At 46.6% G+C, this 96,805-nt stretch carries 71 protein-coding genes, 1 tRNA gene, 5 pseudogenes and 1 other annotated feature; of the genes and pseudogenes, 42 read left to right on the forward strand and 35 right to left on the reverse strand.

What is annotated here, in order from left to right; all coding sequences use genetic code 11:
• Positions 1 to 217: 217 nt before the first annotated feature.
• The 5 genes from COW15_RS19730 (at position 218) to COW15_RS19750 (ending at position 3,212) form a co-directional block, all read left to right on the forward strand.
• A tRNA-Met gene (locus tag COW15_RS19730) sits at positions 218 to 294 on the forward strand.
• A 417-nt stretch (positions 295 to 711) separates the two neighbouring features.
• Positions 712 to 996, forward strand: coding sequence for a J domain-containing protein (locus COW15_RS19735; RefSeq protein ID WP_293635301.1), 285 nt, complete (start codon positions 712 to 714; stop codon positions 994 to 996).
• Positions 997 to 1,021: 25 nt separating this feature from the next.
• A complete protein-coding gene (locus COW15_RS19740) occupies positions 1,022 to 1,546 on the forward strand; it encodes a hypothetical protein (protein WP_293635303.1) in 525 nt (174 codons plus the stop codon).
• On the forward strand, positions 1,546 to 2,304 hold the full coding sequence (locus tag COW15_RS19745; protein WP_198780310.1) for a hypothetical protein: 759 nt from the start codon (positions 1,546 to 1,548) through the stop codon (positions 2,302 to 2,304). The genes COW15_RS19740 and COW15_RS19745 overlap by 1 nt, the downstream gene beginning before the upstream one ends.
• Positions 2,305 to 2,315: 11 nt before the next feature.
• Positions 2,316 to 3,212 carry a hypothetical protein gene (locus COW15_RS19750; protein ID WP_293635306.1) on the forward strand — a complete coding sequence of 299 codons (897 nt, stop codon included), beginning with the start codon at positions 2,316 to 2,318 and terminating at the stop codon, positions 3,210 to 3,212.
• A gap of 154 nt (positions 3,213 to 3,366) precedes the next feature.
• On the opposite strand, the gene COW15_RS19755 is transcribed toward COW15_RS19750, so the two are convergent.
• From COW15_RS19755 to COW15_RS19805, 11 genes are all read right to left on the reverse strand, one after another.
• Complete coding sequence (locus COW15_RS19755; protein ID WP_293635308.1) at positions 3,367 to 4,053, reverse strand: exonuclease domain-containing protein; 687 nt, start codon at positions 4,051 to 4,053, stop codon at positions 3,367 to 3,369.
• Positions 4,054 to 5,901 (reverse strand): DUF294 nucleotidyltransferase-like domain-containing protein, encoded by a 1,848-nt coding sequence (locus COW15_RS19760; protein ID WP_293635310.1) that lies wholly within the window; start codon positions 5,899 to 5,901, stop codon positions 4,054 to 4,056. It lies immediately after the preceding gene.
• 142 nt (positions 5,902 to 6,043) lie between these two features.
• Entirely contained in the window at positions 6,044 to 7,780 is a 1,737-nt protein-coding gene (locus tag COW15_RS19765; RefSeq protein ID WP_293635312.1) for a sodium:solute symporter family protein, read from the reverse strand.
• Between the two features lie 11 nt (positions 7,781 to 7,791).
• The gene (locus COW15_RS19770) at positions 7,792 to 8,058 is read right to left on the reverse strand and encodes a DUF4212 domain-containing protein (RefSeq protein WP_293635314.1); all 267 of its coding nucleotides are present in this window, start codon (positions 8,056 to 8,058) and stop codon (positions 7,792 to 7,794) included.
• Positions 8,059 to 8,393: 335 nt separating this feature from the next.
• Positions 8,394 to 9,014: a thiol:disulfide interchange protein DsbA/DsbL gene (locus COW15_RS19775; RefSeq protein WP_293635432.1), complete on the reverse strand. Its 621-nt coding sequence runs from the start codon at positions 9,012 to 9,014 to the stop codon at positions 8,394 to 8,396.
• A gap of 104 nt (positions 9,015 to 9,118) precedes the next feature.
• Complete coding sequence (locus COW15_RS19780; RefSeq protein ID WP_293635316.1) at positions 9,119 to 9,985, reverse strand: SDR family NAD(P)-dependent oxidoreductase; 867 nt, start codon at positions 9,983 to 9,985, stop codon at positions 9,119 to 9,121.
• 57 nt (positions 9,986 to 10,042) lie between these two features.
• Positions 10,043 to 11,248: an HD-GYP domain-containing protein gene (locus COW15_RS19785; protein WP_293635318.1), complete on the reverse strand. Its 1,206-nt coding sequence runs from the start codon at positions 11,246 to 11,248 to the stop codon at positions 10,043 to 10,045.
• 236 nt (positions 11,249 to 11,484) lie between these two features.
• The gene (locus COW15_RS19790) at positions 11,485 to 11,964 is read right to left on the reverse strand and encodes a DUF2919 domain-containing protein (protein ID WP_293635320.1); all 480 of its coding nucleotides are present in this window, start codon (positions 11,962 to 11,964) and stop codon (positions 11,485 to 11,487) included.
• 182 nt (positions 11,965 to 12,146) lie between these two features.
• Complete coding sequence (gene ligA / locus COW15_RS19795; protein ID WP_293635322.1) at positions 12,147 to 14,204, reverse strand: NAD-dependent DNA ligase LigA; 2,058 nt, start codon at positions 14,202 to 14,204, stop codon at positions 12,147 to 12,149.
• A gap of 90 nt (positions 14,205 to 14,294) precedes the next feature.
• A complete protein-coding gene (gene zipA, locus COW15_RS19800) occupies positions 14,295 to 15,344 on the reverse strand; it encodes a cell division protein ZipA (RefSeq protein ID WP_293635324.1) in 1,050 nt (349 codons plus the stop codon).
• 23 nt (positions 15,345 to 15,367) lie between these two features.
• Complete coding sequence (locus COW15_RS19805) at positions 15,368 to 18,805, reverse strand: chromosome segregation protein SMC (protein WP_293635326.1); 3,438 nt, start codon at positions 18,803 to 18,805, stop codon at positions 15,368 to 15,370.
• Positions 18,806 to 19,026: 221 nt separating this feature from the next.
• On the opposite strand from COW15_RS19805, the gene cysZ reads away from it, so the two are divergent.
• Complete coding sequence (cysZ, locus tag COW15_RS19810; RefSeq protein WP_293635328.1) at positions 19,027 to 19,806, forward strand: sulfate transporter CysZ; 780 nt, start codon at positions 19,027 to 19,029, stop codon at positions 19,804 to 19,806.
• A gap of 124 nt (positions 19,807 to 19,930) precedes the next feature.
• Here cysZ and COW15_RS19815 read toward each other — a convergent pair whose 3' ends face one another.
• Positions 19,931 to 21,052 carry a beta-ketoacyl-ACP synthase III gene (locus COW15_RS19815; protein ID WP_293635330.1) on the reverse strand — a complete coding sequence of 374 codons (1,122 nt, stop codon included), beginning with the start codon at positions 21,050 to 21,052 and terminating at the stop codon, positions 19,931 to 19,933.
• A complete protein-coding gene (locus COW15_RS19820; RefSeq protein WP_293635332.1) occupies positions 21,049 to 22,260 on the reverse strand; it encodes an RDD family protein in 1,212 nt (403 codons plus the stop codon). The genes COW15_RS19815 and COW15_RS19820 overlap by 4 nt, the downstream gene beginning before the upstream one ends.
• Positions 22,261 to 22,511: 251 nt before the next feature.
• Here COW15_RS19820 and cysK point away from each other — a divergent pair, with 251 nt between their 5' ends.
• The 4 genes from cysK (at position 22,512) to COW15_RS19840 (ending at position 29,375) form a co-directional block, all read left to right on the forward strand.
• Entirely contained in the window at positions 22,512 to 23,480 is a 969-nt protein-coding gene (gene cysK, locus COW15_RS19825; RefSeq protein ID WP_253988229.1) for a cysteine synthase A, read from the forward strand.
• A gap of 249 nt (positions 23,481 to 23,729) precedes the next feature.
• Positions 23,730 to 24,806, forward strand: coding sequence for a methyltransferase (locus COW15_RS19830; RefSeq protein WP_293635334.1), 1,077 nt, complete (start codon positions 23,730 to 23,732; stop codon positions 24,804 to 24,806).
• A gap of 118 nt (positions 24,807 to 24,924) precedes the next feature.
• Complete coding sequence (locus tag COW15_RS19835; protein WP_293635336.1) at positions 24,925 to 25,923, forward strand: TDT family transporter; 999 nt, start codon at positions 24,925 to 24,927, stop codon at positions 25,921 to 25,923.
• Between the two features lie 674 nt (positions 25,924 to 26,597).
• Positions 26,598 to 29,375 carry a TonB-dependent receptor gene (locus COW15_RS19840; protein WP_293635338.1) on the forward strand — a complete coding sequence of 926 codons (2,778 nt, stop codon included), beginning with the start codon at positions 26,598 to 26,600 and terminating at the stop codon, positions 29,373 to 29,375.
• A gap of 65 nt (positions 29,376 to 29,440) precedes the next feature.
• Here COW15_RS19840 and yfcC read toward each other — a convergent pair.
• Positions 29,441 to 30,648, reverse strand: a pseudogene (gene yfcC / locus COW15_RS19845) (putative basic amino acid antiporter YfcC).
• A gap of 311 nt (positions 30,649 to 30,959) precedes the next feature.
• Here yfcC and COW15_RS19850 point away from each other — a divergent pair.
• Positions 30,960 to 31,871 carry a LysR substrate-binding domain-containing protein gene (locus COW15_RS19850; RefSeq protein WP_293635340.1) on the forward strand — a complete coding sequence of 304 codons (912 nt, stop codon included), beginning with the start codon at positions 30,960 to 30,962 and terminating at the stop codon, positions 31,869 to 31,871.
• A 214-nt stretch (positions 31,872 to 32,085) separates the two neighbouring features.
• Here the strand turns inward: COW15_RS19850 and focA are convergent, their stop codons facing one another.
• Positions 32,086 to 33,705 (reverse strand): formate transporter FocA, encoded by a 1,620-nt coding sequence (gene focA, locus COW15_RS19855; protein WP_293635342.1) that lies wholly within the window; start codon positions 33,703 to 33,705, stop codon positions 32,086 to 32,088.
• A 902-nt stretch (positions 33,706 to 34,607) separates the two neighbouring features.
• Between focA and COW15_RS19860 the strand changes: the two genes are divergently transcribed.
• From COW15_RS19860 to pflA, 3 genes are all read left to right on the forward strand, one after another.
• Positions 34,608 to 36,140, forward strand: coding sequence for a DUF3360 family protein (locus COW15_RS19860; protein ID WP_293635344.1), 1,533 nt, complete (start codon positions 34,608 to 34,610; stop codon positions 36,138 to 36,140).
• 476 nt (positions 36,141 to 36,616) lie between these two features.
• Entirely contained in the window at positions 36,617 to 38,899 is a 2,283-nt protein-coding gene (gene pflB, locus COW15_RS19865; RefSeq protein WP_293635346.1) for a formate C-acetyltransferase, read from the forward strand.
• Between the two features lie 63 nt (positions 38,900 to 38,962).
• Complete coding sequence (gene pflA / locus COW15_RS19870) at positions 38,963 to 39,703, forward strand: pyruvate formate lyase 1-activating protein (protein WP_293635348.1); 741 nt, start codon at positions 38,963 to 38,965, stop codon at positions 39,701 to 39,703.
• Positions 39,704 to 39,718: 15 nt separating this feature from the next.
• On the opposite strand, the gene yfbV is transcribed toward pflA, so the two are convergent.
• Positions 39,719 to 40,162, reverse strand: a complete 444-nt coding sequence (gene yfbV / locus COW15_RS19875; RefSeq protein WP_293635350.1) for a terminus macrodomain insulation protein YfbV — start codon at positions 40,160 to 40,162, stop codon at positions 39,719 to 39,721.
• A gap of 140 nt (positions 40,163 to 40,302) precedes the next feature.
• Here yfbV and ackA point away from each other — a divergent pair, with 140 nt between their 5' ends.
• From ackA to COW15_RS19895, 4 genes are all read left to right on the forward strand, one after another.
• Positions 40,303 to 41,502 (forward strand): acetate kinase, encoded by a 1,200-nt coding sequence (ackA, locus tag COW15_RS19880; protein ID WP_293635352.1) that lies wholly within the window; start codon positions 40,303 to 40,305, stop codon positions 41,500 to 41,502.
• Positions 41,503 to 41,624: 122 nt separating this feature from the next.
• On the forward strand, positions 41,625 to 43,778 hold the full coding sequence (gene pta / locus COW15_RS19885) for a phosphate acetyltransferase (protein WP_293635354.1): 2,154 nt from the start codon (positions 41,625 to 41,627) through the stop codon (positions 43,776 to 43,778).
• Positions 43,779 to 44,256: 478 nt separating this feature from the next.
• Positions 44,257 to 44,688 (forward strand): hypothetical protein, encoded by a 432-nt coding sequence (locus COW15_RS19890; RefSeq protein WP_293635356.1) that lies wholly within the window; start codon positions 44,257 to 44,259, stop codon positions 44,686 to 44,688.
• 601 nt (positions 44,689 to 45,289) lie between these two features.
• Positions 45,290 to 45,514: a hypothetical protein gene (locus COW15_RS19895; RefSeq protein ID WP_293635358.1), complete on the forward strand. Its 225-nt coding sequence runs from the start codon at positions 45,290 to 45,292 to the stop codon at positions 45,512 to 45,514.
• Between the two features lie 114 nt (positions 45,515 to 45,628).
• Here COW15_RS19895 and COW15_RS19900 read toward each other — a convergent pair whose 3' ends face one another.
• Together COW15_RS19900 and COW15_RS19905 are read right to left on the reverse strand one after the other, a co-directional pair.
• Positions 45,629 to 46,552 (reverse strand): class I SAM-dependent methyltransferase, encoded by a 924-nt coding sequence (locus tag COW15_RS19900; protein ID WP_293635360.1) that lies wholly within the window; start codon positions 46,550 to 46,552, stop codon positions 45,629 to 45,631.
• A 6-nt stretch (positions 46,553 to 46,558) separates the two neighbouring features.
• A complete protein-coding gene (locus COW15_RS19905) occupies positions 46,559 to 47,665 on the reverse strand; it encodes an AI-2E family transporter (RefSeq protein ID WP_293635362.1) in 1,107 nt (368 codons plus the stop codon).
• Positions 47,666 to 47,763: 98 nt separating this feature from the next.
• Here COW15_RS19905 and folX point away from each other — a divergent pair, with 98 nt between their 5' ends.
• Positions 47,764 to 48,126 carry a dihydroneopterin triphosphate 2'-epimerase gene (gene folX, locus COW15_RS19910; RefSeq protein ID WP_007649227.1) on the forward strand — a complete coding sequence of 121 codons (363 nt, stop codon included), beginning with the start codon at positions 47,764 to 47,766 and terminating at the stop codon, positions 48,124 to 48,126.
• 107 nt (positions 48,127 to 48,233) lie between these two features.
• Positions 48,234 to 49,127: a TIGR01777 family oxidoreductase gene (locus COW15_RS19915; protein WP_293635367.1), complete on the forward strand. Its 894-nt coding sequence runs from the start codon at positions 48,234 to 48,236 to the stop codon at positions 49,125 to 49,127.
• A 34-nt stretch (positions 49,128 to 49,161) separates the two neighbouring features.
• On the opposite strand, the gene lepB is transcribed toward COW15_RS19915, so the two are convergent.
• From lepB to COW15_RS19930, 3 genes are read right to left on the reverse strand one after another with little or no spacing between them, the layout of a single operon-like run.
• Positions 49,162 to 49,824: a signal peptidase I gene (gene lepB / locus COW15_RS19920; RefSeq protein WP_293635369.1), complete on the reverse strand. Its 663-nt coding sequence runs from the start codon at positions 49,822 to 49,824 to the stop codon at positions 49,162 to 49,164.
• Between the two features lie 57 nt (positions 49,825 to 49,881).
• Positions 49,882 to 52,410: an FtsX-like permease family protein gene (locus COW15_RS19925; protein WP_293635371.1), complete on the reverse strand. Its 2,529-nt coding sequence runs from the start codon at positions 52,408 to 52,410 to the stop codon at positions 49,882 to 49,884.
• Between the two features lie 2 nt (positions 52,411 to 52,412).
• The gene (locus COW15_RS19930; protein WP_293635373.1) at positions 52,413 to 53,153 is read right to left on the reverse strand and encodes an ABC transporter ATP-binding protein; all 741 of its coding nucleotides are present in this window, start codon (positions 53,151 to 53,153) and stop codon (positions 52,413 to 52,415) included.
• Between the two features lie 52 nt (positions 53,154 to 53,205).
• Here COW15_RS19930 and COW15_RS19935 point away from each other — a divergent pair, with 52 nt between their 5' ends.
• The 4 genes from COW15_RS19935 to COW15_RS19950 all read left to right on the forward strand — a co-directional run bounded on the left by COW15_RS19935 (position 53,206) and on the right by COW15_RS19950 (position 59,184).
• The gene (locus COW15_RS19935; RefSeq protein WP_293635375.1) at positions 53,206 to 53,805 is read left to right on the forward strand and encodes an arylesterase; all 600 of its coding nucleotides are present in this window, start codon (positions 53,206 to 53,208) and stop codon (positions 53,803 to 53,805) included.
• Positions 53,806 to 53,949: 144 nt separating this feature from the next.
• A complete protein-coding gene (locus tag COW15_RS19940; RefSeq protein ID WP_293635377.1) occupies positions 53,950 to 55,017 on the forward strand; it encodes a DUF3083 family protein in 1,068 nt (355 codons plus the stop codon).
• A gap of 174 nt (positions 55,018 to 55,191) precedes the next feature.
• On the forward strand, positions 55,192 to 57,921 hold the full coding sequence (locus tag COW15_RS19945) for an SO2930 family diheme c-type cytochrome (RefSeq protein WP_293635379.1): 2,730 nt from the start codon (positions 55,192 to 55,194) through the stop codon (positions 57,919 to 57,921).
• A gap of 90 nt (positions 57,922 to 58,011) precedes the next feature.
• Positions 58,012 to 59,184 (forward strand): SO2930 family diheme c-type cytochrome, encoded by a 1,173-nt coding sequence (locus tag COW15_RS19950; RefSeq protein WP_293635381.1) that lies wholly within the window; start codon positions 58,012 to 58,014, stop codon positions 59,182 to 59,184.
• Between the two features lie 35 nt (positions 59,185 to 59,219).
• Here the strand turns inward: COW15_RS19950 and COW15_RS19955 are convergent, their stop codons facing one another.
• The 3 genes from COW15_RS19955 to COW15_RS19965 form a co-directional block, all read right to left on the reverse strand.
• On the reverse strand, positions 59,220 to 60,251 hold the full coding sequence (locus tag COW15_RS19955) for an AraC family transcriptional regulator (protein ID WP_293635383.1): 1,032 nt from the start codon (positions 60,249 to 60,251) through the stop codon (positions 59,220 to 59,222).
• 193 nt (positions 60,252 to 60,444) lie between these two features.
• Complete coding sequence (sohB, locus tag COW15_RS19960; RefSeq protein ID WP_293635385.1) at positions 60,445 to 61,461, reverse strand: protease SohB; 1,017 nt, start codon at positions 61,459 to 61,461, stop codon at positions 60,445 to 60,447.
• Between the two features lie 123 nt (positions 61,462 to 61,584).
• Positions 61,585 to 64,068, reverse strand: coding sequence for a VolA/Pla-1 family phospholipase (locus tag COW15_RS19965; protein ID WP_293635387.1), 2,484 nt, complete (start codon positions 64,066 to 64,068; stop codon positions 61,585 to 61,587).
• Positions 64,069 to 64,328: 260 nt separating this feature from the next.
• Here COW15_RS19965 and COW15_RS19970 point away from each other — a divergent pair, with 260 nt between their 5' ends.
• Complete coding sequence (locus tag COW15_RS19970) at positions 64,329 to 65,066, forward strand: YciK family oxidoreductase (protein ID WP_293635434.1); 738 nt, start codon at positions 64,329 to 64,331, stop codon at positions 65,064 to 65,066.
• 48 nt (positions 65,067 to 65,114) lie between these two features.
• On the opposite strand, the gene COW15_RS19975 is transcribed toward COW15_RS19970, so the two are convergent.
• The 6 genes from COW15_RS19975 to COW15_RS20000 form a co-directional block, all read right to left on the reverse strand.
• Positions 65,115 to 66,089 (reverse strand): exo-alpha-sialidase, encoded by a 975-nt coding sequence (locus COW15_RS19975; protein ID WP_293635389.1) that lies wholly within the window; start codon positions 66,087 to 66,089, stop codon positions 65,115 to 65,117.
• Between the two features lie 104 nt (positions 66,090 to 66,193).
• The gene (gene rluB / locus COW15_RS19980) at positions 66,194 to 67,069 is read right to left on the reverse strand and encodes a 23S rRNA pseudouridine(2605) synthase RluB (protein WP_007649268.1); all 876 of its coding nucleotides are present in this window, start codon (positions 67,067 to 67,069) and stop codon (positions 66,194 to 66,196) included.
• Positions 67,062 to 67,658 (reverse strand): SMC-Scp complex subunit ScpB, encoded by a 597-nt coding sequence (gene scpB / locus COW15_RS19985; protein WP_293635391.1) that lies wholly within the window; start codon positions 67,656 to 67,658, stop codon positions 67,062 to 67,064. The genes rluB and scpB overlap by 8 nt, the downstream gene beginning before the upstream one ends.
• A gap of 3 nt (positions 67,659 to 67,661) precedes the next feature.
• Positions 67,662 to 68,450: a ScpA family protein gene (locus COW15_RS19990; RefSeq protein WP_293635436.1), complete on the reverse strand. Its 789-nt coding sequence runs from the start codon at positions 68,448 to 68,450 to the stop codon at positions 67,662 to 67,664.
• Positions 68,451 to 68,609: 159 nt separating this feature from the next.
• Positions 68,610 to 69,230, reverse strand: a complete 621-nt coding sequence (locus tag COW15_RS19995) for an L-threonylcarbamoyladenylate synthase (RefSeq protein WP_253990787.1) — start codon at positions 69,228 to 69,230, stop codon at positions 68,610 to 68,612.
• The gene (locus COW15_RS20000) at positions 69,227 to 70,087 is read right to left on the reverse strand and encodes a PHP domain-containing protein (protein WP_198780360.1); all 861 of its coding nucleotides are present in this window, start codon (positions 70,085 to 70,087) and stop codon (positions 69,227 to 69,229) included. Before COW15_RS20000 ends, COW15_RS19995 begins: the two co-directional genes overlap by 4 nt.
• 210 nt (positions 70,088 to 70,297) lie before the next feature.
• Positions 70,298 to 70,405, forward strand: a sequence feature (Trp leader region).
• 98 nt (positions 70,406 to 70,503) lie between these two features.
• Between COW15_RS20000 and COW15_RS20005 the strand changes: the two genes are divergently transcribed.
• The 16 genes and pseudogenes from COW15_RS20005 to COW15_RS20080 all read left to right on the forward strand — a co-directional run.
• Complete coding sequence (locus COW15_RS20005) at positions 70,504 to 72,132, forward strand: anthranilate synthase component 1 (protein ID WP_293635396.1); 1,629 nt, start codon at positions 70,504 to 70,506, stop codon at positions 72,130 to 72,132.
• A 13-nt stretch (positions 72,133 to 72,145) separates the two neighbouring features.
• Complete coding sequence (locus COW15_RS20010; RefSeq protein WP_293635398.1) at positions 72,146 to 72,748, forward strand: aminodeoxychorismate/anthranilate synthase component II; 603 nt, start codon at positions 72,146 to 72,148, stop codon at positions 72,746 to 72,748.
• Positions 72,745 to 73,797 (forward strand): anthranilate phosphoribosyltransferase, encoded by a 1,053-nt coding sequence (gene trpD / locus COW15_RS20015; RefSeq protein WP_293635400.1) that lies wholly within the window; start codon positions 72,745 to 72,747, stop codon positions 73,795 to 73,797. Before COW15_RS20010 ends, trpD begins: the two co-directional genes overlap by 4 nt.
• 6 nt (positions 73,798 to 73,803) lie before the next feature.
• The gene (trpCF, locus tag COW15_RS20020; RefSeq protein WP_293635402.1) at positions 73,804 to 75,267 is read left to right on the forward strand and encodes a bifunctional indole-3-glycerol-phosphate synthase TrpC/phosphoribosylanthranilate isomerase TrpF; all 1,464 of its coding nucleotides are present in this window, start codon (positions 73,804 to 73,806) and stop codon (positions 75,265 to 75,267) included.
• A gap of 72 nt (positions 75,268 to 75,339) precedes the next feature.
• Complete coding sequence (trpB, locus tag COW15_RS20025) at positions 75,340 to 76,530, forward strand: tryptophan synthase subunit beta (protein ID WP_293635404.1); 1,191 nt, start codon at positions 75,340 to 75,342, stop codon at positions 76,528 to 76,530.
• Positions 76,531 to 76,535: 5 nt separating this feature from the next.
• On the forward strand, positions 76,536 to 77,378 hold the full coding sequence (trpA, locus tag COW15_RS20030) for a tryptophan synthase subunit alpha (RefSeq protein WP_293635406.1): 843 nt from the start codon (positions 76,536 to 76,538) through the stop codon (positions 77,376 to 77,378).
• A gap of 70 nt (positions 77,379 to 77,448) precedes the next feature.
• Positions 77,449 to 77,616 (forward strand): annotated as a pseudogene (locus COW15_RS20035) (glycerate kinase); the annotation flags it as partial.
• A 669-nt stretch (positions 77,617 to 78,285) separates the two neighbouring features.
• Complete coding sequence (locus COW15_RS20040; protein ID WP_293635410.1) at positions 78,286 to 79,791, forward strand: SidA/IucD/PvdA family monooxygenase; 1,506 nt, start codon at positions 78,286 to 78,288, stop codon at positions 79,789 to 79,791.
• Positions 79,791 to 80,471 carry a GNAT family N-acetyltransferase gene (locus tag COW15_RS20045; RefSeq protein ID WP_293635412.1) on the forward strand — a complete coding sequence of 227 codons (681 nt, stop codon included), beginning with the start codon at positions 79,791 to 79,793 and terminating at the stop codon, positions 80,469 to 80,471. Before COW15_RS20040 ends, COW15_RS20045 begins: the two co-directional genes overlap by 1 nt.
• Before the next feature lie 9 nt (positions 80,472 to 80,480).
• Positions 80,481 to 82,409 (forward strand): IucA/IucC family siderophore biosynthesis protein, encoded by a 1,929-nt coding sequence (locus COW15_RS20050; protein ID WP_293635414.1) that lies wholly within the window; start codon positions 80,481 to 80,483, stop codon positions 82,407 to 82,409.
• Between the two features lie 93 nt (positions 82,410 to 82,502).
• On the forward strand, positions 82,503 to 84,728 hold the full coding sequence (locus COW15_RS20055; RefSeq protein ID WP_293635416.1) for a TonB-dependent siderophore receptor: 2,226 nt from the start codon (positions 82,503 to 82,505) through the stop codon (positions 84,726 to 84,728).
• A gap of 141 nt (positions 84,729 to 84,869) precedes the next feature.
• On the forward strand, positions 84,870 to 85,976 hold the full coding sequence (locus COW15_RS20060) for an IucA/IucC family C-terminal-domain containing protein (RefSeq protein ID WP_293635418.1): 1,107 nt from the start codon (positions 84,870 to 84,872) through the stop codon (positions 85,974 to 85,976).
• 133 nt (positions 85,977 to 86,109) lie between these two features.
• Positions 86,110 to 86,655 carry a septation protein A gene (locus COW15_RS20065; RefSeq protein ID WP_293635420.1) on the forward strand — a complete coding sequence of 182 codons (546 nt, stop codon included), beginning with the start codon at positions 86,110 to 86,112 and terminating at the stop codon, positions 86,653 to 86,655.
• Entirely contained in the window at positions 86,655 to 86,954 is a 300-nt protein-coding gene (locus COW15_RS20070) for a YciI family protein (RefSeq protein ID WP_007649321.1), read from the forward strand. The genes COW15_RS20065 and COW15_RS20070 overlap by 1 nt, the downstream gene beginning before the upstream one ends.
• Entirely contained in the window at positions 86,954 to 87,766 is an 813-nt protein-coding gene (gene xthA / locus COW15_RS20075; protein WP_293635422.1) for an exodeoxyribonuclease III, read from the forward strand. Before COW15_RS20070 ends, xthA begins: the two co-directional genes overlap by 1 nt.
• 474 nt (positions 87,767 to 88,240) lie before the next feature.
• Positions 88,241 to 89,138 (forward strand): annotated as a pseudogene (locus COW15_RS20080) (IS481 family transposase); the annotation flags it as partial.
• A gap of 77 nt (positions 89,139 to 89,215) precedes the next feature.
• Here COW15_RS20080 and COW15_RS20085 read toward each other — a convergent pair.
• The 4 genes and pseudogenes from COW15_RS20085 to COW15_RS20100 all read right to left on the reverse strand — a co-directional run.
• Complete coding sequence (locus COW15_RS20085) at positions 89,216 to 89,593, reverse strand: DUF4279 domain-containing protein (protein ID WP_293635424.1); 378 nt, start codon at positions 89,591 to 89,593, stop codon at positions 89,216 to 89,218.
• Positions 89,593 to 90,408, reverse strand: coding sequence for an RHS repeat-associated core domain-containing protein (locus tag COW15_RS20090; RefSeq protein ID WP_293635426.1), 816 nt, complete (start codon positions 90,406 to 90,408; stop codon positions 89,593 to 89,595). The genes COW15_RS20085 and COW15_RS20090 overlap by 1 nt, the downstream gene beginning before the upstream one ends.
• Before the next feature lie 21 nt (positions 90,409 to 90,429).
• Positions 90,430 to 94,725, reverse strand: coding sequence for an RHS repeat domain-containing protein (locus COW15_RS20095; protein WP_293635428.1), 4,296 nt, complete (start codon positions 94,723 to 94,725; stop codon positions 90,430 to 90,432).
• A 262-nt stretch (positions 94,726 to 94,987) separates the two neighbouring features.
• Positions 94,988 to 95,301: pseudogene (locus tag COW15_RS20100) on the reverse strand (hypothetical protein); the annotation flags it as partial.
• 101 nt (positions 95,302 to 95,402) lie between these two features.
• On the opposite strand from COW15_RS20100, the gene COW15_RS20105 reads away from it, so the two are divergent.
• Entirely contained in the window at positions 95,403 to 96,434 is a 1,032-nt protein-coding gene (locus COW15_RS20105; protein ID WP_293635430.1) for an IS630 family transposase, read from the forward strand.
• An 18-nt stretch (positions 96,435 to 96,452) separates the two neighbouring features.
• Here the strand turns inward: COW15_RS20105 and COW15_RS20110 are convergent.
• Positions 96,453 to 96,635, reverse strand: a pseudogene (locus COW15_RS20110) (IS5/IS1182 family transposase); the annotation flags it as partial.
• Positions 96,636 to 96,805: the final 170 nt, after the last annotated feature.

Raw genomic sequence — 96,805 nt, forward strand, 5'->3', positions numbered from 1 at the left:
CATGGTAGCTCGTCGGGCTCATAACCCGAAGGTCGTTGGTTCAAATCCAGCTCCCGCAACCAATCTAATATAGATTTATAAATAGAAACAGCTCATCGGGCTCAACTCCTTATAAACAACTGGCGAAGGTCGTTGCTGATTGAGTATAAGTAATCCAGCTCCCGCAACCAATTCTAAGATGACAGAATTAAAACAGTTATCAACAGTATTAATCGGACGCGGGATGGAGCAGCATGGTAGCTCGTCGGGCTCATAACCCGAAGGTCGTTGGTTCAAATCCAGCTCCCGCAACCAATCTAATGTAGGTTTATAAATAGAAACAGCTTGCCGGGCTCAACTCTTTATAAACTACGGGCGAAGGTCCTCTGCTCAAATCCAGCTCCCGCAACCAATCTCTTGATAAAGAGAACATAACCAGCATAGGCTGTTTTTTTGTAGCTAAAATTTACATTACTTCCGACAGTCCCCCTGACTAGATCAACATACTCGCTCGTCGGGCCCAACGCTTAATGGCTCCCATAAATCGCCTTATTTTAAAAGCACCACTAAGCCAGCTATTAGTCTACAAATAGCCACTCAGGTGTTTGCCGCCCCATAAGCATTTCTGCTATGATCCAGCGCTGACTAATCATAATTCCACAAAATTTAAGATAATCAGATTTAAACCCTTTTTATCTCGCGATATCAGATCCATCGCCTGCAGGTACAAGTATGATTAACCATTTTAGTGTGCTCGGCATCAAACCCAGTGCCAAAGAAGACGACATTAAAAAAGCCTATCGACGACTCTCAAATAAATACCATCCAGACAAGTTGTTAGGTGCCTCTGAAGAGGAAAAAGAACAAGCATCGCAGCAACTCGAACGCGTTAAAAAAGCCTATGAAGTGTTATCAGATCCCAAGCTTAGAAATGCGTTTATCAAAGATTTCAATAACGTGATTGTGACAGATCCCGCTAGTGCCATGCGCGAACTATGGGATCAATTTTACCCTTGAACGTTTCATTTTAGAGTATTGCCACATGGCCAAAAAACTGAATATCTCACGCATTAATGAGCTGAAAAATAATGCCTACGACAATATCGAGTCCTATGATGACCCAGATACTCCTAAGGCATTAGAACAATTTACGAGCCAAATCAAAAAGGTATTACAAGCCGATCCAAAAATGTTGGATTCAGTGCCTGAATATCTCCCCGTTGCGCTCTACGGTCGAGTGAAGTTTCCAGCCGATGCCAAGCTGAAATGGGCACACTGGATAAACACGGCCACCCAACCCGAATGGAATGAGTTTAAGGTCACCATTGGCTTTAATAATGCCGATCTGCCATTAGTTTTGGCCGTACGAGCCTACTCAGAAGATTTGCTTATTGAAAGCTGCGCTGTTTTGTATTTACTTGAAAACCAAGGTAAAGCAGCACCTGCACCTAAGCATAATGAAGACGATGAAGATGATGACAACGACTATGTCGGTCATTCCGATGACGACGATGAAGGTGAAGAGGAAGATGGCTACTACGATCACTATGATGATGAGGACCGCTAATGAATACTAGTCTCATTGAGATAACCGTTGCCGAAATAAAAGAACTGGCAGACGTAGAGCCAAAACAAGCGAGCAAACGTTTCGAACTCATCGCCACTACTATGAGTGATGAGCAATTGGTTGAAGTCATTGAACAGATGGATATAGTCACTCTGACTCAAATTAATAGTCACCATGATATCTCCTGCCCTTCAATCATGTCTGAACTGATGACCCCAGAGCAAATCCGCGACATAGTGTGTCAGCAACCTTTGTACTGGGAAGAAAAAATTAAAAACAACGCTGAAGAACTCATACAGCATACCTTTGATTTTTTAACCTATTTAATCCGCATTCAAGATAGCGAAGAAAAACAAACCGCCATTTTAGAATGCATTGCCGACGATCCTGCAGGCCTCTTCTACCTGTCTATCCCCTTTATCGAAATGATGTTGGGCGAACAACACCAAGACGATGATGGCTTTACCGATCTCTATGATGACGAAGAAGACACCGACACCGTCGGCTATGATAGCCGCTCTAAGAGTGAAGAAGCCCACAGTTTGAGCATAGATGATCCCCGCAGTCTGATGGCGCTTATCCATGAGCTGGCACCCGATGTCGAAAAAGCCATCAAAAACCTGCTGCGCAACGAAAGCTCAGGCTGGGAAATCATCATTAGCAAGTTCGTCAATGAACTCGTCATACAGGCCAAAGAGAAAAACCAAGTGGCGGATGAATACGCAGAAGTCGATGATATGTTTAGCTTTTTGGATTAAGGAATCTTTTGATGCAACTGGTACTGCGTGATGTAGATCAGGGACCATACCTCAGTAAGGTATTGATCCAAGGCCAAGCAGACGAATCGCTGAGCGGTGAACAGCTGTCACAAATCAAATCCAAAGCCATTTTGATGAGTCTCAAACTGGCCGACAAGTTCTATAACAAGTATAAAATGCACTTGCTAGAACAAGCGGCCCACGATGTGATTGGTGTTGTAAGTCTAGGTTTAATGGAACTTTCTCATCAAGATCAACAACAAGCTATACGTCTACTGACAACGGCCGACGGTGTTGTTAAATGCTTCCAAAAGGGCTGGAGTATGCTGAGCACTGTGAGCAAGCATAAACTCGCCAGCGGAAAATCGCTCTATGGTGATGTTGACAAGTTCCTCCTTGAACAAGTCTCTAGCCCTCCAGATGCCGAAGAGTGGCAGGGTTTTGCAGCCTACCAAGAAGCGCTAATCGAGTACCAACGCCAGCAGTCGATCGCCGCCTTAATGGCACAGTTTTATATGCAAACACAGTACGATCCCTTGGACTTTCTCAACCTTGAAAGCGTATTAGCCGAAGCAGTGTTATACAGAATGTTGTTTGATAATGCGAAAGTCAGGCAGGATTTGAAAAAGAGAATAGCCAAAGTAACACTGTTAGATGAATGGTTTAGCCTTGAGCACATCGAACTTCAAACCCAGAGGGCATTAGCTGAGCTACCCGCAGAATTAGCTGAAACCATCAGTAAAGATCTCGGTAAAAACTTTGCCCCCGCCCTACTTCGCACCCTAAACTTTGCGAAAAGCTACCGCGAGCTCTTACTCGATGGCGCTTCCCCCGAACGTCTAGAGCGATTCGAGCACAAGGAAGGTCTTATCGGCCTTCTCGGCTGGCCGCTGTATATCGTGTTTTAATCTTGGCGGTTTTTAACTTGGAGTACAGGGCTCGATAAACCCAGTACTCCTTTTATCGCCAATGCTTTATTTAAGCGTCACTTTTATTTTAAATAATTCAGCAGGTATTTAGAAAACCTGAAGGTACCTAGAAAAGCGAAAGGTACTTGAAATATCAGAAGGATTTTTCAAGTAGATCAACAACGTTAAGCTGCCTTGCGCCCCCCATTGCCGCGATTTGAGCCAATAGCAACTCGGCGCAGGCCAATGCATCCGTCAGCGCGCTGTGGGCAGAGTATACAGGTAAGCCATAGCGTTCACGGCAGGCCCCAAGGCGCAAGCTGCCTTCTTTGATGACAGAATGCTCCCGCAGCAAACGCAGCCTTTCAACCATAAGGGTATCAATCGTCGGCAACACCACAGGCTGATGATAAATAGCGAGCATGTCATGCTGTAAAAAACGGCAATCTAAAGGTGCATGGTGTGCAACGAGTATTCTGCCGCGGGTACGGCTAAGAAACCACGCCATGGCTTCTTCAATACTGACAGCTTGTACTAAATGATTATCGAGAATGCCATGAATAGTCGCACTCTGACCGACACTGCCACGAATTTGCACCAATTCCTGCTCCGCACCCGCCAATGGAATGGCCCCATGCTCGATAGGCACAAGACCAATACTCAAAATTTGATCGCGCACGGGATCGAGCCCCGTCATCTCTAAATCCATTGCCATCAGTGGCGCTTCGGATAAGGGCATATCCAATAAGGGCATTAAGGATTGGTAATAATCTTTAAATAGCCGATGCTGACTGCGTAGGATGCGCCATTTAAGCTTGGCTCTTACCCTCAAACTGCCCATTTAAAAGCTCCGCATAAACTTCATTTTCATCCCAGACTGAGCATCGTGCACCACCTTAAAGGCATCCCTTAATTGGTGCCGCACTAATGAGGACAAATGCGCGGGTAATAAATAATTGCTCAGAGGTTGCCCCTGAGTATGTTGGTAACCCTGATTAGCTAAACGCATATGGGCGATAAACTCATGGGCATCGGCCAAATTCAGTGCATCCTTGCGATTCAGAATATTCGCCTCCATTAAGGCGCGAATGCGTTTAGCCGTATTCACTTCTTTAATGCCTGCCGATAACGCATAGACACGGGCAATATCATTGATTAAAGCATTACCTTTATGTTTTAAATCAATACCTTTAACTTCGCTCCCATCACGCTCGAGCACAAACTTGCGAAAGAACCCTAGGGGCGGAGACTCAATCAGTGAGTTACCCGCCATCCCCGCCAGAAATATATCGTTATCGCGGGTTTGGGCTAACACTTTATCCTGCAGAGCATCGAACAGGGTTTGCGGACCGTACACTGAGCGCATATCGAAAAAGATACTGGCGTGCATCAGCGCCTTGGGTTCTGGTGTTATCACCCATTTTTCAAAGACCTGCTGCCATTGCAGCAGTGACATTCGCCACTGTGGATTCTGCGCCATAATATTGCCGGGACAGAAAATATAGCCACACTGGTCAAGCCCGGCACACACGGCATGGGTGAGTGCATCAAAATACCCCTTAGCGTAATCGTCCATTTCTTCAGCGACTAACAGGCCGTTATCTTGATCTGAACAGGCGGCTTGATCCTGTCTGCCCTGAGAGCCAAAGGCTAACCAACAAAATGCCATCGGGGGCTCACCCAGCAATTGCTGATTGAGTACAATTAAGCGCCGCGTCAGGGCATCGGTAACCGAAGTTAATACTCGACCAATTTCTTCGGCTCGTGCATCGGCGCTGATTAAATTTTGCAATAACAGGGGGATTTGCTTGCTCACATTAATTAAGCTCGCAAGATCCTGCTGACGTTCGATTTCACCAATCAACAGCAAAGGTTGTGAGCCCTGACCACGTAAAATATCTGTGCTCGTGACCATGCCAATCGCTTTACCCTCATCAATAATTGGCAAATGGTGAATATTGTGCTCACTCATTAGCAGCATTGCTTCAAAAATCAATGCATTAGATGAAATAGAAATGGGTGATACTGTCATCGCTTGATGGACGGCTAAATGGCCATCGAGTCCAGCGGCCAACACCCGATTACGCAAATCCTTATCGGTTAAAATGCCAACTAACCTGTGATTATCTATGACTAAAAGCGAGGATACGCGGGCATTACGCATCAGCAGGGCAGCTTGGGTCACACTGGCATGGGCGTCGATCATAATGGGATCGGCTGACATTAAGGTACTGATACGGCTTGTGGTCGTGAGATCTTTTGCCTTAAAACGCGCCTCGTGGCGCAACCGTTTTGCGAAGGCACGGGTAAAAAACTTATCAAAACTTCGGCTATCGCCCCTCAATTGATCAAACAAAATCTGGGGTAAATGGTAAACCAAACCATCCTCTAAAATAGCGACCTTATTGACGACTTTCTCACCCGATAATAGGGTTGAAAAACCAAAGAATTCGCCCTCACCGACCCTATCCACCAGCACACCTTCGGGATCGCGCACCTCAAAGGCGCCGCTGCGCACTATATACAATTTAGGTGCATTAGCATCAAAGGTGACATAACGAGAAGCTTTGCTGTAATACCCAATGGTGACCGCCTTAGCACAACGTAAAACAGTCTCATCGGCTAATGTATCAAAGGGAACAATGGATTTTAAAAATTGCACAACGGGCTGTAATTCACTGGCATTCATTGGCAACACCTTATTTTTAGGTGGGTTTATCTTCACTATAACCTGCAATAATCCTACACCATATTCGACGAAAGTCAGTGAACCAATAAAGACAAAAAGAGCGCCTAAGCGCTCTTTTCAACTCGATGATAATACAGACTAACTAGTGACCGCTTGCTTCGCCAGAACCTTTAGGGAAACGAATAGACTCAACCATTTCCTGTACATGTTGTGGTGTCGCTGTGGTCACTTTACTGACAAGCGCAGCAACCGCAAAGTTAACCACCATACCCACCATACCAATACCTTCGGGTGAAATGCCGAGGAACCAGTTTGCAGGCACGTTAGCCGTTGGGTCTACAAACTTGAAGTAGATGATATAACCCGCAGTGAACAGTAATCCCGTTAACATACCGGCAATTGCACCTTCTTTGTTCATGGTTTTAGAGAAGATACCCATGATGATGGCAGGGAACAGTGACGATGCCGCAAGGCCGAAGGCAAAGGCCACTACCGCAGCCACAAAGCCTGGAGGGTTCACCCCAAAGTAACCCGCAATCACAATACCGATACCCGCAGCAAGTCTTGCAAACATCAGTTCTTTCTTGTCAGAGATATTTGGCAGTAGGTTCTTCTTCAACAGATCGTGTGAAACCGAGGTTGAGATCACCAGCAATAAGCCCGCAGAAGTCGATAGGGCTGCGGCTAAACCACCCGCTGCCACCAAAGCAATGACCCAAGCTGGCAGGTTGGCAATTTCAGGTGTTGCGAGTACGATGATATCGTTGTCAATTTTCATTTCGTTAGGGCTAGCCGCATCTTCGATTTTGCCTTTGGCATAATAGATTTTGCCGTCACCGTTTTTGTCATCCCACTTGATCAGGCCGGTTTTTTCCCAGTTTTTGATCCAATCGGGTGCAGTCTCATAGGCGACGCCTTTTTGATCTGAACCATTAATGGTTTCGATCATGTTGACGCGAGAGAATGCCGCTAATGCAGGTACAGTGGTATACATAATCGCGATAAAGACCAGTGCCCAACCCGCAGAGATACGCGCATCTTTCACCTTAGGCACAGTGAAGAAACGCACGATAACATGGGGTAAACCCGCAGTACCCACCATTAAGGCGCCAGTAATACAGAACACATCGATCATGCTCTTAGAACCGTCGGTATAGGGCGCAAATCCCAGTTCAGTCGACAGATTGTTAAGTTTTTCTAACAGGTATACCCCTGTATTATTACCCGCAGCATCGATCAGCTCAGCACCGAAACCAATTTGCGGAATAATGTGACCCGTCATCATCACAGACAGGAAGATTGCAGGCACCATAAAGGCAAAAATCAACACGCAGTATTGGGCAACCTGAGTGTAGGTAATTCCTTTCATGCCGCCTAACACAGCGTAGAAGAACACCACGGCCATACCGATATACACACCGGTATCGACTTCGACCTCTAAGAAGCGCGAGAATACCACCCCCACACCCCGCATTTGCCCTGCGATGTAAGTAAAGCAAATGAAGATGGCACAAATCACCGCAACGGTTCGCGCCGCCTGTGAGTAATAGCGTTCACCCACGAAATCAGGCACAGTAAACTTACCAAACTTACGTAAATATGGCGCCATACACAGGGCTAACAAAACATAACCGCCAGTCCAGCCCATCAAGTACACACTACCGTCGTACCCAACGAAAGACACTATACCTGCCAGAGAAATAAATGACGCCGCCGACATCCAGTCCGCCGCCGTCGCCATGCCGTTAACCACAGGATGCACACCGCCACCAGCAACATAAAACTCTTTGGTAGAGCCTGCCCGTGACCAAATAGCAATCCCGATATAGAGCGCAAACGAGAGCCCTACGATAAGATAGGTTAATCCTTGAACACCCATTTCCGTTCTCCTTAGTCTTCTTGTACGTTATATTTTTTATCTAAGGTGTTGGCTTTTGCCGCGTAGACAAAAATAAGCGCAACGAATACATACATAGATCCCTGTTGTGCAAACCAGAAGCCTAATTTAAATCCCATGAAATGGATTTCATTGAGTACATCAACCAATAGAATGCCGCATCCAAATGACACTGCGGCCCAAATAGCTAATAAGCCTAGGACGAGACGTAAATTCTCGCGCCAATAGCCTTTTGCTTTATCGTTGTTTTCAAAACCCATAGCGACTCCCCTGTGCTGTTTTATTATTAAGTCTTGTTTAATCTAGCAACAGCTGGGGTGACCACAATCAAGACCTTAGTCTAATTTGTGAATAAGCTCACAATCGAATAATTTAAATAAACTTTAAAATCAGTTAGTTAACAAGGGCTTTACATTTTGATGGGGTTTTAATTTTTTTTGCAGGTTAGACCAATGTCGTACAGATAAGAGCCACGTTTATCAAGAGCAGCCTAATTAATGAACATAAAACAAAAAATAACCCAGCATCCGCTGGGTTATTCATCAAAAACAGGGGCAGAATGAGTTTATAAACAAAATCAATCTGGCGTTCAGGCTTATTTAGCAGCTAAAAACTTCACTAATTGTGCGAGTTCTTCTGGGCTATGGGCAGTAGAAGTTAACATATAACGTCCGTTTACGAGCAATGCTGGCACCCCTTTAAGGCCTGCCAATTCTGCTTGGGAGTCATAATTCATCACAGTAAACTTAGCGTCGACCGCATTCATTGCCGCATCCACATCATCGGCTTTGGCACCCTGTGACACGAAAAAGGCTTTAACCTGCTCTGGTCGAGTAAAGGGCTCTCCTTTCTCGTGGATTTGTTTAAAGATGGCTTCATGCACTTGCTGGGTCATTTTCAGCTTTTGCGCCACATAATAGGCAAGTTGGCTCAATTCCCAAGCGGGGCGACCCGCGCCAACCGGAGTGCGCTCAAAGGCTACCTCTTTATCGAGTAAGGCGATCGTCGATACCATTAGCGGTTCTTGTTTATAGCAATGTGGGCAGTTATAGGAGAAAAACTCCCGTAATACAGGTTGTTGCGCTTCGGTTATTCCCGCCACTGTGATGTAATCTTTGCCTTCTTCAAAGTTTGCCGCCTGTAGCGCAAAACTGGCACTCAACATTAACCCACACATCAATGCGGCCACAGGTCGAACAACATTAAATACACTCATCATACTGTCTCTTTTCGTTGGATTTGTTGTATATAGGGATTGCAACATGTCAAATAAGGCTCTTAAGATAACCTAAAAATTCAGTCTATATCTTTAACTTTTGTTCACTCACATGCCGCGAGCATAGCAAGTGGTGAAGCATATTGGTAACTGAAACCTAAATCGGCCACAATCGCTTCCCCGATAATCACCTTGCTGGGCATTGTCAGCTGATTAAACATCGGAGGCACTAGGCCTAAGGATTGGGCGGCAGCTTGATAAAATTCAGCCTTAGTGGAGTGTAAAGGTGCGCAAAGATTATAGATAGGAGCGATAGTTTTCCCCTGACAACTGGCCGCTAAAATGGTGCTCACGGCCCGTACACAATCGCTTAAATGGACTAAATTGACCGCCACATTAGCCCCTGGCACATCGGTTTTGCCCGCCAGAAAACGTCCAGGATGACGTTTAGGCCCCACCAATCCTGCAAAACGCAGGATACAGCTATTTTTTTGGGCACCAAACAAGGCTTCAGCATCTAACAAGGTTTGGCTATCTAAGGTTTCAGCGACTGCATCGACTTCTGTCATCAGCTTATCTTGGCTTGGGTACACGCCCGTAGTGCTGATAAACACTATACCTTGATATTGCCAGCCTTGAGTTAATGCGACAAGTTGCTGTAACTCTTGAAGATAAGCCCCGTTGCCACGCTTTAATCTGGGCGGAATATTCACCACGAGAAAATCGGTTTGCAATACCCCCTGTAATGCTTGCGCATCGGGTTTAACATCGGCATCTGCACCTAACTGCAATTGAAAGGCTTCAATGCCGGCATCTGTGAGCAAAGCAAGTTCATCGATACTACGCTTACAACCTGTCAGCCGATATCCTTCTTCAACCAATTGCTTTGCCAAGGCAAAACCAAACCAACCGCACCCAACAACGGCGACGCTTTTGGATTTTGCGTCCCGTTGTTGCTCCATATTTGCCATAGTCATTCCAAGGAAATCAAAATCAGCGGATAGAATACGGAACTTAACTCATAAGATTCAAGCTTGCAGCGAGCTAAAATAAAAACTAATGCCCTTATCCACCTGCAAAGTGCGGATCGCCCCCTCGGTCAACTCCTCCGCCTTAATAGCCTTTTGTACAGTGACGCCTTCATCACTTAAAAAACGCAGCGACGCTTCACTGCCATCCTCCTTACAGGCCCACACTTGGGGTTGACTCACATCCTTAGTGGTCATAATGACTTTCGCCACACTGTCGTCCGATAGTTTGACGATAGTCCCGGGGGGATAAATCCCTAGGATCTTGACCAATACGGCGATTAAAGATTCTGCATGCTTACTCGAGCGATTTTTAAATAAATACCCTAATGCGACTTGAGGAGATGAGGTTTGCTGGCCACTCAATTGCTGATCATAATCATTTGCTAAGCTCACTATTTGGGTAATGATGGGGATCTTATGACCCGTTAAACCATCGGGGAATCCAGAACCATCAATAAATTCATGGTGATGCAAAACGATATGCAACACTTCCTTGGGGAATAATCCGCTGCGGTTGAGCATGTCATAGCCAAAATTTGGGTGCATCTGCAGATAATTAGCTTCATGGGCAGTCAAAGCACCGCGCTTTCGGCGAATAATGTCGGGGACTTTAAGCTTACCAATGTCGTGAAATAAACTCCCAAGGGCAATATCCCGCAGTTCCCTAGGCGTAAGATCCAGTGCATGGCCTATCATCATCGCCAGCACAGCCACAGAAACCCCGTGCTGAGTCACACTGACATCCTTTTCATCCATGCCCACTAAGGTGAGAAAGGGTTTTTCCACTTCCTGCAGATGACCCAAGAGATCTTCGACAAGTGCGGCCGATAAACGATAAGCCCCCTCGGGATCGCTAACAATTTTACTAAACACATTACGGCACTGATTAACGTCTTCTAAAAAACGCTTCTGACTTAGGCGCATTGCCCTACGGGTATCGGCCTTAAGATCCCGCTCAGGAGGAGCCTTTGCAACTTCTTCAATATCTTCCTCTTCATCCAAGGTTTGAACATCCCCGAGATCCTCGGAAATAAGGAAAACATAGGGCACGCCTAAGCCACGGATCATTTCAATTTGAGCGGCACTGCTGATATCGACACGATTAAATAAAAAAGGGTGATTCGTCCATGACAAAGGCAACTTGACTCTCATGCCAAGTTGAAGTTCGGATAATAATAGTTTGCGTTGTTCTGCTTTTGCCACGCAGTATGACTCCTTTCAAATGCACAGAAGAAAAATGGACTATCTGTCCATTAATTCGAGGCACCTTTAAGCTAAGTACATATAACTATAGATGATTCCAAGAAATCAGTAAGCTATAAGTCAAAAAATGCTTATCAAACTGAGGGATTGCACACATAAATCTCACGGTTTCGAGCGGAAATCTGATAAATACCAAAAATAACAATAAGATAATTTACGTTCATTTGATTTTGAGCCTAGGCTTCCTTTGGCCAGTCGGCAAGATAATAGCCTAGCCGCTTCGATTTAAGCACATATAAACTGGACCAAAACAGCACTAAAGCATCGAGTGCTAGACTCCAGTGGAACAAGAATTGTCCATGGCTCAATCGCTGGCCTAATAGCAGGGCATCCACCAACAGGAGTAACCATAATCCCCATTTTAAGTGCACAAAAAGCAGTCTTGCCCATAATGGTGAACGTCGACGTTCGGCAATCACCACAAAATAGAGCAACACGGCGCCAAGACCCGCGGCGAGTGACAGTAAAAAATCGGATTTTTCAGGATAGAAAATGCGCACCAATTCAGCCCTATCATTTGCTTGAGTTAACGAGGCAATAAAAATACACCAGCCGCGGGCTAAAAATGCCAAAAGCGCGTACAAAAAAATAGGTGGCTTGATATGGCCTTTATCATCGAGCCAAGTGATGTGACTGAAATTCAAATAGGTTTCCATTAAGAAGAAGCTAAAGCAACATGTCTACTAAATGGTGCCTATTCAGTTAATTTCAATGGCGGCCTGCAATAAATGCCTTAGCTCCATAGAGGTATCTTCGTCAGATCGCTGCGGAATGTGCGATGGCACAAATATGCCTTATAGGACTTATTTGTGCTCAAATTTCATCACACTCAGAACACTTAACTCTTTGCAGCCAAAAGGGCTAGTAGTTCTGCCTCATCGACCACTTTCACACCGAGTTCCTGTGCCTTGGCCAATTTTGACCCCGCCGCCTCACCCGCCACTAAACAATCGGTATTTTTTGAGACACTGCCAGCGACTTTGGCCCCCAGCGCTTGTAGCTGCGCCTTGGCATCGTTGCGATTAAGCTGGTTTAGGGTACCCGTTAATACCCAAGTTTGGCCTTTTAGGGGTTGTGCATCCGCGCTTGGGGCTTCGATGGCAGGCCAATGGACTCCGGCTGCGACTAAGGCATCGATCACCTCAAGGTTATGGGGCTGGGCAAAAAAGTGCGCCACATGTTGGGCAACGACGACGCCAACGTCTTCCACTTCAGTTAACTGCTCCACAGTGGCGCAGCGCAGCGCATCTAAACTGGTGAAGTGGGCCGCAAGATTCGCCGCCGTCGCCTCACCGACTTCACGGATCCCCAATGCATATAAGAAACGCGCTAGGGTCGTGGTTTTAGCCGCTTCAATCGCTGCCGCTAAATTGGTTGCCGACTTCATACCCATACGGTCGAGCATAGTCATCATAGAAGCGGTGAGCTTAAACAGATCCGCAGGACTTTGAACTAACTCTTTATCAATCAATTGCTCGACGACTTTATCGCCCATGCCATCGATATCTAACGCCTTGCGAGAGGCAAAATGCTTAATCGCTTCCTTACGCTGCGCCTCACAGAACAAACCGCCGCTGCAGCGAGCAACGGCCTCACCTTCCAGACGTTCGACTAAACTGCCACACACGGGGCAATTGTGAGGAAATTCAATTTCTTTAGCATTTTCAGGGCGTCTTTCAGGGACTATGGCCACTATCTGGGGGATCACATCACCGGCGCGGCGGATAATCACAGTGTCACCGATTTTAATCCCGAGACGCTCGATTTCATCGGCATTATGCAGCGTGGCATTAGAGACGGTCACACCGCCCACAAACACCGGCTTTAAGCGTGCCACGGGCGTGACAGCCCCCGTGCGGCCCACTTGAAAATCAACCCCTTCGAGTAGGGTCATTTCTTCTTGTGCGGGGAATTTATAGGCAATCGCCCAGCGGGGGGATTTGGCCACAAAACCTAAACTTTGCTGCTGGGCAATGTCGTTAACCTTCATCACTACGCCATCGATTTCAAAGGCTAAATCGCCGCGACGAGTAAGAATGTCTTTATAGTGGTCATAGACTTGGCTTAATTCAGCGCAGACTTTGATTTCACTGCTGACGGGCAAGCCCCACGACTTAAGCTGCTGTAACTGCTCGAAATGAGTTTTAGCTAACGGGTGAGAATCCGGCTCAACGACGCCCAATGCATAGGCATAAAAGGCCAGTGAGCGAGAGGCGGTAATTTTACTGTCGAGTTGGCGTAGGCTGCCTGCTGCAGCGTTACGTGGATTGACAAACAGCTTTTCATCCTTTGCACGAGCGCGTTCGTTAAGCGCTTCAAAGGCCGCTTTAGGCATAAAGGCTTCACCACGCACTTCAACCAGTTCAGGGAAATCATGGCCACGCAATTTAAGTGGAATCGCTCTAATTGTCTTGACGTTTTCGGTGATATCTTCGCCCGTGGTGCCATCACCACGGGTCGCAGCACGTTCGAGCACCCCATGACGATATAAAATGCTCACCGCAAGACCATCGAGTTTAGGCTCACAGCAAAAACTCACCTCACCCACTTTATCGGTGACACGCCTATGGAAAGCACTAAAATCCGCTTCATCGAAGGCATTATCGAGACTCAGCATAGGTTTGAGGTGGGTGATTTGCTCAAATTTAGCCAGCGCCATTCCCCCGACACGCTGGGTCGGCGAATCGGCAGCAATATGCTCGGGAAACTGCGCCTCTAGCTTAAGCAAATGCTGCATCAACCTGTCGTACTCGGAATCCGTAATGCTCGGCGCATCATCCACATAGTAACGAATATTATGTTCGTTCAGCGATTGGCTGAGGGCCTGCATCACCTGCGGCGCATTTTCGAGTGATATATCGGCAGAAAGGAGTTTATCGAGTTGAATGTCTTGCATATTCATTATCCAGAATTCTTTAGATCACAAAAACTGAGGCCGCAATTAGCGGCCTCATCAATGTATACACCGCCAAGTTATGGCGTCGGCTTAAGCGTTAGCGCGAATACGGTGCAAATAGTCTTGTTTAGTAAACTCGCCCCAGGGTTGACGTTGACCATCGAGTACGACCGCATCAATATCATCCGCGAGCTGGCGCGCCGAGTTGAGCATGATGGAGAAATTCATTAAGGCATCGCCATAGCAAGGTAGTGTCATAAAAAACACCACGCCTTGGGTGCTAAATTGCTCCATATTATCGGGGTCGAACACCCCAGGCTTTAACATGTTTGCAATTGAAAACAACACCTTACCATTTCCAGCATTGTCCACATGGCGGTGAAAAATATTCATATCGCCATATTTAAAGTTTAAGGTTAAAAAGCAAGGCAGCAGTTCAGCGCCATTAAGTTGCTGCCCTTCTTTGGCAACCACGTGCAGAACCAACACATCACGGGGCTCACCTAAACCTTCTTCTACGGCTTCTTCGACATCTTCGTCTTGCATCTCTTCTTGATAGCCGTCTTCATCATCAAACAATGCGGTTTGAGTCGGCACTGTGGCATGGGCTCTTTGCGCTTCTTCTGCCGCTTTTTGGGCAACTATAGCGGCATGGGATTGCCCCATATGCGCAGAGTGCCCCGAGAGTATTGGCTCTTGACGCGAAGCCTTAGGGCCACGGTGCTGCTCTTTTGCTGTCGGCGACTGCAGACTAAAATCCGGTTGTTGCAGAGTAGGCTCTTGCTTAATGTCTGGCTTAATCTCTAACTTAACATCTGGATTCAGGTCTTGTTTAAACAGCGGCTTAGATTCTACTTTGACATCTTGTTTTAAATAGGGGTTAATCGCGGGCGTATCCTGGCTGGTTTCCCCCGCCTTACGCACACGTACGGCGCCAATCCCATCGGCATCAAAGCCATCGGCATCGACCCGCTTAGGCGCGCCCTCGCCTCTGTCAGCCTGTTTCTTATAAAAATTGCCCATTGGACTATCTTTTAATGACTTAGGTTGTTGTCTTCTGATAGACCAAAATCCATGCACCAGCACAGCAACTATGGCTATGGCGCCTAAAACAAACAGAACTAGTTGCAAATCTTCCATTGGTTACCCTGTCTTTCTTCTAGTTATCCAGCGTCAGCCATCGCCACCGCTTGCTCTAAATCTACCGCGACTATACGGGATACACCCGGCTCGTGCATAGTCACGCCTATAAGTTGATCAGCCATCTCCATGGTTATTTTGTTATGGCTAATATATATAAACTGTACGCTTTGCGACATTTCTTTAAGTAATCGACAGAAACGTTCCACGTTGGCATCATCTAACGGTGCATCCACTTCATCTAACATACAGAAGGGTGCGGGATTCAGCCTAAAAATAGCGAATACCAATGATAAAGCGGTTAAGGCTTTTTCACCACCCGAAAGAAGATGGATTGTGCTGTTCTTCTTACCCGGTGGCTGGGCCATAATAGTGACGCCCGTTTCCAGCAAATCATCCTCCGTCAGTGCTAAATAAGCCCGTCCGCCCCCAAATACCTTCGGAAATAAGCGCCCAAGATCTTCGTTCACCGTATCAAACGTAGTCTTAAAGCGTGTACGGGTTTCCTTATCTATCTTACGGATCGCCTCTTCTAAGGTGGCGAGCCCTTTATTTAAATCGTCATCTTGATGATCCAGATACGATTTTCGCTCACTTTGCTGTTCAAATTCTTCGATCGCGGCGAGGTTAATCGCTCCTAAGCGGATGATTTTTTGCCGTATTTGATCTAAATCACTCTGCCACTTATCGGGAGTGCCTGCTGCGGGCAAGGTATCGATAATCTGTGACAGGACAATTTTTTGTTCCTGCAGTGCCTCTAATTGACTTTCTGCTTGGCCTTTTAATCCTTCACGACGTAACTTTAACGTGCTCAGGCTTTGAGTCAAGCCCTCAAGCTTACCAAGCTCTTGTTTTTGCTTTAATCCTATACGGTTTAATGCCTCTGAAAGCGTACTTTGCTCCGTTCGTACAATTTTAAGGCCCTGTTGCTGCTGTTGTTGTTGATTAAGCAACTCGGCTAATTGCGCGCTCAATAACCCACTATTTTGCAACCCACTCTGTTCTAAAACGCTGGCAAGCTGGGCTGACAACATTTCTCGAGACTGGACTAGTTCACTGACACGGATTTGCTGTAGCTGAATTTGCTCGCTGCTGACGGCAATTCGCATCGTCACCGACTGCAAGCTAGCCCTAAGGGTCGATAACTGCCGTTCAACCTCAGTGATCCGAGCCTTTAATGCTTGATGGCGCACTAAATCCGCCTGGGCGTCCTGACTCAGTTGTTGCTGCTTTTCTAGGCTCGACTGCAGGCTCTCCTCAAGTTCGACCTCTTGCTCTTCAAGCAAGTTAAATTGCGCAGTTAAGGTGAACATCTCAGTCGCACTGAGTGACAAAGCTTGTTCAAGCTGAGTGCGTTTCGCGGCGGATAACTGCGCCTGCTCAGTTGCATTCGCCAATTGCACCTGTTGAGTTGTCTGCTCTAGCTGCAGTTGGTGTAACTTCTGCACCCCAGAGGTCAACTGTTGCCTCGCTTGATTTAAGTTAACTGTACATTCAGCTAACTGAGTTTGCAGCAGGGCAAGTTTGCTCTCCCACTCACGGATACCTTCGGCTAATTGCCCCTGCTCTTTACTGAGCTGTACTAGGGACTCGGCGTTATCTTGTTTAGCAATTAAAAAACCTTGGCCCAATAAATAGCCATCGGCGGTGACAATACGTTCATTGTCCTTAAGGTGAGGCAACATCAGTCTGGCGGATGGCAGATCCTGAGCCCATTTAAGCCCGGATAACCAAGGGGTAAGATTAACATTGGATTGAAATCTGGCCTGGTATTCGGCATTTAGCCCTATTGCTGCAGGCGGTATGGCAAAGGGCTGAAAACCAATTTCAGTCTCAAGTACCCCGACGGGTAAGTTCAAAAGGCCATTGAGGGCAAGTTCTGCGGCCGTTTCCCAGCCATTTTCAACGGTTAAACTTTGCCATAGCTGCGGTTTATCCGTGAGCTGTTCTTGTTTTGCCAGCCACTGCTCGACCAACTCAAAACGGGCTCGCATTGATGTAAGCGCTTGGGAAATTCGCTCAAAATCGATTCGAACTTGATCTAACTCTGCAGTCTTAATGCTGACTTGATGCTCAAGCTGATGATTGACTTCCACTTGCTCGGCGAGCGTGAGCGTGATTACCGCAACCGCTTGGCTAAGGGGTGTGAGTCTATCCTCCTGCTCAAGTTGAGTCAGTGTGATTAGCTCAGTCTGTTGCTCACGACTCTGTTGCTGCTTATGCTCCAACAATTGCTGCTGATGTGTAAGCTTGCTGCGACTCAGCTCAAGCTGTAATTGATGCTTTGCAACCAACGCCGTTTGCTGGCGTAAGCTTTCAGTCTGTTGTTCGTTACGCTCGACACTCATTGCCCACTGACATTGCAGCTCATCCAGCATTTCTTGCTGTTCTTCATGCTGGGGTGCCAGTTGGGATAACTCTAACTCCAATGCCCTGAGGTTGGTTTGATAGCCTTCGAGTTTATCCGTATGTTGCTGGATCTGATCCTTAACCTGGATTAACTGCGTCTCAAGCTGGGCATCGCGTTGTTTTTGGCTCTGTAATTGCTGCTCTAACTTGGCGATTTCGGTGCCCGTCAGATAATAGGCCTCGACCGCACGCTGCTCCTGTTCCGCCAACTGAGCGAGTTGTACTTGTAATTCAGTGGATTGTAACTCATCGGTTTGCGCAAGCGACTGCGCCGCGGCTTGTTGCACTTCGATGGCGCTGATTTGCTCAGACAGGTTTGCCATCTGGGCTTGCAACTCTTGATAACGCATCACAAGGAGTTCGGCGTGGGTCTTGCGCTCGGCCTGCTTTAACTCTCGGTATTGTTTGGCGGCCTTGGCTTGCTGGGCAAGCTTATCTAACTGTTTGCCTAACTCGCTACGAATATCCCCCAAACGTTCGAGGTTTTCACGGGTATGCCGAATGCGATTCTCGGTTTCACGGCGGCGCTCTTTATAGCGGGAGATCCCCGCGGCTTCCTCGATAAACGTGCGCAAATCTTGGGGTTTAGATTCGATTAAACGTGAAATCGTGCCCTGTTCGATAATGGCGTAACTGCGTGGCCCAAGGCCAGTGCCCATAAACAAATCGGTAATGTCTTTACGGCGACACTTTTGCCCATTAAGAAAATACCAAGACTCACCGTCACGGCTCACCTGACGTTTTACCGAAATTTCTTCGTAACTGGCGTATTGGCCGGCAAGACGACCTTGTTTATTTTCAAAGACCAGTTCGACCCCGGCCACCGAGACAGGTTTGCGCGCACTGGAGCCATTAAAAATCACGTCGCTCATAGAATCACCGCGCAGGTGTTTGGCCGAGCTTTCGCCTAACACCCAACGCACGGCATCGATCACATTCGACTTACCGCAGCCATTGGGGCCAATAATGGCGGTTAATGCCTGTAAAAAAGGAATTTTAGTGGGATCGACAAACGACTTAAAGCCGGCAAGTTTTATTTGTTTTAATCTCATAGTGCCAGTTAGCGCGTCTCTGAATTTTGGCCCTAAATTGGCCCAAGTAGTGCGAATATACCCTGCTGGCAACTTTAACAAAGCAAGCAGCATTTTGTAACGCTTTTTATTGAATTCATGCGGCTTTTAGCTTGTCATCTGCCCATGAGTTGCTCACAATCGCAGTTATCTTTATCTCAGGCTGTCTCTCAAGCTGTAACCCAACTTTTTGGAAAGACGATATGACACAGAAGAAAACCTTGCCCTTCCCCGCCAAAAGTGGCGTTAATTATTTTCTCGACGGTTTCGGTCTGATCCGACGCAAAGGGCTGCGTACCTTCGTATTTATTCCTTTAATGATTAACCTATTACTGTTTGCAGGCGTCATTTATGTGGCTATAGGCCAGTTAGATGCCATGTTCACTTGGATGAATGCCCAGTTACCCGAGTATTTAAGTTGGTTAAATTTTTTACTCTGGCCACTCGCCGTCACGACTATGTTAGTCATGCTCGCCTTTGTGTTTAGCTCGGTGATGAACTGGCTCGCCGCGCCTTTTAATGGCCTGTTGGCTGAAAAGGTTGAACAATTACTCACGGGCAAACCGCTGAACACAGGTTCTGGTATCGATTTAATCAAAGATTTACCCCGCATTTTGGGCCGAGAATGGATCAAACTGAAATACTATCTTCCCCGCGCACTGTTGTTTTTATTACTGTTTTTAGTGCCTATGGTAGGTCAAACGTTGGCGCCGATTTTGTGGTTCCTATTCAGTGCATGGATGATGGCAATTCAGTACTGCGATTATCCCTTCGACAATCATAAGGTCAGTTTTAAGGATATGCGCTTTGCCTTAAATCAAACCCGCGGTAGCAGTTTTAGCTTTGGCGCCACTGTAACGCTATTTTCGATGATCCCCATAGTCAACTTTATAGTAATGCCAGTGGCGATTTGTGGCGCAACGGCTATGTGGGTCGATAAATACCGCGAGGCCTACCGCAATCCTGCGATAGCACCAGAATAGTTTTGGGAACAAATCCTTACCTAAGTTAACGCTGGTGTGATGTCTATTTCTGCAAAATAACAACAGCCTCTATTGAGGCTGTTGTTATTGATATCGTGGTGAATAAACTTATTCCAAATTCAGCTTAGCACTTTTGTAGAATGATACTGCCGATGGAATATCCCGCGCCAAAGGAACTCAATAAACCTAAGTCGCCGGCCGTAAAGTCGCCGGAAAACTTATGAAACGCAATCACAGAGCCCGCAGATGCCGTATTAGCATATTCATCGAGCACCACAGGTGCCTGCTGTGGCGAAACCTCATCCCCAAGCAGTTTTTTCACCACAAACTGATTCATATTGATGTTCGCTTGGTGTAACCACAAACGTTTAAAGGACTGAGGAGTTAGATCCTGTTCGCCTAAGTGTTCATCCAAATGCTGGTAAATCATAGGCAACAGTTCTTTAAATACTTTACGCCCCTGTTGATGGAACAATTTATCGGGCTGATGTGCCGAGCTGGGATCGCAGCGATTTAAGAAACCAAAATTACTGCGGATATTGCTTGAATAATCAGTAAAACAACGGCTTGAAAGGATCTTAAATCCAGTCCCCGGCGCGACTAGGCTCTGCTCTTCGAGTACCAGTGCGGTAGCCACATCCCCGAAGATAAAATGACTATCACGGTCGCGGTAGTTCACCTGGGCCGAACAAATCTCTGGGTTGATGACGAGTACCCGAGAGGCTGAACCCGTGGTAATCGCATTGGCGGCGGCAACAATAGCGAAGGTCGCCGATGAGCAAGCGACCTGCATATCATAGCCATAACCTCGGGTGCCAAGCGCACGCTGGATTTCAATCGCCATTGCCGGATAGGCACGCTGGGTATAGGCGCAGGCAACAATCACCAGATCAATCTGCTCCGCCTTAAGATTGGCATGATTGAGCGCCATCAATGCGGCTTCAACCCCGATTTCGGCCTGCATAGAGAGATCTTCGCTGCTGCGCTCGGGGATCAGTGGCATCATCACCTCAGGATCGAGAATGCCTTCTTTAACCATCACATACCTGTGTTTAATACCCGAGGCTTTTTCGATAAATTCGCTCGATGAATAGGATAAGGCCGCGATATGACCCTGCTCAATCAACCCTGCATTTTCAAGGTTAAACATATCCACATAGGCATTGAAACTCTCGACTAGGGCTTCATTGGAAATACTGTGGGGCGGCGTAAATAAACCGCTTCCTGAAATAACAACCTGTTTCATAGGTGCTCCGAACGAGTGCTTGTTGTAAGGTGAGCAGACGTAGGATTTGCCATTGTCTGCACAGGGCTTAATCCATTTTCTACCTGTGCTTGTTGCTGCTCTAATTGCTGCTTTTTATGCATTTGTATTAAGTCTATCACGACTGTTGAGGATATTTTATCTTGGATCCCCTGCCGATTGGCATCCCAAAATATTTGCATAAAGCCTAAAAGGCCAGTGGTGAAGCCTGCAGCGTAACCACCGTAGCGTCCAAATGCGGCCCATAAACTGATGTTGACACCATCGAGTTTTATCACCCGAATGCCGAGCAGCTTTTTACCTAAGGTTTGGCCATCGAACCTTGCGGTAAAAACAGTGAAGTAAAATGCGGCCCAACCGAAGCTCAATCCCATGTCCCCCATAAAACCTTTGATCCAAGCGATAACACTATGGGTATCGGCCTCCTCTTCCCCATCGTTATTACCATCACCGTAAGTACTCTCGGGAGAATGTCCCCCTAACATGTCGACATTAATGCCATCGGTTTTTGCCGCAGGCACTTCGGCGTTTGGATTCAATGTTTTAGGCTTAAGTTTTTGATTTGTCTCCCGAACAGGCTCAGTTTGTGCTGAAATCGCAGGCCATAGAACGCCTGTCAATATTTCTGCCTGCAACTTTTGCTTGTCGATCGCCGATAACTGACTACTATTGAGGGTATTAAGCAGCATATCCCTGCGCTCCAACACCGACATAGCCGTCGTTTCACTCGTATCTTCAATGTGCCTTTGCAGTGATTGAATTTCCGTCTTACCACAGTCGTAATCTTCACAGAGGCTAAGGGATAGCAATGCTGGAAGGGACTGGACAACCTCTTTACCCACTAAGCTAGGCTCACTCGCGGTGCGGGTTGTTGCGTTAAAATTGAAGACATCGGCGGCCATACTCAGAAGCATAAAGGCCAGCATAAGTGCATAGAGCCCCCACTTAAGCATTCGCCCTATTTTGTGACTGCGTTTTTCTATCCAGATAATACCTACGACTAGCAAGACAAACATCCAATCCATTTGTTCTGCCAAAACAGTGATCACAATACCATCGATCAACATGGCTAAGGCACGCTTTAAAGGGGTTGCCAGCGGCGTATAAAGCACTGAGTCTGCAATGGCGAAGGCATAGGGGGTTACCATAGTTTTTGGGTCTTTGCCCAAGTCCGTTTGCTGTTGTTTCATGTTTGCATCTTGTCCGATACGAGTAGTAGGCTTGTTTTACGATTGAAACATCAAGAAGTTATCCTTGAGAATGCAACAATCTTTTTTATGTTAGCAAGAGGTTAACACAGTTAAACCGGCTGCCAATCTGGCTTTGCGAATAACAGCATACTCTTTAATAACTAAATCGAATAAAGAAGAACAAACAATCACTTCTAAAAGTGCCAGAGGCGATTATGATTCAATAGTGCAAACATAGGAGCAAGCAATCCATGAGCAAAATTTTCGAAGACAATTCATATACTATTGGTAATACACCGCTAGTACGTTTAAACCGTGTTAGCCAAGGTAAAGTGCTGGCAAAAGTCGAAGCACGCAATCCAAGTTTCAGTGTTAAATGCCGTATCGGTGCCAATATGATTTGGGATGCCGAGAAAAAAGGTTTGCTGACAAAAGATCATGAACTGATCGAGCCGACATCGGGTAACACGGGGATCGCACTCGCCTACGTCGCCGCGGCCCGGGGCTACAAGCTGACGCTCACTATGCCCAATACCATGAGCTTAGAGCGTCGCAAATTGCTCAAAGCCTTAGGGGCAAACCTAGTGCTGACCGAAGGCGCGAAAGGCATGAAAGGCGCGATTGATAAAGCGGAGGAAATCCGTCAATCCGCTCCTGAAAAATATGTTTTATTACAGCAGTTCAATAACCCTGCTAACCCAGAGATCCATGAAAAAACCACAGGTCCAGAAATCTGGAACGATACAGATGGTGAAGTAGATGTCTTTGTTGCGGGTGTAGGTACTGGCGGCACTATCACAGGTGTGAGCCGTTACTTGAAAAAAGTGGCTGGCAAAACCATTACCTCTGTCGCGGTTGAGCCAGTGGATTCGCCAGTCATCTCCCAGACATTAGCGGGTTTACCCGTTCAACCCGGTCCCCATAAGATCCAGGGTATTGGTGCGGGCTTTATCCCCGGAAACTTAGATTTAGAGTTGATTGACCGCGTTGAAACCGTCAGCAACGATGATGCTATCGATATGGCCCGTCGCTTAATGCAAGAAGAAGGCATTTTGGTCGGTATTTCATCGGGCGCCGCTGTCGTTGCCGCAAACCGCATCGCAGCATTACCGGAATTTGCCGATAAAACCATTGTTGTGGTATTACCCTCTGCGGCAGAACGCTATTTATCTTCGGTATTGTTCCAAGGCCAATTTGGCGACGAAGAAAACATCCAGTAATTTGTCAGCTTTCCATGTAAAAACCCGGTTTTGTCCGGGTTTTTTTATGGCTATTTTCCAAACTATTTACGGCTAATTATTCACAGCTCACTCGCCGCGCTAGCCCTTTAAGCTTCTGTTGCCTCAATTTCGGTGGCACTCGTTGGATCAATTAAGTTAAGACTCAGTTCATAGTTTTTCAACGCCGAACTGACTTTCGTGATCCAGTTCGCTATAACGTCATCACCTAAAGCCAACTAACTCGTTTCTATGCCTTTTTACTCTAATCCCCGCGATATCACCGCTTTTGATGCTAAATTTGAAGCTCAAAAAATTGCCTTCGGGCCCATCAGTTTCCAAGTGGCCCATTGCCTGATGAAGTTCAATATTCTAGCCACAATCGATAAAGCGGGTGGGAATGGCATCACCTTGGCCGAATTGAGCCAATCCACCCAAGTGAGTGAGTACGCCCTAGGGGTATTACTCGATATGGGACTTAGCATGGGTTTAGTCTGGCAAAAGGATGTAACTTATGTGCTAGATAAAACTGGATATTTTCTATTACATGACGATATGGCCGCCATCAACCTTAACTTTGTGCAGGATGTTTGCTACCAAGGTTTGTTCCAACTTGATAAGGCTCTCGCTGAAGGAACAGCGGCGGGATTAGCCGTATTTGGGGAATGGAGCACTATCTATCCTGCCTTAAAAGATCTGCCACCTAAGGCGAAGGAAAGCTGGTTTGCCTTCGATCATTACTATTCAGACCATGCGTTTCCCGCCATTATCCCATTCGTTTTTAAGCATAATCCTAGACACTTAGTCGATATCGGCGGCAATACAGGCAAGTGGGCATTCACGTGCTGCCAATACGATCCTGAGGTGGAAATCACTATTATGGATTTTCCTGGCCAACTCGCGATTGCGGCGCAGCAAGCGGCCAAGCAAGGATATTCATCACGGGTACATACCTTTGCGACGGATCTGCTAGATGAGTCCCTATCCTTTGTGGAAGGTGCCGATACTTATTGGATGAGCCAGTTCCTCGATTGTTTCTCTAAAGCGCAGATCCTGAGCATTCTTAAACGCACCGCTCAGGCGATGACACCAAACAGTCAGTTGTTCATTGTCGAAACCTTCTGGGACAGACAACCCTCTGCCGCTTCGGCTTACTGTGTTAATGCCACTAGCCTCTATTTTAGTGCTATGGCTAATGGCAATAGTCGCATGTATCACTCTAAGGACGTCTTGGCTTTACTACAGCAAGCGGGTTTATACGTCGATGAAGACACTGACAACCTCGGGCTTGGGCATACATTGCTGCGCTGTAAACTCAAACCCATATAGTAAATTTTAATTACTCAACAAATAAATTTAATCAATTTTATTTACCAAATTCTCAGACATACACTGACATTATCAAACAGGAACTATCGATTTATGTCAGTGTTGAGAGGTAAATAATATGACTTCAAAGCGTAAACATTGGACAGCACAGGCTGCTAAATTACCTAGCCCCATGGGCGGACTCGCACTCGCCATTGCAAGCTTAGGTTGGACTTGGGAAAGCGTGATGCCCTCACTCAATGGCTGGGGACAACTGATGGGGGCAGCCATAGCCTCAGTCTTCCTTATGCTGCTTGCTGCGAAATTTGTACTGCACCCCACAGTGCTAAAAAACGAACTCAGCCATCCGGTCATCGGGAGCGTGATCCCTACATTCGCCATGGCATTAATGGTAGTGTCAAACCTACTCGGCCATTATTTCCCCCATGCAGGCTTAACCCTTTGGTTAGCCGCCATTGTTATCCATGTCGTCTTTTTAGGCGCGTTTATTTACTACCGCGCTCTCGACTTTAAACTCGAACATATGGTGCCTAGCTGGTTTGTGCCACCGATTGGCATCATAGTGGCGGCAGTATCTTTCCCCGCCTCCGGTTATCAGTGGTTAGTGAATGCCATTTTAGGTTTCGGTATGCTGGCTTACCTCATCATGCTACCGCTGATGCTCTACCGCTTAATTTTCTGTAAAGCCGTACCCGACGCAGCAAAACCCACGATAGCAATCCTTGCTGCCCCCGCAAGCCTATCCCTTGCGGGCTACTTGACCGTCACAGAGCAGCCTTCTATCGCCCTCGTCGCGCTGTTAGTGAGTATTGCTATCCTGATGACGAGCATTATCTACTTAGCATTCTTTCACCTGCTTATACTCCCATTTAGCCCTGGATACGCCGCATTTACCTTTCCCATGGTCATTGGTGCCACCGCACTCTTTAAAACGTCGGCATGGCTTGGGCAATTTAACCAATTCCAACAATTAACTGTGTGGATAAAATACTTAGCAGACTTCGAGTTAATAATCGCAACCTTAGTTGTGGTCTATGTCTCGCTGCGTTATTTCTTACATTACTTCCCTATGCCATTAACCCCATTAGCACTAAGAAGAGTATTAGATGTCAATTAAACAGAATGGAAAGCGGAATAAATATATGCAGGATTTTATTTAAAACCGAAGTCAACAGTTAATAAAAAAGCTTAAATCGAATAAATAGGCGTGAATATAAATTCACTCCCATTTATTAATTAAACAACATTTAATACTGATAACGTCTATTCCAAAAATGATACCCACCCTCAGTTAAAAACAACCACAAAGTTTATTTAACGGCAAGACAAGTTAGTACGAAAAACAACCGCCAATTCAACATATACCGTATACAAGTCCTATTTAAAATAAAGCAAACAGTCTAAGATAAAATAAATAGAACGATTAACTATATCGTTCTATTTTTATTTTAAATAAAACACCTAAAAAACACTGAAACATATAACCGTATAAACGATATCAATTAGATAAACAATTATTAACACAATAAAAACAATAACCCCAATAACCAACAATAATTTCACAAAAATAGTCATAAAATGATTTTTTTAGGATCGAATATACCGTCAATCAAACCATAAAACACAAAACAAAACAGTATATTAACAACCATCTCCCAAGTAGCATTGTTGCACTTGTTATATTCTTGTGGTTATATCCTGGACTTAATTAAATGAGTGCTTATTTTTTACATAAGTAACCATCTAAGAAAAATAAAAATAAACATACAACATGTGTTAAGGGAGAATAAAATGCGCGCAAATTCTACATTAGCCAAAGCTATTCGCTTTGCGTTAATAGGCGGAGCTACTACAGCAGCTTTATCAACGTCAGCTGTATTTGCTGCTGAAGACGGTGCAAAAGTTGAACGTATTGCTGTAACAGGTTCTCGTATTCAAAGAACCAATTTAGAAACATCTACACCTATAACGATGTTTTCTGCAGCAGACATAGAAAAAACAGGTTTCTCTACCGTTTCTGAGTTTTTAAGAACAAATGCTGCCTCTGGTGGTTTTAATGAATCATCAACCTTAAGCCAAGCCGCAGGTGCTTCATCAATTGGTGTAAAAGGATTTGATTCCGACTATACACTTATTTTATTGAACGGCCGTCGCATCGCAAAAAATACTGCCGGGGGCATTTTTACAGATGTCAACCAAGTTCCAATGGCAGCTGTTGAGCGCATTGATATTTTAAATGATGGGGCCTCTGCAATTTACGGCTCCGATGCAGTTGCTGGTGTGATTAACATCATCACTAAAAAAGACTTTGATGGTGTCGCATTGAGTGCCAAGTATGGTGGTGCAACGGATAAGTGGGATGGTAATGAGTTATCAACATCTCTTGTAGCCGGAGCGAGTAATGATAAAACAAGTATCTTATTTTCAGCAGAACATTTCGCTCGAGATGTAATTAAAGCATCTGATCGTGAATTTGGCAGAACTGCATTTATTGATGGCCACGAAGGTGGTGAAGGAAGATCACCTTGGGGTATTCCTGGTTTCACAACAATTAACTCAGCTCTCGTTGACGGTAAGCGTTTAGATAATGCAGCTAAAGGTCAGGGAGAAGCCCCTTGGTCAAACTGTGCACCAGAAAATATATCTGGCACACGTTGCTTATATGACTTTGCATCCTTATATCAAATTCAGCCAGAGTCTGAGCGTCAATCAATCTTTACTAGCATTAATCATGAAATGAACGATGATCTGACTTTTAATGGCCAGTTCCGTTACACTCGGGCATACACTAAAACATCTAATGCGCCAGCTCCTGGACAAGTTGACGTATCCAATAGTCCATTTTTAGCCGATTTTCTTCGAAACGATCGCTACAAAGATGATCAAGAAAAAGCAGAAGAAATTATTCGTTTAGTTGAAGCCGGTGAAGCAACTGTTGCTGTTGGTCGTCGATATATTGATTTTCCTAACCGTGAAAAAGATAACACTAACGAGACGTTCGAAGCTGTTGGTGGTTTAAATTACAATATCGATGACAACTGGGGTCTCGACTTCGATATAGGTTTCTCACGCTTGACCAACCGCCAAATAGGCTCTGCGGGTCAATTGCTTGCTGCTGGTGTTTCTGAGGCATTTAATGATCCAAATTCTAAACTGAACCCATTCGTTGTTAATGATTGCAATTCAGCAGAACTCGCCTCTGTTTGTAAAGATCTGCAAGCTGCTATCCACCGCACAGGTGAATATACTGTGTCTTTCTCTTCCCTTGTTTTATCTGGTTTACTCCCAGGTATTGAATTACCTGGTGGTGAGATCGGCCTTGCAGCAGGCCTAGATATGCGTCAGGAAAAATACACCGACCGTTCAGACCCAGCATCAGTTAATGGTGAAGTCATCGGTGGTGCCGGTTCAAATGGTGGTGGTAAATTCGATAATTTTGCTGGTTTCGTAGAATTGTCATTACCAGTACTTGATAACCTAGAGGTGAGTCTTGCGGCTCGTCAAGACAAAGCTGACTGGGAATTAGCCGATGCGAGTGATACAACTTACTCAGCTAAAGCGTCTTATCGCCCAATTGATGACCTATTATTACGGGCATCCTACGGTACGGGTTTTAAAGCGCCAAACTTGAGTGATCTGTTCTTATCAACCTCATTTGGTGTGACTAAAGCCATTGATACAAAACTGTGTAATGCCGCAGGAAACGTTTCGAGCCATCCGGATTGTCAACGTATTGAGCTAAATTCAAAAAGTGGTGGTAACCCTGAGCTAACACCTGAAACATCAAAATCTTATAACTTTGGTGTTGTTTATCAATTCACCGATAGCCTATCACTTTCTGTTGATTTCTGGTCTCTGCAAATTGACGATGTAGTTGGCAGTTTAGCAATCCAAGAAATTCTGGATGAAGAAGCGAAAGGTAACTTAACAAACCTAGTTGTACGCAACTCTGAAGGCCGTCTAACTGACTCTAACAGAGACGGTTATGTTCAAACTAACAAACAAAACCTGACAGAGCAAAGTGCAACTGGCTTAAACTATGATCTTCAATATAGCAGCGAGTTCTCATTTGGTACTTTGAAGTCAAGCTTACAAGCAGAACAGTTCCTAAGCTATAAAACGCAATCTTCAGCAGTTCAACCTTTATGTGATGATATTGCTGATAATTCAATGCGTGACTATCGTATTAACGGCAGCATTTCATTAGAACAAAATGATTTTGTAACCTCACTTAATATGCGTTACCTCCCTGGTTACGAAATGTATGACAAACGGAACACGGGTAACAAATCTTGTCAGTTAGTCGGCTATTATGACGTCGGTGCAGAAGTTAATGCTGATGGTGATTTAGTTAACCCTGGTAGAAGCCAACATGTGGCAGCTTATGTTCAGTTTGACCTAACAACGGCTTACTATTTTGCTGACGACAATAAAGTTACATTAGGTATCCGTAACTTACTTGATAGACAGCCATCATTCAGCCAAGTTGATAAATGGCCATTCTATGATCAAAGCGTCTACGACAATATCGGCCGCTTCGTTTATCTACAATATGATGTGAAGTTCTAATCTCCCTTTAGGAAGATAAAAACGCTCAAGTAAAACGGCATCTTCGGATGCCGTTTTTTATCTAGTTAGCTAAATCCAAGATAGTGCGCGCCAATCACCAGCACGCTTGAGACTAACATCAGCAGCAACATAAAACGCCACACAAATTTCAACCAGTTGCCCCAGTCGACACGGCATACGCCAAGGGTGGCCATCAAAGACGCTGAGGTGGGCACTATGATATTGGTGAGACCATCACCCAATTGAAAGGCTAATACCGCCACTTGACGCGTCACGCCAACAATGTCAGAGAGTGGTGCCATCAGTGGCATAGTTAAGGCCGCCTGCCCTGACCCTGAGGTCACAAAAAAGTTGAATACGGATTGAAACAACAACATAAACCAGGCAGACAGTGCATCCGGCAGATGGCCAATCACTCCGCCAGCACTGTTGAGGATTGTATTGAGCACACTCGGCTCTGTGGGTGCCCCGCCGCCGAGCAGGAGTAAAATCCCTGAGGCACATCCCACTAAAAGTGCAGGTTCTAACATGGTTTTGGCGCCGTCTTTAAAACTCTGCGCCACCTTGTTAAGCGTCAAACCATTGAGTTTAAATACGCAACCAATTAAGCCAGCCACTATGCCCATAGTAAAAAACTGGCTGGCGATCTCAGGGATAAACCATGCCTTAGCGATCACGCCCCAAATCACCCACACCATAGTCATCACTAAGATAAGCAAGACTAAAAGGTCACCGAAGTTGAATCGGCTCTCAAGCGTTGCACTGGCATGATGTTCACGGAAATAAACATCGGACTGATAACTATGGGATAAACTCGGTTGCTGTTGAATTCGATGGGCATAACGCATAGTGAAAATAATGCCAAGCAAGGTGAAACCTAACCACATAGGCAAGCGAAACTCACTACCCGATAACACGGGAATACCTGCAATTCCCTGGGCAATTGCCACACTAAAGGGATTCATCCAAGAACTGGCAAAACCAATTTGGGTCGCCACATAGGTCACCATCACAGTGGTGATGCCGTCATAGCCCAAACGGATCATCAAAGGGGCTGTAACTCAGGCTCACCTGCCTTATCGAGCTGATAGGCAAAAGAATGGGGATCGACAACGGTTCTAGCTTTATCAACACCCTCGGCCAAATAGTGCACCTCTTGGGTTTGGAATGAACCTATGGGGATAAGATACGTCAGTAACCCTGCCATGAGTGCCACAAAAAAGATGATCACTAAGGTATCCGGCATCGGGAAGTTAACCGCTTGGGGGAGCATCGGGGATCCGCTGGCAGTCTTAGCTGCCCCTTTGGGCTGAGTTGTCATAAGTGCGCAATTTTTATCGTGAAATTGAAAGGCCGCACTATAAACTAAATTTCATAAAATCAACATCGACACCACTAACCAAGGACACAACAGGGGTTACAACACAATTAACAATAAAGAGTGAAGCAGCTCTAAAATCCGCATTCAAGATCATGCCTTTACTTGTAGGCACCTCGGCACAGTCTTAAAATCGTTGCCAACAAACCATCAATAAAATTGATGGTTTTCATTAGCGCATTTTTCAGTTAGGAGCCCATCACAACATGAAGTACTCACTCAAGCAAATTGCCGTTTTCGACGCTGTCGCCAGCCTTGAAAGTGTGAGTGCCGCCGCCAGAAAACTATCCATGACACAGTCCGCTGTCAGTATGTCCCTCGGCCAACTCGAAAGTCTGCTCGGTCGACCTCTCTTTATTCGTCAAGGAAATAGACTCACGCTAAGTCACTGGGGAAACTGGTTACGCCCTAAGGCAAGGCGATTATTGCAGGATGCCCAGCAGATCGAACTAGGTCTACATGAGCAGCATTTAATCAGTGGTAGATTTAAACTCTGTTCCAGCCAAACCGCAGCTGAGCATCTGCTCCCCGAGCTTATCAGCAAGATTGATACCGATTTCCCCGAATTACGCATCGAATTGATGGTAGAAAACAGTGATAGCGTTGTCGAAGGCTTACTGAACTACGAGTTCGATTTAGGGATCATCGAAGGTCGAAACGATGATAGTCGTCTCCATCAAGAACAATGGTTAGATGACCATTTAGTGGTCATCGCTTCACCCCATCATCCCTATGCCCGCTACGAAAGCACCAGCTTGTCGCAACTTGAACAGGCAAAATGGGTACTCAGGGAACAAGGTGCGGGGACGCGGCGCATTTTCGATGGTGCCATTCATGGGGTCATTGAAAAATTAAATGTCTGGAAAGAATACGAACATGTCCCACTACTCAAGGCCTTAGTTAAAAATGGTCCCTATTTAAGCAGCCTTCCCTTCTTAGATGTTGAAAAGGATGTGGCTAATGGTGAACTGGTTATTCTGTCAACGCCGCAACTGAATATGAAACGGCATTTAGCTTTTATATGGCGAACTGACGCGGGTGAGAACCCATTACGGGACTGCGTTATCACGGAAGCGAGACGTTTAATCCGGCACAGACAAACGCTGATTAAGCGTTAAACAGCAATATCCCGGCATTGCCATAACAATGTGGGGATTGGTACTACACACTAGTTTATTAGCAGTTTTAAATTGTAGCTCACTTTATAGGGCGAGCAGGGTATCGGTAAGCAGGCCCTCTGCGTCAGGGATGGCGCAGTGGAGCCCTCAGGGAAGAGTTAATGGCGTGCCTGCGTGCGATATCCTGCGATCTAGCATAATTAGGAACAGTTAGTTAGTCATAAAATGCCTCACACACTACTTTGGCGATTTGCTCTCGGTTTATCATGCCGCATAACTGACCCTGCGTTATCACAGGGTATGCACTAGGCCGATTAGAGGATGCATGGCGTAACCGCTCCTCGTAGCTTTGGTAGCTACTTGCGAGCATCAATCCCGTATCCGTCACAGGGAATAATGTCTGGCGATCGACAACCATCAATTCAATTAAGCCATCGAGGGGATCCTGAGGGGAGACAGTTAACACTTCGGTTTGCATTAAGTCCCCGACTTTATCGGGGACACCCCGGGTAAATTCCTGCGCCCAAAGGCTACGCAGTAAATCCTGTTGTGAAATAAATCCCACCAGAGCGTGTTTATTATCGATAACAGGTGCACAACGGACTTGGGCCTCACTCAACACCTTCAATCCGAAATACACAGACTGATCGGCATTCAGGGTGATAGGCGCAGGGTCCATCACATCACTCACGCGCATCTTAGGGATAGATTTTGAAGCCACTTTTGCATTTAACATAATAGGTTGTTCTCCAGTTGATACAGTTTGAATATAAGGCTCAAAGACATTGGCTGGCTGACACTGGGCCGACATAGCCGAACATGACACAGGGCAAGTCATCGCAGGTGGCGCCAGGGGATTAACAAGGGTTAACTTAGGCTGAGAATGGTCAATATTATGGGGGTGCGCTCCCTGCGCTCGTTCAATCCACCAGTAACCCAATCCCACAAAAATCCCACCCCCAACAATGTTGCCAAGGGTGACGGGTATAAGATTATTGAAAATAAAGTGACTGGCAGTTAATTCATTGAATTGAGAGGCTTCGACACCAATCGAAGTGAAAAATGTCGATTCGGCAAAGGTGTGAATAGCGATGCCTAAAGGCACCATAAACAAGTTAGCAATACTGTGTTCAAAGCCACTACTGACAAACATGGCCACGGGTAACATCAATAAAATCGCTTTCGTTAAAGCATCACGACTGGCAAAGGTCATCCATACCCCTAAGCACACCAGCATGTTACAGAGGATGCCTAAGCTAAATGCCTGCATCCAACTATGGTGTAATTTATGCTGGGCAATCGTTAAGGCATTAAGCCCCCATAATCCCCCATCGAGCCGATACATGCGGGCTGACATAATCAACAACAACATCACCATAGCACCGAGCAAATTACCTAAATACACCCGCCCCCAACACAGGGCCAACTGCTTACTAGTGACCCTCTTCTGCGCCCAAGCGACAGAACTCAGCACTGTGCTAGTAAATAGCTCTCCACCACAGATCACCACCAGCATTAACCCTAAGCTAAATGCCAGCCCTCCCGCTAAGCGTACTAACCCCCACGGACTTCCCGCAGCCCCAGTGGTTACCGTGATATAGAACACAAAGGCCAAAGCAATAAAGATACCGGCAAATGCGGCTTGACCTAAGGATTGCCACACCGATTTAACCACCTTACTCTGTCCATAATGTTCCGCTTGTTGATAGAGACTCGGCTTATCGGCATCACTCCTTCCACCTTGGCCCTGAGTCGATACTAATGCTGAGTTTAAGTCCTGTGAGCTTAAGTGCCGTGGTGCCCCCATACGAGCATCATATTGTGATGCTTTCATGCTATTGCGCCCCAACGTCGAATAATGTCCTAACAAATCCCGTACACAACATAAGTTTCTCCAGTAATTTCATTGCTCTGTGAATTGTTCACTCAAACAATACGCTGAAGAATCGCTCAATAAAATTGGATAATAATGATGGCACCCATCAGAAATACTGATAGATAGTCATATCATAAAAACACATGTTAATCATTAAACCAAAAACCAACATATGACTTATTCAATTGTTTTAAAAGGATTTAATTTTAAATTAAACAATAAGGACTACAGAGTCGTATCAAATAACACTCTGAGTAAAGGTGGGTGAATCTATTACCCCTTCATCTCGCGCAATGTCAAAGGAGGGGGAAGCTGTGAAAAACCCCCATTATCAGCCCAACTGATAGACCAAAGTCCTTACTCAATCGAGCTTACAACTTTAGTGATACCTCACACTTATCCCAGCAAACATAGCGATCTAACACACGTTAGCGCGTCACTTTTCAAAACAACTCCCGTTTTCGCATCGTTTCGTAGGGCGACAACACAAAATGGCTCATAAATGTGATCAATAGGTAACGCAATATGCGTGCCTAAGCGTCAACTTTTCTTATTCATCAACCTAAGTTGTTAAGTGCCTCCCAATTCACTCACACAGCTATTTCAGATTTATTGATACCTAGTGATGGGACTAGGCTCCTATGTTAATATTTATTGGGTAAATTGGTCTTACCAATTTTGACGATGTGAAATTCGATACTATGGGGACAGTGTTCAGCACTATTGGCCCACATCGACGATAAAAAAGTGGCGATTCCTCACTTGCAAGCATGCAGGAAAGGTCTTTGTCGACACCATGAAACACGCTCAGTTTTCATCAAATGATGAATCACAATGTTCTTTTCGGAGAATGAGAAACTATGTCTGAAACAGTCAATAAAACAGAAAGTGAAGCCCCAGAGCGCACCTACAGAGAGCTGCACCGCCCAGCGTCTCAGTTTGTCTCTCGAGAAGCCTATTTAGAGCATGAACTTAAAATCATGAAGCCCAGGCGCTGGGGATTAAATTTACCGGGTCGTGATTTTCGTTTTGAGTGGGAAGATCTCGTCCCAGCACTCGCGGGAACCATTGGGATCACTGTGATGTATTCAGCGGTGATGGCCGCATGGGCGGCGGGACTCACTGAGCGTTGGGAGCACATCAACTTAGGCGCAGAGTTTGCCATCCAAGTTGTGCGCGTCGAAATGCTTATCCCTGCTTTACTCTTTTGTATCATTAGCTCAGGTTTTATCAATCCTCGCGCCAACTTAGGTGGTAACCATGGCCCGATGATCCCCTTGATTGGTGCCATCGCTTTAGCGGGTGCGCATCCCCTTGCCCTCGCTATTCTGATTGGTATTTTCGGCCTAATTCTCAGTTACTTTAAGGGAGGATCACGGCTCGTTAACCTGACAAGTAGTGGGGTGGCGGGGGGATTATTAGTCTTCCTCGGTTTTATGGGGGCTAAAAGCCAAATCGGCTCACTCTTCGAATGGTCTAGTGGCCTACAGGCAAAACACAGCCTTGATTATTCATTAGGTTATGTGGCGTTTGCTATCTTGCTGGTCAATGTCATTTTATATGCTTACCTCGCAAAAGTCGGCAAGCGCTGGCTTGCCATTCCACTGTGTTCAATCACAGCCATTGCCTTAGCCTTTGGCCTAGGAGCCGGGCTTGACCTTAAATTTGTTACCGAACCAGGGATCCCTAATCTAAACCCAGTTTATTGGTGGGGTTCTACCGAGCACGGATGGCAGTTAGGTTTACCTAATATGGCACATTTTATTGCTTCGCTACCCTTTGCCATCCTAGCGGTTGCCATGTGGTCACCTGACTTTTTAGGTCACCGTATTTTCCAAGAATTGAATTACCCTAAAGGCGCTGAAAAAGTATTAATGGATGTCGATGACACTATGACAACTTGCTCACTACGCCAAATGGTAGGAACCGCAGTGGGTGGAGGTAACATAACCTCTTCATGGGGCACCTATATGATCCCAGCTGCCATCGCAAAACGTCCTATTCCTGCGGGGGCCATTTTGCTTGGCAGCCTATGTATCATAGTGGCCATCATTGGCTATCCAATGGATGTGACCGTCTGGCGCCCTGTGATGTCTATCGCCCTATTAGTAGGCGTGTTTTTACCCCTGCTAGAAGCGGGTCTACAAATGGTCAAAGATAACCTCAGTAGCCAAGCTGCGGGGATCTGTATTTTTGCCTCCTTCGTAGCCAACCCAGTACTGGCATGGGCACTCACCATGTTATTAGATAACAATGGCCTTATCGGCGATAAAGAGCGTCCAAAGACATTGTCATTTGCCGACCGTATCGTTATTCCAGGACTGGCATTTGTGATTTGTCTTGCCGCTATGCTCGCCGTTGGGATGATCGAAGGCATACCTGCACTTCTATAATCCTATGGGTGGAGGGCCAACTTTGAGTGGCTCTCCACTTGATAACCAGCTTCAATTACGTTGTTTGGTGGTTTTTTCCCTTTTTTCACTTTGCATTAACCGACAATTTGATGCGATGCAATCGAAACTTAAGGGGATAAATGCTACCTCGGTAACAAATTTGGCATGAAGTATTGGCAAACTGACCTGATAAGGGTGCAGACGCGCAAGAGCTATGTTAATATTTTCATGGACAATTGGTCTTACCAATTTATTAATGTTTTACGTATAGCCGATAATCGAACTACGCGAACATTTGCCATCTTATCGGATATCAATAAACAGCATTTTTGAAGTACCTCACTTCAAAGCACAGTTCCCATCATAGGGCGTCATCATGAAGGGAGCTTTATTCAGGAATTAGCTATTGGCTTTTACTCGCATCACAGAGTGCTTAACGCCAATAACCTTTATCTCAACTAGAAGGTATTAGTACGATGACCGACAAAACTGAACTGTTTGCCAACGCGTGGGAAGGTTTTACTCCTGGTGATTGGAAATCCGAAGTCAATGTGCGTGACTTTATCCAACAAAACTACGCTCCCTATGAAGGCGACGAATCATTTCTAGCCGGTGCCACCGAAGCGACCACAAAATTGTGGGACAAAGTCATGGATGGCATTAAACAGGAAAACCGCACCCACGCCCCTGTGGATTTCGATACTAAGATGGTGTCCACCATCACCTCCCACGATGCAGGCTATATCAATAAAGATTTAGAAACTATCGTTGGTTTACAAACGGATGCGCCGCTAAAACGCGCTATGTTACCCAACGGTGGTATTCGTATGGTGGAAAGCTCCTGCGCCGCCTACGATCGCGTGCTCGACGAAGACGTTAAATACATCTATTCAGAACTGCGTAAAACCCATAACCAAGGTGTATTCGATGTTTACACGCCAGAGATTATGGCTTGCCGTAAATCAGGTGTATTAACCGGTTTACCCGATGCCTATGGCCGTGGTCGTATCATTGGTGACTATCGCCGTGTTGCACTCTATGGCATCGATTATCTGATGAAAGATAAATTCGCCCAATTTGGCTCACTGCAGGCGCAGTTTGAAGCGGGTGAAGATTTATCTAACGTTATCCAATTACGTGAAGAAATTGCCGAGCAACACCGTGCACTAGGCCAAATGAAGAAAATGGCAGCCAAATATGGTTGCGATATTTCTCGCCCAGCGACCACTGCCCAAGAAGCGATCCAATGGACTTACTTCGGTTACTTAGCCGCAGTGAAGAGTCAAAATGGCGCGGCGATGTCATTGGGACGTACCTCTTCATTCCTCGATATCTATATCGAGCGCGATCTGAAAAATGGCACGCTAACTGAGCAACAAGCCCAGGAGATGATTGACCATTTCGTGATGAAACTGCGTATGGTGCGCTTCCTACGTACCCCTGAATACGATGAGTTGTTCTCCGGCGACCCTATTTGGGCGACCGAATCCATCGGCGGTATGGGCTTAGATGGCCGCACCTTAGTGACCAAATCTAGCTTCCGCTTCTTAAACACTTTATACACTATGGGCCCAAGCCCTGAGCCAAACATCACTGTGCTCTGGTCTGACAAACTGCCTGTAGGCTTTAAAAAGTACTGTGCTAAGGTTTCAATCGACACCAGCTCTATCCAGTACGAAAACGATGACTTAATGCGTCCAGATTTCCAATCAGACGATTACGCTATCGCCTGTTGTGTGAGCCCTATGGTTGTGGGTAAGCACATGCAATTCTTCGGTGCTCGCGCTAACCTCGCCAAAACCATGCTGTACGCAATTAACGGTGGCGTGGACGAAAAACTGAAAATCCAAATCGCCCCAAAAGCTGACCCCATCACAGATGAAGTGCTCAACTTTGACGATGTGATGACTCGCTTAGACGGTTTAATGGATTGGTTAGCGACCCAATATGTCACTGCTCTGAACTCAATCCACTACATGCACGACAAGTACTCCTACGAAGCGGCGTTAATGGCACTGCACGACAGAGATGTGCGTCGTACTATGGCCTGTGGTATCGCGGGTTTATCTATCGCAGCCGACTCACTGTCAGCGATCAAATTCGCCACAGTCAAACCTGTGCGAGATGAGAACGGCATCGCCGTCGACTTTGAGATCAGTGGTGACTATCCAAAATTTGGTAACAACGACCCACGTGTTGACGATATCGCCTGTGATTTAGTCGAGCGTTTTATGGCGAAAATTCGCGACCGTAAAATGTACCGCAATGCGATCCCAACCCAGTCAATTCTCACCATCACCTCAAACGTAGTTTATGGTAAGAAAACCGGTAACACACCGGACGGTCGCCGCTCAGGTGCGCCATTTGCACCGGGTGCAAACCCTATGCATGGCCGCGATGAAAAAGGCGCAATCGCCTCATTAACCTCTGTGGCTAAACTGCCATTTGCCCATGCTCAGGACGGTATCTCTTATACCTTCTCTATCGTGCCAAATGCGCTGGGTAAAGACGAAGATGGTCGCCGCACCAACTTAGCCGCACTGATGGACGGTTATTTTGCCCATAACGAAGGACATGAAGGTGGTCAACACTTGAACGTCAACGTGATGAACCGCGAAATGCTTGAGGATGCCGTGGTCAACCCAGACAAGTATCCACAGCTGACCATTCGTGTGTCTGGCTACGCAGTGCGCTTCAACTCACTGACGCCAGAACAACAGCAAGATGTGATCACGCGTACATTCACTAAAGGTCTGTAAGCTAAATTAGGTAAGGCTGTAGTACAATATGCTACAGCCTCACTTACTTAAACAGGAGTCACAATGGCAGTTACCGGTCGGATCCACTCGGTGGAATCCTTTGGCACAGTAGATGGTCCAGGCATACGGTTTATCACCTTTATGCAAGGCTGTTTAATGCGCTGCCAATATTGCCACAACCGTGACACTTGGGATCTTGATGGTGGCAAAGAAGTACAGGTCGAAGAGTTAATGAGTCAAATCATCAGCTATCGGCCTTTTCTCGATGCCAGTAATGGTGGCGTCACCGCCAGCGGTGGTGAAGCCATTTTACAGGCCGAATTCGTCGCTGAATTATTTAAAGCCTGTAAAAAAGAAGGCATTCACACTTGCTTAGATACCAATGGTTTTGTGCGTAAGTACACGCCCATCATCGACGAGTTACTGGACCATACCGATTTAGTCCTGCTCGATATCAAGCAAATGAATGACGACAAACATATAGAGTTAACTAAGGTCAGTAACCACAGAACACTACAATTTGCCGAGTATCTCGCCAAACGCAATCAAGCAACGTGGATACGTTATGTGGTGGTGGGTGGATTTACCGATGATGAGGCCTCAGCATTACAGCTAGCCGAGTTTATCAAACCGATGAAAAACGTTGAAAAGGTGGAATTACTGCCCTACCACGAGCTAGGTAAACACAAATGGGAAGCGATGGGAGAAACCTATCAACTCGATGGCGTTACGCCGCCGAGTCGCGAAACCATGGAAAAAATTAAAGCCGTATTTAGCTCCCTGGGCATTAACGCTGTGTACTAAGACGCCAAGGGAGTCTTAAAGCTCTTCCCAATAACTGGCATCTAAGCGTTCAAAGGCTATTTTTAAGATAAACGCCATATCGAGGTAGCAGGCTTTAGCACCTAAGGTATGACAATGAATGCCCATGGCAGACAATTTCGCACTCAACTGATTACTCCAGTCGAATAGCGATAAAGGTAATGGATGGCGAGCACGCCAACCCAACCACAATAAACCCTGTATAGGCAGGCTAATAAAGAATAACGCGATAGTGAGTGCTTGGGGCAAAAATGCCCAGCCGTGAAGATATAACTGGCTCACACTCGCAAAAATCGCCAGCACTGGCATTACCAGAATGGCAAGCTGAGTGGCACGTACCACCCGATACTCAGGAAAATACAAACCCAGTTGTCTAACCATAGGCCACGTCTTCATATAACGACGACCGTCCCCTAAGGTTTTGAGAATATCAATACTCAATTTTAGACACCTACTACAATGGAACACTGCTTTTACCATAGCACAATCTGGCACTTTGCCCCAAGACTGTGACGGCAAATACTAGTGAGTTCCAAGATTTTTGAATCGTTAACTTAAACACAATGGCAAAAGGCTTACACATGTCTAATAAACTGGTTTTAGTACTCAATTGCGGTAGTTCATCACTCAAATTTGCCATCATTGACGCGCAAACAGGTGACGATCAGATCTCTGGCCTAGCCGAGTGTTTTGGCTTAGAGGATTCACGCATTAAATGGAAAATCAATGGCGAAAAGCATGAGTCCTCCTTAGGCGCTTTCACAGCTCACCGTGAAGCCGTTGAATTTATCGTTAATAAAATCCTTGCTGGCCAGCCAGAGCTAGCGGCACAAATTCAAGCCGTTGGTCACCGTATCGTTCACGGCGGTGAAAAGTTCACCCGCTCTGTGATCATCGACGAACATGTGATCAAAGGCATTGAAGAATGTTCATCACTGGCGCCACTGCATAATCCTGCTCATCTTATCGGTATTCGCGCCGCCATCGCTTCTTTCCCGAAACTCCCCCAAGTGGCAGTATTCGATACCGCATTCCATCAAAGTATGCCGGAGCGCGCCTACGTTTATGCCCTGCCATACAAGTTATACCGTGAGCACGGGATCCGCCGTTACGGCATGCATGGCACTAGCCATTTATTCGTTAGCCGTGAAGCGGCGAAAATGCTCAACAAGCCCTTAGCCGAAACCAATGTGATCTGCGCTCATTTAGGTAATGGCGCCTCAGTCACCGCGGTAAAAGGCGGCAAAAGTGTCGACACTTCAATGGGGCTGACGCCACTCGAAGGTTTAGTGATGGGCACGCGCTGCGGCGATATAGATCCATCCATTATTTATCACTTAGTTCATCAATTAGGTTACACCCTAGAAGAAGTGAACAACATGATGAACAAGCAGAGTGGCTTGCTGGGGATTTCTGAACTGACTAACGATTGCCGCGGCATCGAAGAAGGTTACGCCGACGGCCATAAAGGTGCGACCTTGGCCCTAGAGATCTTCTGCTACCGTTTAGCTAAGTACATCGCCTCTTACACTGTGCCACTCGGCCGTTTAGATGCAGTCGTCTTCACTGGCGGCATTGGTGAAAACTCAGAACTCATTCGTGAAAAAGTACTCAGCATGCTGGAAATCTTCAATTTCCATGTAGACAGTGAGCGCAACAAGGCGGCTCGTTTCGGTAAGAAAGGTATCATCACTCAGGATAACAGTACTGTGGCCATGGTGATCCCGACGAATGAAGAGTGGGTTATCGCCGAAGACTCCATTAAACTTATCACCAAATAATAAGATGATCTAAGCCGTTTGTTCACTCAAACGGCTTTATTGTTAGCGACCTACAGTTAGCCCATTTACAAGCAATTTCGCAGATATTTATCTGCCAAAAACCATCGAACTTAGAGGTTTTTATGTCCCGAAATATTATGTTAATTCCTATAGGCACAGGTGTTGGCCTGACCTCACTAAGCCTTGGAATGGTGCGTGCCTTAGAGCGTCATGGGGTTAAAGTGCAATTCTTTAAACCCATTTCCCAGCTGCGCCCCAATGACAGCGGCCCAGAACGCTCGACCACCATTTTAAGTAAGTCGCCCACGGTTAATCCGTTAGAGCCCTTCGATATGGCCCATGCGGAAGCCTTAATTCGTGCCGATCAAACCGATGTGTTGATGGAACAAATCATTGCTCGAGCCTCGGAATGTGCCAGCAATACTGAAACCCTCATAGTCGAAGGTTTAGTCCCTACCCGTAATCATCCCTTCGCGGACGATGTGAACTACGCCATCGCCAAAGCCATGGATGCGGATGTGATCTTTATTGCCACGCCGGGCAGCGACACCCCGACAGGCCTAATGAATCGCCTCGAAATCGCCTACAATTCTTGGGGGGGTAAAAAGAACAAACGCTTAATTGGCGCTGTGATCAACAAAATTGGTGCCCCAGTGGACGACGAAGGTCGTGCACGCCCCGATTTATCGGAAGTGTTTGATCACCAAGCGGTTCAGCGTTCCGATGCCGCCAGCATGTTCCAGCTACCGGGTAAAAGCCCGCTGCGGATCTTAGGTAGCGTGCCCTACAATCTCGATTTAGTTGCCCCCCGAGCCTCAGATCTTGCCAAGCATTTACGCGCACGTATTCTGAATGCCGGTGAAATGCACACCCGCCGTCTACGTAAAGTGACCTTCTGCGCGCGCAGCTTGCCTAATATGGTCAACCATATTAAGACAGATTCTTTGCTGGTGACCTCAGGCGATCGCTCCGATGTGATTGTGTCAGCATGTCTTGCCGCCATGAACGGCGTGAAAATTGGCGCCCTGCTCCTGACTGGAAGCTATGAGCCAGAGTCAGAAATCCTTAAGCTCTGTGAACAAGCCTTCGAGACAGGCCTACCTGTATTTTTAATTGATACAAACACTTGGCAGACTTCGTTAAATATCCAACGTTTCGACCATGAAGTCCCCGTCGATGACGCTGTGCGTATCGATTTAGTGCAGGATTATGTAGCCAGCCATATTGACCAAACCTGGATTGAGAGCGTGACCAAAAACTCGCCCCGTGAGCATCGCCTGTCACCACCGGCATTTCGTTACAAGCTCACCGAGCTGGCGCGCGCAGCACACAAAACCGTGGTGCTGCCTGAGGGTGATGAACCACGTACCATTAGAGCGGCAGCCATTTGTGCCGAGCGCGGTATCGCACGTTGTGTCCTTTTAGGTAAAAAAGATGAAATCCTGCGTATCGCCGCACAGCAAGATGTCGTACTGGGCGAAGGCGTGGTGATTATCGATCCCGAAGAAGTGCGCGATCGTTATGTCGAACCTATGCTAGATCTACGTCGTAGCAAAGGTCTGACCGAAGTCGTTGCCAAAGAACAGTTAGAAGACAACATGGTGCTAGGCACTATGATGCTGGCGCAAAATGAAGTCGACGGTATCGTCTCTGGCGCCGTTAACACTACGGCCAATACGATTCGTCCACCGCTGCAACTGATTAAAACCGCACCGGGTTCAAGCTTAGTCTCATCCATCTTCTTTATGTTAATGCCAGACCAAGTGTTAGTTTACGGTGACTGCGCGATTAACCCCGATCCCAATGCCGAGCAGTTGGCTGATATCGCCATTCAATCGGCAGAGTCTGCAAAAGCCTTCGGCATCGAGCCAAGAGTGGCGATGATCAGCTACTCAACGGGTAATTCTGGTACGGGTTCTGATGTGGATAAAGTGCGTGAAGCGACTCGCATCGCCAAGGAAAAACGCCCAGATCTGATTATCGATGGTCCATTGCAATACGATGCGGCAGTCATGCCAAACGTCGCCCGCTCCAAGGCGCCCGATAGCCCAGTCGCAGGTCAAGCAACGGTATTCGTGTTCCCAGATCTCAATACAGGTAACACCACATACAAAGCCGTACAACGAAGTGCCGATCTTATCAGTATCGGCCCAATGCTGCAGGGAATGCGTAAGCCTGTGAATGACTTATCCCGTGGCGCGTTAGTCGATGACATAGTCTACACCATAGCATTAACGGCTATTCAAGCTTCGCAAAATGATGCCACTAAAGGTTAACCAGAGATTTGAACACTAATTAACCTAAAACAGCACCGGCAAATGTCGGTGCTTTTTTATATAGACTTTTGAATAAACCTTAACAGCATACCCACGAATGGGGCAGAATGAAAAACTAAGAAATGCTCCTTTAACGAAGCAAATAGCTATTAAATAGCACTAAGCATTGTGAATAGAGTTGGTGATTCGATGAAAATATCCACAAGTAAATCGAGATTTTGGTGGGAAATAGAAAAACGTCACTTTTTAACCAGCAGATAAAGCAAGACAATATCAGTGAGTTACAAAGTATCACTGAAGTCTTCAACATAGTTTTCCACAGATTCTGTGGATAACCTTTAGGGCTTATCCCTTAGTATATGCCACAGTGTCCTCCCCTCAGTCAACCCATTTTGACTCTTCTGCTAAATTATTACAAAACTTGAACATGGGCGCTAAAATCGCGATACTTAACAACAAATTCCTATAACTAAAAGCTATGCGAACCTTATTTCTTCTCTCTTTCTTATTTCTGTTTGGTTGCGGCGATCCCGGTAAGGATCAGCATACGCTAACCCCTGAAGAAGTCAGTCTTGGTTTTTTTCACGCTATCTATGTCGATCGTGATGTCGAAAAGGCGAAGCAGTACGTTAATGACCCACTTAAAGAAGTGCTCACCCATTACTATATTGCTGCGGCGGTGCAGCGTAATATGCTCAGCCTCTCTATGACCAATGTCGAAATGGAGATTGACGACATTGATATCGACTTTTTCCGTAAATTTACTAAAGACGTTATTGTCGTGATTAAAATGAAGGGACTCAAAGGGGGGCAGCCTTGGATAGACGACCGAACGATTCGCCTGCATAAAATCGGTAATCAGTGGATCATTGTTGAGATCATGCCCGAAAAGCGCAAAGTCAATGGTTAAGGCGTCCCCTCATTGGTCAAAGGTGCAAACTAGCCCCTTTGTAATGCCGCTACACATTCACGCAGCTAATCCAGAATAGGTAAAAAAATAGCAACCCTAGGGTTGCTATCTCAATATGCTTGTTTTGTTATTTCTGACTCATAATTACCGTCAGCCTAACACTCAATTTAGGCTTGGCTCACTTCTTCTTCGCTTTCAGCAGGTAAAGACGTCAGTACATCGTCTTTTACTTGGTAATAAGCATTTTCGTATTCATGAACTTCCATAACAACTCCTGCTCGATTTTGTAAGGTCGCAAAGGCATGCCGTTCTATGCTGACATTTTGCCCATGGGGAAAGGGATTTCCGTGGCCGAGAGTATATCAAAGCCCAACGCATAATTACAGAAAACTTTCAGTTTCGTTTAGTTGAAATCGATAAAAACACTCGCACAAGGCATTTTAAGTCGAAATCGAGAATGAATTTATGAAAGTCTTTCAACAGGCATTCCCAAGTCAATATGCATTTACGCTATTAACAGCGCTGGCTTACAAATAAAGAATCTTGGGAAAATGTGCACCAGCTGCTATCAATTAACTCATGATGCGAGTAGGAGGCAGACATGAACACACTCATTGAACTTGAAGCCACTAAACTAACGACATTGTTTAGCCACGGCGATGTATTAGGGATCCGCATGTTTATGGAGCATATGAATATCCCATTAGATGTCCAGGATAGACTTTATGATGAAATTTCAGCACTCAAACATCTAGACCAAAATCAGGTGAGTCAAGTGATTGAAACTTTTGGCCAATCACTGTTGTCGGAACGACTAAGCTACTAAGCACTTAATCAATAATTGGCTAAGTGGCTGACTTGCCAAGCCCCATCTTTTGTCACATATAACTAAGGCCAGTCTAACTGGCCTTTAGGTTTAGCGGTGGTAAGCTGTGCCCAATCAAATTATCTCTTTCCCCTTTAGTCGATAACGTAACACTTTCAGTGATTTCTCCTCGAACACATCGATAAATGCAGCGGGATTGGCCAGTCTTTCGATATATTCTAGGGCTGGAGCGGCCTCTTCAACCTGCTGGCGCAGGAAATGAGTATCGAGTTCAGGGGCATTTAAGCAAAGCAGCACTTCACCATTATCGGCAAGTAACTCGGGTAAACGGCGAATAAGACGCACATAGTCCTTGGTCGCCACAAAACTGCCCTTTTGATTACTAGGAGGATCGGCAACGATAATCCCATAGGGGCCGAGTTTTTTCAGTTTTCCCCATGACTTAAAGATATCGTGACCCAAAAAACGCGCTCCAGCACTAAAACCGTTGAGCAAATGGTTTTGCTTACCGATAGCCAACGCCCCTTTGCTCATATCCATATTAACCACTTCATCGGCACCACCTTGCAGCGCCGCAACGGAAAAACCACAGGTATAGGCAAATAAATTCAGCACTTTCTTATGGCGCGCACTCTCCCTCACCCACTGACGACCATTGGCCATATCGAGGAATAGTCCGTGGTTCTGACCACGCATCAAATGCACTTGGAAACGGGCGCCATTCTCACTCACCACATGGGGTTCAGGAACCTCACCCTCCAGCAATTGGCAAAATGTCTCGCCTGCACTGCGGTACTGATACACAAGGTTTAACGGGGTTGAAGGATGCAGCGCTTGCCAACGCGCAGCAATGGCTCGATGGCAAACCGATAAATCCACCTCTTCCAGTGGAGTAAAACTGGTTAATAACAATACTGGCGCAAACCAATCCAAACACAAATGTTCACTGCCGACATAATGTCCACCGCGACCATGGAATAGCCGCACTGCATCTTCACCTAGTTCAATTGACGCCAGTGCTTGTATAAAACTTTGCATTATCTACTACTTAATCTCTGTTGAATGGGTGTCGTTTTTTTCACTAACGGGAGTGACTGTACTAAGGTTAGGTGCGAGCTTATCTTCCACATCATCCGATAATAGGATCGCTAACCAGCCGCCACTTTTACTCGATTCTAGGGCAATTTTGACCACCATAGTCAATGGCACTGAAAGCAGCATACCCACAGATCCAAGTAGCCAGCCCCAAAAAATTAACGATAGAAACACCACTAAGGTGGAAAGCCCTAGGCCACGCCCCATAAATTTAGGTTCGACCACATTGCCCATCACCATATTCGCCCCTAGATACAAAAGGGCTGTGCCCCCAGCCTCCGCAGGGCCCAATTGGACAAAGGCCAACAAGACCGCAGGAATAGCCGCAATAATCGAACCTATGTTGGGGATATAGTTGAATAAAAAGGCGATAACCGCCCATAGCAGCGCATAGTCCACCCCAATAAAGGTTAATCCTATGCCCACTATGATCCCCGTAGCGAGACTGACTAAGGTTTTAATCACCATATATTGGTTAACCGATTGCAAGAAGCGATCTATCTGTTTTAACCGCATATCGGGATCGTCCAGTGCCAAATGCAGTTTTTTCGGTAACGACTGAGCTTCGAACAACATAAACACAATAGTGAGAATGATCAGGAATAAGTTGGCCATAACATTGCCCACACCAGAGAGCATATTGGTGGTCATAGACAAAGCCATGCCAGGGTCGAAATAGGCTAAAAACTGATCCTTAGATATCTGGATATTTAAGGCATGTAACTTACTTAATATCCAAGCAAATTGCTCGACTAACTGCACGCGATAGTAAGGTAATTGCTTGGAAAACTCATTGATTGAGCTGCCGACAAGGGAAGCTAACCACAGCCCCATCAACACAATAAAGCACATCAGCAGGATCACGGCTAACCATTTAGGCACGCGGTATTTGGTCATTTGGCCAATGGCAGGATTACAGATCACAGCAATAAAACTCGATAGCACAAAGGGCACGACGATTGGACTCGCGGCCTTTATCCCTGCCAAAATAATCACTACAAAGGCCATTACCGCAAAACCGCGATAGGCTGCAGAGGGCACATTAGCTCGCGTCATTTATTAAAAATCCTTCTTGATCTTAGATAAAATTGTTAGGCTAGCGCGAGAAAAATGATTATCTCATGCACCTAAGACTTAAATAGCAAACTATCATTATGAAACCAGAAACCGCGATTATACGCATTAAAAACTTAAGACTTCGCACTTTTATCGGTATAAAAGAAGATGAAATTCAAAATAGGCAGGATGTGATAGTCAATGTCATCATCCATTATTGTGCCGAACATGCCCGTAACAGTGATAATGTTGAAGATGCGCTCAATTACCGCACTATTACCAAAAAAATGATTGAGTTAATTGAGAACAACCGTTTCTCATTACTCGAAAATCTCACCAGTCAAACCTTAGCTATCGCCAGTGAACATCCTTGGGTGGAGTTTGCCAGTGTCGAAATCGACAAACCCCATGCCCTACGCTTTGCCGATTCTGTCTCTATGGAGTTGTGTTATCAAAAATAATCCCACTAAAAATCTCCAAACTCAGTGATCGCTTCACGCCGTATTTCGGTATATATACCCAGACAACCTGAAGATGCAGGATTCAGCAAACCGATAAGAGAGGTTCCATGAATATACTGATCACTGGCGCAAGCGGATTTATTGGCAGCCAACTGGCAACCCTGTTGGCCAGCGAGCACCAACTGACCATATTGTCACGCCATCCCACTAAGGCTCGACAGTTGCTGAGCGCTAGCCACCAATACCTTACCAGCCTCAATGATATTGACGATTTAAATCACTTCGATGCGGTAGTGAATTTAGCGGGTGAACCTATCGTTGCTAAACGCTGGAGCAAGCGTCAAAAACAAGAGATTTGTGCCAGTCGCTGGAATATCACCGCAAGGCTGAGTCAACTGATAAAACAAAGCACAACCCCACCTAAGGTCATGGTGAGTGGCTCAGCCATCGGTTTTTATGGTCGTCAGGGCGAGCAACGCTTAGATGAGACTAGTCAACCCCACATTGAGTTCAGCCATGAGATTTGCAGCACATGGGAACAGTTAGCCCTGGACGCCGCATCGGATAAAACCCGCGTCTGTATTATCCGTATAGGAATAGTGCTCGGCCAAGGTGGAGCCCTTGCTAAAATGTTACCCCCCTTCAAACTCGGCCTCGGAGGCCCCATAGGTCATGGCCGCCAAGGGATGAGCTGGATACATCTTGATGATGTTATTGCACTTATCGACTTTCTACTCAATCGGGAAAATTGCCAGGGGATATTCAATGCTACAGCTCCCAATCCCGTAAGCAACGGTGAATTTGCCAAGACCTTAGGTAAAGTACTTAACCGCCCAGCCCTGATCACAACCCCACCACTGGCGCTGCGACTCGCTATGGGGGAAATGTCAGAACTCCTGACCGAGGGCCAGTTTGTAATACCTAAACGGGCACTCGAAGCGGGTTTTACATTTAAATACAGCGAACTTGAAACGGCATTAACGGATATTGTTGCAAGTTAAGTAAACTAACTCCCCTAGCTGAAAATAATTAAGGCTAGAACGCGCGCATTAAGCGTTCGGCTCTGGGTAAGTAATAGTCCTCATAATCGAGGGAGAAAATGACGGAACTTGAACGACCGACTATCTCATCCCGGGGGACAAAACCAATAACCCGAGAGTCGGCACTATTATCTCGATTGTCCCCTAAGGCCAGATAATGCGCGTCTGGCACTGTGACAGGCCCAAAATTAGCAAGGCTTGAGGGAACGGGGTTAAGCCTAATACTGTGGACTATACCGAGTAAATCCTCCTGCATTTCAATGACATCAGCCGGAGCATAAGGACTCAGGGCTTGGGATCGATAATCCAAGGGTTCACCATTTAAATACAAACGATTATCCCGCATCATCACAGTATCGCCCGGCACGGCAATCACCCGCTTAATCAGTTTTTTATCGGCCTTTTTCGAGTCGAATACTACGATATCACCGCGGGCGGGATCCGCCAGTTTGACTAAGGCGATATGGGTAAAGGGCAGCCTAAGATCGTAGGCCATCTTGTTCACCAGAATCCGATCGCCTTCGACGATAGTCGGCAGCATAGAACCCGATGGCACTGTATTCCAATCGGCCACGGCGCTTCTAAACACTAACATTAAGCCGATAAACAGCAAAAAGGAGCGATTATCCTTAAGCAATGTTGTTATTCCTTTGAACATAGTTTCCCCTCTATAATTATTTACCAGTGCAATCAAGCACTGGCTGCCCACCTTTAACTAGCTGCTCGCCTTTAATAGTTCAGAGCAAGATTGATTGAGCAATTGCCGGCAACGCCATACGCCGAGTAAGGCCACCAGCAAGGCGCCTGAAACAGGGGCGATTCCCCACCAAGGCCAGTGCATATATACATTGAGTTCAAATACTTGAGTCTTAAGTAGATAGAGCGCAAATTCGGCGACTATCACGGCAAGCACGCCCGCAATACCGCCAAGTAAGGCGAACTCTAACCCCGTTGCACTGCGCAATAGCCATCCCGAAGCACCGAAGGTACGCAGCACAGCTAATTCACGCTGTCGAGTCGCCATGCCAGCTTCAGTCTGGGCAATCAAGACTAAGGCACTGGCGAACAATACCAGCACCAGCACTAAGGTCAGTGACAATGACACTTGCTCGATGATCTGTCTGAGCTGTCCCACCATAGCACCCACATCTATGATAGATATGGTCGGAAATTGCTGAATAAGCGCCAGGATCACCGCATCCTTAGGCGTACCATCGGCATTCAGCGCTTGACTGTTTGTGGCTTGGCCATTTGTTGACAGGTCATTCATAGCTTGCTGATCATTCAGATAGAAACTCGCCATCGAGGTATAAGCAAAGGGCGCTAAGGCCTCCTCGGTAAAAATCATAAAGAAATTTGGCTGCAGTGTTTCCCAGTGCACGGCGCGAATGCTGGCAACTTTAACTATGAGTTCTTGATTATCAATGACATAAGTCAATTTATCGCCAATGCCGATACCCAAACGTTCCGCCACGCCGGACTCCACCGACACTTCATCGGCGGCTTGATTAAAGTGACCTTCCAGTAGTTCGTTATTCGCGGGCAAGGTTTTGCGCCAAGTCAGATTAAGCTCCCTTGAAATGCCCACTCTGCCCTGTTCACCCGCCTCGGCCTGCTCATTTGAGATCAGTGCTTCACCGTTAATTTGGGTTAAACGGCCGCGGATCACAGGATAAATGTCCGTCGCCGCTATACTCTTAGCCGTCATAAAATCATTCAAGGGCTTAGCATCGTCTGGAGCGATATTAACGAGAAAGTAATTAGGCGCATTTTCGGGTAACTGTTTTTGCCATTCGTTGAGCAGATCTTGTCTTAGGGCGAGAATCGTTAATAACAGTACTAAGGCGGCACTAAAACCCACCAATTGCACCGCATTTTGCCGGGCACGACGCCTCAATCCCGCCAGTGCCAATTGCAAGGGATTGGTAGTCTTCATTCCGACACTGTGGCCTAGACGTATCATCACAAACCCAAGCACACTTAATAGCACACCGAGCAGCAATACCGCACTGACGACGGTCAGGGTCAAAGTCCAACTTTGGGAATACAAATAGCCTAGTAACGTCATCGCCCCTAAGCTCAGTAAGAAATGCAACCACATGCCAAGCTGTAACCCTTCTAACTGACGCTGTAGTACTCGTAGCGGCGGGATAGCCAGTAATCGCAACAATGGATAGGCCGAAAACATAAAGGCACTGATAAGTCCGGTACCAATACCAAGCAATAATGGTCGTGTGAGTGGTGGGGAATAGGCGGCAATTTCGGGTGGTAATAAGTAACTGATCCCAAAATCGAGTAGCCCCCCCCCGATAAGACCTAAGCCAATCCCCAGTAACGTCACTAGCAGTAAGTGCATGCCAAACAACAACCGAATTTGTTTCGCCGAGGCACCAAAGGTTTTCAGCATGGCCACCACATCGTAATGACGCTGGCAATAACGCTGGGCGGCGATCCCAATTGCAGCGCAGGCCAGCGCAATGCCCATTAAACTGGCGAGCAACAAGAATCGCTCCGCTCGCTTAACCGCACCCGCGATGGGCGAGTCACCGGATTGCACATCGACCCAGCGCTGAGAGCTATTTAATAGCGGTTTCACACTTTGCTCAAAGGCCGTAAGCGAGGCTTCATCCCCCGTAAATTGATACAGATAGGTTACCCGGCTGCCCGGCTGGATCACCCCAGTTTTGGCCACATCCTCTATCCGCATCAAGACCACGGGTGATGAGGCGAAGGGATTAAAACCCGCATCGGGTAAACGGCTGATCTCATTACTGAGCACAAATTCACTGTTACCTAGCTCGATGGATTTGGGATAACCTAAGAGTCCGCCTAGGCGCGTCTCAAACCAGATCTCATCCGCTTGGGGTAAGTCCTTGGTTTTACCGCTGGTGAGTTCAATGTCGCCCTTGAGTGGATAACCCGCTTCAACCGCACGCACTGTGACTAGCTGAAACTTATCTCCCGAATACACCATAGAATTAAATTGCATGTTAGTCACATGCTTAAGCCCGAGATCTTCGGCTGTGGCTAAAATTGCTGCGTCAATTTTGACCGGCGAATCGATGATCCTATCGGCGGCGATAAACTGCGTCGCTTGCCCATTGATAGCCACTTGCAGGCGCTCGCTCACCCGCGCCAACCCACTCACTGACAACACCGCGAGCGTAATGGCGAGGATAATCAATAACAATTGCCCTTGCTGCAACTCGCGCTTAAACAGGCGCCATGCCAGACTTAACGCCATGATTAAGCCTCCTTAGCATTGGCTAAGGGCGGGGTGTTAAATGAAGACTGAATGCTCTCTTCCTGTAGATGGCCATTATCCATCACCAGTTGCCGCTGACAGCGCTTAGCCAATTGCAGATCGTGGGTGACAAGAATAAGTGTGGTGTGGCTTTCCTGATTGAGTTCAAACAACATATCGGCAATTTTATGGCCGTTAACCCCATCTAAATTACCCGTAGGTTCATCGGCAAACAGCACCTTAGGCTCACAGATAAAGGCGCGGGCAATCGCCACCCTTTGCTGCTCGCCGCCCGAAAGTTGTTTAGGTAGATGGGTTAAACGGTGGGATAAGCCGACCCGCTCCAGCATAGCCTGCGCTTTTTCCTTGGCATTTTTTACGCCAGCAAGCTCGGCGGGTAACATCACGTTCTCGAGTGCCGTTAGGGTATCCACTAGCATAAAAGATTGAAAAATAAAGCTGACCTTCTGTTTACGCAGCGCGGCTTTTTGCTCTTCATTAAGCGGTGATAGCGCCACACCATCGAGCCAAATCTCCCCCGATGTCGGCGTATCGAGCGCCGCCAGCAATCCCAGTAAGGTGGATTTACCCGACCCAGATGGCCCCAAAATGGCCACACTATCACCTTGCTTGACATCTAAGTTAATGCCCTTGAGGATAGTGAGAACTCCTTCCTGAGTGATCACTGATTTTTCGAGGTTAACTACATTGATGGCACTGTTTTTTAAGATGACGTTAGACATAGGATCCTTCTTATATAAATCGTTCTGGTGTCAATCGCAAAGAGTTAAGTCAATGGCTAAGCCCCTGTGGGCCTTCGTCCTATTGAGTGTATTTGTCGCCACCCCGGCCCACGCGGCACGGGTGCTGATCCTCGGCGATAGCTTAGGCGCAAGCTATGGCATGGCAGAACAGTCAGGTTGGGTGGCGCTGCTGCAAGAAAATCTGCCCGAACATGAGTTTACCAATGGTTCAGTGAGCGGTGAAACCACCGCTGGCGGTTTGCGTCGCTTACCTGCGCTGCTCGATTCCGTCGCCCCCGACCTCGTGGTCGTTGAGCTGGGCGGGAATGATGGGTTACGTGGATTTCCCCCAACGCAACTCGAAAATAATCTAACCCAAATCATTACCCTAACCAAAAAGAGCGGTGCAAAAGTGCTGCTAAGCGAAATCATGGTACCGCCTAACTATGGCCCTCGCTATACCCAAAAGTTCACCCAAGTGTATCAAGACATATCTAAGGCACAGGATATAGTGTTGATCCCCTTCTTTATGCAGGATATCGCGCCCTATCCAGAACTCATGCAGCGTGATGGCATTCATCCCAATGAAAAAGCCCAGGCGAAAATTGCCAACTGGATGCAACCTTGGATTGAGAAAGCGTTAACTCAATAAAATAGCTGCAATTTTAAGCTAATAAACAGCTTGCTTAGCTAAACTCATGCTCAACGGATAAAAACGTGTTCTAACGCAATATTAGCCCTATAGATAAACAGTAAAATTCGTGTTAGCAAATGGTTAACCCAACAAGGAGTCAATATGTCCCTTAGCCATCAGCAAAAAGTGTACATACCCAAGGAAGCCCGTACCAACCAATATATCACCGCCGAAATCAAGGTGACGGATGAGTTACTGAGCCAATATCCCGATTATCAAAGCTGTTATCAAACCTTAAGCCGTTTGATATTCAATTTGGCAGAACAACACGATCTGCGTAATGTCCACGTGATCACTAACGATAAACTGCCCGTTGTACGTTACCATACCGAAGCCTATTGCTTCCAAACCACTGAACAAATTCTGTTTTTTTACAATCCAGCCTATCATGAAGCTCAAAATTTATTCTCGCAGGAAAACTACCGCGCCCGTAAGTTGCGCATAGTGTTCCTCGCCACGGGCGAAGATATTCGCAGTAATTCCGCCAGTTTTCATATTAAGGTGCGGGAGTTACTCAATGCCTTGATGCCTAAGCTACCGATTAAGGATCTTAAGGTGAAGATCCGTGATCATCAGCATTTATCCTATGATCTGTTCGCAAAAGCCAAGGGCAATAAGGAAACCTACGGCTATAAACTGCGTGCCATAGGTCCAAGATATAAAGCCAGAAAATGCGAGTTACCGGAAAATACCAGCTCACTCACCTATGTAACTGTCAGTTTACCCCTGAGCCGCAAGCTCAAACAGGGGTTATTACCCGACTCGGCAACAGATTTTACCCCGCTATATCAGCATCTTGAGGATAGTTTTCTCAAGGCGGCGGCCAATAAACAACTCACTCGCCTCGCGATGATTGCTAACGGCTTAACGCCACTGGTGCGTAACAGTAAGTTTGAAAAACTCGACAGCAAAGCCGAAGTGCAGATGATAGGCTTCGATCCAAATGCGACCGAGCAACAAGTGATCCGCCGCTGGGATGCCGATAACTTAGTCGAAGCCGCCCACTTTACCATAGTGGCGGGCACGAAAGACTGTGACGATTCAGGCTTCGGTCGCTTTATGAATAATGTCGAAACCGCGTTGAAAGCCTTTGCGACTGAGATAGGACTGGATCCGGAACGCGAAGACTTAGTGGTGCGTTTCCATCAACATATCAGCTATCAAATCTGATTGAGTACAGATTATCGCTAAGCAACAGGGCGCCTTGAGCGCCCTGTTATTTTAGAAAGCCGCAATTCATCATTTTCCCTATCACATGTTGCACCATTTTGGCCATATTTCACATTGCCTTTTTTTGCCCCTAGCGCATTCTGTTAACGAAATAATAACAAAAAGGGAGCAATCATGTTCAACAATACCATTAATCCACCCAGGACTAAGGGAGCTAAGGCGACCAGCCTGAGGGTTTCATCCGCTCAAATCCACAAAAAGACTTCGAGTAAGGTTGCATGGCTAATGCCTACGGGGATAGCCCTACTCATGGCCTTTAATCTCAGCGGTTGTCTTTCCGATGATGAGTCAGCGCCCACAGTGACTCCCCCTGTCGTTCAACCACCGGAAACGGGGCCGACCTTCCCCGAAGGTGCCATCAAGATTGCCGCGGGCGATAACCTCACCACCCGCATTCAAGAAGCCCTGATCAATGCGCAAAGCGGCGCCGTGATAGTGTTACCTAAGGGCACCTTCAATATTGATTCGACCTTACTCTTCGATGGGGATGTGGACGGTGATGGCAGTTTCGCCAAAAACGTCACTATCATGGGTTATGGCATGAATGACACTGTGCTCAATTTCTCCCAAGCCAATTCGGGCGATGGTATCTTTGTGCAAAATGCGATGAACATCATCATTCAAGATCTGTCGGTCAACGAAGCCAAAAATAACGGTATTAAGCTTAAAAACACCAACGGCATCATTTTGCGTCGAGTCGGTACTGTCTGGGAGGGGCCGCTCGATAAAGATAATGGCGCCTATGGCCTGTACCCGGTTGAGTGCGAAAATATTCTTATCGAAGATAGTTATGTTCGTGGCAGTGCCGATGCGGGGATTTACGTCGGGCAGTCCCAATATATTGTGGTACGCCGCAATATCGCCAAGGAGAACGTTGCGGGGATCGAGATTGAAAACTCCAAATACGCCGATGTGTATGACAACGAAGCCATGGGTAACACGGGTGGTATATTAATTTTTGATTTGCCCATTAATAACCATAGATATGGCTCAAGTGTGCGGATATTCAATAACAAAGTGTATGACAATAACACGCCCAACTTTGCCAATGCCTCGGCAAACCCTGCGGGAGTGCATATAGTGCCACCAGGCACTGGGGTTATTGTTCTCTCCACCGCCGATGTGGAAATTTTCAATAATGAAATCACCCACCACGATACCTTAGGCGTGACCGTCAGCAGCTTCTTTATTGCAGAACCTGACATGACCACCTTTGTTGGAAACTATGGTCAACCCGGCCAAGCTATTGAGGACGGTTGGCGCCCAGTGCCGCGTAATATTTATCTCCATGATAACCTGATCACTGATTATGGCAGCAAGCCAAAAGGTTATTTAATTCAAGATATTATTCGTGCATATATTCTAACCCACGGCACTCTGCCCGGCGTACTCTATGACGGTTTAGGGGAAATGCTGTCCAACAATGGCACCGCCGCCTATTTAGGCTTAAAGGAAACGCCCTTTGCCGAAGATGGTAGCGACAATGTCTGCGCCAGTGATAACGGTGATGTGTCCTACGGTAGACTCTATGCAAACAGCAACACGGATATCAGCATCGCCGATGTGCAATATGAAAAGACCCAGGGCAACTTACTCAAGTGTTCACAGATTAGTCTGCCCGTGCATACGGTAACATTTGCTGGCCAAGTCTTCGGTTGCGGTGTCGATGATAATACCGAAGGCTGTGATGGCGGTGTACTCGTCGGCGGTGGCGGTACTATCGGCGAAGGTGAAGGCGGCCTAGTGGGCGACGGCGATCAATCACTCTGTCAAGCCATTGGGTCGAATGTCAGTTGGGATGCCCTGCTCAAGGCAAATTGCCCTAGGTTGTCGGATTATAATCTCTTTAGCGATGCTAAAAATCCCACGGTGGCGCCCAACTCGAATGGCATACCCTATGATTTAAACACACCACTCTTTACCGACTACGCCAGTAAGTACCGTTTTGTGTACCTACCTGCAGGTCAAAAAGCTACCTACTCTGAAAACGAGTCCTTCGATTTTCCAGTAGGCACAGTGATAGCCAAGACCTTTGCCCTGCCAAGTGACACCAGTAAACGTGGCATTAGCAATGAAAGCTTGATTGAAACGCGGCTGCTTATCCATCGCCCAACAGGGTGGACTGCCTTGCCCTATGTATGGAATGCCGATAAGACCAATGCCACCCTCGCCAAAGCAGGGGCGATCAGCAGTCAAACGTTAATGCATAAAGGGGAAAATCTTGCCTTTAACTATGTCGTGCCTAGCATGAACCAATGTAAGCAGTGCCATCAGTATAAGGCCGATGAGAACACCAACGCCGTGTTTATGCCCATAGGTCCTAAGGCCCGCCATTTAAATCGTAGTTATAGCTATCAAGATGGCGCGATGAACCAGCTACTGAAATGGCAAAGTCTAGGTGCCTTGGAGGGGCTACCAAATCTTAGCGAAGTCCCACAGGTCCCCGCCTATCAAGACGGCGATGAAACTAACGTAGCAAACCTTAGCGATACTGCCCTAATGCAAACCGCAAAGGGCTACTTAGACATCAACTGCGCCCACTGCCATAGACCCGAAGGTAATGCCTCAAATACAGGCCTTAAACTCGAATACTGGCGTAACTACGGTGATGATGCGGGTTTCTCCCACGGTACCTGTAAATCCCCCGTCGCATACGGTGGCGGCAATCTAGGGTTCGATATAGTCCCGGGTAATGCAGACGAGTCTATTATGCACTTTAGAATGGCAAGTACGACGCCTGGTGATCGCATGCCCGAAATTGGCCGCAGTTTAGCCCATGACGAAGGCGCAGCCCTGATAAGCGAATGGATCAAACGCTTACCTGCGGCGAGCTGCTCCCACTAACCCAAAGCTCGTTTTAAAGCGCACAATGAAAAGGCTGGCTATGCCAGCCTTTTTACATAGCAGACAGTTCCGATTGCGTGGATGTTTACGATGAAAAACAGTTTAATGTGTAGCTTAATCTTCATTATCGGCAGCCAAATAGCCGCCTGTGGTGGCAGTGACAGTCAAGATATCAGCACTGATACACCCACGGTGCCCACAGTGCCCACTACGCCCGAAGGCTTGTGTGAACAGAGTACATCCCAGGTAAACTGGCAGGCACTGATGGCCGAAGACTGCCCTCGTTTAAGTCAATACGGACTCTTTACCGACCCTTTAAACCCAACCACACAACCCAAATCACCCGGTTTTAGCTACCAATTGGCGACGCAGTTATTTTCAAACTATGCCAGTAAATACCGTTTTATCTATTTACCCGAAGGTAAAACCATTCAATATCAACCCCAAAATGCATTTGACCTCCCTGTTGGTACTGTGCTCGTCAAAACCTTTACCCTACCACTCGACACCGCCATCACAGGTTTTGCGAATGAAACCCTTATCGAGACCAGACTGTTAATCCATAGATCCCTAGGCTGGACGAGCCTTGCCTATCAATGGCAACAGGGAGAAGCCAAACTGATAACCGCGGGAGCCACTGTCCGTCATACACTCACCAATCAGGGCCAAACTCAAACCTTTGACTATGCCATCCCTAGTCGCGGCGAGTGCAAAATTTGCCACCAGAGTAATCAAAACAATAACAGCCAAATCACCCCCATTGGCCTTAAGGCGCACCTACTCAACCTTGATGTGCGCAATCAAGGCCAAAATATCAACCAATTGGAACTTTGGGCCCAGCAGGGGCTAATCACCTCTTTACCCCCCATAAGTGAAATAGGCAAAACCTTTGCCATCAATGACACCAATAGCGACTTAACTGCCCGGGCTAAGGGCTACTTAGATGTTAATTGCGCCCACTGTCACAGTGCCAATGGCTTTGCCAGTATCTCAGGATTAAGACTTGGGTTTTATGTCGACCACAGCAGTTATCAATATGGGATTTGCAAGCAGCCCCCGGGGTGGGATGGTGGCGAAAAAGGACTCGATTACGATATCGTCCCCGGCAATGCGGAGCACTCTATTATGCTGTACCGCCAAACACTGTCTGAGCCTAAGGATAGAATGCCGCCCATAGGCCGTAGTATTGAGCATAGCGAGGGGGTGGACCTGATAAAGCTATGGATAGATTCACTGGCACCGAGTTTAGGCAACTGTATTTAGGGAACTGTGTATAGATTTAGGGAACAGTATTGAGTTCATTTATGTATTTCATGGCGATTCAGGCGGCTAAAATATCCGGGCGGATGGCCAATCCAATGCTTAAAACATTGCCTAAAATGACTGACGTCGGCATAGCCCATAGTTTCGGCAATCGCCTCAATACTCAATTGATTAGCTAGAATAAGTTCAATCGCCTTTTGACAACGCACTTGATCCACCAGCCTTTGGTAACTTGAGCCCAACTGAGCCAACTTCCGCCTAAAGCTTCTATCGCTCATATGGATGTGAGCGGCCATCGCATCTAGGTTTGGCACACGGGGAAAACTCTCCCGGATCACACTAAGCACAGTATCGATAAAAGAAACTGCCCTTACCTCACTCGCGGCAATTTGATGATCGGAAAAAGCGTAAACAACAGGTAAAGACAGCCAACTCAAATCGATGCGCCATTCAAAATATTCACTATCAAAACAAATTTCGGCCCCCGTTGCCTGCGCTAAAAATTGGCTATCGCGTGCTGGCTCCGCCAAGTTAATCTCGGCTAAAGAGACAGCCTGCCCCGTTAACTCACGCGCAAGCCCAAGCAAAGATCCAATACTGTGAAGAAACTGAAACCGATATTGACTCTTTTCAATGCGTCCCGTGTTCAACCAACGGATGCAAATGCATTGGTCTTCGAGCCGCATTAAGGTATCGGTAAAGCTACCGACTAATCTAGGGTGATTGACGACAAACTGCAGGCAAGCTTGTAATGTGGTTAACTGAGCCAAATGCGGTAACAGTACATCTAGGCTACTCACGGTATAACTTAAGCCTAACTGAGTGCCAATATCGGGGTCTTGGCCCTGTAAACGTAAAAACTCCATGGCATATTCAACTTGCCAAACGTAAACAAACTGGCAGTGCTTAAGTTCCTGATGACCCAGACCAATATGCAAACAGACTTCCTCTTTCGCAGCCGCCCCCAATTGCGAAGCAATAAAGTCCAAAATATTTCGCAGTTCAAATGCAGGATAAGTTTGATCTCCAACCATCATATTCGTTTTATAGTCGACGCGTTGTAACATGAAACCTCCCCATCTTAGATCGATCCTTTACCCGTTAGTTGTATAAGATTTACCTTATTTTTAACAGCCTTAATTTTAACTTAATGTTAAAAAACTGTACAAATTTGTACCATCGATACTGGTTATAAAAAACGCCTGCAAATTGCAGGCGTTTTAAGTTCAGCATAGAGCGGCATCGCCGTGACATTTGCCCTTAGATAGGGCGATTCTTCTCGACGAGGCGATTAAAAATCGCATTAACGGATAGCGATGCACCATGGGCAATTTTATCGGTAAGCTTTTTCCTGATCTGATAACGCAGCTTATACACGGTGCGCTCACCCGCCAGCAACATAAGAACATCATCACTGGTGGATATCGCATCGATAAGCCCTAAGTCAATGGCCTGCTGGCCGTACCAATGTTCACCCGTCGCGACTTTAGCGAGATCTAATTCAGGGCGATACTTACCCACAAAGGCCTTAAACAGCACATGGGTTTCTTCCAGTTCCTGTTGGAATTTCTGTCTGCCTTCATCGGTATTTTCACCAAATACCGTCAGCGTACGTTTAAAATCCCCCGCCGTGTGTTGCTCGTAGTCAATCTCATGTTTTTTCAGCAACCGATTAAAGTTAGGCAACTGGGCGACTACACCGATAGAACCGACAATAGCAAAGGGCGCCGCATAAATCCGATTGGCCACACAGGCCATCATATAGCCACCACTGGCCGCCACTTTATCGACGCAGACGGTCAGAGGAATATCGGCTTGACGTAAACGGTCAAGTTGGCTGGAAGCTAACCCATAGCCATGCACCATACCGCCACCACTCTCGACATTGACGATAACTTCATCGCCTTTTTCGGCAATGGCTAAAATGGCGCTAATTTCCTCACGCAGTGAAGCCACCTCGGCCGCATCTATACTGCCTTTGAAATCGATCACGAATACTTTACCGGTGTGGGTTTCATCGGCGGCTTTTTCTTTGGCCTTTTCTTCGGCCTTCAATTGTTTCTCGTAGGCCTTGAATTGTTTCTTTGTTAGCAACTCTGCCTTCAAATCATGTTTAAGCTCGGCTAACTCTTCAGACAGGTTAGTGATCCTCAGCTCACCCTTGTCTGACTTATGCTTTACAGTAGAAGCCAGCACCACAATAACCACGGCGATAATAGCGACCACAATAGTGACGGCTTTCGCCAAAAACATTCCATACTCGTATAAAAATTCCAAAGTGCTCTCCATTGGGACGCATATTTGCGTGTCTCTTCACTGAATTTATTGCGGGCTATTCTAACAGCCTAAAGGCCCATAAAAAAACCCAGCATTCGCTGGGTTTTCTGGATTTGATAGGAATTAGTTAGGACAAGTTGCAATCACACCAGTGTCTGAGACTAAAACCGTTGCGTCCCCTTTGCCCGCAGATAGAGCATAGGTGGCTACCTGGGTCTGCATTTCAACGGTAGCTGCCGCAGCCATACCATCGGTGGAATCTTTCTCACTTGGGTCAACAATAGAGCTATGGTGTCCCTTAGAGAAACGCACCGCGCCAGGACCTTTACTGGTACTGTCGACACAAGGTAAACCAATAGCAGAGATCAGAGGCTCAGTACCCGATAGCGGGAAGTTATCCACGCGATTAGGTAACACTTGATCCGGTAAGTTACCGTTGCCATCCCCTGCCACTTCAATTAAATGAACGGGTAAAGCCGTCGCCTTTAACATAGCAGCATGGTTCACAGGATCCGCCGAATCCACCGCCGTTTGCACCGCAAAGGCAAAGGTAGGAATAAACTGGGCGTACACTGCTTGTACTAGTGCTGCATATTCTGGGCTACCAGGCTCATACCCTGCGGTATTCGCTTTATCGACCAGGGCTTGGAAGGTTGCCGATGCGGTGATATTGCTAAATAGCACTGGGCCAAAGGTTGCAGAACCGGCAAAGGAGCCCGCTAAACCTCCTGTTGGCGCCACTAATGACGCCGCATTGATAGCATAGGCATTTGGCAATGCATCACCCGTTGTTGGATTTTTCATGCCGGTGCTGGCATAGGTCGCAAAGTCAGTGCCAACGATAGCACCTAAGCTCAGACCTTGGGCACTGATCTTCGATATGTCAAAGACTTGCGGCTGATTTGCCTGTGCTAAAGCCTGTGCTAAACCCGTTAACGCTAGACGAACACCTAAATGATCCATCGTCGCCTGACGGAAATTATCCCTTACCGACAAAGTGCTCGAAATATTCACAAACACTAACGGATTGCCATTTTTAAAGGCATCGGGTTGACCAATCACAGCACCAAAAGAAGGATCCGTTGCTGAGACTTCATAAATCCCATCGCCGTTCGCATCGAAGGAGCGCGCACCATGGAGTGGCATATCGATAGCCATAGTAGCGACACCCATAGCCGCATAACTACCCGCATAGGCCAATGACATTTCTTTACCGCCACCTAAACCATGCAGCGCAATCGTGGTTGGCCAGCCTGACGTCGGTGGTATAAAGGTTAAACCTTGCTGCTGATAGAAGCCGGCTAATTTAGTCGCATTAGGCATTGAAATCAGCACAGAGACAGTTTCATAACCTTTAATGGCCGGAATAGGGTTAAATTTCGTTAAATGCTTGGTCTTATCGGCCGGAGTACCATCATCTAGTAACCAGGTTTTACCTGCCATCAACGCCGGGTTTGCTAAGGCATCGGCAGGGTTTTCAATGCCGTTAGCCACGGCTTGCATCCCAAAATTAGTTTGGCTAAGTGTACCCGCTTGCAGCGCGAGCAATACCGAAACAGGGCTATCGCCTTGGGCTTTCCAGTGGCCGTTGATCAAAGGTTGACCCGTTGAAGATAAACAGCTCACAGATGAACAATCACCGTAAATCGGTAATTTAATTTTTGCGGTATACACATCCGCTAAACTCGACACCACATAGGCCGCACCGTCTTCAGGACCCAGCCCTGCTGCTTGAGCCACTGTGAAACCTGTAGGCGTTGGCATTTGCGCAAAACTTGGCGCATAGGGCGCGCCCTGTGCCATCAAGAGTTTTGTCGTTTCATAGACGTTTGCAACCGATTGAGTCGTAAATAGCCCAGCATAACTAATGGTTGAGGTATCCACATTATGTGCCGCAGCAATGCCTTTCTCATAGCTGTTGACTAAGGTTTGCAGCATCAGTTGATCTGGGGTTTCTAGGGGTAAAGTATCGATATCCATTTTCAACAACCCATAGGTTGTTGAAGGTGCAATCCCTCTGCCCTCAGAGTCTTGAATAAGATTAGTCGTCGCATAAATATACGACTGTCCAGCCTTAAGAGGTTTGAGTGGCACTATTACCACTTTATTACCAGAAGCCGTCGATACAAAGTCAACGCCAAACTGTAACTCGGCCCCTACTTTACAGGCTGAAACCGACGGTTTAGCCTTACATTCGGGATCAGACGATAGCGCGCCGCCCACAGTGGCTTCAAACATTCTTACCGCACCCGGTTGTGCAACAGATGCCGCCATTAAGGTCAGTTGTGTACCATCGTGGTTTTTTGCTAAATCAATATCAATAGAAATCGGTGATGTTGTCGACCAACCATCTAACGCCCCAAGTGCGATTTGTGGATCGACATAGTTGCCCGAGCTTTCACCCGGAATTGATAAAGTGCCATCGGTCGTGCCACTGAAGAGTAAATCGTTTGGCAATGGTACCTTTGAATTAGCGGGGTCGAACACCATATGGGATTCAGGGATGAGCGGATCAGTCTTATCCTTGAGTTCGTTATAGCTGTCCTCGCTACATCCTGTGAGGCCCAGTGCAGATGCAATCGCAACACACAAAATGAGTCTTTTCATTTTTTTTCCCCAAATCTTGTTGTAATAATTTTGTTTTCCCCAAGAAATTAGTCACAATAGCGCGAACTCTATGACTAATAGGGCTTATGTTAGCCCTAACTCGTTTCAAGTTAACGTAAAAATATTGAGTTAGCCACAAGTTTGTCACAAACATTTTAGCTATTGATAACAAAGTTTCATGCGTTTGTTTGAAACACACGTTTATCAGTTCGGCGACTCTAGAAGTGGCGGGCATTCTCGCCAAGGGGAAAAAGAGACTCATGTTGGAATATCAAGCAGCAAAAGATTTACTCCAAGGTAAAACTATTCTGGTCACAGGCGCAGGTGCGGGCATAGGTCGCGCGGCCGCCATTGAGTTTGCCAAGCATGGTGCCACCGTTATTTTACTCGGTAAAACCGTGAAAAAACTCGAAGCGGTTTACGATGCAATAGAACAGGCCGGTTACCCAATACCCGCCATTGTGCCCTTAGATCTTAAAGGTGCGACCGAGCAAAATTACCGTGATATGGCTGATACTATTAGCGAACAGTTTGGTCATTTGGATGGATTACTGCATAACGCCAGTTTACTCGGCGCCCTAGGCCCGTTTGAACATATTGATATTCCATCCCTCGAAGATGTGCTCAAGGTCAATGTGACGGCCCAAGTGATGCTGACTAAGGCCCTGCTGCCCATCATGCGCCAGGCGCCGAGTGCATCAATCATTTTTACTTCAAGCAGTGTTGGCCGTCAGGGACGAGCCTATTGGGGTCCCTACGCCTTCTCCAAATTTGCCACCGAAGGCATGATGCAAGTCCTCGCCCACGAATGCGATGGCACTTCAGTACGCGTTAACAGCATCAATCCAGGTGCGACCCGCACTGAGATGCGTGCAAAAGCCTATCCAGCTGAAAATCCATTAGATTTAAAAACCGCTGAAGAAATTATGCCAACCTATCTGTATTTGATGGGGCAGGATTCCTGCAAAATCAATGGTCAACAATTTAACGCTCAATAAGTGAAAGTCGCTTTTAAGCAAAGGGAGCCCTTGCGGCTCCCTTTGCTTTTAGATCTCATCCGCAAGCTTAATTTGGGCAAAATAAATCATGGTTTTAGACTTATCTTGGGTTTTATTGTCTTGATCTTTCGTCCCTTCTGAGTGGGATACAATAGCGAGTTCATGGCTAGAATAGTAACTCACCCACAGAATGTCTCCATTGAGCACCACGCCCGCGTAACTTGTATCCCCTTGAGATGGCAAGGTTAATAACTCCTTAATCGTTCCAGCATCCGGCTCGATCTCGACGAGCGCCGTGCGGATCTGCCCCTCATATAAACGCACCACAGCCAATAACCGGGACTGATAGATAAACATCACAGGTCCGCCGATACGTTTATCTAATGCTTGCCATTGCCAATGATTAAAAGGCGGCGAGCTTTTACCTAATAATCCTAAAAACTCAGGGCCCCAGACGGGATCGCGCCTTAATAAACAAAAACCGTTATCTTGATGAAACACGAGGGAACTTTCATTGACATACCCCTGATTATTAAAGACATTAATCCAAGTATTGAATGCTATCCCATCATCGCTTTTATACAGCCGGGTATCGCCATCGGGACCTGCTCGATAACCAACCCCATAGAGTGAGCCTTGATGTGCTGTTAAGCGCCATAACCAATAACCTTTATCCGCGACTTCAAGTGGCTCTGACCAACATATTCCATCTTTCGAGCACCAAAGGTACGACTGTAAACCGGATTTATCGTGGGGTGCGCCGCCGCCCAATAACAAGAGTTCCCCTTGAAACTCAACCAACTTGCCATCCCGTAAATCGGCCTGAGTAGAACTGAGCAGTGCCACACTTTGCCAAGTGTCACCAGCATCGACGGAGCGCAGAACACGCAGGGCACCATCGGGAGACACATGGGCCGAGCCTTCGCGAAAAACACAAAAAAGTGCCTTCTGAAACGCGATTAAATCGGTAAAAGCATTATGCTCCCCTCGATCCCAAATTCGCTTGACTGAAATTAGCTCCATTGCTCATCGCCTCTGACCTTAATTTCCTTTGTTATAACATAGCCATCGGCTACGGAAAGCAAAAAGGCCGCTAAGCGGCCTTTTTTTCATTGGGATAAAACAACTTAACTACGCTGGCGCGTTGGCTTGGCTTTTCCAGCCCCAGTGACTTTATGCTTACGCACGGCGCGGCGAATTTTGGCACTCTTCACCTGAGCACGGGCCACGCTGTGTTTATCGGCGGCAAGCATAGTGCGGGTTTCGGGTTCAAGACCCGCCAATTGACGTAAATAGTTGACTTGCTCTATTGGCAATTCAACCCAGCCGCCACGGGGTAAGGATTTTGGCAATTCGACCATACCATAACGGATACGGATCAAACGGCTCACCTGCACTTCCTGGGATTCCCACAGACGGCGCACTTCGCGGTTACGGCCTTCGCGTAAACACACATGCCACCACTGGTTCATACCTTCACCACCCGCGGCTTTGATACTATCAAACTGAGCCGGGCCATCCTCTAGCATCACACCGGTGCGCAGACGCTGAACCGTGGCTTCAGGCACTTCACCGAAGGTACGCACTGCGTATTCACGGTCAACTTCGTTCGATGGATGCATTAAGCGGTTCGCTAATTCACCATCTGAGGTAAACAACAATAAACCTGAAGTGTTGATATCTAAACGGCCAACGGCTACCCAGCGCGAATCCCGCACTTTGGGTAGACGATCGAATACCGTTGGACGACCTTCGGGATCCTTACGACTACAAATCTCGCCTTCGGGTTTATGGTATGCTAGCACACGGCAAATCACATCATCGGCGGATTTAAGCGAAATCGCTCTGCCATCGATACGTACTTTTGCGTCTGCTTCGATACGGTCACCAAGGTTAGCGATGACACCATCAATACTAACTCGACCTGCAGCAATCCATGCCTCCATCTCACGACGGGAGCCATGGCCTGCACGGGCCAAGACTTTCTGCAATTTTTCACTCATTAGTATTTTGCTCTTCTGACTGTTCTGGCGCTGATTTCAGTCCTGAAAAAACCGCCTGCAATGACTCAGCATCCGTAAGTGCGGGGAGATCCGCTAAGGTGTCTAAGCCAAAATATGCTAAAAATTCTAAGGTAGTGGCGTACAGTGCGGGTCGCCCCGGGACTTCTTTGTGGCCAACTACTTTAATCCAATGTCTATCCGACAAACTTTTGATGATGTGACTACTAATGGCCACACCGCGCACCTGTTCAATATCGCCACGGGTCACTGGTTGACGATAGGCAATCACAGCCAAAGTTTCCAATGTCGCGCGCGAATATTTAGGCGCCTTTTCCTGCCACAGGGGCTGCAAAAAAGGACTCAGAACGTCTAAGGTCTGGAAGCGGTAACCCCCAGCGACTTTCACAAGTTGCACACCTCTTTCCTGATAATCCTGCTGCAGCTCGTCCAATGCAGCTTTGATTTTGTCTCTGGAAACGGAGAAATCCACGAGTAGCGTTTCTTTCAACATTTTCACCGACAAGGGTTTCCCCAATACAAACAGACTCGCTTCAATCAGCTGTTTTAATTGAGTCGGATTTATCTGCATCAATTAATAGGCCTTTACGTAAATAATTGAAAACGGTTCTGTTTGGTACAATTCGACCAATAACTCTTTGACTAATTCCATCAAAGCTAGGAAGGTCACCACCACACCCGCGCGGCCTTCTTCTAGGGTAAATAAGCATTCAAATGCCGTAAAATCTTCCGAGTTCAACATGGCTAAAATCTGGCTCATGCGCTCGCGGGTCGACAAGTGTTCGCGCTTAACGTGATGATCTTCATTGGCATCGATACGTTTGAGCACATCGCCAAAGGCGCGGGCAATCTCAAACAACGAAACCTCTGGCGGGATCATTAACGGCTTAATATCCGGTGCAGCCACAGCTTTGGCTTGAAAGACATCCCGTTCGAGCCGCGGTAAATCATCGAGTTTTTGCGCCGCTTCTTTAATCACTTCATAGGCTTTTAACTGACGGATCAACTGCGCCCGCGGATCTTCCTCAACCTCATCTTCGGCCACCATACGCGGCAGCAGCAAACGGGATTTAATCTCCGCGAGCGTTGCTGCCATCACTAAATAGTCGGCGGCAAGTTCAATTCGAGCCTGAGTCAGCAACGTAATATATTCTAAATACTGCGCGGTAATTTGCTGAATGGGTAAATCGACAACGTCTAATTTTTGCTTACGGATCAAATATAAAAGTAAATCCAACGGCCCTTCAAAGGACTCAAGAAACACTTCCAATGCCTCGGGCGGGATAAACAAATCCAGCGGCATTTCGGTCATTGCCTGACCGCGAATAACGGCTAAGGGTAAACTCTGTTGCGTGCCCTGCATCCGCCATTTTCTCCGTGTCACACCCACAGATTGAACACAATCACCCATGGCCTTACGCCAAACGCGCGATTATACCTGTAAATTTGCGGCGATAAAACTGCCAAATAGCCGCGTTACGCCGCGAAAGAAACCGATAAATGAGTTTTCAAACTGTCGCTATCACAGAAAAGGGCTGATATCCCCCGCCCCTTCGCGCAAAATTTCGGCGCCATCTTCAGACATATCGATCACTGTGGTCGGTTTTTCACCTAAATAACCACCGTGGATAATCACATCCACTTGATGTTCGAGCAAGTCGCGAATGTGCTCGGGATCCGACTCGGCAAATTCCGCATTCGGCATCACTAAGCTGGTCGACATCAGCGGCGCATCTAAGGCTTCAAGCAACGCCAGCGCGATCACATTGTCGGGCACACGAATACCTATGGTCTTTTTCTTATCATTTTGCAGCCGACGCGGCACTTCTTTGGTCGCTTTAAAAATGAAGGTATAGGGCCCAGGCGTGCAACTTTTTAGAATGCGATACGCCTGATTATCGACCTTGGCGTAGGTCGCAAGTTCGGATAAATCGCGGCACATCAAGGAAAAATTATGATCGTTCTCGATTTGACGAATGCGCGCCATCCGCGTCATCGCGTCTTTCTCACCAATCAAGCAGCCTAAGGCATAGCCCGAATCGGTGGGGTAAACAATCACACCGCCCGCTTTTAAGGCGGCAACAGCTTGACTGATAAGACGTGTTTGCGGATTTACTTCATGTACATAAAAAAACTGACTCATGGTCGTTCCACCCAAGATCCTGACTGCCAGACCCAATCAATACCTTGGGGCTGATACAGATTTTTACCTAATTCGATCCAATTGCTTGGAAAGTGAAAATCACTTCCTATCGATGCAAGCAACTGATTTTGAACACTAAGAGCAGCAAGATTTGCCCTATCGTCCACCGTTTGCTGGCCGAGTACCACTTCCATGGCATCTCCACCCGCCTCTTTAAATTCGCGCACTAAACGCTTTAACCACTTAGCGGATAACTTGTAACCGCTAGGATGGGCTAAAACAGCTAATCCACCCGCATTGTGGATCACCTCAATCGCACTGGCCATATCGCCCCAATTATTGGGTACATAACCGGTTTTACCGCGAGCCAGATAGCGTTTAAATACGCTTGGCATATCCACAGCATGACCATTTTCAGCCATCCAACGAGCATAATGACCACGGCTTAAAGCCGCATCACCCGCCAATGCCTTAGCACCTTCGTAGGCACCTTCAATGCCCGCCTTAGCTAATCTGTGACCAATCTCTTGGGCACGTAATTCACGCAATTCACGCTGGTTTTCTAAAAATGCTAATAGCGCTGGGTTATCGGCATCGAAATTCAGCGCAACAATATGAATGTCATAACTGTTCCAGCGAGTCGAAATTTCGACCCCTGAAATCAATTTAAGCGGGTTCGCCTGGGCCTGATTAAAGTGACGGGCCTCGGCTAAACCGGCAACCGTATCGTGATCGGTAATGGCAAATAATTGCACGCCCTTTTCAAGGGCTCTGGCCACCAATTCAGACGGAGTTAACTGACCATCGGACGCGGTCGTGTGGCTGTGTAAATCAGCCAATATGCTTTGAGTATTCATGGGGCTATTGTACGCGAATTTGTTAAGAAATGTGCAGTTATCTCGCACTTTATGCCAAGGATTGCCGATTTAACCTAAGGATTTTTGACCACAAATGATCTAATTTGAAAAATATTCAATTGACATTATTGCTCGGCTCATGTTTTCTATAGGTCCATTAACGAATTAGCGAGACCCTTTTGAATGACCCACATTAACGCTTCATTAAACATCATTTGGTGGTGGCACTTCCCAACGTAGCGGGTGGTGTGAAGCTCTGTGCTCATTTGAAAGTGACCAGAATCAACAAGAAGCCCGCAGAAATGCGGGCTTTTTTGTTAGGTGCGAAAAATGTCGGCAGACTCGGGTAAAAAAGTTAAGAAAGCGAGATAACTCATGATGTTAAAGACATTTAATCAGGTAGCTGGAGTATGAACATGCCCAAACAGACATTCGCACGCTCAAGCACGCTCAAGGCGGCATTAACCTACCACAGCGACCCATTGCGCTTGTATCAGCACATCACCCAAGATGCGCCCCATACTATGTTGCTGGAATCGGCCGAAATCGACAGTAAAGATCACTTAAAAAGCATGGTAATGACCCACGCCGCCATGATGATCCGCTGCGACGGTTATCAACTGACCTTCACCGCTCTGACCAGCAATGGCACCAGTTTACTCGCCCCTATCGAACGCTTTTTTAGCCCGACTGCCCACTGCCAAAGCGCACAATCCACCTTAGTGGTCACGCTGCAAAAAGACACTCAGCTGCAGGATGAAGATGCACGCCTAAAATCCACTTCGCCACTCGATGGCCTGCGGATGTTTATCCAGCAAATTGATTGTGGCGCCCATACTGACGGCCAAACCAAGCCCGCCTTTGAGGATCTGTTTTTAGGTGGCGTACTGGCCTACGACTTGATTGATACCGTCGAGCCGCTGCCTGCCGTGCCAAGCCGCGATAACGATTGCCCAGACTATTTATTTTACCTCGCCGAAACCTTAATCCTTATCGACCATAAACTGAAACAAGCCGACATTATTACCCACAATTTCAGCCTTGATTCAGATCAAAGTGCCTCAGTCACCGCAGCGCTAAGCGAGCGGGTACAAAGTTTAACTGCAGAATGTAAAAACTTAGGTAATTCACCTGCCGATGTGCCGACACTGGTCGCTATCGATGCAACTGAGCGAGTCAATATTTCCGATGAAGAGTTCAAACAAACCGTTATCGATTTGAAAGAACACATTATTGCGGGGGATATTTTCCAAGTGGTGCCATCCCGTAGCTTTAGTTTGCCTTGCCCGAACACCTTAGGGGCTTATCGTGCTCTGCGCCTGACTAATCCTAGCCCTTACATGTTTTACTTCAGGGGCCATGATTTCACGCTGTTTGGCGCCTCACCAGAAAGTGCGCTCAAATTTGATGCCAGCTGTAATCAAGTCGAAGTCTACCCGATTGCCGGCACTCGTAAACGTGGCAAAACCGCCACGGGCGAGATTGATTTTGACTTAGACAGCCGCATTGAACTTGAACTGCGTTTAGATAAAAAAGAACTGTCGGAACACTTAATGCTGGTCGATTTAGCCCGCAACGATATCGCCCGCATCAGCCAAAGCGGCAGCCGCAAAGTCGCCGAATTATTAAAAGTTGACCGTTATTCCCACGTGATGCACCTCGTCAGCCGTGTAACGGGTCAACTGCGCCAGGACTTAGATGCGCTGCATGCCTATCAAGCCTGTATGAATATGGGCACTTTAGTAGGCGCCCCAAAAGTACGCGCATCACAACTGGTACGCCAAGCGGAAAAAGCCCGCCGCGGCAGCTACGGCGGTGCAGTGGGTTACCTTAACGCCCTTGGTGACATGGACACTTGCATCGTTATCCGCTCCGCCTTTGTTAAAAATGGCACCGCCTTTATTCAAGCGGGCGCGGGGGTGGTGTTCGATTCCGATCCCCAAAGTGAGGCGGATGAAACCCGTCAAAAAGCCCAAGCCGTGATTTCGGCCATCAAGATGGGTGCTGGGCTGCCAGCAAATCAAAACACCAACATACCGCAATAATAAGGAGCCCAATATGAAACTCTATCTACTCGATAATTTTGACTCCTTTACCTACAACCTAGTGGATCAATTTCGCAGCCTAGGTTGTGAAGTGGTGATTTACCGCAACGATGTTGCCGCCGACTTTATCGCCGAAAAACTGCTTAACGAACAAGAACCCGCAGCACTAGTGTTATCACCCGGTCCTGGTGCGCCCCATGAGGCGGGCTCTATGATGGCGCTTATCGCCAAAGTCGCGGGCAAGGTGCCTATGCTGGGGATCTGCCTTGGACATCAAGCTATGGTGGAATATTACGGCGGCACAGTGGCGCGCGCGCCTTTTGTGGTGCACGGCAAGGCAAGCCCGACTTTCCATGATGGCACTGGCGTATTTGCTGGTTTACCCTCTCCCCTGCCTGTTGCCCGTTATCACAGTCTCGTCGCTACTCAGGTGCCTGATTGCTTACAAGTGATCGCAACGACTGACGCTATGCCGATGGCAATTCTGCACCCTGAGCACAGAGCCGTTGGCTTTCAGTTCCACCCAGAATCGATTCTCACCACCCTAGGCAGCACCTTGCTCATTCAAACCTTGGCATTTCTAACCCAAGACATGACAGCAGGAGTAAATGCATGAGTACCAATCCTATTCAGTCTTTACTCGACCTTTTATACCAAGGTAAGAGTTTAAGCCGCGAGCAAACTGCCGAACTCTTTGGCGCATTAATTCGCGGTGAAATGAGTGAAGCCGCGATGGCGGGGATGTTAGTCGCGCTGAAAATGCGTGGCGAGACCATAGATGAGATCAGTGGTGCCGCCGATGCCATGCGCGCCGCCGCCAAACCTTTTCCTTGCCCTGAGCGAAACAACAATCCACTTTACAATGGCATCGTTGATATCGTTGGCACGGGTGGTGATGGCTTTAATACTATTAACATTTCCACCACTGCAGCCTTTGTTGCCGCGGCGGCGGGCGCTAAGGTCGCCAAACACGGCAATCGTAGCGTGTCGAGTAAATCGGGTTCATCGGATCTTTTGGCGCAATTTGGCATTGACTTAACTATGTCGCCAGACACCGCCAGTCGTTGTCTTAACGCATTGAATCTGTGCTTTTTGTTTGCGCCCCACTACCACGGCGGAGTAAAACATGCGGTGCCCGTAAGACAAGCACTGAAAACGCGCACCTTATTCAATGTGTTAGGGCCACTTATCAATCCTGCCCGCCCCGAATTTATGTTGCTTGGCGTCTATAGCCCTGAGTTAGTCTTACCCATAGCAAAAGTATTAAAGGCGCTTGGCACAAAACGCGCTATGGTAGTGCACGGCAGCGGTTTAGATGAAGTTGCGCTGCACGGCAACACCCAAGTGGCCGAGTTAAAAGACGGCGACATTATTGAGTATCAACTCACGCCCGCTGATTTAGGCATGCCTTTAGCGCAGATAACAGACTTAGAAGGTGGCGAGCCCGCCCAGAATGCCTTGATCACCGAGGCAATTTTAAAAGGCAGCGGTACTGCAGCACACGCCAATGCGGTCGCCATCAATGCCGGTTGTGCTTTATATGTCTGTGGGATTGCTGATTCAGTGAAAGCGGGAACCTTACTGGCGCTGGCAACCATTCAAAGCGGCAAAGCCTTTGAATTGTTAAGCCAATTAGCTAAAGTCAGCAGTGAAACCAAGGAATAAGTGGCAATGACTCAAGAACCGATAACCGCTAGCCAAGACGTGAGAACTCAGCCACAGGCACAAACCAACCCTATGCCCAAAAGTAATGTGTTAACCCGTATTGTCGATACCAAAGCGGCCCATATTGCCGCCCTGAAGCTGCGTTTCCCCGAGGCCAGTCTGTCGCCAAAAATCTCTGACCGCAGTTTGTTTGCCGCGCTCAAGGCACCCAAGGCGGGTTACATTTTAGAATGTAAAAAAGCCAGTCCCTCCAAGGGGCTTATCCGCGATGTGTTTGATGTAGAAGCCATTGCCGATATTTACGGCAAATATGCGGCGGGCATTTCGGTATTAACCGACGAGCAGTTTTTCCAAGGGGATATGGGCTATATCCCTAAGGTACGCGCTCGGGTGAACCAACCTATTCTGTGCAAAGATTTTTTTGTAGACGAATATCAAATCAAACTCGCCGCCCACCAAGGCGCCGATGCGATTCTACTGATGCTGTCCGTGCTTGATGATGAACAATATCAAGGTCTAGCGAAAGAAGCCGCTAAGTATCGACTCGATGTGCTGACCGAAGTCAGTAACGAAGAAGAACTTAAGCGCGCTATCGCATTAGATGCGCCGATCATTGGCATTAATAACCGTAATTTAAGGGATTTGAGTACCGATCTTGCCACCACAGAAGCGTTAGCGCCACACATTGACTGCGACCGCGTGGTAATAAGCGAATCAGGTATCTACACCAATGAGCAAGTGCGCCGCCTGAGTCCGCTGGTCGATGGCTTCCTCGTCGGTAGTTCGATAATGGCCGAGGCTGATATAGATCTCGCCTGCCGCAAATTGATCTTCGGTCACAATAAAGTCTGCGGCCTCACCCGCGTGGAAGATATCTGCGCCGCGGCAACATCAGGCGCCGTCTATGGCGGGCTGATTTTTGCTGAAAAATCCCCGCGCGCGTTAACCCTTAATGCCGCTGAACAACTGCTCAGGGAGTATCGCGCATCCGATGCCCCCGCCATTGAATTTGTCGGCGTGTTTGTTAATGCCGCACCAGAAACCATTTGTGATATCGCTGCCAGTTTGCAGTTATCTGCGGTGCAACTGCACGGCGCGGAAACCGAACTGGAAATCGCCCAGCTCGCCGAGCGACTTGAGCAAGCGGGACTCACCACCCAAATTTGGAAAGCCGTCAGCGTCGATGCGCAAACAGGGGAACTTGGTAACTTACCCCAGGGAGCATCGCGATATCTGTTTGATAGTAAAACGGCAGGCCAATTTGGCGGCTCGGGCCAAGCCTTTAATTGGCAAGCACAAATTCCCAACAAAACCTGCGCTATGCTGGCGGGCGGACTTAACGCCGACAATGCGGCGAGTGCCAATGCCCAAGGATTTTACGGTTTAGATTTTAATTCAGGCCTAGAAACCGCCCCAGGGATTAAATCGGCGCAACTGATCCAAACGGCTTTTGCCAACCTGCGCCTCTAGACAAACCCATTAATATCTGTGGCCCAGTTCAAGAAGCCACTGACAAACAGATTGATAAGATAAGGAAAAGGTATGTCAACGTTAAAGCTTAACCCTTATTTCGGCGAATACGGCGGCATGTATGTGCCACAGATTTTAGTGCCAGCCCTTAAGCAATTAGAAACTGCCTTTGTGGAAGCCCAAGATGATGACGACTTTAAAGCCGAGTTTACCGATTTACTGAAAAACTACGCAGGTCGCCCAACGGCACTGACCTTAACCCGCAATTTAAGCCCTAATCCTATGGTGAAAATCTACCTTAAACGGGAAGATTTACTCCACGGTGGCGCCCATAAAACGAACCAAGTGTTAGGCCAAGCTCTGCTGGCTAAACGCATGGGCAAAAAGGAAATTATTGCAGAAACTGGCGCTGGACAACACGGCGTTGCCACCGCCCTTGCCTGCGCACTGTTAGGCTTAAAATGTAAAGTCTATATGGGCGCGAAAGACGTTGCGCGCCAATCACCTAACGTATTTAGAATGCGGTTGATGGGTGCAGAAGTCATTCCTGTCACCTCAGGTTCTGCCACCTTAAAAGATGCCTGTAACGAGGCGATGCGCGACTGGTCCGGCAGCTACGAAAAGGCCCACTATTTACTCGGCACGGCCGCGGGGCCACATCCGTTCCCAACCATAGTGCGTGAATTCCAGCGCATGATTGGCGAAGAAACCAAGAAGCAAATGCTAGAACGTGAAGGTCGCCTGCCCGATGCGGTTATCGCCTGTGTGGGCGGCGGCTCCAACGCTATCGGCATGTTTGCCGACTTTATCGACGAGCCAAGTGTCGAACTGATCGGCGTCGAACCTGCGGGTAAAGGCATAGACACGCCGATGCACGGCGCGCCGCTTAAACACGGTAAGACAGGGATTTTCTTCGGCATGAAAGCGCCTTTGATGCAAGACAGCGAAGGTCAAATCGAAGAATCCTACTCAATTTCAGCCGGATTGGACTTCCCCTCCGTTGGCCCGCAGCACGCACATCTTAATGCCACAGGCCGCGCCCGTTATGAATCCGCCACCGACGATGAAGCCTTGGAAGCCTTCCAACAACTGGCTCGCTGTGAAGGGATTATCCCCGCATTGGAATCGGCACATGCAATCGCCTATGCCGTCAAAATGGCGCGCGAGTGCACCAAGGAAACCATTTTAGTGGTCAATCTTTCCGGTCGTGGCGACAAAGATATTTTCACCGTTTCTGACATTTTGAATGGTAAAGAGGAATAATAAACATGAGTGACACGTCTACAGCTAACGCTACAACTCAACCGCATGCAGGCCGTTACCAAACCACCTTTGCCAGACTCAAAACCGAAGGCCGTGGTGCTTTTGTCCCCTTCGTCACCCTTGGCGATCCTAGCCCTGAGTTATCGCTAAAAATTATCGATACCTTAGTGCAAAACGGTGCCGATGCCTTAGAACTGGGCTTCCCGTTTTCCGATCCCTTGGCCGATGGCCCAGTGATCCAAGGCGCTAACCTGCGTTCTTTAGCCGCGGGCACGACTCCAACGGCGTGTTTTGAAATGCTCACGCAAGTTCGTGCAAAATATCCAGAACTGCCAATCGGTTTGCTGCTGTATGCGAACTTAGTCTTTGCTAACGGCATAGATGCGTTTTACGCCAAGGCGCAGCACGCGGGTGTGGATTCAGTGCTTATCGCCGATGTGCCAGTGGAAGAATCCGCGCCCTTTAGCCAAGCCGCTAAAGCCCATGGTATTGCGCCGATTTTTATCGCGCCGCCCAATGCCGACAGTGAAACCCTTGAGCAAGTGAGTAAAAGCGGCGAAGGTTACACCTATCTCTTATCCCGCGCGGGGGTGACAGGCACAGACACCAAAGCGGGCGTGCCGGTGGAAGAAATTCTATCTCAGTTAAAGACCTTTAACGCGCCGCCACCGCTACTCGGCTTTGGCATTGCCGAACCTTTACAGGTGAGCGAGGCCATCAAAGCGGGCGCTGCAGGGGCGATTTCAGGCTCTGCCGTAGTGAAAATCATCGAAACCCACCAGCACGATGAAGCTAAACTACTTGCTGCCCTTGGGGAATTTACCCGCGCCATGAAGGCTGCAACCTAAACTAACTGCGTATTTATTTAGTCACAGTTCCTCGGTAGCATGGATGCCTCGACAATAAAACGGACTTTTTATGCAGTATCGGATCTATATTCTCGAACTCACGCCATGGGGCTGTGGATTTGAAGGGGAAGTGGCCGCCAAATGCGACAATGGCGCGCCTATTTGGTTTTACTACCAAGGCAGCGATCTGCAGGCAAAAGCGCGCTTTCCCCTTAACCAATGGGTGACGGGCGAGCTTTGGGTCACCAATTGGCTTTATTAAGCTTTAATTCATGCCCTTATTGGCACAGTCCGCTTGATTCTTATGACTGCGTAACTTCGAGTAGTCGCTCACCCGTCATTCGTTTAATAAATTACCAAAGGGGATCCCATACCAGCTTCTAACCCTTTGCCCGATAGCGATTTACACTGGATTTACATTAACCTCTTCACAACACGCCTGCCGATTGAATTCGATATTATCTAAGTTCACATCCCTCCCAGATCGCATTGCCATAAAAAACACAACCTATTGATATACATGTATAAGCTAGAATTTTTACCCCATATACTTCGCTTTAAAGCCATCACACTCGATCTTGTCGGCCCTCGCTAAATCGACCACTAGGCATGCCATTAACCGCATAGACACCGCTTATTCATAGGGAAAAAGTATTAATTTACCCTTATCACGCAAATGAGAACTGTTTGCATTTAAGTATTTTCACATGCTAATTTACTCGCCGTTGTCGGGACAGAGACAGCAGGAAAAATGGCCTAGGGACCGAGCTAAAAATAGCAAATTAACCACAGGAAATAGATAGTCAAACAGGCTATTCGGATTACTGCATTCACTTTAGTTTGCGTCCTTAGGTAACTGATTACTGGATCGGCAACACGCAACAGCATGCTGCCAAAGGAGGCGTAAGTGACTACTCAACAAAGGGAAATTGATCGCGAAATCTTCGATCTACTCGGCATAGGCATTGGTCCATTCAATCTTGGCCTCGCCGCCCTATCAGAACCTATCGACGGCTTTAACTGCTTATTTTTAGATGCAAAAACCAGCTTTGACTGGCACCCAGGCATGCTACTCAAATCCTCAAGACTGCAAACCCCCTTTATGTCGGATCTGGTGACTATGGCCGATCCCACCAGCCGTTACAGCTACCTTAATTTTGCCAAAAAGACGGGCAGGCTCTATCCCTTTTATATTCGCGAAAATTTCTTTTTACCCCGCCACGAATACAACTTGTATTGCCAATGGGTGAGCCAACAACTCAGCAATCTTAAATTTGGTTTTAAGGTCACTCAAGTGAATTACAACGCCGGTGAAGGTATTTATCGCGTCACAGGTTTTGATAGACGCAGTGGTAAAACCCATACCTATCAGTGCCGAAAGCTAGTGTTAGGCACTGGTACTGAGCCTTATCTGCCAAAGGATTGCCCCATTCAAGATCCACGGGTCATGCATACCGCCAGCTATATGCAGCAAAAAACCTACCTGCAGAGTCAGAGTGCCATCACAGTGATTGGCAGCGGCCAAAGTGCGGCGGAAGTGTTTTACGATCTACTGCAAGACATTGATACCTATGGCTATCAACTCAATTGGATGACGCGTTCCGCACGTTTTTATCCCTTGGAATACACTAAGTTGACGTTGGAGATGACCTCGCCGGATTATGTCGATTACTTCCACGAATTAGCACCGGAAAAACGCTGTGTGTTGATCGCCAGTCAAAAATCGCTCTACAAGGGCATTAATGCGGAGCTTATCAACGACATCTATGACTTGTTATATCAAAAACGCTTGATTGCGGATTTCCAGTGCCAATTGATGACCAATGTGGCGTTAACTCGTATTCAAACTGACCCAGATGCACTCAAGTTACATTTCCAGCATCAAGAGCAAGATACCCCTTTGAGCCAAACCACGGGTGCTGTGGTATTAGGCACTGGCTACCACTATCGTTTACCCGAGTTTATCAGTGGTATTAAGCAACAGATCGAGTTCGATGACGCCGGACAACTTGAGGTGCAACGCGACTACAGCATAGATATTCGCGGGGATATTTTTGTCCAAAATGTGGGTTTGCATACCCATGGGGTCAGCTCACCGGATCTTGGCATGGGCTGTTATCGCAACGGCATTATATTAAAGGCCGTGCTCGGCTACGCGCCCTACCACATTGAGGAACATATCGCCTTTCAAACCTTCGATCCGGCCAAACTTGCCAATCATCAGCCCTGCGGCGCCCATGCGATTAATAGACTGGATCTTAATCCTAAATATGTCCCTAAGACGTCGCCGCATAGCAATACCGCTGGTGCACCGCAGCATCTCTACCCAACCCAAACACCGACTTCAAGTATGAACGCAGGCGCGGGAACCAATATGTCGGTCTTGATGGCGCCAAACAAGGAGGCGCAATAATGGCGAGTCATTCCAGTGACCATTGTTTAACGCAGCTATGTTTAACGCAGCTATCAACGATGACAAGCATCAATGGTTTCCAGTTCAGAGCGTTAGATCTCAAGCAAGACATACCAACACTCCAGTCTTGGTTTAACCAAGACTATGCCAAGTTTTGGGGCATGCAGGGCTTGAATCTCGCCGCCATAGAGAACCTCATGGCAGCCACGCAGCACAAGTTTGCCTTGATAGGTGAGTGGCAGGGTAAAGCGCTCTTTATGGTGGAACTCTACGATCCCGCCCACGATGAAGTCGGTCAGCACTATCCTGTTGCGCCGGGGGATTGCGGTATGCACCTCATTATCGCGCCGCCCGATGGTAACCCCATCAGCGGCTTATCCTTCAAAGTGATGGATGCAATAACGCAGCTCGTACTGGAAAAACTGGCCTTTAATCGCCTAGTGGTTGAACCCGATCAACTCAATGGCAAAATTCATCGCTTAAATAGCCGAGTGGGCATTCGCTATGAAAAGGCGATTCAATTAAGCACTAAGGCTGCTTACCTCGGATTTTGCACTGCGGCCGATCGCCAGCAGGCATCGAGCACGCCCTCTTCGACAGACTTAGCCCAGACAAGCTCAGCGCTGCCAAGCTCGTTCAAAGCGCCCGCAACCTCCCCCATAACATTATCCACTCTTTAGGTGAACTAGATGAACTTACCCACAAAAGCCTTATTAATTAATCCATTGCCAACGCAGGATCATCAAACTCACGCAGCGGCGACTCAACTCAATCCAACGCTGTCATCAACCTCGACTTCTCTGCCGGAGCATTTGAGCCCCGCCTATTGGCAAGCGGCGAATCGGCATTTAGTGAAGAAAATCCTCTGCGAATTCACCCATGAGAAGATCATCACGCCGACGCTTTACGGGCAACAAGCGGGGCTTAACCACTATGAATTGCGCCTCAAAGACAGCACTTACTATTTTAGTGCGCGGCACTATCAGCTCGATCATCTCGCGATTGATACAGATTCCATTCGCGTTTCTAACGCGGGCAAAGAGCAAGCACTCGATGCGATGTCGCTGATCATTTCCCTTAAAAATGACTTAGGGATCGGCGAAACCTTACTGCCTACCTATTTAGAGGAAATCACTAGCACTCTCTACAGCAAGGCGTACAAGTTAGCGCATCAGGCGATCCCCGCAGCCACACTGGCGCGAGCCGATTATCAGAGCATAGAAGCGGGTATGACTGAGGGTCATCCGGTGTTTATTGCCAATAACGGCCGGATTGGTTTCGATATGCAGGATTATCGTCAATTTGCCCCAGAAAGCGCGATGCCGATGCAGTTAGTCTGGCTTGGCGTGCGCAAGAGCAAAACCACGTTTGCCGCCCTCGAAAACTTGAGTCACGACGCGTTACTAAAAGCTGAGCTTGGCCAGCAGTTCACTGATTTTCAGCAGCATCTTAAAACCCAGCAGCATGATCCGCAGGACTTCTACTTTATGCCAGTGCATCCTTGGCAGTGGCGTGAAAAAATCGCCCGCGTCTTTGCCGGCGACATAGCCCGTGGCGATCTGGTTTATCTTGGTGAAGGCAGCGAGCAATACCAAGTGCAGCAATCGATACGCACTTTCTTCAATCTTGCATCGCCGCAAAAGTGCTACGTCAAAACCGCACTTTCTATCTTAAACATGGGCTTTATGCGCGGTCTATCGCCCCTTTACATGAGCTGCACACCGCAAATAAATGCGTGGGTGGCGAACTTGGTTGAGAGTGACCCTTACTTTACTCAGCAAGGGTTTGTGATCCTTAAAGAAATTGCCGCCATAGGTTACCACCACCGTTATTACGAGCAGGCGCTCACCCAAGACAGCGCCTACAAGAAAATGCTCTCGGCACTGTGGCGTGAAAGCCCACTGCCGCACATTGAGCCTAAGCAAAATCTGATGACCATGGCAGCGCTACTGCACACGGATCATGAAGATAAGGCGCTGGTTGCAGCCTTAATTGCCGCCTCTGGCTTACCTGCAAAGGATTGGGTGAGTCGCTACTTAAACCTGTATTTATCGCCGCTGTTACATGCGTTTTTTGCCTACGATCTGGTCTTTATGCCCCATGGTGAAAACCTGATCTTAGTGCTGGATGAATATGTGCCGGTCAAGATTTTGATGAAAGACATAGGCGAAGAAGTCGCGGTACTCAATGGCGCTTCGCCGCTGCCTGATGATGTAAAACGCCTTGCGGTGAGCCTTGAAGAAGAGATGAAGCTTAACTACATCTTACTGGATATTTTTGACTGTATTTTCCGCTATTTAGCACCGCTGCTCGATGAGCAAACCAGCGTCAGTGAAGGCCAATTCTGGGAGTTAGTGGCTGACAATGTACGTGACTACCAAGCCCAGCATCCACATTTGGCCGCCAAATTTGCCCAATACGATCTGTTTAAGGACAGCTTTGTACGCACCTGCCTTAATCGTATCCAATTGAATAACAACCAGCAAATGATAGACCTTGCCGACAGGGAGAAAAACCTGCGTTTCGCCGGCGGCATCGACAATCCCTTGGCGGCCTTTAGACAAAGCCATGTCTTTAAGCGCCCCAAACTTGGCAGCGCTGAGTCTAAAACACGTTAACGCGCAACAAAGCAAATAGACCCGACACTTTCTGAAACTTGACGAAACCTTAGTGTGGGCCAATGTTGGCCCGCCTTATTTAACCCAAGCTAAATGGAATTAACGATCAATATTATGAAGACTTTCCCTCTCTCCAGCATCGCACTCGTCTGCAGACAAGCCCTAGTTAACCCGAAGCTATTGCTGTGCTCAGCCATGTTAGCCACGGTTCCCCATGCCACAGCTGACACAGTCGATGCGGATAGTAAAACCAAGAAACACCAGAAAGAGATTGAAATCATCAATGTCATTGGCGCTAAGGATTTACACGACAATCGCTATAAAACCCAAGCGATGAACACGGCGACAGGGCTCGATTTATCCTATTTAGAAACGCCGCAGTCGGTCACGTCTATCACCCGTCAAATGATGAACGATCAACAGCTTAATAGCGTGATTGATGCCATGACCAGTGTCGCAGGCATCAATGCCCGCCCAATGGATAACGACAGATACAGCATTAGTGCCCGCGGCATTGCCGTGACCAGCATCTTGTACGATGGTGTGCCCACCACCTACGATACCCGCTTCAACTATGGCGATAATCTCATCGACACCGCCATCTATGAGCGAGTAGAAGTGGTACGCGGCGCGACGGGACTCATGACGGGAGCGGGCAATCCCTCGGCGGCCATTAACCTTATCCGTAAACGCCCGACCCAAGAGTTTATGGGCAACACCTCGTTAAGTGTAGGCTCATGGAATAATGTGCGCGGTATGGTCGATGTTTCCAACGGCTTAAATGATTCGGGTTCTGTGCGTGGTCGCGTGGTGGCCGCCTATCAGGATAAAGATTCATTCCAAGACAGATACGAGCAGCAGCGCACCACGTTATACGGCATAGTCGAAACCGATATTGGCGATAGCACAATGTTCACCCTAGGTGTCGATTATCAAGATGCCACACCGAGCGGCACTATGTCGGGCGGTTTACCGCTATTTTACAGTGATGGCAGCCGCACTAATTATGATCGTGCCACTTCAACGGCGCCCGATTGGGGCTCGGCGCATACCCAAGGCCTCAACACCTTTGCGAGTCTCGAGCACAGATTAGATAACGGTTGGAACCTAAAAGGCACTTACACCTATGGCGATAACTCATTGGAGTTCGATGTGCTATGGGCCACGGGATATCCTGATCCTATGACTAATATCGGCGCAACAGCAGGCTCTATCGCCTATGTCGACGGCAGTCGTACCCAACACAATGTGGATTTGCGCGCAGAAGGACAATACCAACTCTTTGGTCAGGAACATCAATTGATGTTTGGCTGGAATGGTCAGCGACAAGAGTTCGCCAATCCCTATTATTACCCCACTGCTGCAGTACCACCACTGGGGGATTTTCGCGATCCGAACTTCCAATATCCAAAACCTCAATGGCAGGAAACCTATACCACGGGTTCATTTGGCGAAACCAAACAGAGCGCCGCCTATGTAGCGACTCAGCTTAATCTCAGCGATGCTTTAGCCGTCCTAGTCGGATTGCGCCTCAATGAGTGGAAAACCGATCAAGATAACTTTAAAAGCCTATACAATTTCAACATCAGTAACGAACTCACTACTTACTTAGGTCTCACTTACGCCCTGACCGAGCAGTACTCACTCTACGCCAGTTATACCGACATTTTTGCGCCGCAAACTAAGCAAAGAATCGATAAAAGCTACCTAGATCCGGTCAAGGGGAAAAACTACGAAGGCGGGATTAAGGCGAGCCTGTTCGATGAAGCTTTAGATATGTCGCTGTCGGTGTTTGAGATCAGACAAGACAATGTCGGAGTCAGCACTGGCAATGTGATCCCAGGAACAACAACGCAAGTGTATGAAGGCGTAAACGGCACTAAAACTCAAGGATTTGAGTTTGAATCGACGGGTAAAATCACCGATGACTGGAATGTTTACTTAGGCTACACCCAGTTCACCACCGAAGATCCTGAGGGCAAACGCATCAATACCACCTCACCACGTCAGCAGTTAAAACTCTTCACCACTTATACCTTTGGTGGTGATTGGCATAAATTGCAAATTGGTGCAGGGGTTAACTGGCAGAGCCGAGTCTACCAAACGGTTAATTCGCCACTGGGCAAAGTCGAAGTAGAGCAAGGCTCCTATGCACTGGCGAGTCTGATGGCAAGTTACGCCTTCACCGAGCAGCTTAAGCTTAGCGCCAACCTGCACAACGCCTTAGATAAAAGCTACTACAGCCAAGTCGGTCAATACAGCCAATTCCAATACGGTACGCCGCGCAGTGCCAGCTTAACCTTAGGCTATCGCTTCTAGAGAAGGCTTTTATTGATAAGTTCGAAAACCCTTATGAGCCCAAATCTTGGGCTCACAAGGTCCTAATTTATATGAACTTATCAATAATAGCTGGGCTTATCAATAACCGCGACAATCAATCACAGCCATTAAGGAGTCACTATGGCAAGCCAACGGGGAGACACCAGACTGCAACGATTGCGCGATACCTCGCCAAGCCAAGACGCGTTGAATCAAACCATTTTGACACTCAATCGGCTGTTACATGAGCGGGCGCCCTTCTATGGCGAACACCTTAGCGCAACGTCCTCACCCACGGGACTCAGTTTCGATGAATGGAGCTGCGCCGATACCTATCAAACACTGCTAGCGCGTTTTGCCATAGCGCACCCTAGCGCCGAAACTCAGACTGAAACTAAAACCGAAAACGAAACCGAGACGGATAAAACAGCTGCAACCAGCCGAACGCCTGCTTTCGCCAGTAAAAGCGCTGCGACAAATCGAAAAGACACTCGCAAAGCGCTGCATTCACTTTGGGGCCAATGGTATTTCGGCCTCTTAGTTCCGCCTATGATGGAGTGGATTTTCAACGCTCCACAAACTGACTTAGAGTCTATCCACTGGCAGCCACAGTCCGTTTTTATGCAGCTACACCCCAGTGGCCGAGTGGCAAAATTTGAATTTAACATCCCAAAGCACCAGCCAAGTACCGCTTTGACTTTTAAACAACATCACGGCATAGAACCACTTTGCCAAACCAACACTAAGCCATGTATCAACACAGACACTGAGGTACATTCGCCATTAAGCCCATTGATGCTACAAGTTGAAAAAGAACTCGCCCTACAAGGCCTTATCTTAAACTTACTGCAACCGAGTGTTGAGCGCCTGCTCACCCTAAGCCCTGTACCCGCTAAATTATATTGGAGTCACTTAGGCTATCTGATCCACTGGTATCTTGGGGAATTAGGACTCACTAAGCAGCACAGCCAGCAACTGAAACAAGCCCTGTTTCGCCGCGCGACCTTTTTAGATGGCAGCACCAATCCACTGTATAACAGCATTAACTTACTTATCGAACCTGCGCAAAGCAGTGCAGATTCGAGCAAAGACTCAAGCGTAAAAACGAGCACAACATTGAGCTCAACACCGAGCCCCAAAATCCACTGCATTCGCCGCACTTGCTGTTTAAGGTATCAACTCGCCAATACGGGCCAATGCCAGGATTGCCCTCTTATGCAACGCACCAAAGAAAAAATGCGGGCTTAGCAATTTGAAACCACTATTTAGCATCAAGATTAGACGGTTTCACGGGCAAGATCGCAATCGATGCCTATGATGGCTTTTTCCCTCTAGTCTCGCGTGCTACACTCAAGCCCTCGTCTCTTTATCACGATTATTTATGAAACAACTGCTTGATTTTCTGCCACTCGTTATCTTTTTTGCCGTTTATAAATTTTTTGATATTTATATTGCCAGTGGTGCCTTGATCGCCGCAACGGCACTGCAATTGATCGTGACCTATGCACTATACAAAAAGCTAGAAAAGATGCACCTGATCACTTTTGCTATGGTGACTGTATTTGGCACTCTCACCTTAGTCTTCCACGACGATGCCTTTATTAAGTGGAAAGTCACCATTATTTATGCTTTATTTGCCATAGCCTTAGCCACTAGCCAAATTCTGAATAAGTCGATACTAAAGTCGATGTTAGGCAAAGAAATGCAAGTAGACGATAGAATTTGGGCCCATGTGACTTGGTACTGGGTGGTCTTTTTTGCCATCTGCGGCCTAGTGAATATCTACGTCGCCTTTAGCTTACCGTTAGAAACTTGGGTGAATTTTAAGGTGTTTGGCCTCACCGCCTTAACCTTACTCAATACTGTAATAACTGTATTCTACCTTTATAAACACCTTCCCGAAGATCAACGAAAGGAACTCAAATAATGTGGTATATGATTTCAGCTCAAGATGTTGAAAACAGTTTAGAAAAGCGTTTAGCCGCCCGCCCAGCCCACTTAGCTCGCTTACAAGAATTGGCCGATGAGGGGCGTTTATTGATTGCTGGCCCACACCCAGCCATAGACAGTGAAAATCCTGGCGATGCTGGATTTAGCGGCTCTTTAGTGGTGGCAGATTTTGATTCTCTAGCGACCGCACAAGCCTGGGCCGATGCGGATCCTTACTTTGCTGCGGGTGTTTATCACAGCGTTGTGGTGAAACCCTTTAAGCGAGTTCTGCCTTGATGAAAATAGTGTCTTTTAATATCAATGGACTACGCTCTCGTTTGCACCAACTGCAAGCCTTGATCGACAGCCACCAACCCGACATTATCGGCCTACAAGAAACCAAAGTGCACGATGAGGCATTCCCATTAGCCGAAGTCGAAGCCATGGGGTACCAAGTGCATTACCACGGCGGCAAGGCCCACTATGGTGTGGCTATGCTGTCGAAAGTCGCACCAGAAAAGCTGCAAAAAGGCTTTCCAACCGATGACGAAGATGCCCAGCGCCGAATGATTATCGGCACCTTTGCCCAAGCCAATGGTCGTCCACTGACGGTATTCAACGGCTATTTCCCCCAGGGCGAAAGCATAGACCACCCCACAAAATATCCTGCTAAACGTAAGTTTTATCAGGATTTAATGTACTACTTGCAGACGAACCATAGCAACGATGAAGATATCGCCATCATAGGTGATATCAATATTTCGCCGACCGATTTAGACATAGGTATCGGCGAAGTCAATCGCAAGCGTTGGCTAAAAACCGGCAAGTGTAGCTTCCAACCGGAAGAGCGTGAGTGGTTGAAAACCTTGCAGGACTGGGGCTTAATCGACACTTTCCGTCAATTACACCCGGAGCGCACCGAACGTTATTCTTGGTTCGATTACCGCAGTAAAGGTTTCGACGATAACCGCGGACTGCGAATCGATGTGATTTTAGCGACACCTTCACTGGCGGCACGTTTAGTGGAATCCGATGTCGATTACGATCTGCGTGGCATAGATAAACCCTCAGATCATGCGCCCATCTGGAGCACGTTCAAAGAGGCTTAATCAGCTAACGTTCGATCATCTTAGTAGATATAAAACATCGGCTTAGGCCGATGTTTTTTTATGGGCGAAACATATTTTATCTTTGTCGCTCGATGAATAGTCAATGAGTCAGGTTTGATACTGAACCTAGCTTACTTCTGGACAGAAGAGCGTGTAAAAAAATAGAGGGTTAGTACGACTAAATGACTTGTTACTTGGTAGCTTAAATGCTGACTCCTACTGATGGGCGAGCCATGGTATTCACTCATCGACACGGTAAATAGAAACCTAGGGTTTCTACGCTTATGAACGAGAGCCATGGTCGTTCTCATGCATCCCTGCATTGCACGACATTCAGGCGTCCTGCCTATCAGATGGCGAACAGGCAGTTAAACAGGGACGTTGTTCAAGTCCATCCGTGGATGCAGGGCCGCCCGTCTGATGTGAGTGGATTCACGAATGCCGTAATGGCATGGATGCCAAAAAGCGGCCATGGGGCGTGTTGAGTCGTTGATTAATCAGTCCAGAAGAACACCGAACCTCAAGAATCGTGTTGATGATGTAACTGAAAATACCGTCTTAACACATGCTATCGCATTTCCTGCCCATGGGCAGTCTCGCTCTAGTAACTAGCTTCGAAAACAAGGGATATTTGTCTCCGCCAGTGGCGTGCGCTCCATTTGGTTACGGCATGGCTTAGAGAACTTCAAAAAGCGATTAAAAGCCCTCGAAGCCAAAGTCGAGCTAGAAGGGATAATCCTTTCGGATGAACAAGTTGCCGCCCTTGAACGTAAGCAGCAAGACGATGAAGCCTGTGGTGAAATTGAAACGCATCATCCAGGTTATCTCGGCTCACAAGATACCTTATTGCGTTGGTAGTCTTAAGGGCGTAGGCAGGATTTATCAGCAAACCTTTGTCGATACTTACAGCAAAGTTGCTTTCGCGAAACTGTATACAACGAAAACCCCAATCACCTCGGCCGATTTACTCAACGACAGAGTATTACCGTTCTTTGAAACACAGGCGCTGCCCATGTTGCGCATTTTAACTGACAGAGGAACCGAATACTGTGGCAAAGTGGAACAGCACGACTATCAGCTGTATTTAGCGATTAACGATATAGAACACACTAAGACGAAGGCGCGACACCCGCAAACGAATGGGATCTGCGAACGGTTCCATAAAACTATTTTGAATGAGTTTTATCAGGTTACTTTCCGAAAAAAACTGTACGGTAACATGGAGGAACTACAAAAAGATCTGGACGAATGGCTGGCTTATTACAACAATGAACGAACCCATCAAGGTAAAATGTGCTGCGGCAGAACACCACTGGCCACATTAATAGATGGGAAACGGTTTTGGGCTGAAAAGAATTTAGCTCAAATCTAAGCTGACAGTGGCACCCTAAAAAATGGGCAACTGTCAGATCAGGTCTGAGCTAGTACACCTAAGGAAACTCGGTTAAATCAATCTAAATAGACATCAAAAACAATCGACATACCCAGTTCAGCGACATTTCGAAGAGTTTTATTAGACAATAACAATCCGCCTTGTCCATTGTCTGAACTAAGCATGCAAAATAAGTCAATCTCAATATCGCTTGATATTTTCATGTGCTCTGATGATTTATAATACTCTACCAAATTGTCAATGTGTTCTCCTAATGGAAAACTATCACTTAGATTTGAGCTCAGCATCCATTGAGTGTGTTCTCTCAGATTATTCCGCTTCCCAAAAGGTTCGCCTTTCGAATAGCCCTTCGTTGGTTTACCAAAATACGCAGTAATTTCATTAAGTCCCAGTGATTTCGAAGTGATTCTTAGCATCGCTTTACTTGTTAGCATTACAAGTCTTCCTCTTTTATATTCCCAATGGTATCCCCAAGATTACCATCTTCAGTTTGTGGAAATACTTCGCCACAGCCATTACATACCTCTACATCTGGATTGTTTGGAATTTTAGCATCTCCTTTGAGCTCATGAATTTTATCTTTCACTTCCTTTGATGTCAGGTCATGCGCGCTAGCTATTTTACCAGTTTTATTTGATGTATTGCCACCACACTCCGGGCAATTACCAACCTCAGGCTTTGTTTGTCCCTTATTTTCAGTGTTATCAGAACCATTTTTTGCACTCAATATAATCGCAGCAGCAGTTATAATTGGGTTACCAGTTCTGGCGGCCCCCACCACAACATCTCGCTGTGTGATGTTAGGTGCTTTAACATTTCCAGCATTTTGTCCTATTATTGGCGGTGGTGGTAAAAATAATGCTAAGGCAAATTCACCATCAGGGTCCGTATATTTATACGGATTATTGTTCCCGTATGCATATCGATTAAATGAATGAATATCTCTAAATCCAATCGGATCATCCGCATAGAATCGACCTATGAGTGGATCATAGTATCGTGCCTGCATATAAGTCAGGCCCAGGTCTTTATCTTGCAGGTGCCCCGTATACCCAATACCTTCCTTATCCCCACCAATACGTTTACCAAAGGGTTCATAATGGCTGCGGCTGACGATATTGCCTGATACATCCGACTCAGATATCACTGAACCGAGCATATCCGTGTGCTGATATCGCACAACGGTAGCCATGAGATTAAAAGAGGTTATATAAATCAAACAAAAAAATATCAAACTTTTATATTTCATTTTTACTCCTAACTAATAGGCCTACAAGCTATAAGCCGCTGTTATAGTTTGATTGGAATTTGTTAGACATGTCATGGTTATATTTAACGTAAAATGCCGTCCTAAATTCAAGCTGCCAGAAGTACCGGATATTTTGGTAGTACCAGATATATTTGTTCCAATTAAGCGTTGAACCTCCCCAGTACAAGAACTGGCATTTTGAGTTGTCCAACTAAATCCTTTTTTATCTTGTGTACAGATTGTCTTTGTCTTTTTTGAACCAGGTATTGGTTCTTGCCTACATACTTCCGGAGGATTAGTTTTCTCAAACTTTATGTAATAACTTTCAGCATTATCGACCTCCGCAATTAACTGCTTCCCTAAGAATACATTATCACTTTTTGTCCCATTCGCAGCTTCACGGTATAACAACTGTCCAGCTTGACTGTATACAGAATAATGTGACCCATCTGCTTTATTTTGCTTAACTCTTCGATTGTGACCATCATAGACGTAGCTGATCCCTTTAGCTGAGGTCATTTGTTGACCTAAGTTATAGGTAAGGCTATAGCGTCCATTATTGGTCACATTACCGCGAGTATCGTATTGGTAACCATAGGCATAGGCACCCATTAGATTGTTTAATCGGTTAAGTGAATTGTAATTGTAGGTAATGGTTGAGTTATTCAAACTGCGGCTGAGCACATTACCCAGCCCATCATAGTTATACCGACCGCTCCCCCACTTGCCATCAGCAGATTTAAGCCTATCGACTCCGTCATAAGCGAGATTATCTACATCATTATTGCGGTCCACCCAATCGATTAAACGGGCCAAATTGTCGTTATTGTCATAACTTGGGTCGAGACTATTTTTGACTGAGCCTGCTTTGATATCTGTCAGTGCATCAATACGACCTGTCGTGTCTAACGCAACATTCCTGATAATCCCATTACCATACGTGAATTGCTTAATCTGTCCGTTCGGATGGTAACTTACCCCTGAAGCATAACTTCCTGCCTTAGTTGCTTGACCCAGTGCATTAGGTGCAAAATCAACGATTGCTCCTGAGGGATATTTAAGAGAACTCAGTGCGCCTAGGTTGTTATATTCCCAGTCCAGTACAAAGTTCTTGCCATCGAGCGCAAGAGTCTCTTTTTCAATAGTATTCGAACTATTGTACAAATACGTCCAGTTTACGGACCCTGCCAGTAAAGAGGTTATGTTCCCATTACCATCATAGCTATAGGTTTTATCGGGGGTACTGTCGGGGAAGTTCTCGGTTCGTAACTGTACTAAATTATCATAAGCAAGCAATGTCTTATGTGTTGCAGGTACGGCTGCCGCATCGCAGTCTAAGGTTGAACCGATGGTCCCCTCTGCACGCCATATCTGTTGACGCTGACCATTATAGCCAAATGCCGTCATGCCAGTTTCAGGGCGGATTTGTTTACACAACTGCTGATAGGCATCGTAAATACGCGATTCGACAATATTACCTTGACGAATACGGGTTATCTGCTCAAACACGTTATAATCAATGGCGATATCATCCGTATCCGGCGCTTCGATTAACGTCGGCTTATCATAGGCAGGCTCACCATAGGCAAGATAGGTTGTGGTGGTGGTGTTATTTTCACCATCCGTCACCGCCACTTTATTACCAGAGAGATATTCACGCCGACTGACACTACCATCACTGGTACGCGTTTGGCTAATAATGCGGCCCAGCGCGTCATACTCGGTTTCCATACCTAGACGGTTGCCAGCGTCCGAACTAGGGAAGCTGGATAAGGTCTGTCTATTGTCATGGTCATAGGCCATGGTTTGGTATCGTATTGTTGAGGCATTCGCGGTATCGCCTTCACGGATAAAAATAGGTCGCAGTAAACCATCATGATAAATACGTTTTTCGTAATTACCATGCGATATAGTCTGACGCAGGCTACCAACAGCAACATTACTGCCACTTATTCCATCACCCGCGCTGGTCACCATCGCATAACTGACCACTTTGTCAGTCCATTTTGGGTCAGCGTAATCAATCTTTGTTAGCCAACCGACAGGGTTATAACTGTATGAGGTTTTATTACCATTAAAGTCAGTGACGCTGCTGGTTGTGCCGTCAGCATTCACCTCAAGTAATGCCACGATAGTATTGGTCGTACTGCCATTTGCGGTATTACAGCTATTAGTGGTCGCACAAGGAAGGGTAAATTTACGTGCCTTGCCACGGTAATAGCTTTCTTGTCGCGTATATTTGTTAGAATCTGCAAATGCAGTTAATAAAACATTACCATCAGCATGATAAGTATAGCTTTTGACTAATTTACCATAATTTAATTCATCACTTACCAGAGGTATGCTTTTGGGGCCTACCTCTTTAAATATATAACTAGCAATAGATTTGCTAGTATTAAAGTCTGCAATTTTTATGTTTGAAATTTGATTGAGATGCCAATTTTTTAAATCATGAAAATAATCAGTAATCTTTACCTTTTCAAAATTAGAAGGATCATACTCTTTTTTGTTTATTACAGCATCAAATTGATTGTATATGTAATTCTTTACATAAGAAGATTGATTTTCAATAACAGTTTCCGATTTTACCAATGGATAGTATTTCAACAAATCCTCATTTCTTGAAAAGTCTTTTTGAATTCCTTTGAAACTACTACTACCATATGTATAAAATATCGTTCTATTTGGTTCAGTTGTGTTTTTATCATACATTTCTATCGCTGAAACACTTCCAAAGAGATAAGTTCTTGATTTTCTATTTATAAAATATTTTAATGAAGTATTATCAGGGTTGTTTACTGTAACAGTTTTTGTATGTTGACGATTGACTCCACTTGGAACGGAACCAGTTAAATAACTCTCTTTTGGTCCATAATTGTCTTCTATATCAAAAGCACCTAATGTGTTAGAATAATAATAAGACCATACATCACTGTTGTTATCTGATGTGATCGTTTTTTTCACTAGTGCATAAGTATAATGACACCTTCTCTCATCAAGCTTTATACCTTTTTTGGAGGTATATATATTTGATTCATCACTCCTTATATATTTATAAGTAAGCTCCATTTTTAAACCGTAAGGACTTTTAATTACCATAGGTATAAGTCGAGATTCATCAGGATTAAAAGCTCTACTACAAGTGTATCGTCCACTTGAATCACCAACATGCTCAACATCTGTTGAATGTAAATCGTATGTCCACGTTTTTCCATCAGGCTGTATCACTACTAAGTTAGTATTTTTTCCCAATTCCCTGTCATTTGGGTTTAAGATTGTGTTTTTATATTTCCAAATGCGCCCTGCAGAGTTAAGAATTGTATCGTTCCCAATTCTGGATACGCTTAACTCCCTACCGTCGCTACTAGTAATCTTTCTTAATGATAAATTGTTATATGTGTCACGATCAATATCTGATGGCTGTGTATGGTCGTATTCATATTTTACCCAATTACCAAACTTATCCTCTATCTTACTAACAAATAGAGAGTATTCTGCATACTTCATATCAAAGGGATTTACAGGTTCACGAAAGAAATATTGACTTGTCGTAGTTTGTCCAAGAAAATAACTCAAAAATGGTAAGTCATTCCCTCCTTTTATTGTACTAGGAAAACTACCTATTTGGTCAAAATAGTATATTAAACCATCAGGTGAAATAGCTTTAAAACCATTAACACCATTTGTTGAAGAAAAACACTCAACTTTCCAATTTGATTTTGTTATATATTTTGCAGAAGAGTATAAACTGTTATTTATATCTGGAGTTAGTAGTTCATCGTCACTAACTTTTCCAGGAACACTTATTTTTTTCTGAGAGAATGCCCAACCTCTATTCAGACCTTGGATTGACGTATTTGATGTTAAATCAGCCGATTGTTCATTCCCACTACAATATTGACCAACCTTCCATGATAAAGGTAAGTTACTATGGTTTTCATTTATAGATGCATATGATGTATATAAAGATGATGTTCTTGCATAGCTTAACCATATTCTAGGCACATCCTCTAACCACCCATGAACAATGGGAAAGTTAGTGTTGTACTTAAGTCTGTAACTTACTTCAATCGGAAAATTCCCAGGAATATCTCCATCTTTACGCGAAAAACTCATGGTGCCTGATGATACATCGAAGTGATCACCAAAATCACCATTGATATTTAATTTGTCATTGCTTAATGTTTTGACTTGATCTGTTATTGATGCTTCATCCGCTTCAGAAAAAAAACTAACAAACACCAAAATAAAAAATATAATCCTTATAAAATCCATATTTATAACACCTCCAAACTTTAATTTAACGCGCTGCACCATAATGCAACCACCACCAAAACTATAAAATTCACTAATGCAAGATTATATGTATCATAAAAAAATAATTACAGTACAGCGGCCTAAATGAATTACCGCATAAAGTCTTTAATACTTGGAGGTCACAGCCTTTACTTAACATATTATTAACCTATTTATTAAGAAGAACAATCTTTATTGTTTAAAAAATTCGTTGCTACTTTAACTCTGATTAATTTTAAACTAAAGAGTATTTACAATTTAGTGAAATTATCTATTTACAGTACTAAATACTGCAGTTAATAATATTAATGGCTTTGTTCAAATAACAAACTACATAGTGAGTTTCAGGCATACTTGTCCTGTAAGCTTATTCAACGCCCTAATCAATTTGTAAGTTTCTCCCACCTTAGCGTTAAGATTTCGCATTCTCAATGTGCCATCTCACAGTCGCTTCACTCTATACATGGCTGTTTCTGAGATTGACCTGCGATAATACCCGTACCGTTTCTTCCATTGCTTATTTGAACCATGGAGCTTTTACCTATGCATCAATAAGTTACGAGAATGCCCTTGTTTCCATAATGCAGCGCCTTCCCTAAATAGCTGTTCCAAATAGTAGATCAAAGGAAGGGAACTCAGTCCTGTTTGAGCGATCTGATCTATCGCCAAACAAACCCACCACTCGCCGAGGACTGAGAATGGCCATCTTACCACCACTTTGTCGCGCAGAGCGCAAACAACTACAGAAATTGATCCATAAAACCAAGGATAAGCACTTCGCCCGACGTCTTATCGCTATGTTGATGCTGCATCAAGGGCAGTCGATTACCGACGTTCATCATGCTACTGGTGCAGCACGCTCCAGTATTGGTCGTTGGTTAGGCTGGTACACCGAAAGCGGCGTTGATGGGCTTAAATCCCTGACGTTGGGACGGCCGGCAATCTTGCCCATAGACCCCATATTGCTCTGTCTATCTTTGCTTATTCAGCTATGCCCACAGGACTTTGGCTACCAACGTAGCCGCTGGAGCAGCGAACTGCTTGCCATGGTGATTAATGCACAGCTTAAGCTCTGCATCGCTGCATCAACCGTCCGCCGATTACTACCCAAGGCAGGAATTGTCTGGCGCCGCTCAGCTCCGACATTGCGTATCAAAGACCCACACAAAGATGAGAAAATGGCCGCAATAAATCAGGCACTTGAGCAGTGTTGCGTCGAACATCCGGTTTTCTATGAAGATGAAGTAGACATCGACTTGAACCCAAAAATCGGGGCAGATTGGATGCCAAAAGGTCAGCAAAAACGCGTTGTCACCCCGGGTAACAACCGCAAGCACTACTTGGCTGGAGCCCTGCATGCCAAGACAGGAAAAGTGCTTTATGTGAGCAGCGATAGCAAAGCGTCAGAGCTGTTTATTGCCATGTTGGAGAAGCTTAAGCGACATTACCGCAAAGCCAAAACCATCACGCTAATCCTGGACAATTACATCATTCATAAGAGCCGTAAGACCGTAGCTTGGCTCAAGCACAACCCCAAATTCAGATTACTGTTTCAGCCGGTATACTCGCCGTGGGTCAACAAGATAGAACGCTTGTGGCTCGCACTGCATGAAACGGTAACCCGCAATCACGCTTGCAGGAACATGCGGGAACTGCTTGGCATGGTATGGCATTTTATGGGAACCGTTTCCCCATTTCCTGGCAGCGGGCATGGCACGGCGAAAGTGTAGCAGTATTCGGATCAGCTATTTAGGTAGGATGAGCATTAAAGTGCGTTTTCGACGAACGACTTCGTGACAGACTTTTGTGTCGTCAGCGCTATTACTCTAGATATTGCGGACTTTTCGATGGGTTTGCTTACGTAAGTTTGTCACCACTTCAGCGCCAGCCACATTTGATAAACTAAGCTCGGCAGCAATGATTTCGTGAGTCAGCCTATTCTTGTGGCGCAAAAAATCAGGCAAAAATCAGGCCATCCATTTTAAGGGCAAAAATCAGGCCATCCATTTTAAAACAACATAATGCACTTTCAAGTTACCTTCAAGTAACGAAAAGTCACTTAGCAGCGAAAAAGCTGACAAGGTATGGAGTAAATGGATAA

Source organism: Shewanella sp. CG12_big_fil_rev_8_21_14_0_65_47_15 (assembly GCF_002783505.1).
Taxonomy (GTDB): Bacteria; Pseudomonadota; Gammaproteobacteria; order Enterobacterales; family Shewanellaceae; genus Shewanella.

Coding starts and splice junctions, on each gene's coding strand:
- cysZ (WP_293635328.1), top strand. CDS start 19,027: ATGACACAGAAGAAAACCTTGCCCTTCCCCGCCAAAAGTGGCGTTAAT.
- COW15_RS20095 (WP_293635428.1), bottom strand. CDS start 94,725: ATGGTGCAGCGCGTTAAATTAAAGTTTGGAGGTGTTATAAATATGGAT.
- COW15_RS19945 (WP_293635379.1), top strand. CDS start 55,192: ATGTTCAACAATACCATTAATCCACCCAGGACTAAGGGAGCTAAGGCG.
- COW15_RS19780 (WP_293635316.1), bottom strand. CDS start 9,985: ATGGCAAATATGGAGCAACAACGGGACGCAAAATCCAAAAGCGTCGCC.
- COW15_RS19765 (WP_293635312.1), bottom strand. CDS start 7,780: ATGGGTGTTCAAGGATTAACCTATCTTATCGTAGGGCTCTCGTTTGCG.
- COW15_RS19760 (WP_293635310.1), bottom strand. CDS start 5,901: ATGAATGCCAGTGAATTACAGCCCGTTGTGCAATTTTTAAAATCCATT.
- COW15_RS19740 (WP_293635303.1), top strand. CDS start 1,022: ATGGCCAAAAAACTGAATATCTCACGCATTAATGAGCTGAAAAATAAT.
- xthA (WP_293635422.1), top strand. CDS start 86,954: ATGAAAATAGTGTCTTTTAATATCAATGGACTACGCTCTCGTTTGCAC.
- scpB (WP_293635391.1), bottom strand. CDS start 67,658: ATGCAGATAAATCCGACTCAATTAAAACAGCTGATTGAAGCGAGTCTG.
- COW15_RS20045 (WP_293635412.1), top strand. CDS start 79,791: ATGGCGAGTCATTCCAGTGACCATTGTTTAACGCAGCTATGTTTAACG.
- lepB (WP_293635369.1), bottom strand. CDS start 49,824: ATGTTCAAAGGAATAACAACATTGCTTAAGGATAATCGCTCCTTTTTG.
- COW15_RS19890 (WP_293635356.1), top strand. CDS start 44,257: ATGCGAACCTTATTTCTTCTCTCTTTCTTATTTCTGTTTGGTTGCGGC.
- ligA (WP_293635322.1), bottom strand. CDS start 14,204: ATGCAAGACATTCAACTCGATAAACTCCTTTCTGCCGATATATCACTC.
- COW15_RS19835 (WP_293635336.1), top strand. CDS start 24,925: ATGACTTCAAAGCGTAAACATTGGACAGCACAGGCTGCTAAATTACCT.
- COW15_RS19735 (WP_293635301.1), top strand. CDS start 712: ATGATTAACCATTTTAGTGTGCTCGGCATCAAACCCAGTGCCAAAGAA.
- COW15_RS19745 (WP_198780310.1), top strand. CDS start 1,546: ATGAATACTAGTCTCATTGAGATAACCGTTGCCGAAATAAAAGAACTG.
- COW15_RS19965 (WP_293635387.1), bottom strand. CDS start 64,068: ATGAAAAGACTCATTTTGTGTGTTGCGATTGCATCTGCACTGGGCCTC.
- COW15_RS19915 (WP_293635367.1), top strand. CDS start 48,234: ATGAATATACTGATCACTGGCGCAAGCGGATTTATTGGCAGCCAACTG.
- COW15_RS20050 (WP_293635414.1), top strand. CDS start 80,481: ATGAACTTACCCACAAAAGCCTTATTAATTAATCCATTGCCAACGCAG.
- COW15_RS20105 (WP_293635430.1), top strand. CDS start 95,403: ATGGCCATCTTACCACCACTTTGTCGCGCAGAGCGCAAACAACTACAG.
- COW15_RS20000 (WP_198780360.1), bottom strand. CDS start 70,087: ATGAATACTCAAAGCATATTGGCTGATTTACACAGCCACACGACCGCG.
- rluB (WP_007649268.1), bottom strand. CDS start 67,069: ATGAGTGAAAAATTGCAGAAAGTCTTGGCCCGTGCAGGCCATGGCTCC.
- COW15_RS20010 (WP_293635398.1), top strand. CDS start 72,146: ATGAAACTCTATCTACTCGATAATTTTGACTCCTTTACCTACAACCTA.
- COW15_RS19860 (WP_293635344.1), top strand. CDS start 34,608: ATGTCTGAAACAGTCAATAAAACAGAAAGTGAAGCCCCAGAGCGCACC.
- pflA (WP_293635348.1), top strand. CDS start 38,963: ATGGCAGTTACCGGTCGGATCCACTCGGTGGAATCCTTTGGCACAGTA.
- COW15_RS19830 (WP_293635334.1), top strand. CDS start 23,730: ATGCCTTTTTACTCTAATCCCCGCGATATCACCGCTTTTGATGCTAAA.
- COW15_RS19895 (WP_293635358.1), top strand. CDS start 45,290: ATGAACACACTCATTGAACTTGAAGCCACTAAACTAACGACATTGTTT.
- COW15_RS19750 (WP_293635306.1), top strand. CDS start 2,316: ATGCAACTGGTACTGCGTGATGTAGATCAGGGACCATACCTCAGTAAG.
- COW15_RS19990 (WP_293635436.1), bottom strand. CDS start 68,450: ATGCAGGGCACGCAACAGAGTTTACCCTTAGCCGTTATTCGCGGTCAG.
- COW15_RS20060 (WP_293635418.1), top strand. CDS start 84,870: ATGGCAAGCCAACGGGGAGACACCAGACTGCAACGATTGCGCGATACC.
- trpD (WP_293635400.1), top strand. CDS start 72,745: ATGAGTACCAATCCTATTCAGTCTTTACTCGACCTTTTATACCAAGGT.
- COW15_RS19900 (WP_293635360.1), bottom strand. CDS start 46,552: ATGCAAAGTTTTATACAAGCACTGGCGTCAATTGAACTAGGTGAAGAT.
- pta (WP_293635354.1), top strand. CDS start 41,625: ATGTCCCGAAATATTATGTTAATTCCTATAGGCACAGGTGTTGGCCTG.
- COW15_RS19950 (WP_293635381.1), top strand. CDS start 58,012: ATGAAAAACAGTTTAATGTGTAGCTTAATCTTCATTATCGGCAGCCAA.
- pflB (WP_293635346.1), top strand. CDS start 36,617: ATGACCGACAAAACTGAACTGTTTGCCAACGCGTGGGAAGGTTTTACT.
- COW15_RS20065 (WP_293635420.1), top strand. CDS start 86,110: ATGAAACAACTGCTTGATTTTCTGCCACTCGTTATCTTTTTTGCCGTT.
- folX (WP_007649227.1), top strand. CDS start 47,764: ATGAAACCAGAAACCGCGATTATACGCATTAAAAACTTAAGACTTCGC.
- COW15_RS20070 (WP_007649321.1), top strand. CDS start 86,655: ATGTGGTATATGATTTCAGCTCAAGATGTTGAAAACAGTTTAGAAAAG.
- COW15_RS19940 (WP_293635377.1), top strand. CDS start 53,950: ATGTCCCTTAGCCATCAGCAAAAAGTGTACATACCCAAGGAAGCCCGT.
- COW15_RS19815 (WP_293635330.1), bottom strand. CDS start 21,052: ATGAAACAGGTTGTTATTTCAGGAAGCGGTTTATTTACGCCGCCCCAC.
- zipA (WP_293635324.1), bottom strand. CDS start 15,344: ATGGAAGATTTGCAACTAGTTCTGTTTGTTTTAGGCGCCATAGCCATA.
- cysK (WP_253988229.1), top strand. CDS start 22,512: ATGAGCAAAATTTTCGAAGACAATTCATATACTATTGGTAATACACCG.
- focA (WP_293635342.1), bottom strand. CDS start 33,705: ATGAAAGCATCACAATATGATGCTCGTATGGGGGCACCACGGCACTTA.
- COW15_RS19995 (WP_253990787.1), bottom strand. CDS start 69,230: ATGAGTCAGTTTTTTTATGTACATGAAGTAAATCCGCAAACACGTCTT.
- trpB (WP_293635404.1), top strand. CDS start 75,340: ATGTCAACGTTAAAGCTTAACCCTTATTTCGGCGAATACGGCGGCATG.
- COW15_RS19970 (WP_293635434.1), top strand. CDS start 64,329: ATGTTGGAATATCAAGCAGCAAAAGATTTACTCCAAGGTAAAACTATT.
- COW15_RS20005 (WP_293635396.1), top strand. CDS start 70,504: ATGCCCAAACAGACATTCGCACGCTCAAGCACGCTCAAGGCGGCATTA.
- COW15_RS19775 (WP_293635432.1), bottom strand. CDS start 9,014: ATGAGTGTATTTAATGTTGTTCGACCTGTGGCCGCATTGATGTGTGGG.
- trpA (WP_293635406.1), top strand. CDS start 76,536: ATGAGTGACACGTCTACAGCTAACGCTACAACTCAACCGCATGCAGGC.
- trpCF (WP_293635402.1), top strand. CDS start 73,804: ATGACTCAAGAACCGATAACCGCTAGCCAAGACGTGAGAACTCAGCCA.
- COW15_RS20090 (WP_293635426.1), bottom strand. CDS start 90,408: ATGAAATATAAAAGTTTGATATTTTTTTGTTTGATTTATATAACCTCT.
- COW15_RS19955 (WP_293635383.1), bottom strand. CDS start 60,251: ATGTTACAACGCGTCGACTATAAAACGAATATGATGGTTGGAGATCAA.
- COW15_RS19755 (WP_293635308.1), bottom strand. CDS start 4,053: ATGGGCAGTTTGAGGGTAAGAGCCAAGCTTAAATGGCGCATCCTACGC.
- COW15_RS19935 (WP_293635375.1), top strand. CDS start 53,206: ATGGCTAAGCCCCTGTGGGCCTTCGTCCTATTGAGTGTATTTGTCGCC.
- COW15_RS19820 (WP_293635332.1), bottom strand. CDS start 22,260: ATGAAACAACAGCAAACGGACTTGGGCAAAGACCCAAAAACTATGGTA.
- COW15_RS19805 (WP_293635326.1), bottom strand. CDS start 18,805: ATGAGATTAAAACAAATAAAACTTGCCGGCTTTAAGTCGTTTGTCGAT.
- COW15_RS19770 (WP_293635314.1), bottom strand. CDS start 8,058: ATGGGTTTTGAAAACAACGATAAAGCAAAAGGCTATTGGCGCGAGAAT.
- COW15_RS19790 (WP_293635320.1), bottom strand. CDS start 11,964: ATGGAAACCTATTTGAATTTCAGTCACATCACTTGGCTCGATGATAAA.
- COW15_RS19905 (WP_293635362.1), bottom strand. CDS start 47,665: ATGACGCGAGCTAATGTGCCCTCTGCAGCCTATCGCGGTTTTGCGGTA.
- ackA (WP_293635352.1), top strand. CDS start 40,303: ATGTCTAATAAACTGGTTTTAGTACTCAATTGCGGTAGTTCATCACTC.
- COW15_RS19925 (WP_293635371.1), bottom strand. CDS start 52,410: ATGGCGTTAAGTCTGGCATGGCGCCTGTTTAAGCGCGAGTTGCAGCAA.
- COW15_RS19975 (WP_293635389.1), bottom strand. CDS start 66,089: ATGGAGCTAATTTCAGTCAAGCGAATTTGGGATCGAGGGGAGCATAAT.
- COW15_RS20055 (WP_293635416.1), top strand. CDS start 82,503: ATGGAATTAACGATCAATATTATGAAGACTTTCCCTCTCTCCAGCATC.
- COW15_RS19840 (WP_293635338.1), top strand. CDS start 26,598: ATGCGCGCAAATTCTACATTAGCCAAAGCTATTCGCTTTGCGTTAATA.
- COW15_RS20085 (WP_293635424.1), bottom strand. CDS start 89,593: ATGCTAACAAGTAAAGCGATGCTAAGAATCACTTCGAAATCACTGGGA.
- COW15_RS19930 (WP_293635373.1), bottom strand. CDS start 53,153: ATGTCTAACGTCATCTTAAAAAACAGTGCCATCAATGTAGTTAACCTC.
- COW15_RS19850 (WP_293635340.1), top strand. CDS start 30,960: ATGAAGTACTCACTCAAGCAAATTGCCGTTTTCGACGCTGTCGCCAGC.